At 72.6% G+C, this 82,167-nt stretch carries 75 protein-coding genes and 1 pseudogene; 45 read left to right on the plus strand and 31 right to left on the minus strand.

Going from position 1 to position 82,167, the window contains the following annotated elements; all coding sequences use genetic code 11:
• Positions 1-70: 70 nt before the first annotated feature.
• Positions 71-418 (minus strand): annotated as a pseudogene (locus tag ACFW47_RS11500) (YbjQ family protein); the annotation flags it as partial.
• Between the two features lie 132 nt (positions 419-550).
• Here ACFW47_RS11500 and ACFW47_RS11505 point away from each other — a divergent pair.
• The gene (locus ACFW47_RS11505) at positions 551-1,405 is read left to right on the plus strand and encodes a DedA family protein (protein ID WP_386305616.1); all 855 of its coding nucleotides are present in this window, start codon (positions 551-553) and stop codon (positions 1,403-1,405) included.
• Between the two features lie 40 nt (positions 1,406-1,445).
• On the opposite strand, the gene ACFW47_RS11510 is transcribed toward ACFW47_RS11505, so the two are convergent.
• Both ACFW47_RS11510 and ACFW47_RS11515 read right to left on the minus strand, forming a co-directional pair.
• Positions 1,446-3,152: a threonine/serine exporter family protein gene (locus tag ACFW47_RS11510; protein WP_386279499.1), complete on the minus strand. Its 1,707-nt coding sequence runs from the start codon at positions 3,150-3,152 to the stop codon at positions 1,446-1,448.
• Between the two features lie 126 nt (positions 3,153-3,278).
• Complete coding sequence (locus ACFW47_RS11515; RefSeq protein WP_007452023.1) at positions 3,279-3,770, minus strand: inorganic diphosphatase; 492 nt, start codon at positions 3,768-3,770, stop codon at positions 3,279-3,281.
• A 124-nt stretch (positions 3,771-3,894) separates the two neighbouring features.
• Here ACFW47_RS11515 and dacB point away from each other — a divergent pair, with 124 nt between their 5' ends.
• The 6 genes from dacB (at position 3,895) to folE (ending at position 11,576) form a co-directional block, all read left to right on the plus strand.
• Positions 3,895-5,454, plus strand: a complete 1,560-nt coding sequence (dacB, locus tag ACFW47_RS11520) for a D-alanyl-D-alanine carboxypeptidase/D-alanyl-D-alanine-endopeptidase (protein WP_386305618.1) — start codon at positions 3,895-3,897, stop codon at positions 5,452-5,454.
• Positions 5,455-5,609: 155 nt separating this feature from the next.
• A complete protein-coding gene (locus tag ACFW47_RS11525) occupies positions 5,610-6,737 on the plus strand; it encodes a zinc-dependent metalloprotease (RefSeq protein ID WP_386279494.1) in 1,128 nt (375 codons plus the stop codon).
• A 192-nt stretch (positions 6,738-6,929) separates the two neighbouring features.
• Entirely contained in the window at positions 6,930-7,976 is a 1,047-nt protein-coding gene (gene tilS, locus ACFW47_RS11530) for a tRNA lysidine(34) synthetase TilS (RefSeq protein ID WP_386305620.1), read from the plus strand.
• Positions 7,977-8,072: 96 nt separating this feature from the next.
• Positions 8,073-8,612 (plus strand): hypoxanthine phosphoribosyltransferase, encoded by a 540-nt coding sequence (gene hpt, locus ACFW47_RS11535; RefSeq protein ID WP_229831030.1) that lies wholly within the window; start codon positions 8,073-8,075, stop codon positions 8,610-8,612.
• Between the two features lie 196 nt (positions 8,613-8,808).
• The gene (ftsH, locus tag ACFW47_RS11540; protein WP_386280285.1) at positions 8,809-10,848 is read left to right on the plus strand and encodes an ATP-dependent zinc metalloprotease FtsH; all 2,040 of its coding nucleotides are present in this window, start codon (positions 8,809-8,811) and stop codon (positions 10,846-10,848) included.
• Between the two features lie 122 nt (positions 10,849-10,970).
• The gene (folE, locus tag ACFW47_RS11545; protein ID WP_386288364.1) at positions 10,971-11,576 is read left to right on the plus strand and encodes a GTP cyclohydrolase I FolE; all 606 of its coding nucleotides are present in this window, start codon (positions 10,971-10,973) and stop codon (positions 11,574-11,576) included.
• 61 nt (positions 11,577-11,637) lie between these two features.
• On the opposite strand, the gene ACFW47_RS11550 is transcribed toward folE, so the two are convergent.
• The 6 genes from ACFW47_RS11550 to ACFW47_RS11575 form a co-directional block, all read right to left on the minus strand.
• On the minus strand, positions 11,638-12,126 hold the full coding sequence (locus ACFW47_RS11550) for a DUF3180 domain-containing protein (protein WP_386288365.1): 489 nt from the start codon (positions 12,124-12,126) through the stop codon (positions 11,638-11,640).
• A 104-nt stretch (positions 12,127-12,230) separates the two neighbouring features.
• Positions 12,231-12,842: a 2-amino-4-hydroxy-6-hydroxymethyldihydropteridine diphosphokinase gene (gene folK / locus ACFW47_RS11555; RefSeq protein ID WP_386288366.1), complete on the minus strand. Its 612-nt coding sequence runs from the start codon at positions 12,840-12,842 to the stop codon at positions 12,231-12,233.
• Positions 12,839-13,198: a dihydroneopterin aldolase gene (gene folB / locus ACFW47_RS11560; protein WP_386288368.1), complete on the minus strand. Its 360-nt coding sequence runs from the start codon at positions 13,196-13,198 to the stop codon at positions 12,839-12,841. Before folB ends, folK begins: the two co-directional genes overlap by 4 nt.
• Positions 13,199-13,426: 228 nt before the next feature.
• The gene (locus ACFW47_RS11565; protein WP_386305622.1) at positions 13,427-13,960 is read right to left on the minus strand and encodes a nuclear transport factor 2 family protein; all 534 of its coding nucleotides are present in this window, start codon (positions 13,958-13,960) and stop codon (positions 13,427-13,429) included.
• Complete coding sequence (gene folP / locus ACFW47_RS11570) at positions 13,957-14,820, minus strand: dihydropteroate synthase (RefSeq protein WP_386305623.1); 864 nt, start codon at positions 14,818-14,820, stop codon at positions 13,957-13,959. Before folP ends, ACFW47_RS11565 begins: the two co-directional genes overlap by 4 nt.
• Before the next feature lie 280 nt (positions 14,821-15,100).
• Positions 15,101-16,906: a phosphatidylglycerol lysyltransferase domain-containing protein gene (locus ACFW47_RS11575; RefSeq protein ID WP_386305625.1), complete on the minus strand. Its 1,806-nt coding sequence runs from the start codon at positions 16,904-16,906 to the stop codon at positions 15,101-15,103.
• A 171-nt stretch (positions 16,907-17,077) separates the two neighbouring features.
• Between ACFW47_RS11575 and ACFW47_RS11580 the strand changes: the two genes are divergently transcribed.
• Together ACFW47_RS11580 and ACFW47_RS11585 are read left to right on the plus strand one after the other, a co-directional pair.
• Positions 17,078-18,217 (plus strand): alpha/beta hydrolase, encoded by a 1,140-nt coding sequence (locus ACFW47_RS11580; protein WP_386288375.1) that lies wholly within the window; start codon positions 17,078-17,080, stop codon positions 18,215-18,217.
• A gap of 113 nt (positions 18,218-18,330) precedes the next feature.
• Complete coding sequence (locus ACFW47_RS11585) at positions 18,331-19,524, plus strand: hypothetical protein (RefSeq protein WP_386305627.1); 1,194 nt, start codon at positions 18,331-18,333, stop codon at positions 19,522-19,524.
• 29 nt (positions 19,525-19,553) lie between these two features.
• Here the strand turns inward: ACFW47_RS11585 and ACFW47_RS11590 are convergent, their stop codons facing one another.
• The gene (locus ACFW47_RS11590; protein WP_386305629.1) at positions 19,554-20,948 is read right to left on the minus strand and encodes a PH domain-containing protein; all 1,395 of its coding nucleotides are present in this window, start codon (positions 20,946-20,948) and stop codon (positions 19,554-19,556) included.
• The gene (locus ACFW47_RS11595) at positions 20,945-21,466 is read right to left on the minus strand and encodes a PH domain-containing protein (protein ID WP_386288381.1); all 522 of its coding nucleotides are present in this window, start codon (positions 21,464-21,466) and stop codon (positions 20,945-20,947) included. Before ACFW47_RS11595 ends, ACFW47_RS11590 begins: the two co-directional genes overlap by 4 nt.
• Positions 21,467-21,497: 31 nt before the next feature.
• On the opposite strand from ACFW47_RS11595, the gene ACFW47_RS11600 reads away from it, so the two are divergent.
• On the plus strand, positions 21,498-22,649 hold the full coding sequence (locus ACFW47_RS11600) for an NADH-quinone oxidoreductase subunit D (protein ID WP_386288382.1): 1,152 nt from the start codon (positions 21,498-21,500) through the stop codon (positions 22,647-22,649).
• On the opposite strand, the gene ACFW47_RS11605 is transcribed toward ACFW47_RS11600, so the two are convergent.
• Complete coding sequence (locus tag ACFW47_RS11605) at positions 22,614-23,696, minus strand: SAM-dependent methyltransferase (RefSeq protein ID WP_386305630.1); 1,083 nt, start codon at positions 23,694-23,696, stop codon at positions 22,614-22,616. The two genes, ACFW47_RS11600 and ACFW47_RS11605, sit on opposite strands and share 36 nt — an antisense overlap.
• A gap of 118 nt (positions 23,697-23,814) precedes the next feature.
• Between ACFW47_RS11605 and ACFW47_RS11610 the strand changes: the two genes are divergently transcribed.
• Both ACFW47_RS11610 and ACFW47_RS11615 read left to right on the plus strand, forming a co-directional pair.
• Positions 23,815-25,020, plus strand: coding sequence for a sensor histidine kinase (locus ACFW47_RS11610; RefSeq protein ID WP_386288386.1), 1,206 nt, complete (start codon positions 23,815-23,817; stop codon positions 25,018-25,020).
• Between the two features lie 63 nt (positions 25,021-25,083).
• The gene (locus ACFW47_RS11615) at positions 25,084-25,758 is read left to right on the plus strand and encodes a response regulator transcription factor (protein WP_073726709.1); all 675 of its coding nucleotides are present in this window, start codon (positions 25,084-25,086) and stop codon (positions 25,756-25,758) included.
• Positions 25,759-25,797: 39 nt separating this feature from the next.
• Here the strand turns inward: ACFW47_RS11615 and ACFW47_RS11620 are convergent, their stop codons facing one another.
• Positions 25,798-26,904 (minus strand): DUF5937 family protein, encoded by a 1,107-nt coding sequence (locus ACFW47_RS11620; RefSeq protein ID WP_386305631.1) that lies wholly within the window; start codon positions 26,902-26,904, stop codon positions 25,798-25,800.
• Positions 26,905-27,061: 157 nt separating this feature from the next.
• Between ACFW47_RS11620 and ACFW47_RS11625 the strand changes: the two genes are divergently transcribed.
• Positions 27,062-27,292 carry a hypothetical protein gene (locus tag ACFW47_RS11625; RefSeq protein WP_386305633.1) on the plus strand — a complete coding sequence of 77 codons (231 nt, stop codon included), beginning with the start codon at positions 27,062-27,064 and terminating at the stop codon, positions 27,290-27,292.
• A gap of 274 nt (positions 27,293-27,566) precedes the next feature.
• On the opposite strand, the gene ACFW47_RS11630 is transcribed toward ACFW47_RS11625, so the two are convergent.
• On the minus strand, positions 27,567-28,733 hold the full coding sequence (locus ACFW47_RS11630; protein ID WP_386305635.1) for a threonine aldolase family protein: 1,167 nt from the start codon (positions 28,731-28,733) through the stop codon (positions 27,567-27,569).
• Between the two features lie 198 nt (positions 28,734-28,931).
• On the opposite strand from ACFW47_RS11630, the gene ACFW47_RS11635 reads away from it, so the two are divergent.
• From ACFW47_RS11635 to ACFW47_RS11680, 10 genes are all read left to right on the plus strand, one after another.
• On the plus strand, positions 28,932-29,966 hold the full coding sequence (locus ACFW47_RS11635; protein WP_386305636.1) for a Rossmann-like and DUF2520 domain-containing protein: 1,035 nt from the start codon (positions 28,932-28,934) through the stop codon (positions 29,964-29,966).
• Entirely contained in the window at positions 29,963-30,967 is a 1,005-nt protein-coding gene (gene panC, locus ACFW47_RS11640) for a pantoate--beta-alanine ligase (protein ID WP_386288396.1), read from the plus strand. The genes ACFW47_RS11635 and panC overlap by 4 nt, the downstream gene beginning before the upstream one ends.
• Entirely contained in the window at positions 30,964-32,697 is a 1,734-nt protein-coding gene (locus ACFW47_RS11645) for an L-aspartate oxidase (RefSeq protein ID WP_386305637.1), read from the plus strand. The genes panC and ACFW47_RS11645 overlap by 4 nt, the downstream gene beginning before the upstream one ends.
• Before the next feature lie 5 nt (positions 32,698-32,702).
• Positions 32,703-33,683, plus strand: coding sequence for a carboxylating nicotinate-nucleotide diphosphorylase (gene nadC, locus ACFW47_RS11650; RefSeq protein WP_386288473.1), 981 nt, complete (start codon positions 32,703-32,705; stop codon positions 33,681-33,683).
• A 5-nt stretch (positions 33,684-33,688) separates the two neighbouring features.
• Positions 33,689-34,486 (plus strand): type III pantothenate kinase, encoded by a 798-nt coding sequence (locus ACFW47_RS11655; RefSeq protein WP_217247883.1) that lies wholly within the window; start codon positions 33,689-33,691, stop codon positions 34,484-34,486.
• A gap of 503 nt (positions 34,487-34,989) precedes the next feature.
• The gene (locus ACFW47_RS11660; protein WP_386288400.1) at positions 34,990-35,607 is read left to right on the plus strand and encodes a hypothetical protein; all 618 of its coding nucleotides are present in this window, start codon (positions 34,990-34,992) and stop codon (positions 35,605-35,607) included.
• A gap of 23 nt (positions 35,608-35,630) precedes the next feature.
• Positions 35,631-35,810, plus strand: a complete 180-nt coding sequence (locus tag ACFW47_RS11665) for a hypothetical protein (protein ID WP_053134922.1) — start codon at positions 35,631-35,633, stop codon at positions 35,808-35,810.
• A 168-nt stretch (positions 35,811-35,978) separates the two neighbouring features.
• A complete protein-coding gene (locus tag ACFW47_RS11670; protein WP_386288402.1) occupies positions 35,979-36,413 on the plus strand; it encodes a BlaI/MecI/CopY family transcriptional regulator in 435 nt (144 codons plus the stop codon).
• A gap of 10 nt (positions 36,414-36,423) precedes the next feature.
• Positions 36,424-36,933, plus strand: a complete 510-nt coding sequence (locus ACFW47_RS11675) for an amino-acid N-acetyltransferase (protein WP_217247885.1) — start codon at positions 36,424-36,426, stop codon at positions 36,931-36,933.
• 290 nt (positions 36,934-37,223) lie between these two features.
• Positions 37,224-37,559, plus strand: a complete 336-nt coding sequence (locus ACFW47_RS11680) for an Lsr2 family protein (RefSeq protein ID WP_043371913.1) — start codon at positions 37,224-37,226, stop codon at positions 37,557-37,559.
• A gap of 20 nt (positions 37,560-37,579) precedes the next feature.
• Here ACFW47_RS11680 and ACFW47_RS11685 read toward each other — a convergent pair whose 3' ends face one another.
• Positions 37,580-38,344 carry an SCO3374 family protein gene (locus tag ACFW47_RS11685; protein WP_386288405.1) on the minus strand — a complete coding sequence of 255 codons (765 nt, stop codon included), beginning with the start codon at positions 38,342-38,344 and terminating at the stop codon, positions 37,580-37,582.
• Positions 38,345-38,774: 430 nt separating this feature from the next.
• On the opposite strand from ACFW47_RS11685, the gene ACFW47_RS11690 reads away from it, so the two are divergent.
• Positions 38,775-41,300, plus strand: coding sequence for an ATP-dependent Clp protease ATP-binding subunit (locus tag ACFW47_RS11690; RefSeq protein WP_386288407.1), 2,526 nt, complete (start codon positions 38,775-38,777; stop codon positions 41,298-41,300).
• Positions 41,301-41,373: 73 nt separating this feature from the next.
• On the opposite strand, the gene ACFW47_RS11695 is transcribed toward ACFW47_RS11690, so the two are convergent.
• From ACFW47_RS11695 to ACFW47_RS11705, 3 genes are all read right to left on the minus strand, one after another.
• Positions 41,374-42,066: an HAD family acid phosphatase gene (locus ACFW47_RS11695; RefSeq protein WP_386288408.1), complete on the minus strand. Its 693-nt coding sequence runs from the start codon at positions 42,064-42,066 to the stop codon at positions 41,374-41,376.
• 174 nt (positions 42,067-42,240) lie between these two features.
• On the minus strand, positions 42,241-44,805 hold the full coding sequence (locus ACFW47_RS11700; protein WP_386305639.1) for an NACHT domain-containing protein: 2,565 nt from the start codon (positions 44,803-44,805) through the stop codon (positions 42,241-42,243).
• Between the two features lie 9 nt (positions 44,806-44,814).
• A complete protein-coding gene (locus ACFW47_RS11705) occupies positions 44,815-47,400 on the minus strand; it encodes an NACHT domain-containing protein (RefSeq protein WP_386305640.1) in 2,586 nt (861 codons plus the stop codon).
• Positions 47,401-47,799: 399 nt separating this feature from the next.
• Here ACFW47_RS11705 and ACFW47_RS11710 point away from each other — a divergent pair, with 399 nt between their 5' ends.
• Positions 47,800-48,477, plus strand: coding sequence for a M23 family metallopeptidase (locus ACFW47_RS11710; RefSeq protein WP_386288414.1), 678 nt, complete (start codon positions 47,800-47,802; stop codon positions 48,475-48,477).
• Positions 48,478-48,487: 10 nt separating this feature from the next.
• Here ACFW47_RS11710 and ACFW47_RS11715 read toward each other — a convergent pair whose 3' ends face one another.
• Entirely contained in the window at positions 48,488-49,087 is a 600-nt protein-coding gene (locus tag ACFW47_RS11715; protein WP_386288416.1) for a TetR/AcrR family transcriptional regulator, read from the minus strand.
• A 147-nt stretch (positions 49,088-49,234) separates the two neighbouring features.
• Between ACFW47_RS11715 and ACFW47_RS11720 the strand changes: the two genes are divergently transcribed.
• Positions 49,235-50,836 carry an MDR family MFS transporter gene (locus ACFW47_RS11720; RefSeq protein ID WP_386305642.1) on the plus strand — a complete coding sequence of 534 codons (1,602 nt, stop codon included), beginning with the start codon at positions 49,235-49,237 and terminating at the stop codon, positions 50,834-50,836.
• Between the two features lie 69 nt (positions 50,837-50,905).
• On the opposite strand, the gene ACFW47_RS11725 is transcribed toward ACFW47_RS11720, so the two are convergent.
• Positions 50,906-51,259, minus strand: a complete 354-nt coding sequence (locus ACFW47_RS11725; RefSeq protein WP_386288475.1) for an ATP-binding protein — start codon at positions 51,257-51,259, stop codon at positions 50,906-50,908.
• A gap of 158 nt (positions 51,260-51,417) precedes the next feature.
• On the opposite strand from ACFW47_RS11725, the gene ACFW47_RS11730 reads away from it, so the two are divergent.
• The 4 genes from ACFW47_RS11730 to ACFW47_RS11745 all read left to right on the plus strand — a co-directional run bounded on the left by ACFW47_RS11730 (position 51,418) and on the right by ACFW47_RS11745 (position 53,711).
• Positions 51,418-52,266 carry a helix-turn-helix transcriptional regulator gene (locus ACFW47_RS11730; protein WP_386305643.1) on the plus strand — a complete coding sequence of 283 codons (849 nt, stop codon included), beginning with the start codon at positions 51,418-51,420 and terminating at the stop codon, positions 52,264-52,266.
• Entirely contained in the window at positions 52,244-52,423 is a 180-nt protein-coding gene (locus ACFW47_RS11735) for a DUF397 domain-containing protein (protein WP_381915002.1), read from the plus strand. Before ACFW47_RS11730 ends, ACFW47_RS11735 begins: the two co-directional genes overlap by 23 nt.
• A 366-nt stretch (positions 52,424-52,789) precedes the next feature.
• Complete coding sequence (locus ACFW47_RS11740) at positions 52,790-53,200, plus strand: helix-turn-helix transcriptional regulator (RefSeq protein WP_386288424.1); 411 nt, start codon at positions 52,790-52,792, stop codon at positions 53,198-53,200.
• 64 nt (positions 53,201-53,264) lie between these two features.
• Positions 53,265-53,711 carry a VOC family protein gene (locus ACFW47_RS11745; RefSeq protein WP_386288426.1) on the plus strand — a complete coding sequence of 149 codons (447 nt, stop codon included), beginning with the start codon at positions 53,265-53,267 and terminating at the stop codon, positions 53,709-53,711.
• Positions 53,712-53,714: 3 nt separating this feature from the next.
• Here the strand turns inward: ACFW47_RS11745 and cseC are convergent, their stop codons facing one another.
• The 5 genes from cseC to ACFW47_RS11770 all read right to left on the minus strand — a co-directional run bounded on the left by cseC (position 53,715) and on the right by ACFW47_RS11770 (position 58,339).
• Positions 53,715-55,067, minus strand: coding sequence for a two-component system sensor histidine kinase CseC (cseC, locus tag ACFW47_RS11750; protein WP_386288428.1), 1,353 nt, complete (start codon positions 55,065-55,067; stop codon positions 53,715-53,717).
• A 24-nt stretch (positions 55,068-55,091) separates the two neighbouring features.
• Entirely contained in the window at positions 55,092-55,796 is a 705-nt protein-coding gene (gene cseB / locus ACFW47_RS11755; RefSeq protein ID WP_386288430.1) for a two-component system response regulator CseB, read from the minus strand.
• 142 nt (positions 55,797-55,938) lie between these two features.
• Positions 55,939-56,598 (minus strand): hypothetical protein, encoded by a 660-nt coding sequence (locus tag ACFW47_RS11760; RefSeq protein WP_386288432.1) that lies wholly within the window; start codon positions 56,596-56,598, stop codon positions 55,939-55,941.
• Positions 56,586-57,119 carry a SigE family RNA polymerase sigma factor gene (locus ACFW47_RS11765; protein ID WP_043371941.1) on the minus strand — a complete coding sequence of 178 codons (534 nt, stop codon included), beginning with the start codon at positions 57,117-57,119 and terminating at the stop codon, positions 56,586-56,588. Before ACFW47_RS11765 ends, ACFW47_RS11760 begins: the two co-directional genes overlap by 13 nt.
• Before the next feature lie 272 nt (positions 57,120-57,391).
• Positions 57,392-58,339, minus strand: a complete 948-nt coding sequence (locus tag ACFW47_RS11770) for an A/G-specific adenine glycosylase (protein ID WP_386288434.1) — start codon at positions 58,337-58,339, stop codon at positions 57,392-57,394.
• A gap of 119 nt (positions 58,340-58,458) precedes the next feature.
• On the opposite strand from ACFW47_RS11770, the gene ACFW47_RS11775 reads away from it, so the two are divergent.
• Together ACFW47_RS11775 and ACFW47_RS11780 are read left to right on the plus strand one after the other, a co-directional pair.
• A complete protein-coding gene (locus ACFW47_RS11775) occupies positions 58,459-60,243 on the plus strand; it encodes a sensor histidine kinase (protein ID WP_386305645.1) in 1,785 nt (594 codons plus the stop codon).
• On the plus strand, positions 60,240-60,905 hold the full coding sequence (locus ACFW47_RS11780) for a response regulator (protein WP_386288438.1): 666 nt from the start codon (positions 60,240-60,242) through the stop codon (positions 60,903-60,905). The genes ACFW47_RS11775 and ACFW47_RS11780 overlap by 4 nt, the downstream gene beginning before the upstream one ends.
• A gap of 6 nt (positions 60,906-60,911) precedes the next feature.
• Here the strand turns inward: ACFW47_RS11780 and ACFW47_RS11785 are convergent, their stop codons facing one another.
• Positions 60,912-61,550 (minus strand): phosphatase PAP2 family protein, encoded by a 639-nt coding sequence (locus ACFW47_RS11785; RefSeq protein ID WP_386305647.1) that lies wholly within the window; start codon positions 61,548-61,550, stop codon positions 60,912-60,914.
• Positions 61,551-61,725: 175 nt separating this feature from the next.
• Between ACFW47_RS11785 and ACFW47_RS11790 the strand changes: the two genes are divergently transcribed.
• Positions 61,726-62,565 carry a hypothetical protein gene (locus ACFW47_RS11790; RefSeq protein WP_386305648.1) on the plus strand — a complete coding sequence of 280 codons (840 nt, stop codon included), beginning with the start codon at positions 61,726-61,728 and terminating at the stop codon, positions 62,563-62,565.
• A 21-nt stretch (positions 62,566-62,586) separates the two neighbouring features.
• Here ACFW47_RS11790 and disA read toward each other — a convergent pair whose 3' ends face one another.
• Complete coding sequence (gene disA / locus ACFW47_RS11795; protein ID WP_029394644.1) at positions 62,587-63,711, minus strand: DNA integrity scanning diadenylate cyclase DisA; 1,125 nt, start codon at positions 63,709-63,711, stop codon at positions 62,587-62,589.
• An 81-nt stretch (positions 63,712-63,792) separates the two neighbouring features.
• On the minus strand, positions 63,793-65,202 hold the full coding sequence (radA, locus tag ACFW47_RS11800; RefSeq protein ID WP_386288445.1) for a DNA repair protein RadA: 1,410 nt from the start codon (positions 65,200-65,202) through the stop codon (positions 63,793-63,795).
• 301 nt (positions 65,203-65,503) lie between these two features.
• Between radA and ACFW47_RS11805 the strand changes: the two genes are divergently transcribed.
• The gene (locus ACFW47_RS11805) at positions 65,504-67,285 is read left to right on the plus strand and encodes a hypothetical protein (RefSeq protein ID WP_386305649.1); all 1,782 of its coding nucleotides are present in this window, start codon (positions 65,504-65,506) and stop codon (positions 67,283-67,285) included.
• A 67-nt stretch (positions 67,286-67,352) separates the two neighbouring features.
• Here the strand turns inward: ACFW47_RS11805 and ACFW47_RS11810 are convergent, their stop codons facing one another.
• The gene (locus tag ACFW47_RS11810) at positions 67,353-68,183 is read right to left on the minus strand and encodes a hypothetical protein (RefSeq protein ID WP_386305651.1); all 831 of its coding nucleotides are present in this window, start codon (positions 68,181-68,183) and stop codon (positions 67,353-67,355) included.
• Between the two features lie 71 nt (positions 68,184-68,254).
• Here ACFW47_RS11810 and ACFW47_RS11815 point away from each other — a divergent pair, with 71 nt between their 5' ends.
• The 4 genes from ACFW47_RS11815 to ilvD all read left to right on the plus strand — a co-directional run bounded on the left by ACFW47_RS11815 (position 68,255) and on the right by ilvD (position 72,765).
• Complete coding sequence (locus ACFW47_RS11815; protein WP_386288450.1) at positions 68,255-69,187, plus strand: Ppx/GppA family phosphatase; 933 nt, start codon at positions 68,255-68,257, stop codon at positions 69,185-69,187.
• 153 nt (positions 69,188-69,340) lie between these two features.
• Positions 69,341-70,171, plus strand: a complete 831-nt coding sequence (locus ACFW47_RS11820) for a sugar phosphate isomerase/epimerase family protein (RefSeq protein ID WP_386288452.1) — start codon at positions 69,341-69,343, stop codon at positions 70,169-70,171.
• Positions 70,168-70,779, plus strand: coding sequence for a TetR family transcriptional regulator (locus ACFW47_RS11825; RefSeq protein WP_386288454.1), 612 nt, complete (start codon positions 70,168-70,170; stop codon positions 70,777-70,779). Before ACFW47_RS11820 ends, ACFW47_RS11825 begins: the two co-directional genes overlap by 4 nt.
• Before the next feature lie 132 nt (positions 70,780-70,911).
• Complete coding sequence (gene ilvD, locus ACFW47_RS11830) at positions 70,912-72,765, plus strand: dihydroxy-acid dehydratase (RefSeq protein ID WP_386288455.1); 1,854 nt, start codon at positions 70,912-70,914, stop codon at positions 72,763-72,765.
• 40 nt (positions 72,766-72,805) lie between these two features.
• Here the strand turns inward: ilvD and ACFW47_RS11835 are convergent, their stop codons facing one another.
• A complete protein-coding gene (locus tag ACFW47_RS11835) occupies positions 72,806-74,989 on the minus strand; it encodes a serine/threonine-protein kinase (protein WP_386305652.1) in 2,184 nt (727 codons plus the stop codon).
• A gap of 181 nt (positions 74,990-75,170) precedes the next feature.
• On the opposite strand from ACFW47_RS11835, the gene ACFW47_RS11840 reads away from it, so the two are divergent.
• The 7 genes from ACFW47_RS11840 (at position 75,171) to proC (ending at position 80,592) form a co-directional block, all read left to right on the plus strand.
• Positions 75,171-75,497 (plus strand): SH3 domain-containing protein, encoded by a 327-nt coding sequence (locus ACFW47_RS11840; RefSeq protein ID WP_386288459.1) that lies wholly within the window; start codon positions 75,171-75,173, stop codon positions 75,495-75,497.
• 149 nt (positions 75,498-75,646) lie between these two features.
• Positions 75,647-76,306: a DUF4232 domain-containing protein gene (locus ACFW47_RS11845; protein WP_386305654.1), complete on the plus strand. Its 660-nt coding sequence runs from the start codon at positions 75,647-75,649 to the stop codon at positions 76,304-76,306.
• A gap of 44 nt (positions 76,307-76,350) precedes the next feature.
• Positions 76,351-76,854: an EamA/RhaT family transporter gene (locus tag ACFW47_RS11850; protein WP_384475987.1), complete on the plus strand. Its 504-nt coding sequence runs from the start codon at positions 76,351-76,353 to the stop codon at positions 76,852-76,854.
• Positions 76,855-77,204: 350 nt separating this feature from the next.
• Positions 77,205-78,008, plus strand: a complete 804-nt coding sequence (locus ACFW47_RS11855) for a class I SAM-dependent methyltransferase (RefSeq protein ID WP_386305655.1) — start codon at positions 77,205-77,207, stop codon at positions 78,006-78,008.
• A gap of 32 nt (positions 78,009-78,040) precedes the next feature.
• Positions 78,041-78,859 carry an ABC transporter ATP-binding protein gene (locus ACFW47_RS11860; RefSeq protein WP_386288465.1) on the plus strand — a complete coding sequence of 273 codons (819 nt, stop codon included), beginning with the start codon at positions 78,041-78,043 and terminating at the stop codon, positions 78,857-78,859.
• Positions 78,856-79,656 carry an ABC transporter permease gene (locus ACFW47_RS11865; RefSeq protein ID WP_386288467.1) on the plus strand — a complete coding sequence of 267 codons (801 nt, stop codon included), beginning with the start codon at positions 78,856-78,858 and terminating at the stop codon, positions 79,654-79,656. The genes ACFW47_RS11860 and ACFW47_RS11865 overlap by 4 nt, the downstream gene beginning before the upstream one ends.
• Positions 79,657-79,779: 123 nt before the next feature.
• Complete coding sequence (gene proC / locus ACFW47_RS11870; RefSeq protein ID WP_386288469.1) at positions 79,780-80,592, plus strand: pyrroline-5-carboxylate reductase; 813 nt, start codon at positions 79,780-79,782, stop codon at positions 80,590-80,592.
• Positions 80,593-80,615: 23 nt separating this feature from the next.
• Here the strand turns inward: proC and trpS are convergent, their stop codons facing one another.
• Positions 80,616-81,641 carry a tryptophan--tRNA ligase gene (gene trpS / locus ACFW47_RS11875; protein WP_386288471.1) on the minus strand — a complete coding sequence of 342 codons (1,026 nt, stop codon included), beginning with the start codon at positions 81,639-81,641 and terminating at the stop codon, positions 80,616-80,618.
• Positions 81,642-82,167: the final 526 nt, after the last annotated feature.

An 82,167-nucleotide genomic window follows, 5' to 3' on the forward strand; every position in this document is an offset into this window, starting at 1 on the left:
GCCGCCCCCCCCCCTTCCCGATCCCGCCACCCGCGTCTCCTCCTCGCGCCCCCCCCCGGCCCCCCCCCCCCACCGCCGTCCCGTACGCGCACACCTCGGTGCCCACGTCCGCCGCCTCCGTCACGTCGAAGCGGAACGCCAGCACGGCGTTGGCCCCCCGCGCGCGTGCCTGCTCGACCAGCCGTTCCATCGCCTGGTTCCGGGTCTCCACCAGCGTCTTCGTGAGCCCGCGCAGCTCACCGCCGATCATCGACTTCAGCCCGGCGCCGATCTGGCTCCCCAGGTGCCGGGAGCGCACGGTCAGCCCGAAGACCTCCCCGAGCACCTCCTGCACCCGGTGGCCCGGCAAGTCGTTCGTGGTCACGACGAGCACCTCGGGTTGAGGGCCCTGTCCGCCGCCGTATTCTTCAATACCCATGGTTCTCAGGTTTCCCCGGGCAAGGTCACAGTGCACCCCGGGGAAGCCCTTGGAACCTGGAACCCGACGGCTGCGTTGTACGTTTGGGCAGCCAGGTCCCGCCCGCCCCCCAGCAGCAGGAGCCACAATCCCGTGACCACGCTTGCGCTCGGCCCCGAGTGGCTGAGCCCGGACTACCTGATCGAGACCTTCGCTCTGCCGGGCATCCTGCTCATCGTCTTCGCCGAGTCCGGACTCTTCGCGTTCCTGCCCGGCGACTCGCTGCTGTTCACCGCGGGCCTGTTCGTCGCCCAGGGCGAGTACATCAGCCAGCCGCTGTGGCTGGTGTGCACCCTGATCGTGCTGGCCGCCGTCATCGGCGACCAAGTGGGCTACATGATCGGCAAGTTCCTCGGCCCCAAGCTCTTCAACCGCCCCAACTCCAAGCTCTTCAAACAGGAGAACCTGGACAAGGCGCACGAGTTCATGGAGAAGTACGGCCCCAAGGCGATCGTCCTGGCCCGCTTCGTGCCGATCGTGCGCACCTTCGCCCCCATCGTGGCGGGCGCCGGCCGCATGCAGTACCGCACCTTCCTCACGTACAACGTCATCGGCGGCGTCGCCTGGGGCTCGGGCGTCACCCTCGCGGGCTACTGGCTCGGCCAGATCGAGTTCATCCGCACCAACGTCGAGCCGATCCTCGTCCTGATCGTCGTCGTCTCGGTCGTCCCCATCGCCGTCGAGTACCTGCGCGAGCGCAAGAAGAAGAAGCAGGCCGCGGCGGCCCCCCAGCCCGCGGCGCCCCAGGGCTGGCAGCCGCAGCAGCCCCAGCCCGCGTATCCGGTGATGGACGACACCACGACCCAGCTCCGCAGGGTGGACCCGTACCAGCAGCCCCAGCAGTACCAGCAGCCGCCCCAGCAGTACCAGGAGCCGTACGCCCAGCAGTACCCGCAGCAGCCGTACGACCAGCAGGGCGGCCAGTACCCCTACAACCAGGGCCGCTGAGTCCCACCGGCGGCGCGGGGGCTGTGCGGGCGCCCCGGCGCTAGAACCCCCGCGTCCGCTTCGCCGCCCGGCGTCCCGCCGCACTCGCCGCGCCGGGCACCCGCAGGAACAACCGCGAGATCTCCCCACCGAGGTTCACCCCGATGGCGATGGCCATGGCGAGGGCCACCGCCGTCGACAGGTACACCAGCCCCCGGTCGACCTCGCTCTGCGCGATCGCCAGCAGCCCGAAGTACGTCGCGGAACCGGGCAGCAGCGGCCCGATCGCCGCGGTCGTGTACGGCAGCGCCGACGCGAACCGGTACCGGGACATCAGCTGCCCGAACAGACCCACCAGCCCCGCCGCGGCGGCCGTGGAGGCCACCGGCGAGATGTCGCCGACGTAGTGCATGGCGCCGTACACGACCCAGGCGACGCCCCCGTTCAGGGTCACCGCCAGCACGGTGGATCGTTCCTGCTGGAGCAGGATCGCGAAGGCCAGCGACAGCATCATGGACGCGCCGATCTGCACGACCGGCTGGTCGCCCGTGCCCAGCTGGGCGTCGGGATTGAGATTGGCGCCCAGCTGGACGCCGAAGTACAGCACCACCAGCACCCCGGCGACGATGCTGACGAAGAAGTACATGACCTCCAGCAGGCGCGCCGCGGCCGTGATGTAGAAGCCGGTCAGGCCGTCCTGCACCCCGGCGACCAGCGCCCGCCCGGGCAGCAGCGCGAAGAGGCCACCGGTGATGACCGCCGACGCCTTCACGTCGACGTGGATCAGCGTGAGCACGATCCCCATCGCGGCCGGCGGCATCGCGGCCACCGCGAACTGGTAGAACTCCGGCAGCCCCCGCCCGGCGCACAGCCAGGCCAGCCGGTCGCCGAGCATCGAGCCCAGCATGGCGGCGACGAACACGGTCAGGCCGCCGCCGACAAGCACCGACGCCGAGCCCGCGAGCAGGCCGCTGGCCGCCGTCAGCACCCAGGTGGGGTACGGGTGGCGGTTGCGGCGGATCTCCGCGAGGCGTCGGTAGGCTTCCTCGAGGGAGATCTGCGTGTCCGGGTCGCTGAGATCGTCCACCAGGTGGAACACGGCCGCGAGCCGCGTGTAGTCGGTGCCGCGACGGCGCACCGTCCGCGACGCCGTCACCGGGTCCTCCACCAAGGACGGCTGGTGGGAGATCGACAGCAGGGTGAAGGTGACGTTCGGCTCGCAGCGGTCCAGGCCGTAGGAGCGGCAGACGGCGAACATCGCCGCCTCCACGTCCTCGGCGCCCTCACCGCCCGCCAGCAGCAGCTCCCCGATGCGCAGCGTCAGGTCGAGCACGCGCGGCACCGCGGGGCCGGTCTCGTCGTCGTGCTTCTGCGACGGCTCGGGCGCGGGCCGGTCGGCCACCGGCATCCGCAGCATCGCGCGCATCCGGTCCTGCCAGGGCACGTCCGTCAGGTTCACCGCCGGGAAGCCGCTCGCCGGGGTGAAGGCGGCCGGCGACCACGCGTGGTACGTGCTCGGCATGCTGAACGCCGAGCCCTCGGTCTCCGCGGGCGTTCCCGCCGGCGCGTCCAGCCCCTCGGGCAGCGCGAACTCGGAGGTCGTCTCGGACTCCGTGACGGCGTGCCGGGGGGCCGCCAGTCCCTGCGGGAGCTCGAACTCGGACGTCGTCGACGACTCGCCGTCGACCGACGCGCCGACGCCGCTGGGCGGCCGGAAGGCACTGCGCGCCTCGTCCGACTGCGGCTTGCGGTCCTCCGCCTCCGTCACCTGCGAAACGCTCCCTGGGCCCTCGTACGACACACCCTCCTGTAGCCCTCAGTATGCGCACCCAAACGTGAACGGGCCGCACGCGTGCGCGTGCGGCCCGTTACGGAAGGGATTCAGGAGGCGTGCTCAGTGGCCGCCCTGGTCCTTGAAACGCTTGTAGGACCGCTCGATCTCGGCCTCGGCGTCGGTGCGGCCCACCCAGTCGGCGCCCTCGACGGACTTGCCGGGCTCCAGGTCCTTGTAGACCTCGAAGAAGTGCTGGATCTCCAGGCGGTCGAACTCCGAGACGTGGTGGATGTCACGCAGGTGCTCCACACGCGGGTCGGTCGACGGGACGCACAGCAGCTTGTCGTCGCCGCCGGCCTCGTCCGTCATCCGGAACATGCCGATCGCGCGGCAGCGGATCAGGCAGCCCGGGAACGTCGGCTCGTCCAGGATGACCAGCGCGTCCAGCGGGTCGCCGTCCTCGCCGAGGGTGTTCTCGACGAAGCCGTAGTCGGTCGGGTAGGCGGTCGAGGTGAACAGGCGGCGGTCCAGGCGGATACGACCGGTCTCGTGGTCCACCTCGTACTTGTTCCGCGAACCCTTCGGGATCTCGATCGTGACGTCGAACTCCACCGGACGCTCCTCCATGATCAGCACATAGTTCTGGTGGTTAAGTGTCCCTCACGCAGGTGTGTGATCGCGAAAGGGGCTGGTGGTAGTGCCAGAGCTGAGGCCTTGGCGGGCCGCGGGACCGCGTGTGGCGCGGGCCGCGCGTGCCGTCCGACCGCGTCTCGCACGCGCCGCGCGGGCCGCGAAACCGCGGGTCGCACGGTTCGCACGGGCCACGGCGCCGCAGCTCACCCGGATCACGAGGCCGAAGACCTGGCAGTACACCGCCGGTGCCGCCACCGCCGGGCTGGCACTGGCCGCCGGTGTGGTGACCGCCGCCGGCCCCTGGGACTCCACGGGTCAGCGTACGGCCGAGCGGGACCGGGCCGTCGCCCTGGAGCGCACGGGTGGCGCAGATCACGGCGGCGGAGCGGACGGCTCCGGTGCGACGTCCGGCTCGCCCCGCCCCGCGCCCAGCGCCCCGTCCGTCCTCACGGGGCTCGGCGGCACCTCGGGCGGAGTGCCGCGGGGCGCCGAGGCCGTGCCCGGCGGCACGCCCCTGCCCGACGTCCTCGGACCGCTGATGGAGGACCCGGCGCTCGGCGGCAGCCGAGGGGCGGCCATAGTGGACCTCACCACCGGCAAGCACCTGTACGGCCGCGGCGCGGACACGGCGCTCACCCCCGCCTCCACCACCAAGATCGCCACCGCCGTCGCCGCGCTCACCGCCCTCGGCCCCGAACACCGCCTGACCACCCGCACCGCCCTGGAGGCCGACACCGGCGAACTGGTCCTCGTCGGCGGCGGCGACCCCACCCTCACCGCGCGGAAGGACGCCCGGGGCCTGGCGAGCCTGCGCACCCTCGCCGAGAAGACCGCCGCCGCCCTGAAGAAGCGCGACGTGCGCGAGGTGACGCTGTCGTACGACACGACGCTCTACGCCGGCACGGAAATGCACCCGATCGGAGTCAACGAGAACCTCGCCCGCGTCACCGCCCTGATGGCCGACGAGGCCCGCACCGACGACTCCACCAGCGGGCCCGCCCCGCGCGTGCCCGACCCGGCCGACGCCGCCGCCCGCGCCTTCGCCGGATTCCTCGAGCGGCACGGCATCACCGCCTCGGCCCCCGGCCCCTCCAAGGCCACCGACCGCGCGGACACCCTCGCCACCGTCTCCTCGCCCCAGCTGTCGGCGCTGGTCGAGCGGATGCTGACCAACAGCGACAACGACATCGCCGAGGCCCTGGCCCGCCACACCGCCGTGGCGAGCGGCGAGAGCGCCGACTTCGACGGGGTCTCGGCGGCGATCACGGCCCGCCTGGAACAACTGGGCCTGCCCGTGGGCGGCGCCCGCTTCCACGACGGCAGCGGCCTGGACCGCACCGACCGCATCACCGCCGGCCTCCTCACCGCCCTGCTCGCCGAGGCCGCCGACCCGTCCCGCCCCGAGCTGCGCCCGGTCCTCACCGGCCTGCCCGTCGCCGGCTTCACGGGCACCCTGAGCGGCCGTTACACGGACGGCGCGGCCGGCGTCGTACGCGCCAAGACCGGCACCCTGACGGGCGTCAACACCCTCGCCGGCACGGTCGTCACCCCCGACGGCCGACTCCTGGGCTTCGCCTTCCTGGCCTCGGACACGACGAACGCGTGGGAGGCCCAGGCGGCCCTGGACCGACTTACGACGGCCCTGGCGTCCGGAGCGCCGTAGCCGCGGGCCGCCGCCCCGCCCGGCGGCACCCCGTCAGCGCGGGGGCGCGCACCCACCCCTCGGCCCGCACCGGTGCCGCCCTCACCCAGCACCCGTCCCACCCCGCCGCCCGCCACAGCCTGCCCCCAGCGGCAGCGCTCACGTACGGTTGAGGAATGACGAGCATCGGCGCATCCTCCGGCATGGTCGACTGGAACCTCGCGGTGGCGACCGCGACCCGGCTCGTACGGCCGGGCCCCGAGGTGAGCCGCGACGAGGCCAGGGCCGTCGTCGCGGAACTCCGCCGCCACGCCAAGGCCTCGGAGGAGCACGTCCGCGGCTTCACCCGCCTGGCCACCGAGGAGGCCCACGACACCCCCGTCCTCGTCGTCGACCGCCCTGGGTGGGTCCGGGCGAACGTCGCCGGGTTCCGGGAGATCCTCAAGCCGCTGCTGGAGAAGATGGAGGAGCGGCGCGGCGGCGGCGCGGGCAACGCGGTGCTCGGCGCCGTCGGCGGCAAGGTCACCGGCGTGGAGCTGGGCATGCTGCTGTCGTTCCTGTCCTCGCGGGTCCTCGGCCAGTACGAGACCTTCGCCCCGGCCACCCGCGAGCTGCCCGCGGGGGCCAACGGCGGCGGCCGGCTCCTCCTCGTCGCGCCGAACATCGTGCACGTGGAGCGCGAACTCGACGTCGACCCGCACGACTTCCGCCTGTGGGTGTGCCTGCACGAGGAGACGCACCGCACGCAGTTCACCGCGGTGCCCTGGCTGCGCGACCACCTGGAGGGCGAAATCCAGTCGTTCCTCTCGGAGACCGACGTCGACCCCATGACCGTGCTGGAGCGGGTCCGCGAGGCCGCCCAGACCCTCGCCGGGGGACGCCCCGAGGGCGAGGAGGACGACGGCGGCCGGTCGCTGGTGGAGCTGGTGCAGACCCCGGCCCAGCGGGAGGTCCTCGGCCGGCTCACCGCCGTGATGTCGCTCCTGGAGGGGCACGCCGACTTCGTGATGGACGGCGTCGGCCCGGCGATCGTGCCGAGCGTCGGGGAAATCCGCGAGAAGTTCCAGCAGCGCCGCGCCAAGGGTGCCTCGCGCCTCGACCTGGCGCTGCGCAAGCTGCTCGGCCTGGACGCCAAGCTCCGCCAGTACCGGGACGGCGAACGCTTCGTCCGGGCCGTCGTCGAGGAGTGCGGCATGGACGGCTTCAACCGCGTCTGGACCTCGCCCAACACCCTCCCCACCAAGGCGGAGATCTCCAAACCGGCGGACTGGATCGCGCGGGTGCACCGCAAGCCGGAGTCGTGAGCCCCGGCGGTCGGGCGTGAACGAATCCGGCCGACGGCAGTCGAACGCCCCTCCAATCACCCGTCCGAGGGACCGTGGGCTCTCGACAGGCGTGCGATGCTCGGGGAACGGCCCGTTTCTGTCACCATCTACACACTCTGCGTGACCGAACCTCGGGCTCACCCCCCGACAACTTCATGAAGGGCACCGGACATGGGTCCCCATCCTGCGGTCGCGGCGATACGCCTGGCGGTCCGCCGCGTCCTCCACGACATCCTCACCGAACTGAACACCACGGCCGGCGTACCCGCCGCGACGGCCGTCGAGCGCGTGCCCGAGCGTCCGCCGTCGCCGCTCGTGCTCGTGGCCTGCTCCGGCGGCGCCGACTCCATGGCGCTCGCCTCCGCCCTCGCCTTCGAGGCCCCCCGCCTCGGCGTCCGCGCCGGTGGCGTCACCGTCGACCACGGCCTGCAGAGCGGCTCCGACCTGCGCGCCGAAGAGGTCGTCCTGCGCCTGCGCGAACTCGGCCTGGACCCCGTCGAGGCCACCGCCGTGACCGTCGGCCGCGCGGGCGGGCCCGAAGCCGCCGCCCGCGACGCCCGCTACGCCGCCCTGGACGCCGCCGCCGCCCGCCACGGGGCCGCCGCCGTCCTGCTCGGCCACACCCGCGACGACCAGGCCGAGACCGTCCTGCTGGGCCTCGCCCGCGGCTCCGGCATCCGCTCCCTGTCGGGCATGGCCGCGGTCTCGGGGGCCGGCGGCCGTTACCGGCGGCCCTTCCTCCAGGTCGACCGGCAGACCGCCCGCAAGGCCTGCATGGTCCAGTCCCTGCCCGTCTGGGACGACCCGCACAACGCCGACCCCGCCTACACCCGCTCCCGGCTGCGTCACGAGGGCCTGCCCGCCCTGGAGAAGGCGCTCGGCAAGGGCGTCGTCGAAGCCCTCGCCCGGACGGCCCAGCTCTCCCGGGACGACGCCGACGCCCTCGACACCTGGGCCCGCCAGGCCGAGGCCGGCGTCCGCGACGCCTCCGGCGTCCTGGAGTGCGCCAAGCTCTACGCCCTGCCGCCCGCCGTACGCCGCCGGATCCTGCGCCGCGCCGCCATCGACGCCGGTGCTCCGGCGGGCGCCCTGTTCGCCCGCCACATCGAGGAAGTCGACCGGCTGATCACCGGCTGGCGCGGTCAGGGAGCCATCAACCTCCCCGGGAAAGTCGTCGCCCGGCGGCAGGGTGGCAGACTGGTGATTCGGCAAGGCTGAATCCGGACCCTCCCACCGATCCCGTACACGGATCGCCGGGGTGCTCCGGAGTGGCCGGTGGGACGACCGAAAGTGATGCGGGTGGACGCGAACGACATGGGTGCCGACCTCGAGAAGGTACTCATCACCAAGGAAGAGATCGACGCGAAGCTGGCCGAGCTGGCCGCGAAGATCGACGCGGAGTACGCGGGCAAGGACCTGCTCATCGTCGGCGTGCTCAAGGGCGCCGTGATGGTCATGGCCGACCTCGCGCGCACGCTGTCCACCCCCGTCACGATGGACTGGATGGCGGTGTCCTCGTACGGCGCGGGCACCCAGTCCTCCGGTGTGGTGCGGATCCTCAAGGACCTCGACACCGACATCAAGGGCAAGCACGTCCTGATCGTCGAGGACATCATCGACTCCGGCCTGACCCTGTCCTGGCTGATCTCCAACCTCGGCTCGCGCGAGCCCGCCTCGCTGAAGGTGTGCACGCTGCTGCGCAAGCCCGACGCCGCGAAGGTCGCCATCGACGTGGAGTGGGTCGGTTTCGACATCCCCAACGAGTTCGTCGTGGGCTACGGCCTCGACTACGCCGAGAAGTACCGCAACCTGCCGTTCGTCGGTACGCTCGCGCCCCACGTCTACGGCGGCTGACACGGCCCTGTAGCGCGTTCCGAGGCGTTTCGGGGGGCGTGCCGGGAACCCCGGAGGCCCCCGCGCCGTTGGAGCATGCAGACGGGACGTCAGCGGTCCCGTGCGGCTGAGGGCCGCCCCGCTGGGGTACCGTCAGAAGAACTGTCTTATCAAACTCACTATGGCAGGAGGGACGGGGCGCCACCGCTCCGTGTGGATGGACGTGAAGCGATACTTCCGTGGGCCAATCATGTGGATCGTGCTGGCCGTCCTTGCCGTGGTCGTGTTGATGCAGGTCGTCGGCTCGTCCGGCGGCTACAAGACGGTGGACACGGGCCAGGTTGTCCAGGCGATCAACGACAACAGGGTCGAGTCGGCCAAGCTGACCACCGGCGACGAGCAGAAGATCCAGGTTCAGCTCAAGGACGGCCAGAAGGTCGAGGGCAGCTCGAAGATCCAGGCGAGCTACATCGGCAACCAGGGTGAGACGCTCGCCGGCACCCTGCAGAACAAGTACCAGGACAAGCAGATCCCCGACGGCTACACGGTCTCGCCGTCGAAGCAGAACCCGTTCGTCGGGATCCTGCTCTCTCTGCTGCCGTTCGTCCTGATCGTGGTCGTCTTCCTGTTCCTGATGAATCAGATGCAGGGCGGCGGCTCCCGGGTCATGAACTTCGGCAAGTCCAAGGCCAAGCTCATCACCAAGGACACCCCCAAGACGACGTTCTCGGACGTCGCCGGATCCGACGAGGCCGTCGAGGAGCTCCACGAGATCAAGGAGTTCCTGCAGGAGCCGGCCAAGTTCCAGGCCGTCGGCGCCAAGATCCCCAAGGGCGTGCTGCTGTACGGCCCGCCCGGCACCGGCAAGACCCTGCTCGCGCGCGCCGTCGCGGGCGAGGCCGGCGTGCCGTTCTACTCGATCTCCGGTTCCGACTTCGTCGAGATGTTCGTCGGTGTCGGCGCCTCCCGGGTCCGTGACCTGTTCGAGCAGGCCAAGGCGAACGCCCCGGCGATCGTCTTCGTCGACGAGATCGACGCGGTCGGCCGCCACCGCGGCGCCGGCCTCGGCGGTGGTCACGACGAGCGCGAGCAGACCCTGAACCAGCTGCTCGTCGAGATGGACGGCTTCGACGTCAAGGGCGGCGTGATCCTCATCGCCGCGACGAACCGGCCCGACATCCTCGACCCGGCGCTGCTGCGCCCCGGCCGTTTCGACCGGCAGATCGCCGTCGACCGCCCGGACATGCAGGGCCGGCTGGAGATCCTCAAGGTCCACCAGAAGGGCAAGCCGGTCGCCCCGGACGTCGACCTGTCGGCCGTCGCCCGCCGTACGCCCGGCATGACCGGTGCCGATCTGGCCAACGTGCTGAACGAGGCCGCTCTGCTGACGGCCCGCAGCGACCAGAAGCTGATCGACAACCACATGCTGGACGAGGCGATCGACCGTGTGGTCGCGGGCCCGCAGAAGCGGACCCGGATCATGTCGGACAAGGAGAAGAAGATCACCGCGTACCACGAGGGCGGTCACGCCCTGGTCGCGGCGGCCTCACCGAACTCCGATCCGGTCCACAAGATCACCATCCTGTCCAGAGGCCGGGCCCTGGGCTACACGATGGTGCTCCCGGACGAGGACAAGTACTCGACCACGCGCAACGAGATGCTCGACCAGCTCGCCTACATGCTGGGCGGCCGCGCGGCCGAGGAACTGGTCTTCCACGACCCGACGACCGGTGCCGCCAACGACATCGAGAAGGCCACCGGCCTGGCCCGCGCGATGGTCACGCAGTACGGCATGACCGAGCGCCTCGGTGCGATCAAGTTCGGCGGCGACAACACCGAGCCGTTCCTCGGGCGTGAGATGGCCCACCAGCGCGACTACTCGGAAGAGGTCGCCGCGCTGGTCGACGAGGAGGTCAAGAAGCTCATCGAGACGGCGCACAACGAGGCTTGGGAGATCCTGGTCGAGAACCGCGACGTCCTCGACAACCTCGTCCTCGCGCTGCTGGAGAAGGAGACGCTGGGCAAGGAGGAGATCGCCGAGATCTTCTCGCAGATCGTCAAGCGCCCGTCCCGGCCCGCCTGGACCGGCTCCTCGCGCCGTACGCCGTCGACCCGTCCGCCGGTGCTCTCCCCCAAGGAGCTCGCCCTGACGAACGGAGCCAACGGAGCCACGGCGGCGATCTCCACCGCCAAGAGCACCACGGCCGAGCCCGCCCCGGCACCGGAGCGGGCCCCGGAGGACCGTCCGGAGAGCTGATCCGGCCCTCCCGGCGGCCCCATCAGGCCCGGAATGTATGCCGCGCCCCCCAGGTTCTAGCCTTGGGGGGCGCGGCATTCCCGTATGCCGACGGCAGTACAGGACCAGGAACGAGGCACCAGATGACCGACCCCGTGACGCTGGACGGCGAGGGCCAGATCGGCGAGTTCGACGAGAAGCGGGCCGAGAACGCCGTACGCGAACTGCTGATCGCGGTCGGCGAGGACCCGGACCGCGAGGGGCTGAGGGAGACGCCGGCGCGGGTGGCGCGGGCGTACAAGGAGATATTCGCGGGTCTGTGGCAGCAGCCCGACGACGTGCTGACGACGACGTTCGACCTCGGGCACGACGAGATGGTGCTGGTGAAGGACATCGAGGTGTTCAGTACCTGCGAACACCATCTCGTCCCGTTCCGCGGGGTGGCGCACGTCGGCTACATCCCGTCGACGAACGGCAAGATCACCGGCCTGTCCAAGCTGGCCCGCCTGGTGGACGTCTACGCCCGCCGCCCCCAGGTACAGGAACGTCTCACCACGCAGATCGCCGACTCCCTGATGGAGATCCTGGAGCCGCGCGGCGTGATCGTCGTCGTGGAGTGCGAGCACATGTGCATGTCGATGCGCGGCATCCGCAAGCCCGGCGCGAAGACCCTCACGTCGGCGGTGCGCGGGCAGCTGCGCGACGTGGCGACGCGCAACGAGGCGATGAGCCTGATCATGGCCCGCTGACGCCGAGCGGACCCACCGGGCGGTCCGCCGGGTCCGACGTCGGGGGCGGGAGCGTCGGGCGTCAGGCCGCCGTGGCCGCGCCAGGGTGGTCGTCGTCCTCGTCCTCCGGGAGGCGGCAGACGCGCTCCAGGAAGAGGGCGGCCGCTATGACGGCGATGCCCGCCACCACCGAGAGACCGGCGTAGACGGCCTGGTCGCGGCGGGCCGGGACGTCCAGATACTCCAGCAGGAAGACCCCCGTGCCGCCGTACATCCCCGCGACCAGGGCGGCCACCAGAGCGCTGGCCTGCCCGAAGACGACGGCGCGGGCCGCCATCATCGGGTCGACGCCCTTGGCGCCCGGCACGCGCTCCCGCTGGGCCTTCAGGCGGGCGCGCAGCGAGAGCGCGGTGGCGAGCAGGATCACCGCGATCAGGGCGAGAACGATGGGGGCGGCCAGGGGAACGCTCGGGAGGCTCCCGATCGAGTTCCACAGGCGGGCGCCCGCCCAGGACAGGATGCCGGCGACGAAGAAGACGCCGACCAGCACCCTGATGCGCAACTCTTTCACGGTGTTCCGTGTCCCTTCGGTTCCCCGGTGCCGGCCTTCGGCGTGGCCGTCGGCCTCGTCGGCCGCACGTCGTCCTGACCCGTCGGCCTTGTCGACCTTAACGACTACTCGGGCAGCCGGAGTTCCAGGTCGGTGCGGGGCGCGACGCCCTCCCGGGTGACGGCGTCCAGGAGATCGGCGACCGGGCCGTGTCCCGGCAGCTGGGCGTCGGGGTCCACGTCGTGCCAGGGGGCGAGGACGAAGGCGCGTTCGTGGGCGCGCGGGTGGGGGAGCGTGAGCTGCGGGTCGTCGGAGACGACGTCCGCGTAGGCGACGATGTCGACGTCGAGGGTGCGCGGGCCCCAGCGCTCGTCGCGGACCCGGTGGAAGGCCTCCTCGACCGCGTGCGCCCGCTCCAGCAGGGAGGACGGGGGCAGGGTGGTCTTGAGGATCACGACCGCGTTGAAGTACGAGGGCTGGCTGTCCGGGGCGACGCCCCAGGGCTCCGTCTCGTACACCGGCGAGACCCCTTTGACGCGCACGCCGGGGGTGTCCTCCAGGGCGTCGATCGCCCCCTGGAGGGTCTCCAGGCGGTTGCCGAGGTTGGCGCCCAGGGCGACCACGGCGCGCTTGGGGTTGGACAGCGTGGTGTCGGCCGCGTCGACCTGCTCGATGACGGAGGCGGGCACCGGCTGTACGGTCGGGTCGCTGGGACCCTTGGTGAAGGGGGCGCTCATACACGGCTCCGGGTGATGGTGACGGTCACGTCGTCGAAGGGGACGGTGATCGGTGCGTCCGGTTTGTGAACGCAGACCTCGACCTCCTCGACCCCTTCGTGCTTCAGACAGACCTGGGCGATGCGCTCGGCGAGCGTCTCGACGAGGTTGACGGGCTCGCCCTCGACGACGGCCACGACCTCCTCGGCCACGACGCCGTAGTGCACGGTCTTCGCCAGGTCGTCGTCGGCCGCGGCCGGCCGGGTGTCCAGGCCAAGGACGATGTCCACGAGGAAGGTCTGGCCGTCCTCGCGCTCCTTGGGGAACACACCGTGGTGCCCGCGGGCCTTCAGGCCGCGCAGCGCGACACGATCCACGCGAATCACTCCTGCAGTCGTCGGTCTCGGCCGGCGCGCACCACGTGCGGGCGGTACCGCGGCCTCAGTCGAATCTACCCGCGGGCACCGACAGCGCCGGGACACGGGGTGTGTGGGGGAGGGCGGACACCGGGAGGTTTCATCCCGCGTTTGCCCTGGCGGCCCCGGTGGATCACGGGTTGGTAGCCGCCCATACCCCGTGGTCCGTGATTCCAACCACTTCTTGGCTCAGGGTTCACCCGGACCGGTCAGGGGCGGGCTCCCGGGACCCTCGTCCTCGTCCTCGGTCCCGGTCTCGGCGAGCACCGGAGAGGCGTGGTGCGACCAGAGCTTCCAGCCGGCGGGCGTGCGCCGGTACGTGTTGGTGGCGACCACGAGCTGGCCGACGAGCGGGCCGAGCTCGTCGCCGCCCTCGGGGGCGGGGCCGCCGCTGAGGATGTTCTCGGTGCAGGTCACCAGGGCGGTGTCGCCGGTCACGGAGACGTGCACGTCGGTGAGGAAGAACTGGATGTAGTCGGTGTTCGCCATGATCAGGGCGTAGGAGCGCAGGACCTCGCCGCGGCCGGTGAGGACCGGCCAGCCGGGGTGCACGCAGGAGACCACGCCGGCGTCGGCCGGGTCGTGGTACGACTCGTCGACGCCCAGGTCGGACGGGGTGAGCCAGAACTCGGAGACCTTCTCGAAGTCGCCCTGCTCGAGTGCCTCGTAGAAGGCGGTGTTGGCCGCCTCGACCTGCTCGACGTCTACGTGCGGGGCGTTCACCGGGCTCCCTCGACGGCGCGGGCGACGCGTACGGCGTCGGCGGTGGCGCGGACCTCGTGCACGCGTACGGCCCACGCGCCGGCGTGCGCGGCGAGGGCGGAGACGGCGGCGGTGGCCGCGTCGCGCTCCCGCGCGGGGGGCGGGGCGGCGTCGGGGCCGGCCAGGACCCGGCCCAGGAAGCGCTTGCGGGAGGCGGCGACCAGGAGGGGGTGGCCGAGGGCGTGGAGGCGGTCGAGGTGGGCGAGGAGGACGAGGTCGTGCTCGGCGTCCTTGGAGAAGCCGAGGCCGGGGTCGACGACGACGCGGTCGGGGGCGACGCCGCCGTCGAGGACGGCCTCCACGCGGGCGCGCAGCTCGTCGACGACCTCGGTGACGACGTCGGCGTAGGTGCCGCGGACGTTGCCGTCCTCCAGGAGGCCTCGCCAGTGCATGACGACGAAGGGGGCGCCGGCGTCGGCGACGACCGGGATCATGCGGGGGTCGGCGAGACCGCCGCTGACGTCGTTGACCAGGGCGGCGCCGGCGGCGAGTGCCTGGTCGGCGACGGAGGCGCGCATGGTGTCGACGGAGACCGTGACGCCCTCGGAGGCCAGTCCGCGCACCACCGGGACGACGCGGCGGAGCTCTTCGTCCTCGTCGACGCGGGTGGCGCCCGGGCGGGTGGACTCGCCGCCGACGTCCACGAGGTCGGCGCCTTCGGCCACCAGGTCGAGGCCGTGCTTGATGGCGGCCGTGGTGTCGAAGAAGCGACCGCCGTCGGAGAAGGAGTCGGGGGTCACGTTGACGACTCCCATGACCGCGCAGCGGTCCCATGCGGTCAGTCCCGCGAGGTGGCGGCGGCGGGCGGTCTGCTTGCTCATGTGTTCAGCGTAGGCCTCCGGCGGTGGGGCGGGGTGCCTGCGGGTGCTTCCGGCGGTGGTGCCGGTGGGTGCCTGCGGCGGCCTGTGCGGGTTCGGTGGGGGTGCGGGTGGCGCGGTGCGTGGTGTTGTTGGCCGGGGCCGCGCCGGGGGCCGTCCTCGGAACGGCGCGGAGCCGGTCACTTGAACAGGTGCGGGGCATTGACGCGCCAACCTCCGCGGGCGGACCTCCGCGGTACCCCCACGCCGGGTGACCTGTGGACCCGGGCCGCGGAGCGCACCGCTACGCCGCCCGCGCCCCCCGCTCCGAAACCCCGTGCGGGCACGGTCGTCGTGTCGGCGTGCCCCGGCGCAGGAACCGCGGCAGGGTCAGCGTGACGAATCCCTCGGCCTGCATCGCGGCGAAGCCGATGCGGGGGAGGTCCGCCGAGGCACGGTAGACGACGAACCGCGGTTCCCAGCGGGGGCGGAACTTGGCGTTGAACTTGTACAGGGACTCGATCTGGAACCAGCGGGAGAGGAACACCAGCAGACCTCGCCAGGCACGGAGCACCGGGCCCGCGCCGATCTTCTCGCCCCGTGCGAGCGCCGCGCGGAACATCGCGAAGTTCAGGGACACGCGGGCGATGCCCAGCTTCGGGGCGGCCTGGAGGGCGGCCACGATGAGGAGCTCGTTCATGCCGGGGTCGGCGGCGCGGTCGCGGCGCATCAGGTCGAGGGAGACGCCGTCCGGGCCCCACGGCACGAAGTGCAGGATCGCCTTGAGGTCGCCGAACTCGCCCGGTCCGCCGTCCTGCTGGTGGGCCGTCGCTATCAGGCAGTCGCCGTCGGAAGGATCGCCGATGCGGCCGAGGGCCATGGAGAAGCCGCGCTCGGTGTCCGTGCCGCGCCAGGCGTCCGCGGCGCGGCGGACGCGGTCCAGTTCGGCGTCGGAAAGGTCAGCCACGCGTCGTACGCGGGTCTCGTAACCGGCGCGCTCGATGCGCTTGACCATCTGACGTACATTGCGCATCGCGCGGCCGGTGAGGGAGAAATTTGCCACGTCCACCACCGCCTCGTCACCGAGTTCGAGGGCGTCGAGTCCGGTCTCGCGGGTCCAGACCTCGCCGCCGGTCTCGGAGCAGCCCATGACGGCCGGGGTCCAGGAGTGGGCGCGGGCCTCGTCCATGAAGCGTTCGATGGCGCCCGGCCACGCCTCCACGTCGCCGATCGGGTCGCCGCTGGCCAGCATCACGCCGGAGACGACGCGGTAGGTGACGGCCGCCTTGCCGCTGGGGGAGAAGACGACCGCCTTGTCGCGGCGCAGCGCGAAGTGGCCGAGGGAGTCGCGGCCGCCGTGCCGGTCGAGGAGGGCGCGCAGGCGGGTCTCGTCGTCCTCGGTGAGGCGGGCCGCGGGGTGCTCGGGGCGGAAGGCCAGGTAGACGGTGGTGACGGCGGTCAGCAGGCCGAGGGCGCCCAGGGAGAAGGCCACGGTCCAGGAGGTGTTGCCCCAATAGTCGACCGGGCCCTCGATGCCGAACAGGCCGTACAGGACGTGGGTGATGCGGTCGGCGAGGCTCGGGTCGCCGACCATGCGGTGCGGGTGGGCGTTGACGACGAGCAGGCCGAGGACGACGGACCCGGCGGACATGAGGACGAGGTTGGCCAGTGCCCGCCAGCGGCTGCGGGGGTCGGGGAGGGCCGCGAACTGGTCGCGGTGGCGCAGGAGGGGCGCGAGCAGGGCGAGGGAGACGAGTACGCCGAGGAGGGAGTGGCGGTAGGTGAACTGGGCGACGGCGCCGAGGGGAAGCAGGGCGACGGCCGCTCGCCAGGCCCGGCGCTTGCGGCGCTTGAGGCCGTGGGCGAGCAGGAGGAGCAGGACGCCGGCGCTGAGGGACAGGGCCGCGGCGAAGGGTCCGAAGGAGCCGGGGAGGACCTCGGCGAGGGCGTGCACGCGGCTGTGCCGGAAGCGCGGGAAGACTCCGGCGGCGATGTCCAGCAGACCCACGAGTGCGCAGGCGCGGCCGACGAGGAGGGGGACGTTCTCCGGGCGGGGGCCGCGCAGTATTCGTCGTAGACCGGTGGACTCGGCCGGAACCCCACCCGACATTTCCTCATCTGTCCTGACAGACATCGCACCTGTGGTTCTGCGAGAGATCGTGGATCCGGGCCCGTTTCGGGCATCCGGCGACATTGCGCCCTCTAGGACGGTGTCTCGGGTGGAGAGGTTCACTCCGCCTGTCGGAAAGCCCCACGGGAAAGCGCAGGCAGGTAGCAACGCATGGGTCTCACGAGCGACAAGATGCTGGCGCTGGCGGTGGTGTCCGGCGTGCTGCTGTTCGCCGGCACGGTGTGGCTGTGGCCGCGGCTGGGCCGGCGGAGCGTAGGGGCCGTGCTGGGGCGGGTGGGGTTGCTGTTGGGCACCCAGGTGGCGGTGTTCGCGGCGGTGGGGCTGGCCGCCAACCAGGCCTTCGGGTTCTACGGGAGCTGGGCCGACCTGTTCGGACGAGTGGACGGCCAGGGCGTGGTCGTGGATCACTCGGCGGGTGGCCGAGGCCCGTTGCGGGTCGTGGGGGAACGGCGGGTGTCACCGGCGGGCGGGGGGCGCCCGGAGGTTGCCGGACGGGTGCAGGAGATACGGGTCGTCGGCCGTACGACGCGGATCGCGTCCCCCGCGTACGTGTATCTGCCGCCCGAGTACTTCCAGGCGCGGCACCGTGCGCGTACCTTTCCCGCCGCCGTCGTACTGACCGGTTATCCGGGGACCGCCTCGGCGCTGGTGGACAAGCTCCGTTATCCGCGTACGGCGTTCGACCTGGCCGAGGCGGGACGGATGCGGCCGATGATTCTGGTGATGCTGCGACCCACCGTGGCGCCGCCGCGCGACACCGAGTGCGTGGACGTGCCGGGCGGTCCGCAGACGGAGTCCTTCTTCGCCAAGGACCTTCCCGAGGCCGTGAGCGCGCACTATCGCGTCGCCAAAGGGCGGGGGAGCTGGGGGGTCGTCGGCAACTCGACCGGGGGTTACTGCGCTCTGAAGCTCGCCATGCATCACCCCGAGGTGTTCGGAGCGGGGGCCGGGCTGTCCGCCTACTACGACGCGCCCAGTGATCCCACCACGGGCGACCTCTTCCAAGGGGACCGGGGGGCGAGGAACCGGGCCAGCCTGTGGTGGTGCATCAAGAACCGCCCGGCGCCGGACACTTCATTGCTCGTGAGCAGTAGCCGGTCCGGTGAGACGAACTACAACGACACGGTGAAGTTCATCGATCTGGTGAAGGAACGGAAGCCGACGCGGATCTCGTCGATCATCCTGGAAAGCGGCGGGCACAACTTCAATACCTGGCGGCGTGAGATTCCCGCGACGCTGGAGTGGCTGAGCGGGCGGATCGGTGAGCGGTCAGGAAATGATCTTGAGTAATTCGGTCGTCGGCGGCCTTGTGGAATCCCGGTGGCGTGTGAACACCTCGGAGATGGCTGTGTTTTTGCGGGGCGGGGCGCCAAGATTCGCCTACGCGCGGTAAGTTTCTGGCCATGCCACGTGGACGTCACCGCCATTCCCCGCCCCTGCACAGGCTGCTTCCGCCGTCGGCGATCGCAGGCGTCTCCGTCGTCTGTGCCCTCGGTCCCTGGGTGTTCAGCGAAGCGATGGTCCTGCGCGCTCTGGCCGCGGCCGCCGCGGTGACGGCCGTCGCCGGCGCGGTCGTCATGCGGCACTGGGACGCCCAGGCGGGCAAGCGGGTCGCCGACCTCACGCGCGCGCGGGCGAGCGACGAGTGGCGCTACGAGGAGCGGGTCGCCGAACTGGAGTCCGACCTGGAGGAGTCGCGCGAACTGCGCCAGAAGCTGGAGCACCGGCTGCGGGCCAAGCGCACCGAACTGGCGGGACTGCGCAACGAGCACGCCTCGCTGCTGCGGCGTTACGCCACCGCCGAGACCGAGCGGGCCAGCGCGCTGGAGGGCCGCCGGCTGCTGGAGATAGAGGCCGTGCCGCAGGCACCCGCGCTGCCGGCCGCCCGCCCGGCACCGGACGAGGCCCCGGTGGCCGAGGAGGCGGCGGTCGAGGACACGGCGGCCGACGAGGCCGGCGGAGAGGTTCCCGCCGTCTTCTCTCCCGAGGGCTCCCGGTTGTTCCTGCGGGCGAACGCGGCACTGGCCCGTTTCGCCGGGGACGCGCCCGCCGGCGACCGCGACTCCGGTGACGGCGACTCCGGTGACGGCGGAGGCGATGACGGCGACGGTGGCGGGGAGCGCGCGGAGGCGGACGGGACCGCGCGGGAGGACGAGGCGCAGGGGCAGCCCGAGGCGGCCGACGGACACGAGCGCACCGCCGCCGCCTCCCCCACGGCCCAGCCCGACGAGCGGCCCGCGCAGCCCGGCGCGCCCACCGGACAGGCCACCGGTCACTACACGGTGCCGGCCGCGGTGGCGGTCGTACCCTCGGCCCCGGCGCGGCGCCCCGTGGTCGAGGGCGGCTTCGACTTCTTCGGTACCAAGAGCGACCAGGACGGCACGTCGTCGTCGCCCGAGGCCCTGGAGACCGTCCAGAACGAGGACCTCGCCGACGTGGTCGGCCAGGAGGCCCTCGCCCTGCACAAGGCGGAGAAGGAGGCGGGCTTCAAGACGGCCGGCGAGGAGTCCCGGGGCGTGGGCCAGGTGATCGACCTGACCGCCCACGACGAGACGGAGCAGATCGACGTGCAGGGGCTGCGCAGCGCCGTGTCCTGACCGGACGGGGCGTGGCGGGGCGGAGGCTCTCAGGCCATCCACCGGTCCGGCAGCGCGTCCCGGCGGCCGGTCCGGGAGCGTTCCGCCTGGGCCCGCAGCAGCTCCGCCGCCTCGTCGGCGTCGCGCAGGCGCGCGGTCACGGTCTTGTTCGCCCCCGTGTCCACCCGGACGTCGGCCAGCCGCAGCGCCCGCTGCCACGGGCCCTGGGTGCGGCGGACGCTCTGCACCTTGGCGTGTGGCACCAGGGCCAGGCTGCGGCGCAGCAGCCCGTAGCGGGCGGCGAAGACCGAGTCGGTGACGGCGAGCCCGTAGCCCCGCCACCACAGCGGCCTGCAGCGCGCGGCCCGGCGCGGCGGGCGCGACAGCTCCGGGCCGGCCGGCACGGCCACCCCGGGCAGCACGCGCGCCAGGACCGACTCCGCGATCTCGCGCGGGGCGACCGGCAGCAGCACGGAGTTCGACGACCCGGCCACGTCCAGCTCCACCCGCACCCAGCCCCGCCGCCGCCACAGCAGCGGCTCCACGATCCGCACGGTCTGCACCCGGCCCGGCGGCACCGTCTCGTGCGCGCGGTCCAGCAGTCCGTGGTCGAGGCGGAGCCCGTCCGGGGACTCGGCCACCGTCCAGTCGTACTCCCCGACGAACCGGCCCGCGCTGCTCGCGCCCGCGGCACCCAGCAGCGGCAGGGCGGTCGCCAGGACCGTCCACAGGTTGTGGGTGGCGAGCCACAGGAGTGCGGGTACGACGACGGCGGCGATCAGCGTGCCCCAGGTGGCGCCGGTCAGCAGCAGCGAGACGGCCAGCACACGCGGTGGTACGCGCAGCAGCTGCCGGGAGGGTGCCTCGCCGACCTCGTGGGCGGTCTCGGGCGCGAGGCCGGCGGCGCGGGCGAGCAGCTCGGCCCGCAGCGCGCGGGCCTCGCCGGCGCCCAGGAAGGCCAGTTCGTCTTTCTTGCCGGTGCCTATGACGTCGAGCTTGAGCTTGGCGACCCCCGCGACACGGGCGAGGAGGGGCTGGGTGACGTCTATGGCCTGGACACGTTCGAGCCGGATGTGGGCGGTGCGCCGGAAGAGCAGACCGGTGCGGATGCGCAGCTCCGTGTCGGTCACCGCGTAGTGGGTGAACCACCAGGTCAGGAAGCCGTAGAGGGCGGCGGCCGGGATCAGTACGGCGAGGCCGATCAGCAGGTGGGTCGTGGGCAGCCGGGTCAGCTGGCGCTGTGCCTGGTCGGGGTCGTGCACGGCCCACCCGACCAGCACGGCCACCGGCGCCCACGCCCGCCGCAGGGGAGTGACGGGGTGCAGTCGGCGCTCGGTGATTCCGTCTCCGGGGGTCTCGGGGCTCGTGCCGGATTCCTCCCGGGCAGGCGTCGCCGGGCCTGCGCCGGGCGTTGGCCCCGCCTCCTCCTCCCCGGGCGTCGTCACAGCCCCGCCGATCGGGCCTCGCCCAGCTCGGTGAGCCGGTCGCGGAGCCGTTCCGCCTCGGCCGGGTCGAGACCCGGGATGGTCGCGTCGGTCGCGGCGGCGGCCGTGTGCAGCTGGACGCTGGCCAGTCCGAAGTGCCGTTCGACGGGACCGGACGTCACCTCGACGAGCTGCATGCGCCCGTACGGGACGACGGTCTCCTCCCGCCACAGCACACCCCGGCTGATCAGCAGGTCGTCGGCGCGCTCGGCGTACCGCCAGGAGCGCCAGTTGCGCTCCAGCATCACCCAGCCCCACACCGCCAGGGCCAGCGGCGGCAGCGCGAGGAACGCCCAGGCCGGTCCCAGGAACAGGCCGGGCAGCAGGGCCGCGGCAACAGTGAGCAGCCCCAGCCACACCACCAGCAGCAGGCGTCGCATGCGCAGCAGTCCCGGCGGCAGGCCGGTCCACACCGGCTCGTCCCGCGTGGCCCTCGCCGTCCCCGCCGCGCCCGTCTCGTCAGGGCTCCCCGTCTCCATGGGGCCAGCGTACGTAGGGGAGACTGTGTGCATGACTCCTACGACGGAGACCATGGTCGGCATCGGCGGCGCCGCGGAGAGCACCGACATGGTGCTCAACATCGGGCCCCAGCACCCGTCCACGCACGGAGTGCTGCGGCTGCGGCTCGTCCTCGACGGCGAGCGCATCGTCCGCGCCGAGCCCGTGATCGGCTACATGCACCGCGGCGCGGAGAAGCTGTTCGAGGCCCGTGACTACCGTCAGATCATCGTGCTCGCCAACCGCCACGACTGGCTGTCGGCGTTCTCGAACGAGCTGGGCGTGGTCCTCGCCGTGGAGCGCATGCTCGGCATGGAGGTCCCCACGCGCGCGGTGTGGACGCGCACGCTGCTCGCCGAGCTGAACCGGGTGCTCAACCACCTGATGTTCCTCGGCTCGTACCCGCTGGAGCTGGGCGGCATCACCCCCGTCTTCTACGCCTTCCGGGAGCGCGAGGTCCTCCAGAACGTCATGGAGGAGGTCTCCGGCGGGCGCATGCACTACATGTTCAACCGCGTCGGCGGCCTCAAGGAGGACCTGCCCGCCGGGTGGACCGCACGCGCGCGCGGTGCCGTCGCCGCCGTGCGCTCGCGCATGGACGTCTTCGACGACCTGGTGCTCGGCAACGAGATCTTCCGGGGGCGCACGCGCGGGGTGGGCGCCCTGAGCCCCGAGGCCGTGCACGCCTACGGCGTCAGCGGGCCCGTCGCCCGCGCCTCGGGCGTCGACTTCGACCTGCGCCGCGACGAGCCGTACCTGGCCTACGGCGAGCTCCAGGACACGCTGAAGGTCGTCACCCGCGCGGAGGGCGACTGCCTGGCCCGCTTCGAGTGCCTCCTGGAGCAGACGCACAACGCCCTCGACCTCGCCGACGCCTGCCTGGACCGCCTGGGCGAGCTGGCGCCCGGGCCGGTCAACCAGCGGCTCCCCAAGGTGCTCAAGGCGCCCGAGGGCCACACGTACGCCTGGACCGAGAACCCGCTCGGCATCAACGGCTACTACCTCGTCAGCAAGGGTGAGAAGACCCCGTACCGGCTGAAGCTGCGCTCGGCCTCGTACAACAACATCCAGGCGCTCGCCGAGCTGCTGCCCGGGACCCTGGTCGCCGACATGGTGGCGATCCTCGGGTCACTGTTCTTCGTGGTCGGGGACATCGACAAGTAGGGCCCCGGCGTCGACGGGCCCGACCGGCTGGAGCAGCCACCGGAAGTCGCCGAGCCCGCCCGCCGCGGTCAGCTCGGCGGCCTCGGAGGCGTCCGCCAGCGCGCGGACGTACGCCGCCGGGTCGGTGGAGGCCAGCGCGAGCGGGGGGCGTACGCCTGTGATGCCGAGGGCCCGCAGGACCTCCCGCTGGGGGCGCGACAGCGCGTCGGGGAGCGTGCGCTCCGGAGTGCGCTTCCCGGCGGCCGCGCACGCGTCCAGTGCCACGTGCGCGGTGATGTCGCAGGACCCGTCCGGCACGGGCGGCGTCCGACGCCCCTCCCGGAAGCCCGTCAGCGTCCCGAACGGCGGGCGGGTGGCCGTGGTGTGCGCGTAGTCGGCGGCCACGGCGAGCCCCGCGTCCAGCGCCCCGACGGCGGCGGCCCAGGCGGCGTCCCGGGGAAGCCCGATCTCCGCCCGCAGCCCCTCCTCCCCGGCCAGCGGCCACCACCGGGCCAGCCACCGGGCCTCCGCCCCGGCCACCGCCTCCCCGAGCCGCTCGGTCCCGTCGCCCCGGACCAGGACCCGCCGGGCCACTCCGGCGGAGTCCACCTCCGCCACGTCCACCGGCACGTTGTCCAGCCACTCGTTGGCGAACAGCAGCCCCGTCGCCCCGCGCGGCGGCTCGGCGAGCCACTCGATCCGGTCGTCCAGCCCGTCCGGGCGGTCGGCGATCTCGACGGCGTACGCGCGCGTACGGGCGGCCACACCGGCGGGCAGCGCGGCCAGCACCCCGGTCACGAGCTCGCCGCGACCGGCCGCCATGTCCACGAAGTCCAGCGCCGCGGGCCGCCCCAGCGCCTCGTCGACCCGGCACAGCAGCCGCGCCACCGCTCCGGCGAACAGCGGCGACGCGTGGACGGACGTCCGGAAGTGCCCGGCCGGTCCTCCGGGCGCGACGCGGTAGAAACCGGCCGGTCCGTAGAGGGCGTCCTGTGCCGCCTCTCGCCAGCCCCGCCAGTTCTCCTGCGTCTCGCAGGCCCCTTCGAGCCCGCTTGTCCCTGCTGTCACAGACCCAGGCTAGGGGTACAGAGGAACGGGGCCTCCACCTTGCGGAGTACGCGTGGAGACTGCGGATCGGCCCTCCGGTTGACCCCTGCACCTATCCCGCTTCCCTACGCTGGGTTACGTGCAGCGCCTCTACGACTTCATCCGCAGACACCCGACCGGGGTCGACTGTTTCTGGGCCCTCGTCCTGCTCGGTATTTCGCTGGTGTCCCTGACCGCCCCGCAGCCGCGGGGCGAGGGCACGGACACCACTGCGCTGCTCCTCGTCTTCACCGTCCCGCTGTGCCTCGTGATCGCGCTGCGGCAGCGGATGCCGGAGAAGATGCTGATGCTCGCCATCGCTCTCGGCGTGGGGCAACTGGCGCTGGACGTCTCCACGCTCCCGGCCGACTTCGCCTTCCTGGTGATCGTCTACACCGTCGCCGCGACCGGAGCCCGCTGGGCCTCCCGGACCGCGCTCGCCGTGGGGCTGTGCGCTGCCCCCGTCGCCCAGCTGCGCTGGGCCGACGGAACGCTGGGCATAGGGGCCAACATCGCCATAACGGTCTTCCAGGCGGTGCCCTTCGCCCTCGCCTGGGTGCTCGGCGACTCCATCCGCACCCGCCGCGCCTACTTCGCGCAGCTGGAGGAGCGGGCCGCCCGGCTGGAGAAGGAGCGCGAGGCCCAGTCCAAGGTCGCGGTCGCCGCCGAACGCGCCCGGATCGCGCGCGAGCTGCACGACGTCGTCGCGCACAACGTCTCCGTGATGGTGGTCCAGGCCGACGGCGCCGCCTACGTCATGGACGCCGCCCCCGACCAGGCGAAGAAGGCCCTGGAGACCATCTCCTCGACCGGCCGCCAGGCCCTCGCCGAGATGCGGCGCCTGCTCGGGGTGCTGCGCACCGGCGAGCACGAGGAGGCCGGCGAGTACGTGCCGCAGCCCGACGTCCAGCAGATCGAGGACCTCGTGGAGCAGTGCCGCAGCTCCGGTCTGCCCGTCGACTTCAAGGTCGAGGGCACACCGCGCGAGCTGCCCAGCGGCGTCGAGCTCACCGCGTACCGCATCGTGCAGGAGGCGCTGACCAACACCCGCAAGCACGGTGGCCCCAACGCGGGCGCGAGCGTGCGGCTGGTCTACTTCGACGACGGTCTCGGTCTGCTCATCGAGGACGACGGCAAGGGCGCCCCGCACGAGCTGTACGAGGAGGGCGGCTTCGACGGCCAGGGCCACGGCATGATCGGCATGCGGGAACGGGTCGGCATGGTGGGCGGCACCCTGGACGCCGGCCCGCGGCCGGGCGGAGGATTCCGCATCAGCGCGCTGCTGCCGCTGAAACCCGCACACTGAACCACCGCGCCCTTACGCGCGTACCGCGTTGACACCTGTAAGACCCGCATGGAAGAGGCTCCGATGACGATCCGCGTAATGCTCGTCGACGACCAGGTGCTGCTGCGCACCGGGTTCCGGATGGTGCTCGCCGCCCAGCCGGACATGGAGGTCGTCGCGGAGGCGGGCGACGGCGTCGAGGCCCTCCAGGTGCTGCGTTCGACCGCTGTGGACGTCGTCCTGATGGACGTCCGCATGCCCAAGCTCGACGGCGTCGAGACCACCAGCCGGATCTGCGTGGACCCGGCGGCGCCGAAGGTGCTGATCCTGACCACCTTCGACCTCGACGAGTACGCCTTTTCGGCGCTGAAGGCGGGCGCCTCCGGCTTCATGCTCAAGGACGTGCCGCCGGGCGAACTGCTCGCCGCGATCCGTTCCGTGCACAGCGGGGACGCGGTGGTCGCGCCCTCGACCACCCGCCGGCTCCTGGACCGCTTCGCGCCGATGCTGCCGGCCACCGGCCAGGAGCCCCGGCACAAGGAGCTCCAGCGTCTCACCGAGCGGGAGCGCGAGGTGATGGTGCTGGTGGCGCAGGGCCTGTCCAACGGGGAGATCGCGGCGCGGCTGGTGCTGTCCGAGGCGACGGTGAAGACCCACGTGGGCCGCATCCTGACCAAGCTGGACCTGCGCGACCGGGTGCAGGTGGTGGTCCTCGCCTACGAGACGGGGCTGGTGCGGGCGGGCGGCGGGCAGGGCTGAGGGACCGGCGGGGCCGGCCGTGCCCCGATCGGCCCGCGGTCAGCGGAGTATGCCCTCCAGGAAGTCGCTGCCCAGCCGCGCCACCACCGTCACGTCCAGCTGGTGCAGCACGTACCGGCCGCGGCGGCGGGTGGTGATCAGCCCCGCCTTCTTCAGCACCCCCAGGTGCCGGGATATCTCCGGTGCCGTCATGCCGTGCGCCTGCGCCAGCTCGCTCGTGGTGTAGGCGCTGCGGGCCAGGTGGCGGCAGATCCGCATCCGGACCGGGTGGGACAGCGCGGTCATCCGCAGCGTGAGCTGCTCGACCGACGGCGGCGAGGCCAGCTCCGGGGAGCCGACCGGGTAGTGCAGCACCGGCTGCCAGTCGTGCCGGTGCAGGACCATCAGGTGCGGCCAGCCCAGGCTGGTCGGGACGAGCAGGAGGCCTCCGCTCCCGGTCGCCGAGCGGCCGTCGCCCAGCTTGTCGACCGTGATCCGCGCGGCGCCCTCGTCCAGCGAGACGGCCGGGGACACGGCGGCCAGCGCCTCGGCCAGGCCCTTGCGGCGCAGCAGCTCCGTCTTGTGCCGGGCGTCGGCCGCGAGCTGGTGACGCAGCCGGGACCAGGCCTCCGCGAAGAACGCCTCGTCGCAGTCCTGCGCGAACTGCCGCAGCCAGCCGCGGATGCGCGGCGGGTCGGCCAGCAGCCGCTCGCTGAACCGCAGCTGCTGCGGCCCCCGCGCGGCGGCCAGGTCCAGCGCGCGGCGGCGCGCCTCGGGATCGGCGAGGGCCGAGACGCCACCGGTGCTGTACGGAAGCGCGCAGGTGAACTCCAGGGCCGCGTCCACGAACTGCTCGTCGGACAGCTTGTCGAGCAGGTCCAGATCCTCGGCGAGGGTGGCGCCGGGGAGTGCGTCACCGCCCGGCACACCGGCGAAGGGCATGAACAGGTCCGAGAACGTCGTCCGCCACAGGAAGTCGGCCTCGCACATCCGGTCGGCCAGGTGCGAGTCGAGCCGCGCGGTCACGCCCGTCGCCCAGCCCTGCAGACCCGGGTGGTGCCCCGGCTCGGACAGGGCGTGCAGCGCCATGCCCAGCTCGGCCAGGGGCGAGGGCACGACGGCGATCCTCTCCGGCCGCAGCCCCGCGATGTCGATGCGCACGCTCATGTCCTCATGGTGCACCCCGGCACTGACAACGCCGCCGCCGATTGACCGCCGCCGTCAATCGACGGGACCGCGGCTCGCCGCGGGCGCAGTCTGGAGCCACGGGGCAGCCGCGGAGCCCGACTTCCACTCCCACGTCACCTGGAGAAGGCGATCCGCCATGAGCATCACGCAGCAGTACCTCCTCGACACCTACCGCGCCCGGCAGCTCGGAGAGCCCGCGCCGCCGGCACCCGGGGCCCTGGACCGGCAGGTCGTGCGCGAGTGGCGCGAGCACCGCCGGTTCCGGGCGGTGCTCGCCGGCCGCCCCGCCCACGGCCGCCTGCGGCACGCCCTGCGCCGGTGGTGGTCGCTGTGGCCGCGCGCCCTGGGCCGATCAGCGGCCCGGTGACCCGGACGCCCGCGTGACCGGTCATCCCCTTGTACCGGTCGCGGGTGGCCGGGGCCGCGGGCCGGCTGTGGGTGATCGGGTCTGCGGGCTGGTTGCGAGCGGCCGGAGCGGCAGTCCGGTCGTGGGGGCCGGGGCGCAGTCGGGTCGCGATGGGTCAGCACCGCAGCCAGGTCCGCGGGTGGCCGGACCCTCGGATCGGCCGCGAACGGTCCGCAAGCCGTCGAGACCGCAGCCCGGCCGCGGACCGTAGGACCCGCAGCCCGGCCGCGAGAGGTCAGGCCTTCAGCCTGGCCGCGAAGTCGGCGACCGCCGTCTTCACGTCGTCGGCCGTCCACTCCAGGCCTGCCGACTCCACCCCGATCTCGGTGAAGGCGATCCCCGGACCGCGCGTGTCCCAAGGCCGGGAGAAGAGCATCGTCCCGGTCTCCTCGCCCTGCCGCAGCGCGGCCTCGCCCGCGTCGTCGGCGTCGCAGGGCAGCCAGACCTGGAACTCGTGGGTGTGCGGCACCTCGGGATGCACCCGCGCCCACGGGAGCCCGGCCGCCGCGAAGCCCTCGCGCAGCGCGGCGGCCACCACGCGCGCGTGGGTCACGTACTCGGGCAGCCGGGGCAGCTCGCGCTCCAGTCCCGCGAGCGCGGACAGCACCGTGGGGAACTGCTGGAACAGCAGACCGCCGTACCGGTGCCGCCAGGCCTTCGCCTCCTCGACCAGCGTCCGGGGACCGGCCAGGGCGGCACCGCCGTAGCCCTTGAGGGACTTGTAGAACGAGACGTACACGCTGTCCGCCAGGGCGGCGATCTCGCTGAGCGGGCGGCCGAAGTGGACGGTGCACTCCCACAGGCGGGCCCCGTCGAGGTGGACGACCGCGTCGCGCTCCCGCGCGGCGGCGACGACCTCGGTCAGCTCCTCCCAGGTGGGCAGCAGGAAGCCGGCGTCCCTGAGTGGCAGTTCCAGCATCAGCGCGCCGAACGGCTCGTCGAAGCCGCGCACCTCGTCGGCGGTCGGCTGCCTGGGCTCGTCGGTCAGCCGTACCGGGCGCAGGCCGCCGACCCGGCTGAAGGCGTCGCGCTCGTGCACCTCGGGGTGGCCCAGCCCGTGCAGCGCGACGGCCGGATTGCCGGTGCGCCCCGCCCAGCAGCGCAGGGCCACCTGCTGGGCCATGGTGCCGGTCGGGAAGAAGGCGGCGGCCTCGGTGCCGAGCAGGGCGGCGGTCTTCTCCTCCAGCGCCGCCACGATGCCGTTGCCGTACATGTCGGAGGGCTCGTCGAGGTCGTACAGCTCGGCGGCGCCCTCCAGCAGCGCCATGCGCTCCCGCAGGGTGGTGATGAGGCCCGGGCGCGCCAGCAGGCGCCGGGCGTCGCGGTGGACGGCCACGCGTCGCTTCCGAAGCCGCCGGTACCGCTCCTCGGTCGTTCCAGCTTGCTCTGCCGTATCGGTCATGCCGGGATCATGCCGCGTGGGCCGTGGAGGGGGCACCCGGGTTTCGCCGCCGCCAGGGACGCACCGCGGCGTGTGCCGGGCCGCCGCGCGGAAACCCACAGCCTGTGGACGACCGGACGTGCCCCGAACCAATCGCGTTAACATGACGAGAAATCGTCCGGTACCCCGAGCGGACTGGAACGGGAAGGCCGCCGTCGCGTGAACACAACCCCACAGCCAGACCCCAAGGACCGCCCCGCGCGGCTCACCGTAGGCGTCGTCGGCGCCGGACGCGTGGGCCCCGCGCTGGCCGCGTCTCTCCAGCTCGCCGGGCACCGCCCGGTGGCCGTCTCCGGGGTCTCCGACGCCTCCAGACGGCGCGCCGCGGCACTCCTGCCCGGCGTGCCGCTCGTCCCGCCCGCCGAAGTGCTCCAGCGCGCCGAGCTGGTCCTGCTGACCGTGCCCGACGACGCCCTGCCGGGGTTGGTCACCGGGCTCGCCGAGACGGGGGCGGTGCGGCCGGGACAGCTGCTCATGCACACCTCCGGGCGGTACGGCGCGAGGGTCCTGGACCCCGCCCTGCGCGCCGGCGCCCTGCCGCTCGCCCTGCACCCGGCGATGACGTTCACGGGCACCCCCGTGGACGTCCAGCGCCTGGCCGGCTGCTCCTTCGGCGTCACCGCGCCCGAGGAGCTGCGGCTGGCCGCCGAGGCCCTGGTCATCGAGATGGGCGGCGAGCCCGAGTGGATCGCCGAGGAACGACGCCCGCTGTACCACGCCGCGCTCGCCCTCGGCGCCAACCACCTGGTCACCCTCGTCGCCCAGTCCATGGAGCTGCTGCGCACGGCCGGCGTCGCGGCCCCCGACCGGATGCTCGGCCCGCTGCTGGGCGCCGCCCTCGACAACGCCCTGCGCTCCGGCGACGCGGCCCTCACCGGACCCGTCGCGCGCGGGGACGCGGGCACGGTCGCCGCGCACATCGAGGAGCTGCGCGCGCATGCGCCGCAGGCGGTCGCCGGCTACGTGGCGATGGCCCGTGCGACCGCCGACCGGGCCCTGGACCACGGCCTGCTGAGGGCGGAACTCGCCGAGGACCTCCTCGGGGTACTCGCCGACGGAACCGGAACGGGAACCGCAACCACGGCCGACGGCCCCGCCGGCACCGACAACCCCACGGACACAGACGGCACCGACGGCACCGACGGCACCGACGGCACCGACGGCACCGACGGCACCGAGGGAGACGCCCGATGACCACCACCCCGCCGCCCGTCCTGCTGCGCACGGCCGACGAACTCCACGCGCGGGTGCGGCACGGCCGCCGGGCCGTCGTGATGACCATGGGCGCCCTGCACGAGGGCCACGCCACGCTGATCCGCACGGCCCGCGACCTGGCCGGCCCGGACGGCGAGGTCGTCGCCACCGTCTTCGTCAACCCGCTCCAGTTCGGCGCCGGCGAGGACCTCGACCGCTACCCGCGCACCCTGGACGCCGACCTGAGGGTCGCCGGGCAGGCGGGCGCGGACGCCGTCTTCGCCCCCTCCGTCGACGAGGTCTACCCGGGCGGCGAACCGCAGGTCCGCGTCACCGCCGGCCCGATGGGCGAACGCCTGGAGGGCGCCTCGCGCCCGGGCCACTTCGACGGCATGCTCACCGTCGTCGCCAAACTGCTCCACCTCACCCGCCCGGACCTCGCCCTCTACGGCCAGAAGGACGCCCAGCAGCTCGCCCTGATCCGCCGCATGGTCCGCGACCTGAACTTCGGCGTGGACATCGTCGGCGTCCCCACCGTGCGCGAGGAGGACGGCCTCGCCCTCTCCAGCCGCAACCGCTACCTCTCGCCCCGGGAGCGCCGCACCGCCCTCGCCCTCTCCCAGGCGCTGTTCGCCGGCCTCGACCGGCACGCCGCCCAGGAGGCGCTGCGCGCGCGGGCCCGTGAGGTGCCCGCCACACACGCGCGTGCCGAGGCGCTGAGCGCCCTGGGCGAGTCCCGAGCGGCGGCCGACGCCCACGCCGTCTCGCACGCCACCCCGGGCACCCCCGGAGCCGTGCGCGCCGCCGCCCGCCTCGTGCTCGACGACGCCGCCCGCCTCGACCCCCCGCTGGAGCTGGACTACCTCGCCCTGGTCGACCCGTCCGACTTCACCGAGATCGGCGACGACCACACCGGCGACGCCGTCCTCGCCGTCGCCGCCCGGGTCGGCGCGACCCGGCTGATCGACAACGTACCCCTCACCTTCGGAGCCGCCTCGTGACCAGCACAGGCATACGACTGCACGCCCCCGCGCCCGGCTGGGCCATCGCCGCGGACGTGGTGGTCGTCGGCTCCGGAGTCGCCGGCCTCACCGCGGCCCTGCGCTGCGAGGCGGCGGGCCTGCGGACGGTCGTCGTCACCAAGGCCCGCCTCGACGACGGCTCCACCCGCTGGGCCCAGGGCGGCATCGCCGCGGCCCTGGGGGAGGGCGACACCCCCGAGCAGCACCTGGACGACACCCTGGTCGCGGGCGCGGGCCTGTGCGACCGGGAGGCGGTCCGCACCCTGGTCACCGAGGGCCCGGACGCCGTACGCCGCCTCATCGCGACCGGCGCGCACTTCGACGAGTCCACCGAGGGCGGTCTCGCCCTCACCCGCGAGGGCGGCCACCACCGCCGCCGCATCGCCCACGCGGGCGGCGACGCCACGGGCGCGGAGATCTCCCGCGCGCTGGTCGAGGCGGTCCGCGCGCACGGCATCCGCACCGTCGAGAACGCCCTCGTCCTGGACCTCCTCACGGACGCCGACGGCCGCACGGCCGGCGTCACCCTGCACGTCATGGGCGAGGGCCAGCACGACGGCGTGGGAGCCGTCCACGCCCCCGCCGTGGTCCTCGCCACCGGCGGCATGGGCCAGGTCTTCTCGGCCACGACGAACCCCGCCGTCTCCACGGGCGACGGCGTGGCGCTCGCCCTCCGCGCGGGCGCCGAGGTCAGCGATCTGGAGTTCGTCCAGTTCCACCCCACGGTCCTCTTCCTGGGCCCGGACGCGGAGGGCCAGCAGCCCCTGGTCTCGGAGGCGGTACGCGGGGAGGGCGCCCACCTGGTCGACGCCGACGGCGTGCGCTTCATGCGGGGACAGCACGAACTCGCGGAACTCGCCCCCCGGGACATCGTCGCCAAGGGCATCACGCGCCGTATGCAGCAGCAGAACGCCGAGCACATGTACCTGGACGCCCGCCACTTCGGCGCCGAGATGTGGGAGAACCGCTTCCCCACGATCCTCGCCGCCTGCCGCGCACACGGCATCGACCCGGTCACCGAGCCGATCCCGGTCGCCCCGGCCGCCCACTACGCCTCCGGCGGCGTCCGCACCGACTCCTCGGGCCGCACCACGGTCCCCGGCCTGTACGCGTGCGGCGAGGTGGCCTGCACGGGCGTGCACGGAGCCAACCGCCTGGCCTCCAACTCCCTCCTCGAAGGACTGGTCTACGCCGAGAGCATCGCCGCCGACATAGCGACGGCCCACGCGGAGGGCGCCCTGCACGCGCGCGTACCGGCCGCCCTCCCGCACCGCGAGCAGCCCGAGCACCCCCTCCTCCCGCCCGAGTCCCGCCTGTCCATCCAGCGGATCATGACCGACGGCGCGGGCGTCCTGCGCTCGGCGGAATCGCTCTCCCGCGCGGCGGACCGGCTCCACCACCTCCACACCGAGGCCCGCGAAGCCCTGCACGAGCACGGCAAGACGTCCGAACCGGGCGTCGACACGTGGGAGGCCACCAACCTCCTCTGCGTGGCCCGCGTCCTGGTGGCGGCGGCGGCCCGGCGCGAGGAGACCCGCGGCTGCCACTGGCGCGAGGACCACGCCGACCGCGACGACACGACGTGGCGCCGGCACATCGTCGTACGCCTGAACCCGGACCGCACCCTCGCCGTGCACACCACGGACACGTCAGAATTCCCCCCGACGAACCCCTCTCCCCAGCCGACGCAGCGCCCCCAGGAGCAGTGACAGCAGTGAACACCCCCGACCTTCCCCTCGCCTCCGGCGGAGGCTGCGGCGACGGCTGCGCCTGCGGCGCGGACACCGACGAAGACACCTACATGGAGTGCGGCCTCGACCCGGCCCTGGCGGCACTCCTCCTGGACTCCGGCCTCGACCCCGTCGAGATCGAGGACCTGGCGAACCTGGCGATCCAGGAGGACCTGGCGGGCGGCGTGGACGTCACGACGGTCGCGACCATCCCCGAGGACGCCGTGGCGACCGCCGACTTCACGGCCCGCGAGCCCGGTGTCGTGGCGGGCCTCAGGGTCGCCGAGGCGGTCCTCTCGGTCGTCTGCACGGACGAGTTCGAGGTGGAACGCCACGTGGAGGACGGCGACCGCGTCGGCGAAGGCGACAAGCTCCTCTCCGTCACCACCCGCACCCGCGACATCCTCACCGCCGAACGCAGCGCGCTGAACCTCATGTGCCGCCTGTCGGGCATCGCGACCGCCACGCGCGCGTGGGCGGACGTCCTGGAGGGCACGAAGGCGAAGGTCCGCGACACCCGCAAGACGACTCCCGGCCTGCGCAGCCTGGAGAAGTTCGCGGTCCGCTGCGGAGGCGGCGTCAATCACCGCATGTCCCTCTCGGACGCGGCCCTGGTCAAGGACAACCACGTGGTCGCGGCCGGCGGCGTGGCAGCGGCCTTCGAAGCCGTCCGCGAACGCTTCCCGGACGTTCCCATCGAGGTCGAGGTCGACACCCTGCACCAGCTCCGCGAGGTCCTCGACGCGGGCGCCGACCTGATCCTCCTGGACAACTTCACCCCGTCCGAGTGCGAGGAGGCGGTCGCCCTGGTCGGCGGCCGGGCCGCCCTCGAGGCGTCGGGCCGCCTGACCCTCGACAACGCCAAGGCGTACGCGGCCACGGGCGTCGACTACCTGGCCGTGGGAGCCCTCACCCACAGCTCCCGCATCCTGGACATCGGCCTGGACCTGCGAGCGGCGGAGTAGAAGCCATGCTGCTGACGATCGACGTAGGCAACACGCACACCGTCCTGGGCCTCTTCGACGGCGAGGACATCGTCGAGCACTGGCGCATCTCCACGGACTCGCGCCGCACGGCCGACGAGCTCGCGGTCCTCCTCCAGGGCCTGATGGGCATGCACCCGCTCCTCGGCGACGAGCTGGGCGACGGCATCGACGGCATCGCCATCTGCGCGACGGTCCCCTCCGTCCTCCACGAACTCCGCGAGGTCACCCGCCGCTACTACGGCGACGTCCCCGCGGTCCTCGTCGAGCCGGGCGTCAAGACGGGCGTGCCCATCCTCACCGACCACCCCAAGGAGGTCGGTGCCGACCGCATCATCAACGCGGTGGCGGCCGTGGAGCTCTACGGAGGCCCGGCGATCGTCGTGGACTTCGGCACGGCGACGACCTTCGACGCGGTCAGCGCGCGCGGGGAGTACGTCGGCGGGGTCATCGCCCCCGGCATCGAGATCTCGGTGGAGGCACTCGGCGTCAAGGGCGCCCAGCTCCGCAAGATCGAGGTCGCCCGGCCGCGCAGCGTGATCGGCAAGAACACGGTCGAGGCGATGCAGTCCGGCATCGTCTACGGCTTCGCAGGCCAGGTCGACGGCGTCGTCAACCGCATGGCCCGCGAGCTGGCCGACGACCCCGACGACGTCACGGTCATCGCGACGGGCGGGCTGGCGCCGATGGTGCTGGGCGAGTCCTCGGTCATCGACGAACACGAGCCGTGGCTGACCCTGATGGGACTCCGCCTGGTGTACGAGCGGAACGTGTCCCGCCTGTAGCGGTGACGCGGGGCTCGGGCGGCGTAGGGCTCCGCGGACCGGGATTCGCAGGCCACCCGGCGCGGGTGTGGGCGCCGGGGTGGGTCGCGCGGCCCGGCGCTGCGGGGCCCTTCCCCACTCTCGGCTTCGCTCGAGGGGCGTGCCCGCAGCCGCGCACGCTGGCGCGGCGCCCGCCCGGCGGCGGCGCAGCCCGCGTGGTCGGTTGGCCGCGTACGGCGGGAAGGGGACGTGTCGGGGGGTGTCCGCCCGCAGCGGTTGGCGCGTCCGCGCCGTTCAGCCCCGTAGCCGACCGATTCCGCGCCGTTCCGACGACGGACACCCCCCCGGCGCGGCCCGGACCCACCACCGAACCAACCGCGCTACGCGCACCCCACCGAACCCGCACGGACCGCCGCAGGCACCCCACCCGCCCCACCGCCGGAGGCACCCGCAACCGAGTGGCCCCCACGCCACACCCCACCCACTTATGCCGAGTTTGTCTGATTAGCGCGTATCGTCACCACATGCCCACGCCCTACGGATCCCGCGGCGGCATGGCGTTCGGTGCTCAGGAGCTGCGTGTGCTCCGGCGCGCCCTCGCCCTCGCCCTCAAGCCCAGCCCCGTCTCGGCACAGGAGGCCCAGGACTGCCTCCACCTCGCAGAGTCGCTCGACGAGGCGATGCGGGAGAGCGCCAGGCTGCGTGCCTTCCTGGTGGCCGACCTCGCCCGGTACCGCGCCGCCCTCCCCGGCACCGCCACCGGCTACCTCGCCCTCCTGGAAGAGGCCCTGGCCGCCGGACACCGCCCGGACGCGGACGACCTGGCCGCGCTCGGCGCCCTGCGCGGCAACCCCGCCGCAGCCGCCCTCCTGGCCCGCTGCGCGCCCCCGGCCCCGCCCACCCCCAAGGTCACCCTCCCGGCCGCGCGCACGCGCACCGGCACCCGTCTCCTCCTCGCCCTCCCCGGCGGCCGGCAGTCCGACAAGAAGCCCGAGCAGGACCCGCCCCGCAAGCCCGCACAGCAGCCAGCCCCGAAGCCGGCCACCCCCAAACGCCCCGTCCCCACCCCGGGCGAGGTGTTCCCCCGCCGCAAGCCCGCCCCGCCCGAGCCCGAGTCCCGGCACCACCTCGCCGCCGGCTGAGGCGGCCTGGCTACCCTGGATCCATGGACTACGTCTCCGCGCTCCTGCCCCCGGCCGTCATGGCCGTGTTCTTCATCGGCGTGATCAGGGTGATCGTGAAGACCCAGGGCGGCGCCAACAAGGCCAAGGAGGACGCGGCCGTCGACGCCGCCCTCGCGCGAGCGGAGGGCGCCCGCCAGCCGTCCGCCCACCCCGAGGCCTGACCGGCGGCGCCACCCGGATCCGGCACCCCTCCTCCCACGGGCGTACGGCTCCCCGCATCCCCCTTCGCGGGAAGTCGTACGCCCTTTTCGCGCCCGTTTGCCACCGAACGCGCACGTCCGGCACGTTCCGGCACGCCATCACCCGGATCTCCCACTATCGTTCGAAGCGTGCCTCGCCCATTGGGAGAACTCGAAGACGCGGTCATGACGAGGGTGTGGAAGTGGAACCGCCCCGTGACCGTTCGAGAAGTCCTGGAAGATCTGCAACAGGAACGGTCCATCGCCTACACCACGGTGATGACCGTTTTGGACAATCTCCATCAGAAGGGCTGGGTGCGCCGCGAGTCGGAAGGCCGGGCCTATCGATATGAGGCGGTCTCCACCCGCGCCGCCTACGCCGCCGCGCTCATGAACGACGCATGGTCGCAGAGCGACAACCCCGCCGCCGCCCTCATCGCCTTCTTCGGCATGATGAGCGAGGAACAGCGCCAGGCGCTGAGAGACGCCATCCGCATCGTGCAGGGTCCGGATACCCCGCCCGATACCCGACCGGATACGCCCGCTCCCAACCCCGGTTCGGTACCGGACGCCGGTGAGCGATAGCGTCCCCCACATGCCAAAAGCCATCACCGTCCGGCGGGCCCGCACCAGCGATGTCCCGGACGTGCGCCGACTCCTCGACGCGTACGTTCGTGACCGCATCCTGCTCGACAAAGCGATGGTGACGCTTTACGAGAGCATCCAGGAGTTCTGGGTCGCGGAACGGGACGACAACGCCGAGGTGGTCGGCTGCGGCGCCCTGCATGTCATGTGGGAAGACCTCGCGGAAGTGCGGACTCTCGCGGTGAAGCCCGGTCTGAAGGGCTTCGGCGTCGGACACCGGTTGCTGGAGAAGTTGCTGGACACGGCGCGCTGGCTCGGTGTTCGCCGCGTTTTCTGCCTGACCTTCGAAGTGGACTTCTTCGGCAAGCACGGCTTCGTCGAGATCGGGGAGACGCCCGTGGACACGGATGTCTACGCGGAGCTGCTGCGTTCCTATGACGAGGGCGTTGCGGAGTTCCTGGGTCTCGAACGAGTGAAACCGAACACCCTGGGCAACAGCCGGATGCTTCTGCATCTGTGATCGCCGGGCAACCGACAGACTGCCCCGGGCTTCGACGGGCATCGACGGGCTTCGACGACCGCCCTTCGCCAGGTTTATTCCACCGATGCACCGTACGCGGGTTCCCTATGTCCGAAACGCGCATCTTTCCGTCCCGGGGTGGGCTACCGGTCTCCGCCGGGGGTTTGTGTTTTTCCGGCAAAAGCGGTTTGCTTTCCGACGTACTGCAGTACTGCATATAACAAGGGACGGCGATACGGCGGACGCCGGCGGACGTCCGGTCCCTCAAGTTATCGATGAAAGGAAATCCGGTGGCACAGAAGGTTCAGGTCCTTCTTGTCGACGACCTCGACGGTGGCGAGGCAGACGAGACCGTGACGTTCGCGCTGGACGGCAAGACGTACGAGATCGATCTCACCACCGCCAACGCGGACAAGCTCCGCGGTCTTCTCGAGCCTTACGTGAAGGGCGGGCGTCGCACCGGGGGCCGTGCTTCCGGCGGGCGCGGCAAGGCGCGTGCCTCTTCGGGCGGCAGCCAGGACACCGCGGCGATCCGCGCCTGGGCGAAGGAGAACGGCTACGAGGTCAACGACCGCGGCCGTGTCCCCGCGATCATCCGCGAGGCGTACGAGAAGGCCAACGGCTGATCACCCGGCCGCGCCGCACGTCACAGACCCAGTGCCCGAGGCGGCGAGAGCCGGACCCGGTGGCATTCCGTCGCCAGGGTGTGCACCAGCCGGGCGAGATCGGGGGCGGACCCGACGCCGCCCACGGCCGACAGCGTCGGCAGCGAGGCCTCGACCTCGCACCCCTGCTCCGGGGGCCGCAGCCAGACGGCGGCCCCCCGCCGGAGCCGGCCGTCGCGGTCCGGGGGACGCGGCGGCGGGAGCGCCGAACCGGAAGCCGGGGCAGGGGGCACACGGTCCAGGAGACCGTCCGCGCCGCCCTGACCGCCCGGGCAGCACTGGCCGATCACGCCGGCCACCGATCCCAGCGGCGCCTCGACCAGGCCACCTGCTCCGACCGCCGTCAGGTCGACCGGCAGGGACCCCCACTCCAGCCACTCCAGCAGCCCGGGCAGCTCGTCCGCACCGCCCGCGGCCACGAGGAGCAGCATCCGCTCACCCCGCAGGGCCACCGGGAACCCGGGCCGCCGCGGGCCGGTGCCACGGCGCCCGAGCCGTTCCAGCGCCGCGTGACCGGCCTTCGCCGGGACGTCCAGGACGTCGAAGCGGACTCCCGTGCGCAGCCGGACCGGCACTCCGGGGGCCGTCGGCCAGCCGAGCGCGCTCTCGTACCACCACCGCACCCGCTCCCAGGCGCCGGCCGCTTCGACCGGCCGGCGGGGTACGGGCACGCCGGGGGCGGCGGCGGGCACCGCGGACGCATCACGGACTGCCGGTACCGGTACCGAGGGCGGGACGCCAACCATGCCAAGTGCAACAGTCGAAAGAGCCCCCGAGTTACGCTGAGTGCCGACGTGTACGCACAGAGTGCTGGAAAGGGGGGCGTGCGGGGGTGCAGGGAGGCGCAAGGTTGTTCGCCCATAGCGGAGGGAACCGGTGCGCGCGGCATGGAGTGTCAGTCCCAGCGGGTAAGACATCCCTAGTGGGAGGGGGCGACGAGCGGATCGGGCCGCCTCACGTTCGCCATCGGCGTAGTGGCGAGTGGGGTAAGTGCCTGGCCTGCGGGAACATCGTCTCGCACCATCGGGTTGTGGCAGATGTCGGCGTCTGGGGTCAGGAGGCCATCGACGGTGTCGGCAGTTGGAATGAGCGGTCCCCGCTTGCGGGACTAAGCTGCGGAAGGACAGGGAGGGGAAGTTCCCCTTACTGCCTGACCGCTCTGAGGAGCGATTAACGATGTTCGAGAGGTTCACCGACCGCGCGCGGCGGGTTGTCGTCCTGGCTCAGGAAGAAGCCCGGATGCTCAACCACAACTACATCGGCACCGAGCACATCCTCCTGGGCCTGATCCACGAGGGTGAGGGTGTCGCCGCCAAGGCCCTTGAGAGCCTCGGGATTTCGCTCGAGGCGGTCCGCCAGCAGGTGGAGGAGATCATCGGGCAGGGCCAGCAGGCCCCGTCGGGTCACATCCCCTTCACCCCCCGTGCCAAGAAGGTCCTGGAGCTGTCGCTCCGCGAGGCCCTCCAGCTGGGTCACAACTACATCGGCACGGAGCACATTCTGCTCGGCCTGATCCGCGAGGGCGAGGGCGTCGCCGCCCAGGTCCTGGTCAAGCTGGGCGCTGATCTGAACCGGGTGCGGCAGCAGGTGATCCAGCTGCTCTCCGGTTACCAGGGCAAGGAGACCGCCACCGCCGGCGGTCCTGCGGAGGGCACGCCCTCCACGTCCCTGGTCCTCGACCAGTTCGGCCGGAACCTCACCCAGGCCGCTCGTGAGTCCAAGCTCGACCCGGTCATCGGGCGCGAGAAGGAGATCGAGCGGGTCATGCAGGTGCTGTCCCGCCGTACCAAGAACAACCCGGTGCTCATCGGTGAGCCCGGCGTCGGCAAGACCGCCGTCGTCGAGGGCCTGGCGCAGGCCATCGTCAAGGGGGAGGTGCCCGAGACCCTCAAGGACAAGCACCTCTACACCCTGGACCTCGGCGCGCTGGTCGCCGGCTCCCGCTACCGCGGTGACTTCGAGGAGCGCCTGAAGAAGGTGCTCAAGGAGATCCGCACCCGCGGCGACATCATCCTGTTCATCGACGAGCTGCACACGCTGGTCGGTGCGGGTGCCGCCGAGGGCGCCATCGACGCCGCGAGCATCCTGAAGCCGATGCTGGCCCGTGGTGAGCTGCAGACCATCGGTGCGACCACGCTGGACGAGTACCGCAAGCACCTGGAGAAGGACGCGGCCCTCGAGCGCCGCTTCCAGCCGATCCAGGTCGCGGAGCCGTCGCTGCCGCACACGATCGAGATCCTCAAGGGTCTCCGTGACCGGTACGAGGCGCACCACCGCGTCTCCATCACGGACGAGGCCCTGGTCCAGGCGGCCACGCTCGCCGACCGTTACATCTCGGACCGCTTCCTGCCGGACAAGGCGATCGACCTGATCGACGAGGCCGGTTCGCGGATGCGCATCCGCCGGATGACCGCGCCGCCGGACCTGCGCGAGTTCGACGAGAAGATCGCCGGCGTGCGCCGCGACAAGGAGTCCGCGATCGACTCGCAGGACTTCGAGAAGGCCGCCTCCCTCCGCGACAAGGAGAAGCAGCTCCTGGCCGCCAAGGCCAAGCGGGAGAAGGAGTGGAAGGCCGGCGACATGGACGTCGTCGCCGAGGTCGACGGCGAGCTGATCGCCGAGGTCCTCGCGACCGCCACCGGCATCCCGGTCTTCAAGCTCACGGAGGAGGAGTCGTCCCGCCTGCTGCGCATGGAGGACGAGCTCCACAAGCGGGTCATCGGCCAGGTCGACGCCGTCAAGGCGCTGTCGAAGGCTATCCGCCGTACGCGTGCCGGTCTGAAGGACCCGAAGCGCCCCGGCGGCTCGTTCATCTTCGCCGGCCCGTCCGGTGTCGGTAAGACCGAGCTGTCCAAGGCCCTCGCCGAGTTCCTCTTCGGTGACGAGGACGCGCTGATCTCCCTCGACATGTCGGAGTTCAGCGAGAAGCACACGGTGTCGCGTCTCTTCGGATCGCCCCCCGGCTACGTGGGCTACGAAGAGGGCGGCCAGCTGACCGAGAAGGTCCGCCGCAAGCCGTTCTCCGTCGTCCTCTTCGACGAGGTCGAGAAGGCCCACCCGGACATCTTCAACTCGCTGCTGCAGATCCTGGAGGACGGTCGCCTGACCGACTCCCAGGGCCGGGTCGTGGACTTCAAGAACACGGTCATCATCATGACGACCAACCTCGGCACCCGGGACATCTCCAAGGGCTTCAACCTCGGCTTCGCCGCCGCGGGTGACACGAAGACCAACTACGAGCGCATGAAGAACAAGGTCCAGGACGAGCTCAAGCAGCACTTCCGGCCCGAGTTCCTCAACCGCGTCGACGACGTGGTCGTCTTCCCGCAGCTCAGCCAGGACGACATCCTGCGGATCGTCGACCTGATGATCCAGAAGGTGGACGAGCGCCTCAAGGACCGGGACATGGGCATCGAGCTCTCCCAGTCCGCCAAGGAGCTGCTGTCCCAGAAGGGCTACGACCCGGTGCTGGGCGCGCGTCCGCTGCGCCGCACGATCCAGCGCGAGGTCGAGGACACGCTGTCGGAGAAGATCCTCTTCGGCGAGCTGCGCCCCGGCCACATCGTGGTCGTGGACACCGAGGGCGAGGGCGACGCCAAGACCTTCACCTTCCGGGGTGAGGAGAAGTCGGCGCTCCCCGACGTCCCGCCGATCGAGCAGGCGGCCGGCGGTGCCGGTCCGAACCTGAGCAAGGAGGCGTAGCCCTCCGGGGTGAGCCCGAAAAGGGGCTGCTCCGGGACTTCGGTCCCGGAGCAGCCCCTTTTCGCATCAGGAATCAGGACAGCTGGCCGCCGTAGTCCGGGAGCTTGAACGTCTTCTCGGCGTGGCCTCCGGACAGGTCGGTGGCGCTGTTGCCGATGTTCGCGATGATCGTGTAGCCCTTGGACTCGATCTTGGCGCGCTGTTCCGTCTTGTACTCGGCGACGTCCCGGAACAGGTCGAGGAAGCCGCGGACGTACAGTCCGGAGGACTCGTAGCCGGCGTGGTCCAGATTCCACTCGGTGGGCGCCTCGATGATGCCCGGGCGGGCGGTCACGAAGAACAGGGCGACGCCCCGCTCCTGGGCGTACTGGGCGGCCTCCAGCACCGGCCGGTTGGCGGGCTGCGGGTAGCTGAAGCCGAAGTCGGTCTCCAGCGAGGTGTTGTCGATGTCGAGGACGATCGCCTGCTTCTCGCCGGGCGCGGCGTCGGCGATGCGCTCCTTCAGATAGGGCAGCGCCTGGTCCATCACGGCCCGGCAGTCCCGCTGCCAGGTGTCGTAGTCGACGTCGGCCGCCGCTGCGGCGACCGTGGTGGCGGCCGGCTGCTCGGCGGGGGTGCTGACGCCGGGAGCGGCGACGGCGGGCGTGACCGTCACCGAGAGGGCCGCCGCGGTGACGGCGGCGGCGCCGACGGCGCGCTTCCACGTACGCCGAGCCTGGCCGGTCTCCGTGGCGGCCTGTCTGGTCTGTCCGTTCTGTTCGGTCATGGGGGGTTGGGTCCTCTCATGCCTGCGCGGATGCCTGACGGCACCAAGTTGTCGCGTGCATGTTCGCCCCAACAAGTGGCGGGACGGCAACGATTGGGTTACTGATCAGTAGTCGGCGGCCTGCCGAGCCCCGTCAGGCCGCGATCCCCCCCGTCAGGCCGCGATCCCCCCCCGTCAGGCCGTGATCTCCACCCCGTCCGGCACGTTCCGCACCCGCGGCAGCCGCGGGTTGACCCGCAGCACCCGCAGCCGGGGGAAGCCGGACAGCCAGGAGAGGTCCGTGTCGGGCAGCTCCGCGTTGAGCCAGAGGTGGGTCAGCTGGTCCGGTATCAGCCCCGCCAGCAGTTCCTCGGCCCGCATCACCCCGGCCACCTGGATGCGGGGACGCCCCCCGAGCCCGCGCAGCGCCGTCAGCTCGGCGGCGTCGGAGACCGGGAAGTAGAGGCCGTCGGGGGCCAGGTGGGCGATGATCTCGTCGGCGTACCGCTCGGTGTCGAAGTGCCGCCAGCCCCGCGCGAGTTCGGCGCGGACCGGCAGGGCGGACCGGGAGCGCAGCCGGGCCAGGTAGTCGACGGCGGCGTCGTCCTGTACGCGGGTCGCGGTGATGGCGAGCAGCAGTGCCTGCCGGTCGTCGGGGACCTGCCCCGGGTCCGGCAGCAGCTCCAGGACGATGGGGCCGACCCAGCCGAGGCCCCGGGCGGCGAGCTCCGTCGTCGGGCGCACCAGGTTCTTCGTCCGTTCGTGCACCAAATGCTGCACGGCCGGGTCGAGTTCGGTGACGTGCTCCAGGCAGGCCGCGGCCATCAGCCGGCGGTGGTTGACCTGCGGGCGGCGCAGTCCGGGCGCGGCGGCGAGCAGCCGGTCCAGGAAGTGCGCGCACTCCTCGGGGCGGGCGTGGGCGGCGGCCATCCGGATGACCTCCTCCCACTCGGGCTGGTGGGCGTGGTCGACCAGGGTGGGGAAGCGGCCCCGCGCCACGATCTCCTTCGCGGCCAGATAGTCCTGGAAGGTGCGGTGGACGAAGTCGACGGACTCGCCCGACCGCTCCCGCAACAGCCCGGTGCGGTGCAGCAGATGGTCGAAGATCTTCGAGCCGTCACCCTGCGCGCGGGCGGCCGGCATGGCGGGCAGCGCGGCGTCCAGGATGCCGACCGCCCGCTCCCGGGTCAGCTCGGAGGCGTCCTCCTCCAGCATGGCGTGGGCCAGCTTCTGCAACAGCCGTTCCCTGGTGCTCTGCTGGAGCCGCACGTCATCGGCGTACAGCACGTCCCGCTCTGGGTCGCGGCGCTGGAGCAGCATCTCCAGGGCGGCGTCGTACAACTCCTTGCGGCCGCTGGGCAGGGAGCCGGACCGGTCACGGTTCAGGGCGCATATCAGGCCGCACATCAGGGGGTTGGTGGCGAGCTGGCGCAGCTCGCGGTAGATGCGTACGGAGTGCAGGAGGCGCTGCTCGTACTCGTCCAGGGCGCCGCGCTCCCGCGGCCCGCGCGACCGGCTCTGCTCGTCGAGGCGGGCCGCCGAGTGCCAGTCGCGGATGAACCGTGTCACCTGCTCCCGCGACATGGGCGCGAGCGACAGCTCGACGAAGTCCTCCTCGGCCAGCCCGCCCCCCGAAAGCCAGCCGTCGGACACGGCGGACGGCCGGGAGGTGACCAGGCAGCCGTTGCCGGAGAAGACCCGCAGCAGCCGCCGCAGCCGGTCGCGCAGCTCGCCGCGTGTCTTCTCGGGGGCTTCGTCGATGCCGTCGACCAGCAGCAGCGCCCGGCCCGCGAGCAGCGTGCGCACCACCCAGCCCTCCGGCGCCCGGTCGGCGAGCGGGTGCCGGACCGCGTGCAGGAAATCGTCCGGCGCGGGGAAGCCCTCCCGGGCGAACCGGCGCACGGGGAGCACGAAGGGGACCCGGGAGCCCTCCCGGGCCGCGGCCACCGCCAGCCACTGCACCAGCGTCGTCTTGCCCGAACCGGCGCCGCCCCGCAGCAGCACCCGCTCGTGGTCCTCCAGGGCGCGGTCGGCCAGCAGCACGGTGCGCTGCTCGTCGCCCACGCCGCCGCTGCGCTCCTCCGCCTCCAGGCTCAGGTACGTCTCCTCCAGCGGCCAACGGTCGGGCGCGTTGGGGAAGTCCACGCCGACGATGGTCAGCCAGCCGTGCCGCCGGGCCACCCACCGCGCGTACTCGGCCTCGAAGGCGATGTCCTCGGCGGAGCGTTCGGGCTGCCGGGCCGCGGCTTCCGCGTCGCCGAGGTCGACCAGCTGGGCGATCCGGCTCGCCCGGCTCGGCAACTGCCGCTGGAGATGCGGCGAGCGGTCCACCAGGTGGTGCAGCACGTGCAGGCACACGGAGACCAGCAGCGCGTCGTGGAACCAGGCGGCGTCCGGTGACAGTCCCCGGTCCGCGCCCTGCACCGCGCCCCGCAGGCGCCGCGCGTAGCCCTGTGGCCCGAGCCGCACGGCGTCGGCGTCGGTGACGTCCACCTCGGCGATGGCGAGCAGAGTGCGGGCCAGGACGTCGACGACGGCGGCCAGTTCGGCGGCGGGCGCGGTGTGCCGCTCGGCGGCGAGGTGGACGAGGTCGGCGGCGGTGCGGTGGACGTCGTCCGGGGTGGCCGACGCCTCCCGGCCGTGCCAGGTGACGAGGCCGGGGACCGGTTCGGAGAACACGGGCGGCCGGGCCGGGGCGCGGAAGAGTCTGCGGACGAGGGGCGCGGCGAGCTGGGAGGGCGTGCGGACGGCGGAATCCATGGATACGGCTTACCCCTGGGGCCGGGAGGACGACTCGTGCGCGGTGATCTGGACCTTCACGCCTCGCGGCACCTGCCGGGCCACGGCAGGGTCCGTGTCCGACAGCACGGTGACGGTGCGCAGGCCCGGGAAGGCCGAGAGCCAGGCCAGCCCCTCCACCGGATGGGTCGCGTCCAGCGTCAGGTGGAGGAGCCGGTCGGCGACGATCAGTTCGGTCAGGTCCTCGACCCGGTAGGCGCCCCGGACGCGGATGTGTTCCCAGCCGCCGAGCGAGCGCAGGGTGCGCAGGTCCTCGACCGTGGACACGCCGACGGCCCACTGCCGGGGCAGGTGGGCGAGGACCTCGCGGGCGTACCGTTCCCGGTCGAACGTGTGCCAGGCGGCGGCGAGGGACTGCTGCACGCCGGAACTGCGGTGGTCCCGGAAGCGGCACAGGAACTGCAGCGCGGCCTCGCTGCCCACGCCGACGGCGGTCTCCACCACGCGGGCCGCCAGGCCGAGGTCGGTCTCTTCCGGTCCCGGCAGCAGGCCCAGCACCAGGTCGCCCCCGGCGCGCGCCAGTTCCCGCGCCGCGTCGAAGGTCTTCGGCGGCACGTGCGCGAGCAGCCCGGCCTCGACCCGCTCGCGCACCCCCGGGTCGACTTCCGCCACGTACTGGAGCCCGGCGGCCGCCAGCAGACTGCCGCGCGCGTGAGGCAGCTCCGTCAGCCGGCTCAGCACGTACTCCGCCTCCCTGGGCCGGGCGTGCGCGAGGGCGAGCAGGACGACGTCCTCCCAGTCGTCCATCTCCGCGTGGTTGACCAGCAGGTCGAAATCCATCTCCTGCACGGCCAGCCGGGCACCCAGATAGTCCCGGAACGTGCGGTGCAGGAAGTCCACCCGTGCCTCGGCGGGCTCGCGGAGCAGTCCGGAGCGCAGCAGCAGCGCGCGGTAGACGTCCTCCTCGCCGGTGTCCGCGAGGCCCAGCGCGGGCAGCGCACGGCCGATGAGCTGCAGGGTCTCGGTCCGGTCCATCTCCTGGCGGCCGTTGCGGATCAGCCACCACGCCAGCTTCTGCAGCAGCTGCACCTGGGTCGCGTACGGCAGTCGCGGCCCCTCGGGCCCGGGCAGTTCGCGCTCCCGGTCGCGGCGCTCCAGGAGCATGGTCAGGGCGGCCTCGTACAGGGACTTGCGGTCCTGCGGCAGGAAGCCGCGGCGATCGCGGTGCAGGGCGCACAGCATGCCGCACATCAGCGGGTTGGTGGCCAGCCGGTTCAGCTCGGAGGTGCTCCGCACGGACCTCAGCAGTGACTCGCCGACCGACTCCGCCGCGCCGGCCGCGCGGTGCCAGCGCCGTACGAAGGTGGCGACGTCGTCCTGGGACATCCGGGCGAGGGTGTGCTCGCCGAAGCCCTCGGCGGCCAGCCAGTCGTCCGGCACGGCCGACGGGCGTGAGGTGACCAGCCACAGGTTCCCGGGGAAGGCCCGCACCAGCTCGCGCAGCCAGCGCCGGGCGGCGGCGCGGCGGTCGCCGGCGATCTCGTCGATGCCGTCCACCAGCAGCATGCCGCGCCGGGCCCGCAGGACGCGCTCGGCCCACCCCGGCGGCTGCTCCCCGGCCACGGGGGCGCCCACAGCCCGCAGGAAGTCGCCGGGAAAGGGCAGCTCCGCCCCCGGCCCGACGATCCGGCGCATCGGCAGCACGAAGGGCACCCGCCCGAGGAGGTGGGTCAGCCCGTGGTCGTAGGCGCGGCTCGCCGCCGTCACCGCGAGCCACTGCACGAGGGTCGTCTTGCCGGAGCCGGCGGCGCCGCGGAGGAAGACCTGCTCCTGGCCGGCCAGTACCTGCTCGGCGGCCACGGTCAGGTGGTCCGTGTCCCGTCGGCCGTCCCGCCCCGCGTGCGGCCGGGTCGCCTCCAGGCTCAGGTACGCCGTGTCCAGCGGCCACTCCCGGGTCCCGGCGTCCAGCCCGTAGATGGTGAGGGTGCCGTAGCGGGCGGCGATGTGGTCCGCGTAGCGCTCCTCGAATCCGGCGTCCTCGGCCGACCGGGACGGCAGCCGTTCCAGCAGCACGTCGACGGCCCGGACCAGCCGGGCCAGCTGCTGCGTCTGGACGGTCTGCTGGCGGGCCACGTAGGTGGAGCGCTGGGTCAGGAAGTTCAGGATGTGCAGCGCCGCGGTGTGCAGCAGCCGCTCGTACAGGAGCGTCCCGCCCTCGCCCAGGCCGTACGGGGCGAGCGGCACGCCCGTGCGCAGCTCGCGGGCGAAGCGCTCCGGGCCGAGTCCGACGGCCTCGTAGTCCTCGATGGTGATCTCGCCGAGCCGGGCGAGGGTGTGTGCCAGGGCGTCCTGGACGGCGCGGGCCTCGTCGGCGTCGATGGGCGGCTCGCCGGGACCGGCCGCCCGCAGCGCCCGCCGGACCAGCTCCCCGGCGACCTTGTCGACGTCTTCGGGCGTGACGCTGCGCTTCTCGCTCCGGAAGGACACCAGCGCCGATATCCGCACCGGCCGGTCGACGAGCCCGGCCCCGGGGCCGTCCCGGACGAAGAGCCTGCGGACGAGCGGAACGACCGCGCTGGACGCGACACGGGCCCCGAGTGCTGTGACGTCGACCATGTTCCGAGCCTAGGTGAACCGCCTTGTGCGGTGGGCGGGTTAAGGGTGACGGGAGTAGCCCGGGTCACATTCGAGGGAGCATCGAGGACCGCCGCCGGTGATGTGCCGCACAGGGGTTTTGGGGCGTACTACGAGGAATAGTGGATGCCTCAAGAACTACGAAAACGGACATATCTCCGCGAAGGGATGGCCGCCTTGCGGGCCTCTGGCCTGGTTTTGTCCGGAATGGGAGTTGTGTCAAGAGGTGGGAAGTATCGTGCTGAAGTACTACATGGGGTCGTAGGTCACACCTTTGTGCGCTTTGGGGTGGTCGGGTTACCAAGGTTGAGCCCGCCCGGTGAGCGCCTCGAGCGTCCCGCCGGAGGGGCTTTCCTCTGTTCCCGTCCCCATGAGGTTCGAATGTTCCCGCGTGTCACGTCCCGTTCTTCCCGTACGACCCTCCGCACTCGCGCCGCGGTGATGGCCGCCGGCCTCGGAGCCTCGGTCGCACTGGGAGCCGGGGTCGCGGCCGCCACCGGCACCACGGCGGCTTCCAGCACCTCCACCGCGGCTAGCGCCGTCGAGGCCCAGGCCGCGGCGCAGGCCAAGGCGGCGAAGGCCGAGAAGGCCGCCGCCAAGACCGCCGCCGCCAAGAAGACGGCCACCAAGAAGAAGGCCGCCTCCTGGGTCGACCCGGTGAAGAACTACAAGCTCACCGCCAGTTTCGCCCAGAACGGCGGCATGTGGGCCAGCAAGCACAGCGGCCAGGACTTCGCCGTGCCGATCGGCACCAACGTCGTCGCCACCCACGGCGGCACCGTCGTCAAGGCCGGCGGCAACGGCGCCGGCGACGGCCCCGCCTACGGCAACGCGATCGTGATCAAGCACGGCAACGGCACGTACTCCCAGTACGCGCACTTGTCCAAGATCAACGTGAAGGCCGGCCAGATCGTGAAGACCGGTCAGTCCATCGCCAAGTCGGGCAACACCGGTAACTCCAGCGGCCCGCACCTGCACTTCGAGATCCGTACGACCCCGAACTACGGCTCGGCCGTGGACCCGGTCTCCTTCCTGCGCTCCAAGGGCGTGACGGTCTGAGGACCAGGGGTTACGTACCCGTAGTGCCCCGGTGCGCCTGAGTCACCAGATCGGTGGCGACCTCGAGGACGGCCGCGCGCTTGTCCTCGGGGTCGCCCGCCAGGTCGTTCAGGACGAACATCCCGGCGTGCAGCGTGAAGAGCGCACTCACACAGCGGACCTGGTCGGCCAGGTCCGCTTCGGGGTCTATCAGGATGTCCCGCAGGCCGAGCATGCGGGTCTTGAACATCTCGCCGATGCGCAGGTCCCGCACGGTCGCCTGGTTCTCCTGCATGAAGCGGAAGAGCGGGCCCGCGGCCGCCAGCGCGTCACTGTAACGGCGGATGATCTCCTGCTTCGTCTCCAGGGTGTGCGGCTGCTCCCGCCCCCACTCGATCAGGTCCTCCACCGGCCGGACCAGACCCTCGAAGATGCTGACCAGGATCTCTTCCTTGGTCTTGAAGTGGTAGTAGAGCGCCGCCTTGGTGACGTCCAGCCGCTCGGCGATCTCGCGCAGCGAGGTCTTCTCGTACCCCTGCTCGGCGAAGAGTGCGAGCGCCACGTCCTGGATGCGCCGGCGGGTGTCCCCGCGGCGCCGCTGCTGCTTGGTGCTGTCCATCGTGCCGCCCATCCTCCTACGCACCTCCCGCTCCGCGCACTTTCCGAAAAACTTACTTGACGCCCGGCTAGTTACGCCTCTACCTTCCCGAGTGTAGTCAACTTGCCGGTCGGCAAGTAAGTGAGCCAATGACAGCGGTGGCTGGGGGAGTGAAGGCTGATGGCGGACGCACCGGCGGCAGGGGCCGTCGAGACGGGCGGCGGCAAGCAGCCGCGAAGCGTGCGGGTGGTCCTGCTCGCGCTCATGATCGCGATGATGCTCGCGATGCTGGACAACATGATCATCGGTACGGCGATGCCGACGATCGTGGGCGAACTCGGCGGCCTGGAGCACCTCTCCTGGGTCGTCACCGCCTACACGCTCGCGACCGCGGCCTCCACCCCGCTGTGGGGCAAGCTCGGCGACCTGTACGGGCGCAAGGGCGTCTTCCTGACGTCCATCGTCATCTTCCTGATCGGCTCCGCGCTCAGCGGCATGGCGCAGGACATGGGGCAGCTCATCGGCTTCCGCGCCGTCCAGGGCCTCGGCGCCGGCGGTCTGATGGTCGGCGTCATGGCCATCATCGGCGACCTCATACCGCCCCGGGAGCGCGGCAAGTACCAGGGCATGATGGCCGGCGTCATGGCGCTGGCCATGATCGGCGGGCCGCTGGTCGGCGGCACCATCACCGACCACTGGGGCTGGCGCTGGTCCTTCTACATCAACATTCCGCTCGGCGCGGTAGCGCTGGTCGCCGTCAGCGCGGTGCTGCACCTGCCGAAGAAGCGCGGCCAGGCCCGGATCGACTATCTCGGCGCCGCGCTGCTGACCGTCGGCATCACCGCGATCGTGCTGGTCACCACCTGGGGCGGCACCGAGTACGCCTGGACCTCCGCGCGGATCATGGAGCTGATCGGCATCGGCGTCGCCGCGCTGGCCGGCTTCGTGTTCTGGCAGACCAAGGCCGCCGAGCCGCTCGTGCCGCTGCACATCTTCCGCAGCCGCAACTTCACGCTGATGTCGGTCATCGGCTTCATCACCGGCTTCGTGATGTTCGGCGCCACCCTCTTCCTCCCGCTGTACCAGCAGGCGGTGCAGGGCGCCTCGGCCACCAACTCCGGACTGCTGCTCCTGCCGATGCTGGGCGCGATGCTCGTCATGTCGATGGTCGCGGGGCGGGTGACGACCAACACCGGCCGGTACAAGATCTTCCCCATCGCGGGCGGCGTGCTGATGACCGTCGGGCTCTGCCTGCTCTCCCTCATGGACACCGACACCAGCCGCTTCACCTCCGGGGTGTACATGGCCGTGGTCGGTCTCGGCATGGGCTGTCTGATGCAGATCACCATGCTGGTGGCGCAGAACAGCGTGGAGATGAAGGACATGGGCGTCGCGTCCTCGTCCACCACCCTCTTCCGCACGCTCGGCTCCTCCTTCGGCGTCGCGATCATGGGCGCGCTCTTCAACCACCGGGTGCAGGACGTCATGGCCGAGCGGGCCGGGGCGCTGGGGTCGAAGGTGACGGAGCAGTCGGCGCAGCTGGACGCGGCGAGCCTGGCCAAGCTGCCCGAGGCGGCGCGCGACGCCTATCAGCACGCGGTGTCCGCCGGAAGCCACGGCGCCTTCCTGCTGGGTGCCGCGGTGGCGGTCCTCGCGCTGGTCGCGGCGGTCTTCGTGAAGGAGGTCCCGCTGAAGGGCGCGGGCCCGAAGGCGGCGGACGGCCCGGCCGACGGGGACGACGACACGGCGGCGGCGAAGGCACCGGTGACCGAGGCGGTGTGAGCGCCCGCGCCGCCTGCGCCGAGGCCCCCGGGTGGTTCCGGCCGCCCGGGGGCCTTCGTCGTACGCCGGTCAGTCACGGCCGCACTCGAACCACACCGTCTTGCCCCGCCCGTCGGCGTACGGCGTGACGCCCCACCGGTCGGTCACCGCCCCGACGATCACCAGCCCCCGCCCGCCCTCGCCCAGCACGTCGGCGGCCGCCGCCACCGGCAGCTCCGGGCAGCCGTCGGCGACCTCCACGCGCACTTTGCCGGGGTACAGCAGGAAGCACACCCGGCAGCGGCGGCCGGGCACGTGCCGTACGACGTTGGCGACCAGCTCCGTGAGCGCCAGCTCGGCGGCGTCGGCCACGTCCCGCAGGCCCGAGCGGACGAGATACAGCCGCAGCACGCGGCGCAGATGGCGGGCCGAGTGCGCGCCCATGGCGAACTCGGCGTGGTACTGGCTCTCAACGTCCGCCGCCTGCGGACCGGTTGCGTGATTCACGCCACAAGACTGCAACGCACTGCGTACGCTCGACTACGCACAGGAACGAACGCCGTGAGGTGTTGCCGTCCGGAGTCCCGGAGTGAGGTGCCGCAGTGGCCAACATCCAGTCCCTCGACCCGACCGCTTCCCCCCTCGACTACTACGGCTATGAACTGCGCCGCCAGCGCGAGGCCCACGGCCTCAAGCAGGGCCAGCTCGGCGAGATCATCTTCTGCACCGGATCGCTGATCGGCCAGATCGAGACCACGAAGAAGGTCCCGACGCGGGACTTCTCCGAACGGGTGGACGCCGCGCTGGGCACGGACGGGCTGTTCTCGCGGCTGATCGGCCTGGTGCTGCGCAGCCAACTGCCCACGTGGTTCCAGCCGTACGCGGAGATGGAGGCGAAGGCGGCGTACATCTCCACGTATCAGGCGCAGTTGGTCTACGGGCTGTTGCAGACGGAGGAGTACGCGCGGGCGGTGCTCGCCACCGGCATGCCGGACGACCTGGAAGGCCTGTTGGCGGCGCGGATGGAACGCCAGCGCATCCTGGAGCGTAAGCAGCCCCCGCTGACCTGGGTGGTGCTGGACGAGGCGGTACTGCATCGGCCGATCGGCGGCCGGGAGGTCATGCGGCGGCAACTGGAACGGCTGTCGGAGTTCGCCGGTCACCGGTGGATGCATGTGCAGGTGCTGCCGAACGAGGCGGGGGCCCACGCCAGCCTCGCCGGTTCGTTCAACTTCCTCCGCTTCGACGACAACCCGGACATCGTCTACACGGAGGACATCATCTCCGGTCACATGACGGCCAATCCGGAGACCATCAGGGAAGCCGCTCTCCGTTACGCTCGCTTGCAGGCTGCCGCCCTCTCCGTGGAGGATTCGGCCGAACTGATCACGCGGGTGATGGAGGAACGCTATGGACACGGCTCCCAGCTTGAGGAACACCCAGTGGCGTAAGTCCAGTTACAGCGGCAACACCGGCGGCGACTGCGTCGAGGTGGCCGACAACTGCCCCACCGGCGCCGTCCCCGTGCGCGACAGCAAGAACACGTCCGGTCCGGTCGTCACCGTCGGGGCCCGGGCCTGGCAGGCGTTCGTCGACGGGCTGCGTTAGTCGCCGCGCGCCGCCTGCCGGGCGAGGAACTCCTCGAACGCCGCCTTCTGCTTCGGGTCCATGAAGCCCTGGCGGACGTTGCGGGCCTGCTCCTCCAGCCAGCCCAGTGCTCCCACAGCGCCAGCGTCGCCGCGGGCACCAGCACCCCGTGCAGCCCGGCCGGCCCCTGTCCCACACGAACGTGACCGTGACGGGCTCGCCGACCGCCTCGGCCAGGCCGAGCACCCGCTCCACCTCGTCGTCGACCGGGTGGCTCACCTCTGCGTCGATCCGTATCCCCATGGCGCCCAAGGCTAGGGGCGACCTCCGACACCGCCGCCCGCGCACCCGACGGCCGGTGTCAGTGGCCCGTGCCACCATCGGCGTATGGACAAATTGCGGCAGCTGCGGCTGGCCAAGGACGCCATGGACCGGGACTGGGCCGACCCGGCCCTCGACCTGGAGGCGGTCGCCGCACACGCCGGGTACTCCCGGTACCACTTCCTGCGCGCCTTCAAGGAGACGTACGGCGAGACACCCGGCCAGTACCTCACCCGCCGCCGCATCGAGCGCGCCGAGGACATGCTGCGCACCGCCAACCTGTCCGTGACCGAGATCTGCCACCTGGTCGGCTTCAGCGGCCTCGGCACCTTCTCCGCCCGGTTCAAGGCGTGGACCGGCCTGACCCCGAGCGAGTACCGGGCGAAGCACGTGGGCCGGGGCACCGCCCTCATACCGGGCTGTTACGTCATGCACTGGGCGGGCGGAGTGCGGCGCAATTCCGGAGAAGCGGACTGAGACCACCGCTGCCTACGGTGACAGAGCAAGCGGAAAGGCCACCGGACAGCAGCAGGAGCACGCCATGATCAAGGGTCTCGCCATCTCGACCGTCTGGGTCCTCGACCAGGACCGGGCCAAGGAGTTCTACACCGAGAAGCTGGGCCTGGAGGTCCGCACCGACATGACCATGGGCGAGGGCGGCATGCGCTGGCTCACCGTCGGCTCGCCGAACCAGCCCGACGTCGAACTGACGCTGATGCTCCCGTCCGGCCCCGCGATGGACCCCGAGTCCGCCGGAATGATCAGGAAGCTGGTGTCCAAGGGCGCGCTCGGCGCCGGCGTGCTGACCACCGACGACATCCACGGCGACTGCAAGAAGCTCAAGGACCGCGGGGTCGAGTTCCTCCAGGAGCCGCAGGAGCGCCCGTACGGCACGGAGGCCCTCTTCCGCGACGACTCCGGCAACTGGTTCTCCTTCACCCAGCCCCGCGAGGGCGGCCTCGACACGGACCGGGACTGGGCCTGCTGATCCCTAGGCCCCGCCCACCCGGTCCGGCAGCATCGGATGGCTCCCCGTGTTCGTCGGCGCGTGCTCCGGCAGCCAGAGCACGGCGACCGCGCCCTCGGACGGTACGTGCTCGGGCGACCCGGCGGGCCGTACGTTGCGGAAGGTGAGGCGGGCGCCCAGGACCCGGGCCTGACCGGCCGCGATGGTCAGGCCCAGCCCGTGCCCACGCCCGGCCCGGTCCGCCGCGCCGGTGCGGAAGCGGCTCGGCCCCTCGGCGAGCAGGTCCTCGGGGAAGCCCGGCCCGTGGTCGCGGACCCGGATCACCCGCCCCTCGACGCTGACCTCGACGGGCGGACGGCCGTGCCGGGCGGCGTTGGCGAGCAGGTTGAACAGCACGCGCTCCAGGCGCCGCGGGTCGGTGGTGACCTCCGACTCGTGCACCACGTGGACGGCGACGTCCGGGTCCTTGGCCGCCACCCGCCGGGTCACGAAGGCGCCCAGCATGATGTCCTGCAGCTCGGCCCGCTCCGAGGCCCCGTCGAGCCGGGCCACCTCCAGGACGTCCTCCACCAGCGTGCGCATCGCCTTCGCCCGGTCCAGCACCAGCTCGGTCGGCCGCCCCGGCGGCAGCAGCTCGGCCGCCGTCAGCAGCCCGGTCACCGGAGTGCGCAGCTCGTGCGCGATGTCCGCGGTGACCCGGCGCTCGGCGTCCAGCCGCTTCTGCAGGGCGTCCGCCATCGCGTCCACCGCGCTCGCGAGGTCGTCCGTCTCGTCTCGGACGACGCCGCCGATGGCGTCCCGCACGCGCACGTCCGGCTCGCCCTTGGCGACCTCGTTCGCGGCGGCGGCGGCCTTGCGCAGCCGGCGCGAGAGCTGGCCGCCGATCAGTACGCCGAGGGCGCTGCCGCCGAGGACGACCGCGATGGAGCCGATGACCAGGGCCTGGTCCAGGTCCTTGAGGATGTCGGCGCTGCGGTCGGTGAAGCCGGAGTGGAGGGACATCACGTGCCCGTCCTTGAGCGGCACGGCGGCCCAGATGTCCGTCACCCCGTCCCGCTCCGAGACGTACGTCGCCCGCCGCCCGGCCTCGACCTTGCGGCGCAGCTCCGGGGGCAGGTCGGGGTCGTCGATCTTGGCGTTGGGGAAGTTCTGCCGCCCGGACAGCTCGTAGTTGCGCTGGGCGATCAGAACCCGGTCGTCCGCGAGGTCACGGGCGTTGTCCAGCATCGAGACCCGCGCCGCGTTGTGCACGACCAGGCTCAGCGCGACCGCGACCAGCGCGCCGACCAGCGCGATGGCCGCGCTGAGCTTCCAGCGCAGCCCACTGCGGATGCCGAGCGTGCGGACGCCGAGCCCGCGTCGGAAGAACCCCCGCATGTCCCTGTGTCCCGCCGTCCCCGCTCAGGCCTTCAACTTGTAGCCGAAGCCGCGGACCGTCTCGATCCGGTCCTGGCCGATCTTGGTGCGCAGCCGCTGCACGTGGACGTCGACGACGCGGGTGTCCCCGCCCCAGCCGTAGTCCCACACGCGCTCCAGCAGCTTGTCCCGGGAGAGCACCGTGCCCGGCGCCGAGGAGAACTCCAGCAGCAGCCGCATCTCGGTAGGGGTGAGCGCCACCGGCCGCCCGGCCCGCCGCACCTCCATGCCCTCGGTGTCCACCTCCAGCTCGCCGAAGGTGAGCACACCCCCGGTGTCCGGGGCGCTCCCCGCGTCCGTCCGGTCGCCGCCGCCCGCGTGCCCGAAGCGGCGCAGCACCGCACGGATCCGGGCGACCAGCACGGCCCCGTCGAACGGCTTGGTCACGTAGTCGTCGGCGCCCGCCTCCAGGCCGAGCACCACGTCGATGGAGTCCGCCCGCGCCGACAACATGATCACCGGCACGGTCGACTCGTCCCGGATGCGGCGGCACAGACTGACGCCGTCGAGGCCGGGGAGCATGACGTCGAGGAGCGCGATGTCGGGGCGGTCGGCCCGGAACGCCTCCAGTCCCGACAGCCCGTCGGGCATCGCGGTGACCGCGAAGCCGTCCCGCTCCAGGGCGAGCTGCGTGGCCTCGCGGATGACGTCGTCGTCCTCCACGAACAGGACGTGGGTCTGGTCTGCCATCCCGGTGCTCTCAGTCCTCGTGTGCGGTCACTCGGTAGACGCGGCGGGCGCGCGCCGCGTTCATTCCCCCGCCGGTGTTTCATGTCTTCATCGGTCCGGGCCGCCCGATCGGTTCACCCAACGTGCGCGCCGACGGGCCGGGTCAGCTGTCCGGAGCCGGAGAGGGCACGCCTCCGACCGCGTTGCTGTAGTCGTTGTGGGTGCGGTACTCCTCGGTGAACCGGCCCGAGGCCCAGCCGTACGTGATCACGATCTGGCTGGACGGGCTCGACACCGTGTCGCCCCTCTCGTACACCTGCTTGGACACCACCAGGTCGCCGCGGTCGATCTCCGCGTAGACCGGGGGCTCCTCGGCCTGGAACACATTCTGGTACGCGCCGTCCTCCTCGCGGTACACGTAACTGCCCACACCCACGCCGTCGGCGCACGTCAGCACGTTGACGACGACGTCCTCGGCCGATCCGCCGGTCAGCTTCCCGTACGACACGTCGACGGGGTACTGGTCGCCGGCGCACGGCTTCAGCTCGCGCTTGACCTCGGCGGAGACCTTCGGGTCGGTCTTCACGAGCCGCACCGCGTCCACGCGCTTGGGAACCCGGGAGGGGGAGGCCACGGGGGAGGGGGAGGCGGCGCCCTCCACCGCCTCCGCGTGGGCGGGCCCCTCGTCACGGGCGCCGGTGCCGCCGGCCCCGCAGCCGGACAGGGAAACGCCGAGGGCGACGAACGCGGCCACCGCCGCACTCGCCGCCTGCGTGCCGTTCCTCGCCCCGCCGGGTGATCGACCGTTGGTCAGGCCGCGCAACGCTCCCGCTCCTCACGCTCCAGCGCCCGCGCGTCCAGATCGCGGGCGACCAGCTCCTCGCGGAGCCGGGCGAGCGCCCGGTGCAGCGTGCTCTTGACCGTTCCCGCCGACATGCCGAGGGCGGCGGCGGTCTCCTCCGTTGACATCTGCTCCCAGTGTCGCAGCACCACGACACTGCGCTGCTTCGGGGCGAGCACCTTCATGACGTCCATCAGCAGGGCGCGGTCCGCGTGCTGCTCGGTGGAGTCGTCCACGCAGGACTCCGGGAGCTGCTCGGTCGGCACCTCCTCCAGCTTCCGCGCCCGCCACCACTCGGTCCGCGTGTTGATCATCACCCGGCGCAGGTAGGCGTCCGCGAGCCGCTTGTCCTCGATGGTCGACCAGCGGCGGTACGTCCGCGCCAGCGCGGTCTGCAGCAGGTCCTGGGCGTCGACGGGGTCCGGGACCAGGCGCCGGGCACTGCGCAGCAGCGCGTCCTGCCGGGTGCGGACGTACTCCTCGAACTCGAGCACCTCGCCCATGTCAACCGCCTTCCGATCCCCGTATCCCGACGGTGGTCACCGCCGGCCCACTGCCTGTGGTCCGTAGTCCTCTGTGCCTGTGGGGCACGGAAACGAAGTTAGGGAAGCGTTGTCACGGCGTTGTGCGAAGGACCCTGCGGCAATCCCTCGGCTGCCCGTCGGTTGTGTAACGGAAGGAGGAACCGGACAAAAGGATGCGTCATTCGAGAGGGACAAGAGTGACGAGGGTGACGAAAGGGATTTACCCGGCCGTGGCGGTGTTACGGGCGGCGTCAGCTCAGCGGCAGCCGGTACAGACCGTCCGCCAGCGGTTCCACCAGGCCGTCGGCGACCAGGCCGTCCAGGGCGCGGGCGCGCTGCACCGGCTCGTGCCACACCTGGTCGAGCGCCGCCTGCGGCACCGGTCCCGGCGCCTCGCGCAGCACCGCGAGCAGCCGACCGCGCACCTGCCGGTCGGTGCCCGCGTACGTCTGCCCGCGCCGCGGCGGTCCGTCGTGCGCGGGCTTGCCGGCCAGCCGCCAGGCGCACCGGCCGGAGATCGGGCAGCGGTGGCAGGACTCGTTCTTCGCCGTGCACACCAGGGCGCCCAGCTCCATCGAGGCGGCGGCCCAGCGGGCGGCGTCGCCCTCGTCGTCCGGCAGCAGTGTGCGCGCCAGCTTCCGTTCGGCGGCGGTGGTGGCGTTGGGCGGGTACTGCACCCCGGTGACCGCGCGGGCGAGGACGCGGCGGACGTTGGTGTCCAGCACGGCGTGCCGCTGGCCGTAGGCGAACGAGGCGACCGCGGCGGCCGTGTACTCACCGATGCCGGGCAGCGCCAGCAGCTGCGCGTGGTCCGACGGCACGTCGCCGCCGTGCCGTTCCGCTATGGCCGCGGCGGCGCCGTGCAGGCGCAGGGCGCGACGCGGATAGCCGAGCCGGCCCCAGGCCCGGACCGCCTCGCCGGGAGCCTCCGCGGCGAGGTCGGCGGGGCGCGGCCAGCGGGCCAGCCACTGTTCGTAGACGGGCAGGACGCGGTTCACCGGCGTCTGCTGGAGCATGAACTCACTGACCATCACACCCCAGGCACCGGCCTCGGGGCGCCGCCACGGCAGATCGCGGGCGTGTTCGGCGAACCAGTCGACGACGGGGGCGTGCAGCGGCCCGCCGGACGCGGCGGCGGGGGCCGGGGTCGCGGCGGGGTCGGAGGGGCCGTTGTGCGAGGGCTTCGTGGGCGCAGTCATGACCCTCCGATCCTGCCACGGAAGGACCCCCGTACGGGCGCACCGCCACCCGGTGGCGGCGACGACACCTGACGATCGGCAGGGGCGCCGCCCCGTCCGCCGCTTGTAGCGTCGGGCCCATGGAAGGAACCCGTCCGGCCGACGACACGGCGCCCACCACGGAAGCGCCCCCCGCCGCGGGGGCTGCCTCCGGTCCCGGCCCGGGTTCGGGTGCGGGGGGTGTCTCGTCGGTTCCGGCTACGGGACCCGCCACGGCTGCGGGGGCTGCCCCCGGTCCCGGCCCCGCCGCCGGGGTCGGCGGCGCCGCTCTCGGTCTCGCTCACCTCGGCAGGGGCGTCCTCCTCTGGGCCGTCCTGGCGCTGCCCGCCGTCACCGCCGACCGGCTCGGGATGAACGAGCCGCGGCCCCTGTGGCAGCGGCTGGGCGGGCTGGGGGTGCTCGCCGTGGCCGCCGCGCTGTCCCGCCGGCGGCCGCTCCTCTCCTTCACCCTCACGGCGGCCCTGGGGCTGACCGCCGCCCCGGCCCTGTTCACCGTCTCCTACGGCCCCGCCCTGGGCGTCTTCGCCCTCCTGCTGGGCCTGCGAGCACCGTGCGCCCGCCCCGCCGTGGCCGCCTTCGTGGCCGTCGGCCTCGTCGGCACGGTGCGGATCGCGCTCGTCGGAGCCGACCCGCCGCCCGAGTGGCTGGTCCTGACGGGCACGCTGCTCTTCGGCTGCGTCTTCCCCTGGCTCTGCGGGCGCTACTGGCGCCAGAGCCGGGCGCTGGCCGAGGCCGGCTGGCTCAGGGCGGCCCGGCTGGAGGACGAGCAGCGGCACGCCGAGGAGCGGGCCAGGCTGCGCGAGCGGGCCCGGATCGCCCAGGACATGCACGACTCCCTCGGCCACGAACTGAGCCTGCTCGCCCTGCGCGCCGCCGCCCTCCAGGTCTCGCCCGGCCTCACCGCCGACCACCGGGCCGCCGCGGCCGACCTGCGCGCCGCCGCCGCGGACGCCACCGACCACCTGCACCGCATCATCGGCGTACTGCGCGAGGACGACGAGCCGGCCCCGCTCGCCCCCGCCGGGGAGAGCATCGAGGAACTCGTCGCCAGAGCCGCCGAGTCGGGCCTCCCGGTCCGCTGGGAGCGGCCTCGGGACACCGCCGCGCCCCCGGCACCGGAACCCGGCGGCGTCGCCGGACGCCTCCTGCACCGCGTCGTGCGCGAGGCACTCACCAACGCGGCCCGCCACGCCCCGGGCGCCCCGGTCGTCGTGGCGGTCGGGAGCCACGCCCGCGGCACGACCGTCACCGTCACCAACGGACCGGCCACCGAGGAGGCGGCGCCGACCCGCGGCGGGTCGGGCCTGCTCGGGCTGCGCGCCGCCGTCACGTCGGTCGGCGGCGACTTCCGGGCCGGCCCGCACGGAGAGGGGTTCCGCGTCCGGGCGTACGTCCCGGCACAGCAGCCCACCACCCCCGCGGTGCCGCCCCCCGCCCCGGCCACCCCCTTCACCCGCGCCCGCCGCCGCGTCGCCCTGGGCCTGGGCGCCGCCGCCGGTGCGGGCGTCGTCCTGGTCGGCGCGGCGTTCGGCTGGTACGCGTACACGGAGACGCACTCGGTGCTCACCCCGGCCGCGTACGCGCAACTGCGCCCGGGAACGCCGTACGAGGAGGCCGCCCCCGTGCTGCCGGACCGCGAGGCGCACGACCCGCCCACCGACCGCGCCCCCGCACCGCCCCCGGGTGCCCACTGCCGCTACTACCGGGCGAGCGGCGAACTGCTCGTCTCCATCGACCACTTCCGGCTCTGCTTCGACGCGCCGGGGCGGCAGGGGAGACTGATCGCCAAGGACGTGGTCCCCGGCGTCGGCCGACCGGACCAGGACCGTGACGAGAACGCGGAGAACGGAGGACCCGTACGGTGATCCGGGTACTGCTGGCCGACGACGAGGCGATGGTGCGGGCCGGTGTGCGCGCCATCCTGGCGAGCGGTGGCGAGAGCGAGGTCGTCGCCGAGGCGGGCGACGGCCGCGAGGCGATCGGTCTCGCCCGCGCCCACCGCCCCGACGTGGCCCTGCTCGACATCCGGATGCCCCGCCTGGACGGTCTCGCGGCGGCCGAGGAGATCGTCCGGACCGTTCCCGGCACGGCCGTCGCGATGCTGACCACCTTCTCCGAACAGGCCTACGTGGCCCGGGCCCTGGCCGCCGGAGCCACCGGCTTCCTGCTCAAGTCCGGCGACCCCTACGAACTGATGGCCGGCGTACGGGCCGTGGCGGAGGGCGCGGCCTTCCTGTCCCCGAAGGTCGCCCGGTACGTCGTCGAGGACCTCGGCCGGGACGGCGGCCGCCTCGCCCGCGAGGAACGGGCACGCGCGAGCGTCGCCCGCCTCAGCCCGCGCGAGCGCGAGGTCCTCGGCCTCGTCGGCGCCGGCCTGTCCAACCCGGAGATCGCCGCCCGGCTGCACCTCGTCGAGGGCACGGTGAAGGCGTACGTGAGCGCGGTGCTGGAACGGCTGGAGGTGCGCAACCGGGTCCGGGCGGCGATCGTCGCGTACGAGGCGGGACTGGTCGAGCCGGAGGTCTGAGCCGCCTCAACGTCGCCGGTGCGAGGCGGCGTACGCGGTGTGCGGCCCCGCCCCGGTCAGCCACCGCACCGCCGGCGCCGACGACGCCCGCATCGCTCCGGCCAGCCGCGTCGCCGGGCGCGTGCCGAGACGTACGGCCACGGCGGCGAGCAGGGCGCCGAACAGCAGCCCGGCGACGACGTCGTGCGGGTAGTGCACCCCGACGAAGACCCGGGAGAAGGCCATCAGCAGGGCCAGCGGCACCGTCAGCCACACCGCCGCCCTTCGGACCAGGACCAGTGTCACCGCCGAAGCGCCCGCTATCGTCGCGTGGTTGCTCGGGAAGGACCAGTCGCCGGTCGGCGGGCACTCGGCCAGGGACGGCACCGCCCCGGCGACAGCGCGGCACGGACGCTCCTGCGCGAAACCGGACTTGACCAGCTCGCTGCAGACGTACGCCACGACCGTGGCCACGGGTGCAAGGACCGCGATCGCGAACGCACGGGTGCTGTCGCTCCTCGACCGCCACCAGGCGACGACGAACAGCGCCCCGAACAACAGGATTCCCGCCTCCGTCCACACTTCCGCCGTGTGCTGTACCCACGTTGGGGTGTCGTGGGCGAAGCCGGTGATGTCGCGGTAGAGCTCGTCGTCCTCGAAGTTCATGTTCACGGACGGTAGGCAACGGCCCGGACTCGTCACACCCTGCGATCGACAGCTGCCGCCCCTGACGATCGGCAGGGGGCCGGGGCCCGTCTCCGGAATGATGATCGGTAAAAGATGCGGTCCCGAACGGCGGGTGGGACAAGGGAACGCGCCGATCTCTCGTACAGTTTGCGCCGTGGGATCTCTGCGCAATCCGGTCGGGCCGCTTCCCTCCTCCATCTACTGGCGACGGAGGGCCGTACTGCTGTCCCTGCTCGCCCTGTTGGCGCTGCTGATCACGGTGATCGTGGTCTCCGGCGGCGGTGGCGGCGGCAAGGACCGCGAGAACGGCGCCGACGGCAAGAACCCGGCACCCTCGATCACTCCTGGACCGTCGAGTTCCGGCCCGGCGATCAGCGAAGCGCCGGGCGGACGCGACGAGTCGGGCGGAGAGGGCTCCGGAGGATCGGGCTCGGGCAGCGGGGGAGCGGACGGCAGCGGCAGCGGCAGTGGCTCCGGCTCCGGCGACGCGGGCGGCGGCAGCACCGGAAGCGGCGCGGGCACCGGCGGCTCCGCGGGCGGCGCGGTGACCGGAGTCGGCGCGGGCGACGCGCTGCCGGGTGGTTCGGGCCTGCCCAACTGCACCCCGGGCGCCGTGAAGTTGAGCCTGCGCAGTGTCCGCAACAGCTACACGCCGGGCCAGACCCCCACCTTCGAACTGACCGCGCGCAACACCTCCGGTGCCGACTGCCAGGTCGATCTCGGCCCGGAGCACGCGGTGTTGACGATCACGCCGGCCGAGGGCGACGACGCGTACTGGTCCTCCGACGACTGCGTGGAGGGCAAGGGCAGCCTGCGGTACCGGGTGGCCGCGGGCAGCGGCATCACCTACACCGTGGAGTGGGACCGCAAGCCCAGCGCCCCCGAGTGCGGGACCCCTCCGGCGGGATCGGCGAAGGCCGGCACGTACCTGGTGGAGGCGAAGGCCGAGGGCTTCGAGAAGGTGCGGGCGTCCTTCGTCCTGAAGAACGACTGAGCCCGGCCCGCGACGGGACGGCTAGACGTACCGCTCCAGGATCGACGACTCCGCCAGCCGCGACAGCCCTTCCCGCACGCTGCGCGCACGCGCCTCACCGACGCCGTCCACCGTCTGCAGGTCGTCCACGCTCGCGGCGAGCAGCTTCTGCAGACCGCCGAAGTGCTCCACCAGCCGGTCGATGATCGCGCCCGGCAGCCGCGGCACCTTCGCCAGCAGCCGGAACCCGCGCGGCGACACGGCGGAGTCCAGCGTCTCGGGCGAGCCCGTGTACCCCAACGCCCGCGCCACCGTCGACAGTTCGAGCAGCTCCGCATGGCTGAGCTTGTCCAGCTCGGCGAGCGCCTCGTCGACCGTGCGGGACCGCTTCGCGGTCGGCTCGGGCACGTAGTCCCGCACGACCAGCTCCCGCTCCGGCTCGACACCGGCGATCAGCTCGTCCAGCTGAAGCGCCAGCAGGCGCCCGTCCGTCCCCAGCTCGACCACGTACTCGGCGATCTCGGTCGCGATCCGGCGCACCATCTCCAGCCGCTGCGCGACCGCCGAGACGTCCCGGACGGTCACCAGGTCCTCGATCTCCAGCGCCGACAGCGTGCCCGCGACCTCGTCCAGCCGCAGCTTGTACCGCTCCAGGGTCGCCAGCGCCTGATTGGCCCGCGACAGGATGGCGGCGGAATCCTCGAGCACCCGCCGCTGCCCGTCCACGTACAGCGCGATCAGCCGCATCGACTGCGAAACCGACACGACGGGGAACCCGACCTGCTTGCTCACCCGGTCCGCCGTACGGTGCCGCGTACCGGTCTCCTCCGTGGGAATGGTCGGATCCGGAAGCAGCTGCACCCCCGCCCGCAGGATCTTCGACAGGTCCGACGACAGCACGATGCCGCCGTCGAGCTTGCACAGCTCCCTCAGCCGCGTCGCGGTGAACTCCACATCCAGGACGAAACCGCCGGTGCACATGGACTCGACGGTCTTGTCCGAGCCCAGCACGATCAGACCGCCGGTGTTGCCGCGCAGGACCCGCTCCAGGCCGTCCCGCAGCAGCGTGCCGGGCGCCACCGCGCTCAGCGAGGCGCGCATCAGGCCATCGGCACCGGCACTCCCACCGGACTTTCCGGGAGCTGCTGCCCGGTCGTTGGCTGCCACTGCACTCCTCCGGTCGCAGGTTCTTCTGGCGCTCCCGTGTCGCACACTCGGTCGTACGGACGGACGAGACCAGGGCAAAGTCTACCGGCGGTCCTCCGCCTCGCGTGGGGCCTCTCGCCGACGCGAGCGCGGAAGCACCCGCAGAGCGTCACCCATGTCCGCGACTTCCAGGACCTTCATGCCGTCGGGGACCCGCCCGGGGTCGCTCGGTACCAGGGCGTGCGTGAATCCCAGGCGGTGCGCCTCGGAGAGCCTGCGCTGCACGCCCGTGACCCGTCTCACCTCACCGGCGAGACCGACCTCGCCGATCGCCACGAGGTTCTTCGGCAGCGGGGTGTCGCTCGCGGCACTCGCCAGCGCCAGCGCGATCGCCAGGTCCGCGGCCGGCTCGGACAGCTTCACGCCCCCGACCGTCGCCGAGTAGATGTCCCTCTTGCCCAGGGCACTGATCCGCCCGCGCTGCTCCAGCACGGCCAGCATCATCGACACCCGGGAGGTCTCCAGCCCGGACGTCGTACGCCGCGGGGACGGAATCTGCGAGTCGACGGTCAGTGCCTGCACCTCGGCCACCAGTGGCCGGCGCCCCTCCAGGGTGACGGTCAGACAGGTGCCGGGCACCGGCTCGGCACGCCGCGTGAGGAACAGCCCGCTGGGGTCGGCCAGCCCCGTGATCCCCTCGTCGTGCAGCTCGAAGCAGCCGACCTCGTCCGTCGTGCCGTACCGGTTCTTGACCCCCCGCACCAGCCTCAGCCGCGCGTGCCGGTCGCCCTCGAAGTGCAGCACCACGTCCACCAGGTGCTCCAGCAGCCGGGGCCCGGCGATGGCCCCGTCCTTGGTGACGTGCCCCACCAGCAGCGTGGACATCCCGCGTTCCTTCGACGCGCGGATCAGCGCCCCCGCGACCTCCCGCACCTGCGCCATGCCCCCCGGCGCCCCGTCGATCTCGCCAGAGGCGACCGTCTGCACGGAGTCAAGGATCAGCAGTGACGGCTTCACGGCGTCCAGATGCCCCAGCACCGCCGCGAGGTCGGTCTCGGCCGCGAGATACAGGTGATCGTCGATCGCCTTGATCCGGTCGGCCCGCAGCCGCACCTGGCTCGCCGACTCCTCACCCGTGACGTACAGCGTCCGGTGCTCGTCACTGGCCGATTTGGCCGCGACGTCCAGCAGCAGCGTGGACTTCCCCACGCCGGGCTCACCCGCGACCAGCACCACGGCACCGGGCACCAGCCCGCCGCCGAGCACCCGGTCCAGCTCGGGCACGCCGGTGGGCCGGGCGGTGGCCTGCCGCCCGTCGACCTGCCCGATGGGCAGCGCGGACGTGGTCACACGCCCCGGTGTGGTCGTCCGCACGGCGGGCGCGCCGTACTCCTCGACCGTGCCCCATGCCTGGCATTCGGGACAGCGGCCGAGCCACTTGGCCGTCTGCCAGCCGCACTCGGTGCAGCGGTAGGACGGCCGTTCCTTGCTGGTCTTCGCACGGGCAGCCATGCACGAACCGTAACCGCCCCCACTGACAACGCCCCTCGCGGTCCGCCCGGCGCACCGGCGTGGGGATGGGTGCGCGACCGGCGCTGCGGGGTGCCGCTGCCCACCCGCCCCACCGCCGCAGGCACCCGCAGGCACCCGCAGGCACCCCGCCCCACCACCCCGAACGGATCACCCCCCACCCCGCCCCATCCACGGAACAACGGCTTCCTGTCCCCTTATGAGGGATCGTTTCACCCGTACGGGTTAAAAGTGCCCAACGCGCCAGTTCGCGCCACCCATAGCCCCCTACGGTCGCCGAGTGATGAGCAGCAGTACGGAGACCACGACCCGCACGACCGGCGCACACCGGGCGCACCGGGAAGCGCGTGACCGCACCGCGGCGCGGACGCTGGCGGAGCGACCGCCCGCGCGCTACGACGCCTACCTGGACGGCCTGTTCACGTACTGCCTGTCCGTCCTCTGCGACCACGACGCCGCGACCGCCGCCCTGGGCGACGCCCTCGCACTCGCCGAGCGCCGCACCCACCGAGGCCAGCGTGGCCCCGGCTCCGCCGCCGACCGCAGGGCATGGCTGTACGCCCTGGCCCGCTGGGCATGCCTGCGCAAGCTCGCCGAGGCCAAGGCCAAGCAGAAACGTCCGAGCAGCCACGCGGCCGGCCGCCCCGACGCCCGCGACCAAGGCACCGCACCACCCCCGCCCGACACCACCCACAACGACGAGGAACACCAGCGCCACCGCCGCGAACTCGCCCTCCTCGCCTGGCCGGAGGCCGCCGGCACCACCCCGGAGCAGCGCGAGGCCCTCGAACTCGCCGTGCGCCACCACCTCGCCGCCCACGAGGTCGCCGCCGTCCTCGGCATGGACCTGGCCGCCACCCGCGAACTGCTCGCCTCCGCCGCCTGCGAGGTGGAACGCACCCGCGCCGCCCTCGCCGTGGTCGAGACCGGCACCTGCCCGGGCGTCGCCCGCCTCACCGGCGACAACCAGTACGTACTGAGCACAGCCCTCCGCCGCGAACTGGTCCGGCACGTCGACGACTGCCCCCGCTGCCGCCGCACCGCCGAACGCGCGATCCCCGGCCGCTGGCCCGGCACCAGCGTGACCCCCGCGGAGCTGCCCGTCCTGGAGGCCCCCCGCGCGGCACTGCACATGGCCATGGCCCACGTACCGCGCGCGCGGAGCGCGGCCCCCCGCTTCGACCGGCGCGGTTTCCCGATGGACCCCAAGGACCGCGCGGCCCGCCGCGACCGCCTGCGGGCGCGCGCCGTCACCACGACCGTCGTCGCCACCGTGGTGGCGGCCCCCGTGCTCGCGCTGTGGGCCGCCTACCGCGGCACCCCGGTCGTCGAGGGCGAGGAAGGCCGCTCGTCCAGCGCCACCGAGGCGCAGGACCCCAGCGGTCTGGACGGCGAGTCCGCGGGCGGCGGCTACGGCTTCGAGAACACCGGCAACACCCACACCACCCCCGGCCCCCGGTTCGGCAAGAACGGCAAGGCCGACGTCTCCGTCGAGGTCGTCAGCGTCTCCGGCGCCGGCGAGAAGGGCGCCGGTCACCTGGAGGTGGCGGCCGGCCACGACGGCGACACCACCCTGGTCACCCTCACCGCGACCGGAGACGGACCGGTGAGCTGGTCCGCGACCACCGGGGCGTCGTGGCTCTACCTCAGTCAGTCCTCGGGCACCCTGCACCCCGGCGAGTCACTGACGATCAAGGTGTACGTGGACCACCTGCGCGAACCGTCCGGCCACTGGCGCGCCCGCGTGGCCGTCTCGCCCGCCGGCGCGGTCGTCTCCATCCAGGGCTACGGCACCGCCCCCAGCCCGTCCCACCCGGGCCCGCGCCCCAGCACGCCCGACGACTCCCCGCCCCCCTCGGGCCCCGGGCCCGATCCGGCCCCGGACCCGTCCACCTCGCAGCCCCCCGACCCGACGCCCACGGACGACCCGTCCACCTCGCCGACCCCGGACCCGACGACCCCGACCGACGACCCGTCACCCACCGACGGCACGGGCGGCACCGGCGACCCGGACGGCTCCTCACCACCCCCGAGCGACACCGGCGACCCGAGTCCGGCCGCCTGACCGCCTGCCCATCCAGGAGCAGTCCGACGAGCCCCGCCCGATCTGGCCGGTCCGCCCCCGCCCGACTTCAGCGGCGGTCCGCTCCCGGATCCGCCGGATGAGGCGCCAGCAGCGGCAGCTGCGACGCCAGCCGCTCCTCGCACAGCTCGACCAGCCGGTCGTACCCCGCCTTGCCCATCAGCTCGATCAACTCCGGCCGGTAGGAGACGTACACAGGTTCCCCCGCGCCGTGCGCCGAGGTCGCCGAGGTGCACCACCAGTGCAGGTCGTGCCCGCCCGGCCCCCACCCCCGGCGGTCGTACTCACCGATCGACACCTGCAGCACACGCGTGTCGTCGGGCCGGTCGATCCACTCGTACGTCCGCCGCACCGGCAGCTGCCAGCACACGTCCGGCTTGGTCTCCAGCGGCTCCCGGCCCTCCCTGAGCGCCAGGATGTGCAGCGAGCACCCCGCACCGCCCGCGAACCCGGGCCGGTTCTGGAAGATGCACGAGCCCTGGAAGGGCCGGGTCTGCCGGGAGCCCTCCTCGTCCTCGGAGACCCACCCGTCCCGCGTGCCCTCGGCGTGGTGCTGCCAGATGTCCGGCGTGAGCCTCGCCACGTGCTCGGCGACCCGCTTCTCGTCGTCCTCGTCGGAGAAGTGGGCGCCCAGCGAGCAGCACCCGTCGTCCGCGCGGCCCGCCTGGATGCCCTGGCAGCCGCTGCCGAAGATGCAGTTCCAGCGAGAGGTCAGCCATGTCAGATCGCAGCGGAAGACCTGCTCGTCGTCCGCCGGATCCGGAAACTCCACCCACGCGCGTGCGAAGTCGAGCCCCTTCTCTTCGCCCATTTCGCGCTTCTTTTCCTGTTTACTCCGCTTGGCCGACTTGTCGTCCTTCGCCTTCTTCGTCTTTGGCACGGCTCCAGGGTAAGTCGCCCGAGCGCGAACACGGTGCCGCCGCCCGCCCCGCCGGCAGTAGCGTTCCGTACATGAGACTCGGTGTCCTCGACGTGGGTTCGAACACGGTGCATCTGCTGGTGGTGGACGCCCACCCCGGCGCCCGCCCGCTGCCCGCGCACTCCCACAAGGCCGACCTGCGCCTCGCCCAGCTCCTCGACGAGGACGGCGCCATCGGCCCCGACGGCGTCGACCGCCTGATCGCCGTCGTCCACGACGCCCTCCGCGCCGCCGAGGACAAGGGCGTCGAGGACCTGCTGCCGTTCGCCACCTCCGCGGTGCGCGAGGCGACCAACGCCGACGACGTCCTCGCGCGTGTGCGCACCGAGACCGGCGTCGAGCTGGCGGTCCTCAGCGGCGAGGAGGAGGCACGGCTCACCTTCCTCGCCGTCCGCCGCTGGTTCGGCTGGTCCGCGGGCAAGCTGCTGGTCCTCGACATCGGCGGCGGCTCCCTGGAGATCGCCTACGGCATCGACGAGGAGCCCGACACCGCCGTGTCGCTGCCGCTCGGCGCGGGCCGGCTGACCGCCGCCCGCCTGCCCGGCGACCCGCCCCACCCGGACGACGTCAGGGCGCTGCGCCGCCACGTCCGTACGGAGATCGCCCGGACGGTCGGCGAGTTCAGCCGCTTCGGCGCCCCGGACCACGTGGTCGCCACCTCCAAGACCTTCCGGCAGCTGGCCCGCATCGCGGGCGCCGCCCGCTCGGCGGAGGGCCTGTACGTCCAGCGCGAGCTGAAACGCGCCTCCCTGGAGGCGTGGGTGCCCCGCCTGGGTGCCATGACCACCGCCGAGCGCGCCGAGCTGCCCGGCGTGTCCGAGGGCCGGGCGAACCAGTTGCTGGCCGGCGCCCTGGTCGCGGAGGCCGCGATGGACCTCTTCCACGTGGAGAGCCTGGAGATCTGCCCGTGGGCCCTCAGGGAGGGCGTGATCCTGCGGCGCCTGGACCACATGGGCCAGGGATGACGCGCCCCGAGAGGCGCGGGGCCGTATCGACGAGCGGCTCCGCCGCGCGGGCTCGGGCAACCACGGCGAAAACCGCACCCGCCGTGTGCCGAGCACCACAACGGCGAGCAGCCACCCCACGGCTCCCCGCCCCCACCCCGTAACCTGGCCCCCGTGGCAGAACCAAGGGACGTAGTCCGCATCCCGGATGCGAAGGTCGCCCTGTCGACCGCCTCCGTCTACCCGGAGTCGACCGCGACGGCCTTCGAGATCGCCGCGCGCCTCGGCTACGACGGCGTCGAGGTCATGGTCTGGACGGACCCCGTCAGCCAGGACATCGACGCCCTGCGCAGACTCAGCGACTACCACCACATGCCGATCCTGGCCGTGCACGCCCCGTGCCTGCTCATCACGCAGCGCGTCTGGTCCACCGACCCCTGGACCAAGCTCCAGCGCGCCCGGGCCGCCGCCGAGCGGCTCGGCGCGTCCGCCGTCGTCGTCCACCCGCCGTTCCGGTGGCAGCGTCAGTACGCCCGGGACTTCGTCGACGGCATCTGGCGGATGGCGGACGAGACGGACGTGCGGTTCGCCGTCGAGAACATGTACCCCTGGCGCTACCGGGACCGCGAGATGCAGGCGTACGCCCCCGACTGGGACGTGACGAAGGACGACTACCGCCACTTCACGATCGATCTCAGCCACGCCGCCACCTCCCGCACCGACGCCCTCGCCATGGTCGACCGCATGGGCGACCGCCTCGGCCACGTCCACCTCGCCGACGGCAAGGGCTCCGCGAAGGACGAGCACCTGGTGCCCGGCCGCGGCAGCATGCCCTGCGCCGAGGTGCTGGAGAGCCTGGCGCACACCGGCTTCGACGGGCATGTCGTCATCGAGGTCAACACCCGTCGCGCGATGTCCAGCGCCGAACGTGAGGCCGATCTCGCCGAGGCGCTGGCCTTCACCCGCCTGCACCTGGCTTCGGCGGCGAAGGCACAGGGGCGGTGACCGGTACCCCGGAGGGGACCCGCCGCCGCGGCCGTCCCCCGCGCACGGAGTCCGTCGACACGCGCGCCCGCATCCTCGGCGCGGCCCGTGAGGAGTTCTCCGAGCGCGGCTACGAGAAGACCTCCGTACGCGGCATCGGCAAGGCGGCGGGCGTCGACGCGGCACTGGTGCACCACTACTTCGGCACCAAGGAGCAGATCTTCGAGGCGGCCATCGAGGTCGCCTTCGCGCCCGCGTTCGAGGCCCCGGACGCGATCGGCGACGGCCCCCTCGACGACGTCGGCGAGCGGCTCACCAGGTTCATCATCGGTGTGTGGGAGAACCCGGCCACCCGCAAGCCGGTGCTGGCCATCGTCCGCTCCGCCGTGAACAACGAGACCGCCGCCGCCGTCTTCCGCCGCCTGATCGCCGCCCAGGTGATGCGCCGCGTCGCGGCCCGGCTGGAGCGGCCGGACGCGGAGCTGCGCGTCGAACTGGCGGCGGCGCAACTGGTGGGGTGCGCGATGCTCCGCTACGTGATCAAGGTGGAGCCGCTGGCCTCGGCCGACCCGGAGGACCTCGTCGCCCGCCTCGCACCGGTCGTACAGGGCCACCTCACCGGCCCCTGAGGCCACGCCCGGGTGCCTGCCGGGCCGGCGACGGCGAGACGCGCATCCCGCATTCCGGACACCCTGTCCCGACCCCTGGATGACCGGCGTACGCTCGACGGCAGTCATAACTCTCCGAAGGAGCGAGCGACGATGCCCGAACTGAGGTCCCGCACAGTCACCCACGGCCGCAACATGGCGGGCGCCCGCGCCCTTATGCGTGCCTCCGGTGTACCCGGCGCGGACATCGGGCGGAAGCCGATCATCGCCGTCGCCAACAGCTTCACGGAGTTCGTGCCGGGCCACACCCACCTCGCCCCGGTCGGCCGGATCGTCAGCGAGGCGGTCGTCGCGGCCGGCGGTATCCCGCGCGAGTTCAACACGATCGCCGTCGACGACGGCATCGCGATGGGCCACGGCGGCATGCTCTACTCCCTCCCCTCCCGCGACCTGATCGCGGACAGCGTGGAGTACATGGTCGAGGCCCACTGCGCCGACGCCCTGATCTGCATCTCCAACTGCGACAAGATCACCCCGGGCATGCTCAACGCCGCCCTGCGGCTGAACATCCCGACGGTCTTCGTCTCCGGCGGCCCGATGGAGTCCGGCCGCGCCACCCTGGTCGACGGCACGGTCCGCACGCTGGACCTGGTCGACGCGATGTCGGAAGCGGTCAACGACAAGATCTCCGACGCGGACATCCTCCGCATCGAGGAGAACGCCTGTCCGACCTGTGGCTCCTGCTCCGGCATGTTCACCGCCAACTCGATGAACTGCCTCACCGAGGCCATCGGCCTCTCCCTCCCCGGCAACGGCTCGGTCCTGGCCACCCACACCGCCCGCAAGGCGCTCTACGAGAACGCCGCCCGCACGGTCCTGGACCTGACCCGCCGCTACTACGAGCAGGACGACGAGTCGGTCCTGCCCCGCAACATCGCCACCCCCGCGGCCTTCGGGAACGCCATGGCGCTGGACATCGCGATGGGCGGCTCGACCAACACGATCCTGCACCTGCTGGCCGCCGCCCAGGAGGCGGAGGTCCCCTACGGCCTCACCGAGATGGACGCCCTCTCGCGCCGCGTCCCGTGCCTGGCCAAGGTCGCGCCGAACGTCGCCAAGGACCGCACGTACTACATGGAGGACGTGCACCGCGCGGGCGGCATCCCCGCCCTCCTCGGCGAACTGCACCGCGGGGGCCTGCTCAACGAGGACGTGCACTCCGTCCACAGCCCGTCCCTGGCCGACTGGCTGAAGACCTGGGACATCCGCGGCGGCTCGCCCTCCCAGGAGGCCGTCGAGCTGTGGCACGCGGCCCCCGGCTGCGTCCGCTCCGCCGAGGCCTTCTCCCAGTCCGAGCGCTGGGACTCCCTGGACGAGGACGCCGAGGGCGGCTGCATCCGCTCCGTGGAGCACGCCTACTCCAAGGACGGCGGCCTCGCGGTCCTGCGCGGCAACCTCGCCGTGGACGGCTGTGTCGTGAAGACGGCCGGCGTCGACGAGTCGATCTGGACCTTCGAGGGCCCGGCCGTCGTCTGCGAGTCGCAGGAGGAGGCCGTCCAGAAGATCCTCACCCAGCAGGTCAAGGAGGGCGACGTCGTCGTCATCCGCTACGAGGGCCCCAAGGGCGGCCCCGGCATGCAGGAGATGCTCTACCCGACCTCGTACCTGAAGGGCCGCGGCCTCGGAAAGGCCTGTGCCCTGGTCACCGACGGCCGCTTCTCCGGGGGCACCTCGGGCCTGTCCATCGGTCACGCCTCGCCCGAGGCGGCGGCCGGCGGCACCATCGCCCTCGTCGAGGACGGCGACCGCATCCGCATCGACATTCCGAACCGCTCCATCGAGCTGCTGGTCGACGACGCCGAGCTGACCCGCCGCGAGCAGGCCCTGAACGGCCGGTACGCCCCGAAGAACCGCGACCGCAAGGTCTCCGCGGCCCTGAAGGCGTACGCGGCGATGGCGACCAGCGCCGACAAGGGCGCCGTGCGCGACGTGAGCAAGCTGGGCTGACGCCGGGCAAGCCGGCCGGCTGACGCCCCTCGGACCCCGCCTACCAGCCGGCGGGGTCCAGCCCCGCCACCCCGAACACCGTGCCGTCGGGCGCACCGGCGTAGACGTGGCCGCCCGCCGGTACGGGCCGGGGGAGCGCGGCGGGCACGCGGTCCGACTCGGCACCGAGCCGCGGCCGCGTCTGCCCCAGCAGCCGTCCCGCACGGGCGTCGACACCGAGGAGCCGCCCGTCCGGCGCGGTGACGTACACGTGCCGCCCGTCGGACGCGGGCGCCGAGCCCCGGCTCACGCCCGTCTCCAGCCGCCACCGCTGCTTCCCCGCCGACATGTCCACGGCCACGAGCGAACCGCCCGCACCCATCAGGTACACGGTGTCCCCGTGCACCCCGGCCTCGGCCTGCGCGACCGGCACCGGCAGCCGCACCCGCCGGACGTCACCCGTACCGGGCGTGTACCGCACCACGGCCTTCACGTCCCCGTACACGGCACCGCCCGCCACGAGGTACACCGACCCGTCCGCCGCCCCCACGGGCGTCAGTGCCCCGGCCAGCTCCGCGTCCCACCGCACGTCACCGGTGGCCGGGTCCACCGCGGTGACCCGCGTCCGGTTCCCGTCCCCGACCGCACTCACCGCGTACGCCCACGGGTCCTGGGCGAAGGACGAGAAGTACGGTACGGCCTGCCCCGGAATCCGGTGCGACCACTCGACGTCGCCCGAGGCGCTGTCCACACCGGTGACCGTCCCGTCGGAGCGGGTGAGCAGCAGAGTGTCGCCGGCCGCGCGCACTCCGTCGTACTCGGGCACGTCCTCCTGCCACACCTGCCGGCCCGTGGCGGGATCGAGCGCCTCCAGCGTGCCGGTCCGGTCGAGGGACGGCTGTACGAGCCCGCCCGACACGACCGGCGGTTCACTCCGCGTGGTCTCCTCGACCTCGTGCCGCCACAGCGTCCCGCCGTCGGCCGGATCGAGGGCGAAGACCACCCCGGGCCGCGCGCACAGCAGCACCCGCGCCGCGTACGAGCACTGCGGCATCCCGCCGCCCCGGGACGCGGGCGCCGCCTCCCACACGCCGAAACCACCGGGCGCGCTCCGACCGGCGGGCGCCTTGCGCGCCGCGTCCGCACCGCCGAACACCTGGACCGAGGCGAGCCCGCCCAGCACGGCGAGACTCACCACCCCGGCCACCAGTCCCGTCCGCCACCCCAGCCGCCGCACGGACCACCGCGCGGGCGGGTCCGCCCGGCGTCGCCCCGGAGCACTTTCCGCGGGAGCCTCCCCCACGGCGGGGTCCTCCCGTGCGCCCGGTGCCCCGGACGCCTGCGGAGCCACCACCCCCGCTTCCTCCTGTGCCGGCTGCACCCGCTGCGCCGGTATGAACACCTGCGTGTCGTACGCCGCCGCCGCCGACCGCAGTTCCCGCATCAGCTCGTCCGGCGTGGGCCGGTCGCCGGGCTCCTTGGCGAGGCACCGCAGCACCAGCGGCGCGAGCGTCTCCGGCACGCCGGTCAGGTCGGGCTCGTCGTGCACGACCTGGTAAGCGACGACGTAGGGACTGTCGGAGTCGAACGGCCCGCGTCCGGTCGCCGCGTGCACCATGAGCGACCCGAGCGCGAACACGTCCGCGGCGGGCCCGACCTCGCGTGGCCGCCGGAACTGCTCGGGCGCCATGAACGGCGGCGTGCCGATCAGCTTCCCGGTCTCCGTGCGCAGTTCACTGTCCTTGGGCCGGGAGATGCCGAAGTCGATGACCTTCGGCCCGTCCTCGGCGAGCAGCACGTTGCTCGGCTTCAGGTCCCGGTGCACGACCCCGACCCGGTGGATGTCGCGCAGCGCCTCCGCGAGCCCGGCCATCAGCCGACGCAACTGGTCCGGAGCCATGGGCCCGTTCCGCTTCACCTGCTCGGAGAGTGTCGGACCGGGGATGTACAGCGTGGCCATCCAAGGTCGCCCGCCGTCCGGGTCGGCGTCCACGACCGGCGCCGTGAAGGCCCCGCTCACCCGCCGCGCCGCGGCCACCTCCTGCCGGAACCGCCCTCTGAACTCGGGGTCCCTGGCATACGAGGCGTGTACGACCTTCACCGCGACCCGCATCCCCGAGGTGCTCCGGGCCAGGTGCACGACGCCCATCCCACCCGAGCCCAGACAGGACTCCAGACGGTAGTGACCGGCGTACTCCGGAAGTTCCGCTTCCGCGTCCGCTCCGGCGTTCGGCTGCGGCGCCATGGAACCACCCCCGTGCTGTTCGTTCGCGCGCGCGACGCTCGGAGCCTAGTCGATGGTTCCGACGGGGCCGAGGTGGCTTGCTAGCCTCCGCGTGCGAGTCGCGAACTGCTGTTCCACGGCTCGCCTCAGGGGAATCAACGTGACCCCACGGCGCTCGTGGGGTGAACGGGGGAGGTTTTTCATGTCTGTCGACCAGCTCACGGACGCCGCGGGCGAGGACGAGAACGCGATCACGGAGGCCGTCACCACACTGGCCGCTGCCGCCGGCTCCTATCCGGTGGCGCCGGGCTACCGGCTGAACGTCCGCAGCGGCCCCGGCACCGGCTACTCCGTCGTCCGGGTCCTGCCCGAGGGGTCGAGGGTGCAGATCTACTGCCAGACGCCGGGCACCAGGGTCTCGGGCCCGTACGGCACCTCGAACATCTGGGACAACATCGGCAGCGGCCAGTACGTCTCCGACGCGTACGTCCGCACCGGCAGCGACGGTTACGTGGCCCCTCGCTGCTGACCTTGTAACAGGACTGTCCTGAGGACGTCCTAGGAGGTCGCCGAGGGGAACGGCGTGCCGGGCCGAGTGGCTCTTGGTGGTCACAAGCGCCGCTCGCACCGATGGGTACGGGCGGACCGGCACGCCAACCGACTCTGAGGTAGACAACGATGCGCGTTCGCAAGCTGACCATCGCCGCCATGGCCCTCGCCGCCGGTCTCTCGCTCACGGCCTGCCAGAACGACGACGGCACCGACACCAGCGCCGCCCCGCCGTCCGCCTCCACCGGGTCCTCCTCGACCGGCGGCACCGGTTCGGCGGACCCGGACCAGCAGGGCGGCACGGACTCCGCGGAGAAGACCCCCGACGGCACGGGCGGCACCGACGGAAGCGGCGAGGACGGCGAGGCGGCGGCGAAGTGCCGCACGGACGAGCTGGAGATCACGGCGGTCGACGCCACGATCGGCGGCGACGACAGGGGCACCGTCGCGGTGGACTTGAAGAACGGCGGCGGCCGGGACTGCTCGCTCGCGGGCCACGCGGGCGTCGACCTGAAGACGAACTCCGGCACCCTGTCCGCCGAGCGCACGGGTGACCCGGCCCCCTCGGTGGTCCTGAAGGACGGGGAGCGGACCACCTTCGGCATCACCTACCCGATCAACGACTCGGGCGGCTCCGGCGTCCGCATCACGGGGCTGGTGGTGACCCCGCCGGACGAGACGAAGTCGGTCACCCTCGACTGGCCGGGCGGTGCCACGCTGCCCGTCACGGACGGCTCCGGCACCCCGGTGCAGGTCGGTCCGCTCGGCAGCGCCGGCCAGGGCGGCTGACCGCGCCGCAACGCCCCGGGAGGCGCGCGCGCCATAATCGACCCGTGAGCGCAGAGAACGGCAAGAACGGCACCCCGGACACCCCCGCGGGCCCCCGCCCCGAACCCCTCCGGTTCTACGGCACGACCTGGGTCCACCACGACAACGGCTACACCGCCCGTCGGGTGGGCCTCGCCGTCGGCTCCCTCGCCGCGGCGGCCGCCGCCTGCTTCGTGCTCCGCGTCGCCTACCAGGGCCTCCAGATCGCCGACATCGGCAGCTTCGTCTCGCTGCTGATGATCGTGATGTTCGCGGTCTGCAGCGCCCTCGCCTTCCGCCACACCTGGTCCTCCTTCGGCATCCGCCCCGACCCCGACCGCCAGTCCTCCCTCCGCGGACTGCTGGCCATCGGCTTCGTCGGCTCCCTCCTCGCCTACTTCTTCCGCACCTTCGCCGAGGCCCCGGGCGAGAAACTGCACCGCGCGGAGTACGAGAAGGCCCGCGAGGAGTACGAGAAGCGAACCACCCGCCGCTCGGGCAACCCCTCCAAGAAGCAGCGCCGCCGCTGACACCGCCCACCGCACGCCGTCATCGCCGTCGCAGACACCGTCGCGACGCACGCCGCGCACCGCACGCCGTCCGCCGTCACCGCGGGCCCGTCACCACGCCGCACACCGCCACCGCCGGCCCGTCGCCTACGTTCGCCTACGTCTCCTGCGCCGACACCCGCCGCCGGTGACGCCTCGCCGGTCCCCGGGCGGCCGCCCGCCACCTGCCCCGGCGCCGGGTCCGCCCGCCACCTGCCCCGGCTTCGGCCCGCCCCGGCCGTCATCGGCCCGCCCCAGCGCCGGCCCGGCGGGGCTCCGTCCCTCCTCGTAACCCCCTGCGCACCCCAGCGCCACACGGTCACCATGGCCGCATGACGACGCACGGAGCCATCCCACCACCGGCCCAGTCCGCCGCGCACACCGCCCGCGCCCACTCCTTCAACTCGGCCGCGGCCCAGTACGCCGCCAACCGCCCCTCCTATCCGTCCGCCCTCTTCGACGCGCTGGAGGAGTTCGCCGGCCGTCCCCTGGCCGGCTCCCGCGTCGTGGACGTCGGCGCCGGTACGGGCATCGCCACCGCCCGTCTCCGCGCGCGTGGCGCCGACGTGATCGCCGTCGAACCCGGCGCCGGCATGGCCGCCGAGTGCCGCCGCGCCCTCCCCGACGTACCGATCGTCCGGGGGAACGGCAACGCCCTGCCCCTCGCCGACCACAGCTCCGACCTCCTCACCTACGCCCAGGCATGGCACTGGACCGACCCCGCGCTCTCGGTCCCGGAGGCGCTCCGCGTGCTGCGTCCGGGCGGCACGCTCGCGCTGTGGTGGAACACCGAGGCCTTCGACGTGCCCTGGATCGCCGATGCCGCCCGGCGCGTCGACCGGCACTTCGGCCACGAGCTGTCCGCCGAGAGACGGGAGGTCGGCCCGGGCGTCGCCGACCCCGCAGGCCGCCTCGGCCTCACCCGCCGCGAGATCCGCTGGAGCCGCCGCGTCCCCGTCGACACCCACCTGGCCAACATCACCAGCCACTCCGTCTTCCTGACCGACACCGCCGAACGCCGCGCGGCCTTCCTGGCCGACGAGCGCCGGCACCTCCTGACCGCCTTCCCGGACGGAGTCGTCGAGGAGACGTACGTCGTCGTCCTCCTGCTCGCCAGGACCCCACCGACCGCTTGACGACGGATGGGCCGCGGAGGAGTATTCATCACATGATGAATTACTCTTCCGTGCCACCCGGAGAAGCCGACGGCGACCCCGCCACACCCGCCGTCCACGCCGAGGACCTCACCGTCGTCCGAGGCCCCCGCACCGTCCTGCGCGGCCTCGGCTTCACCGTCCCCCGCGGCCGGATCACCGGCCTCCTCGGCCCCTCCGGCTGCGGCAAGTCGACCCTCATGCGCGCGATCGCCGGCACCCAGGCCAAGGTCACCGGCACCCTGGACGTCCTCGGCCGTCCCGCCGGCCACCCGGGTCTCCGCACCCGCATCGGCTACGTCACCCAGGCCCCGTCCGTCTTCGACGACCTGACCGTCCGCCAGAACCTCGACTACTTCGCCGCGATACTCGCCCCCGGCCGAGCCGCCTCGGACCACCGCCGGGAGGACGTCACCCGGGCGATCACCGACGTCGACCTCACGACCCACGCCGACGCCCTCGCCGGCAACCTCTCCGGCGGCCAGCGCAGCCGGGTCTCCCTCGCCGTCGCCCTCCTCGGCGACCCGGAACTCCTGATCCTCGACGAACCGACCGTCGGCCTGGACCCCGTACTCCGCCGAGACCTGTGGACCCTTTTCCACTCCCTCGCCACCGACCGCGGCGCCACCCTCCTCGTCTCCTCCCACGTCATGGACGAGGCCGAGCGCTGCCACCGCCTCCTCCTCATGCGCGAGGGCGAGATCCTCGCCGAGGACACCCCCGACGCCCTGCGCACCCGCACCGGCTCCGAGACGGTCGAGGGAGCCTTCCTCCACCTGGTCGACGAGGCGAAGGCGAAGGCGGCGACCCGCACGAAGGAGACCACCCGATGACCACGCCCACGGCTCCCGCGACCCCCGCTCCCGCCCTCACCCCGGCCCCCACTCGCCCCCTGAGCCTCTCCCGCACCACAGCCACCGCGGCCCGGGTCCTGCGCCAGCTGAGCCACGACCCGCGCACCATCGCCCTGCTGATGCTGATCCCCTGCGTGATGCTCTTCCTGCTGCGCTACGTCTTCGACGGCAGCCCGCGCACCTTCGACAACATCGGCGCCTCGCTCCTCGGGATCTTTCCGCTGATCACGATGTTCCTGGTCACGTCCATCGCGACCCTGCGCGAGCGCACCTCCGGCACCCTCGAACGACTCCTCGCCATGCCCCTGGGCAAGGGCGACCTGATCGCCGGCTACGCCCTGGCCTTCGGCACGCTCGCCATCGTCCAGTCGGCCCTCGCCACCGGCCTGGCCGTCTGGCTCCTCGGCCTCGACGTGACCGGCAGCCCCTGGCTCCTGCTCCTGGTCGCGCTGCTCGACGCCCTCCTCGGCACGGCACTCGGCCTCTTCGTCTCGGCCTTCGCGGCCTCCGAGTTCCAGGCGGTGCAGTTCATGCCGGCCGTGATCTTCCCCCAGCTCCTCCTCTGCGGCCTCTTCACCCCGCGCGACAAGATGCACCCCGCCCTGGAGGCGATCTCCGACGTCCTGCCGATGTCGTACGCGGTGGACGGCATGAACGAGGTCCTCCACCACACCGACATGACCGCCGCCTTCATCCGCGACGCCCTGATCGTCGCGGGCTGCGCCCTGCTGGTCCTGACCCTGGGCGCGGCGACTCTGAAACGCCGGACGGCATAGCAGACGAGCCACCCACCCGCGTCCCGCGGACTGGACACGACACCCCCACCCGTCACCGCGAATGCGAGGATGACGACAACGGACGACGCACCCGAGACAGGTCACCGGAGGGCACCCGAACCCATGACCCAGAAAGTCGCAGTCCTCGGCACCGGCAAGATCGGCGAAGCCCTGCTCAGCGGAATGATCGGAGCCGGCTGGGCCCCCGCCGACCTCCTGGTCACCGCCCGCCGCCCGGAACGGGCCGACGAACTCCGCGCCCGCCACGGAGTCACCCCCGTCACCAACGCCGAGGCCGCCAAGACCGCCGACACCCTGATCCTCACGGTCAAGCCGCAGGACATGGGCACCCTCCTCGACGAACTCGCCCCGCACGTCCCCGCCGACCGCCTGGTCATCAGCGGCGCCGCGGGCATCCCCACCGCCTTCTTCGAGGAACGCCTCGCCCCCGGCACCCCGGTGGTCCGCGTCATGACGAACACCCCGGCCCTGGTCGACGAGGCCATGTCCGTCATCTCCGCCGGCACCCACGCCACCGCCGATCACCTCGCCCACACCGAGGAGATCTTCGGCGCCGTCGGCAAGACCCTGCGCGTCCCGGAGTCCCAGCAGGACGCCTGCACCGCCCTCTCCGGCTCCGGCCCGGCGTACTTCTTCTACCTGGTCGAGGCCATGACCGACGCCGGCATCCTCCTGGGCCTGCCCCGCGACAAGGCACACGACCTGATCGTCCAGTCCGCGATCGGCGCCGCGAAGATGCTCCGCGACAGCGGCGAACACCCGGTCAGACTCCGCGAGAACGTCACGTCCCCCGCCGGCACCACGATCAACGCCATCCGCGAACTCGAGAACCACGGCGTCCGCGCCGCCCTCATCGCCGCCCTGGAAGCCGCCCGCGACCGCAGCCGCGAACTGGCCTCCGGCACCAAGGACTGAGAACGGCCCGGCCCCGCCCGCGCCTACCGGTCCGCGCTCACCACCGTCTCCGGCACCGGAGGCAGCAACCCGATCGCCCGGTAGGCCGCATCCACGGTCGGCCGGGCCATCGCCCGAGCCTTGTCCGCCCCCTCCCGCAGCACGCCCTCCACGTACCCGGGATCCGCGCACAGCTCCTTGTGCCGCTCCTGCACGGGACGAAGTACCTCGACGACGGCTTCGGCGGTGTCCTTCTTCAACGCCCCGTACGAGTCGTATCCACCCGCCAGCAACGCCGGCTCCCCACCCGTACAAGCGGCGAGGATCTCCAGCAGATTCGCGAGCCCCGGCCGCGCCTCACGGTCGTACACGACCTCCCGCCCGCTGTCGGTCACGGCCCGCGCGACCTTCTTCCGCACCACCTCCGGCTCGTCCAGCAGGTAGACGATCCCCGGCCCGACGTCGTCGCTCTTCCCCATCTTCGACGTCGGCTCCTGCAGGTTCATGACCCGCGCCGCCACCCCCGGCAGGGTCGCCCGGGGCACCACGAACGTGTGCCCGTACCGCTGGTTGAACCGCACCGCGAGATCCCGCGCCAGCTCCACGTGCTGTGCCTGGTCGTCCCCCACCGGCACCTCGTCCGCCCCGTACGCCAGGATGTCCGCCGCCATCAGCACGGGATACGTCAGCAGTGACAGCCGCACACTCCCACCCCGCACCCGCTCACGCGCGGCCTTCTCCTTGTACTGGATCATCCGCCGCATCTCGCCGTCGGTGGCGACGCACTCCAGTACGTACGACAGCCGCGCGTGCTCGTCCACATGACTCTGCACGAAGACCGTGCACAGTTCGGGGTCCAGTCCCGCGGCCAGCAACAGCGAGGCCGCCTGGCGGCTCAGTCTGCGCACCCGCGCCGGATCGTGGTCGACGGTCAGTGCGTGCAGGTCGACGACGCAGAACAGCGCGTCCGACCGATGCTGGTCGACCGTGACCCACTTCCGCATCGCGCCCAGATAGTTCCCCAGCGTCAGGTGCCCGGTCGGCTTGACCCCGCTGAAGACCCGTGTCATCTCTCCACCTCCTGGTCAGGACCGCCGCCATCCGCCGGCCGTCCCTCCTGGAGGGAGATACGAGAACGGCCGCCGAAGCGGCGGCCGTCGAGTGCATACGTGTGTACGGCCGCCGTCAGGCGGCCCACCAGAGCTGAGTACACGTACGCGTCATCACACCTCCACACTACGCCCCGGCGGACCGCCTTGCTCGGGATTTGACACCCCCCGTGCGCCCTCGTAGTGTTCTCCGAGTTGTCCGACGTGAGCGCCGACCCCGGTCGGTCCCCGGACAGCGATTCCGCAAGTACCAACACTCCTCGACGAGCCGTCGCGTTGTCGACGTCGTTGTCGTGTTGTCGGTGTGTGTAATTACGGAATGAGGAATCCACGTCCGACAGGACGCGGCCCCCGATTAGCTCGGAGGCCGGGAATCCGCTAAAGTCTCACTCCGTCGGAACGGCCCAACAGCCGCGAAGACAACCCCCTCTGACGGGGAATCAGAGCCCGAAAGGATCTGATAGAGTCGGAGCCGCCGGAAAGGGAA

Source organism: Streptomyces sp. NPDC058796 (genome assembly GCF_042745235.1).
GTDB lineage: Bacteria > Actinomycetota > Actinomycetes > Streptomycetales > Streptomycetaceae > Streptomyces.

What these genes read in the sequence shown, in the direction of transcription:
- ACFW47_RS11525 (WP_386279494.1), top strand. Translation starts at nt 5,610, where the DNA reads ATGACGAGCATCGGCGCATCCTCCGGCATGGTCGACTGGAACCTCGCG.
- tilS (WP_386305620.1), top strand. Translation starts at nt 6,930, where the DNA reads ATGGGTCCCCATCCTGCGGTCGCGGCGATACGCCTGGCGGTCCGCCGC.
- hpt (WP_229831030.1), top strand. Translation starts at nt 8,073, where the DNA reads ATGGGTGCCGACCTCGAGAAGGTACTCATCACCAAGGAAGAGATCGAC.
- ftsH (WP_386280285.1), top strand. Translation starts at nt 8,809, where the DNA reads ATGGACGTGAAGCGATACTTCCGTGGGCCAATCATGTGGATCGTGCTG.
- folE (WP_386288364.1), top strand. Translation starts at nt 10,971, where the DNA reads ATGACCGACCCCGTGACGCTGGACGGCGAGGGCCAGATCGGCGAGTTC.
- folK (WP_386288366.1), bottom strand. Translation starts at nt 12,842, where the DNA reads ATGAGCGCCCCCTTCACCAAGGGTCCCAGCGACCCGACCGTACAGCCG.
- folP (WP_386305623.1), bottom strand. Translation starts at nt 14,820, where the DNA reads ATGAGCAAGCAGACCGCCCGCCGCCGCCACCTCGCGGGACTGACCGCA.
- ACFW47_RS11575 (WP_386305625.1), bottom strand. Translation starts at nt 16,906, where the DNA reads ATGTCGGGTGGGGTTCCGGCCGAGTCCACCGGTCTACGACGAATACTG.
- ACFW47_RS11580 (WP_386288375.1), top strand. Translation starts at nt 17,078, where the DNA reads ATGGGTCTCACGAGCGACAAGATGCTGGCGCTGGCGGTGGTGTCCGGC.
- ACFW47_RS11585 (WP_386305627.1), top strand. Translation starts at nt 18,331, where the DNA reads ATGCCACGTGGACGTCACCGCCATTCCCCGCCCCTGCACAGGCTGCTT.
- ACFW47_RS11595 (WP_386288381.1), bottom strand. Translation starts at nt 21,466, where the DNA reads ATGGAGACGGGGAGCCCTGACGAGACGGGCGCGGCGGGGACGGCGAGG.
- ACFW47_RS11600 (WP_386288382.1), top strand. Translation starts at nt 21,498, where the DNA reads ATGACTCCTACGACGGAGACCATGGTCGGCATCGGCGGCGCCGCGGAG.
- ACFW47_RS11615 (WP_073726709.1), top strand. Translation starts at nt 25,084, where the DNA reads ATGACGATCCGCGTAATGCTCGTCGACGACCAGGTGCTGCTGCGCACC.
- ACFW47_RS11620 (WP_386305631.1), bottom strand. Translation starts at nt 26,904, where the DNA reads ATGAGCGTGCGCATCGACATCGCGGGGCTGCGGCCGGAGAGGATCGCC.
- ACFW47_RS11625 (WP_386305633.1), top strand. Translation starts at nt 27,062, where the DNA reads ATGAGCATCACGCAGCAGTACCTCCTCGACACCTACCGCGCCCGGCAG.
- ACFW47_RS11630 (WP_386305635.1), bottom strand. Translation starts at nt 28,733, where the DNA reads ATGACCGATACGGCAGAGCAAGCTGGAACGACCGAGGAGCGGTACCGG.
- panC (WP_386288396.1), top strand. Translation starts at nt 29,963, where the DNA reads ATGACCACCACCCCGCCGCCCGTCCTGCTGCGCACGGCCGACGAACTC.
- ACFW47_RS11655 (WP_217247883.1), top strand. Translation starts at nt 33,689, where the DNA reads ATGCTGCTGACGATCGACGTAGGCAACACGCACACCGTCCTGGGCCTC.
- ACFW47_RS11660 (WP_386288400.1), top strand. Translation starts at nt 34,990, where the DNA reads ATGCCCACGCCCTACGGATCCCGCGGCGGCATGGCGTTCGGTGCTCAG.
- ACFW47_RS11665 (WP_053134922.1), top strand. Translation starts at nt 35,631, where the DNA reads ATGGACTACGTCTCCGCGCTCCTGCCCCCGGCCGTCATGGCCGTGTTC.
- ACFW47_RS11675 (WP_217247885.1), top strand. Translation starts at nt 36,424, where the DNA reads ATGCCAAAAGCCATCACCGTCCGGCGGGCCCGCACCAGCGATGTCCCG.
- ACFW47_RS11685 (WP_386288405.1), bottom strand. Translation starts at nt 38,344, where the DNA reads ATGGTTGGCGTCCCGCCCTCGGTACCGGTACCGGCAGTCCGTGATGCG.
- ACFW47_RS11690 (WP_386288407.1), top strand. Translation starts at nt 38,775, where the DNA reads ATGTTCGAGAGGTTCACCGACCGCGCGCGGCGGGTTGTCGTCCTGGCT.
- ACFW47_RS11695 (WP_386288408.1), bottom strand. Translation starts at nt 42,066, where the DNA reads ATGACCGAACAGAACGGACAGACCAGACAGGCCGCCACGGAGACCGGC.
- ACFW47_RS11700 (WP_386305639.1), bottom strand. Translation starts at nt 44,805, where the DNA reads ATGGATTCCGCCGTCCGCACGCCCTCCCAGCTCGCCGCGCCCCTCGTC.
- ACFW47_RS11705 (WP_386305640.1), bottom strand. Translation starts at nt 47,400, where the DNA reads ATGGTCGACGTCACAGCACTCGGGGCCCGTGTCGCGTCCAGCGCGGTC.
- ACFW47_RS11710 (WP_386288414.1), top strand. Translation starts at nt 47,800, where the DNA reads ATGTTCCCGCGTGTCACGTCCCGTTCTTCCCGTACGACCCTCCGCACT.
- ACFW47_RS11715 (WP_386288416.1), bottom strand. Translation starts at nt 49,087, where the DNA reads ATGGGCGGCACGATGGACAGCACCAAGCAGCAGCGGCGCCGCGGGGAC.
- ACFW47_RS11720 (WP_386305642.1), top strand. Translation starts at nt 49,235, where the DNA reads ATGGCGGACGCACCGGCGGCAGGGGCCGTCGAGACGGGCGGCGGCAAG.
- ACFW47_RS11725 (WP_386288475.1), bottom strand. Translation starts at nt 51,259, where the DNA reads ATGGGCGCGCACTCGGCCCGCCATCTGCGCCGCGTGCTGCGGCTGTAT.
- ACFW47_RS11740 (WP_386288424.1), top strand. Translation starts at nt 52,790, where the DNA reads ATGGACAAATTGCGGCAGCTGCGGCTGGCCAAGGACGCCATGGACCGG.
- ACFW47_RS11745 (WP_386288426.1), top strand. Translation starts at nt 53,265, where the DNA reads ATGATCAAGGGTCTCGCCATCTCGACCGTCTGGGTCCTCGACCAGGAC.
- cseC (WP_386288428.1), bottom strand. Translation starts at nt 55,067, where the DNA reads ATGCGGGGGTTCTTCCGACGCGGGCTCGGCGTCCGCACGCTCGGCATC.
- cseB (WP_386288430.1), bottom strand. Translation starts at nt 55,796, where the DNA reads ATGGCAGACCAGACCCACGTCCTGTTCGTGGAGGACGACGACGTCATC.
- ACFW47_RS11765 (WP_043371941.1), bottom strand. Translation starts at nt 57,119, where the DNA reads ATGGGCGAGGTGCTCGAGTTCGAGGAGTACGTCCGCACCCGGCAGGAC.
- ACFW47_RS11770 (WP_386288434.1), bottom strand. Translation starts at nt 58,339, where the DNA reads ATGACTGCGCCCACGAAGCCCTCGCACAACGGCCCCTCCGACCCCGCC.
- ACFW47_RS11775 (WP_386305645.1), top strand. Translation starts at nt 58,459, where the DNA reads ATGGAAGGAACCCGTCCGGCCGACGACACGGCGCCCACCACGGAAGCG.
- ACFW47_RS11785 (WP_386305647.1), bottom strand. Translation starts at nt 61,550, where the DNA reads ATGAACTTCGAGGACGACGAGCTCTACCGCGACATCACCGGCTTCGCC.
- radA (WP_386288445.1), bottom strand. Translation starts at nt 65,202, where the DNA reads ATGGCTGCCCGTGCGAAGACCAGCAAGGAACGGCCGTCCTACCGCTGC.
- ACFW47_RS11805 (WP_386305649.1), top strand. Translation starts at nt 65,504, where the DNA reads ATGAGCAGCAGTACGGAGACCACGACCCGCACGACCGGCGCACACCGG.
- ACFW47_RS11815 (WP_386288450.1), top strand. Translation starts at nt 68,255, where the DNA reads ATGAGACTCGGTGTCCTCGACGTGGGTTCGAACACGGTGCATCTGCTG.
- ilvD (WP_386288455.1), top strand. Translation starts at nt 70,912, where the DNA reads ATGCCCGAACTGAGGTCCCGCACAGTCACCCACGGCCGCAACATGGCG.
- ACFW47_RS11835 (WP_386305652.1), bottom strand. Translation starts at nt 74,989, where the DNA reads ATGGCGCCGCAGCCGAACGCCGGAGCGGACGCGGAAGCGGAACTTCCG.
- ACFW47_RS11840 (WP_386288459.1), top strand. Translation starts at nt 75,171, where the DNA reads ATGTCTGTCGACCAGCTCACGGACGCCGCGGGCGAGGACGAGAACGCG.
- ACFW47_RS11845 (WP_386305654.1), top strand. Translation starts at nt 75,647, where the DNA reads ATGCGCGTTCGCAAGCTGACCATCGCCGCCATGGCCCTCGCCGCCGGT.
- ACFW47_RS11855 (WP_386305655.1), top strand. Translation starts at nt 77,205, where the DNA reads ATGACGACGCACGGAGCCATCCCACCACCGGCCCAGTCCGCCGCGCAC.
- ACFW47_RS11860 (WP_386288465.1), top strand. Translation starts at nt 78,041, where the DNA reads ATGATGAATTACTCTTCCGTGCCACCCGGAGAAGCCGACGGCGACCCC.
- ACFW47_RS11865 (WP_386288467.1), top strand. Translation starts at nt 78,856, where the DNA reads ATGACCACGCCCACGGCTCCCGCGACCCCCGCTCCCGCCCTCACCCCG.
- proC (WP_386288469.1), top strand. Translation starts at nt 79,780, where the DNA reads ATGACCCAGAAAGTCGCAGTCCTCGGCACCGGCAAGATCGGCGAAGCC.
- trpS (WP_386288471.1), bottom strand. Translation starts at nt 81,641, where the DNA reads ATGACACGGGTCTTCAGCGGGGTCAAGCCGACCGGGCACCTGACGCTG.